The 113,567-nt window shown below is 73.6% G+C and carries 101 protein-coding genes, 1 tRNA gene and 1 pseudogene (2 of these 103 cut by a window edge); 59 read left to right on the top strand and 44 right to left on the bottom strand.

Annotation, left to right across the window (positions count from 1 at the left end):
• Window positions 1-606 carry the 5' portion of a class I SAM-dependent methyltransferase gene (locus K7I03_RS05455; RefSeq protein WP_185943470.1) on the bottom strand. The gene continues 213 nt to the left of window position 1, outside the view, so 606 of the gene's 819 nt are visible here — the first part of the coding sequence; it begins with the start codon at window positions 604-606; its stop codon lies beyond the left edge, outside the window.
• Window positions 607-673: 67 nt separating this feature from the next.
• Here K7I03_RS05455 and K7I03_RS05450 point away from each other — a divergent pair, with 67 nt between their 5' ends.
• A complete protein-coding gene (locus K7I03_RS05450) occupies window positions 674-1,267 on the top strand; it encodes a TetR/AcrR family transcriptional regulator (protein WP_185943469.1) in 594 nt (197 codons plus the stop codon).
• 280 nt (window positions 1,268-1,547) lie between these two features.
• Here the strand turns inward: K7I03_RS05450 and K7I03_RS05445 are convergent, their stop codons facing one another.
• Window positions 1,548-1,898 carry a VOC family protein gene (locus K7I03_RS05445; protein ID WP_185943468.1) on the bottom strand — a complete coding sequence of 117 codons (351 nt, stop codon included), beginning with the start codon at window positions 1,896-1,898 and terminating at the stop codon, window positions 1,548-1,550.
• Between the two features lie 338 nt (window positions 1,899-2,236).
• On the opposite strand from K7I03_RS05445, the gene K7I03_RS05440 reads away from it, so the two are divergent.
• Window positions 2,237-3,490 (top strand): aminotransferase class I/II-fold pyridoxal phosphate-dependent enzyme, encoded by a 1,254-nt coding sequence (locus tag K7I03_RS05440; RefSeq protein WP_185943467.1) that lies wholly within the window; start codon window positions 2,237-2,239, stop codon window positions 3,488-3,490.
• Between the two features lie 469 nt (window positions 3,491-3,959).
• Window positions 3,960-5,054 carry an MBL fold metallo-hydrolase gene (locus K7I03_RS05435; RefSeq protein WP_185943466.1) on the top strand — a complete coding sequence of 365 codons (1,095 nt, stop codon included), beginning with the start codon at window positions 3,960-3,962 and terminating at the stop codon, window positions 5,052-5,054.
• A gap of 51 nt (window positions 5,055-5,105) precedes the next feature.
• Here K7I03_RS05435 and K7I03_RS05430 read toward each other — a convergent pair whose 3' ends face one another.
• Both K7I03_RS05430 and K7I03_RS05425 read right to left on the bottom strand, forming a co-directional pair.
• Window positions 5,106-8,711 carry an NACHT domain-containing protein gene (locus tag K7I03_RS05430; RefSeq protein WP_185943465.1) on the bottom strand — a complete coding sequence of 1,202 codons (3,606 nt, stop codon included), beginning with the start codon at window positions 8,709-8,711 and terminating at the stop codon, window positions 5,106-5,108.
• A gap of 106 nt (window positions 8,712-8,817) precedes the next feature.
• A complete protein-coding gene (locus K7I03_RS05425; RefSeq protein ID WP_185943464.1) occupies window positions 8,818-9,345 on the bottom strand; it encodes a GNAT family N-acetyltransferase in 528 nt (175 codons plus the stop codon).
• Between the two features lie 116 nt (window positions 9,346-9,461).
• Here K7I03_RS05425 and K7I03_RS05420 point away from each other — a divergent pair, with 116 nt between their 5' ends.
• Window positions 9,462-10,253: an SGNH/GDSL hydrolase family protein gene (locus tag K7I03_RS05420; protein WP_185943463.1), complete on the top strand. Its 792-nt coding sequence runs from the start codon at window positions 9,462-9,464 to the stop codon at window positions 10,251-10,253.
• 16 nt (window positions 10,254-10,269) lie between these two features.
• Here the strand turns inward: K7I03_RS05420 and K7I03_RS05415 are convergent, their stop codons facing one another.
• Window positions 10,270-11,139, bottom strand: coding sequence for an SAM-dependent methyltransferase (locus K7I03_RS05415; RefSeq protein WP_185943462.1), 870 nt, complete (start codon window positions 11,137-11,139; stop codon window positions 10,270-10,272).
• Window positions 11,140-11,520: 381 nt separating this feature from the next.
• Here K7I03_RS05415 and K7I03_RS05410 point away from each other — a divergent pair, with 381 nt between their 5' ends.
• Complete coding sequence (locus tag K7I03_RS05410; RefSeq protein WP_185943461.1) at window positions 11,521-12,972, top strand: amino acid permease; 1,452 nt, start codon at window positions 11,521-11,523, stop codon at window positions 12,970-12,972.
• Here the strand turns inward: K7I03_RS05410 and K7I03_RS05405 are convergent.
• Window positions 12,962-13,234, bottom strand: coding sequence for a hypothetical protein (locus tag K7I03_RS05405; protein ID WP_185943460.1), 273 nt, complete (start codon window positions 13,232-13,234; stop codon window positions 12,962-12,964). The genes K7I03_RS05410 and K7I03_RS05405 overlap by 11 nt on opposite strands.
• On the opposite strand from K7I03_RS05405, the gene K7I03_RS05400 reads away from it, so the two are divergent.
• Entirely contained in the window at window positions 13,206-13,829 is a 624-nt protein-coding gene (locus tag K7I03_RS05400) for a response regulator (protein ID WP_185943591.1), read from the top strand. The two genes, K7I03_RS05405 and K7I03_RS05400, sit on opposite strands and share 29 nt — an antisense overlap.
• 233 nt (window positions 13,830-14,062) lie before the next feature.
• The gene (locus tag K7I03_RS05395) at window positions 14,063-14,431 is read left to right on the top strand and encodes a nuclear transport factor 2 family protein (RefSeq protein WP_185943459.1); all 369 of its coding nucleotides are present in this window, start codon (window positions 14,063-14,065) and stop codon (window positions 14,429-14,431) included.
• Here the strand turns inward: K7I03_RS05395 and K7I03_RS05390 are convergent.
• Entirely contained in the window at window positions 14,421-15,227 is an 807-nt protein-coding gene (locus K7I03_RS05390) for a helix-turn-helix domain-containing protein (protein WP_185943458.1), read from the bottom strand. The two genes, K7I03_RS05395 and K7I03_RS05390, sit on opposite strands and share 11 nt — an antisense overlap.
• A gap of 212 nt (window positions 15,228-15,439) precedes the next feature.
• On the opposite strand from K7I03_RS05390, the gene K7I03_RS05385 reads away from it, so the two are divergent.
• The gene (locus K7I03_RS05385) at window positions 15,440-15,751 is read left to right on the top strand and encodes a 4a-hydroxytetrahydrobiopterin dehydratase (RefSeq protein ID WP_185943457.1); all 312 of its coding nucleotides are present in this window, start codon (window positions 15,440-15,442) and stop codon (window positions 15,749-15,751) included.
• A 136-nt stretch (window positions 15,752-15,887) separates the two neighbouring features.
• On the opposite strand, the gene K7I03_RS05380 is transcribed toward K7I03_RS05385, so the two are convergent.
• Together K7I03_RS05380 and K7I03_RS05375 are read right to left on the bottom strand one after the other, a co-directional pair.
• The gene (locus tag K7I03_RS05380) at window positions 15,888-17,744 is read right to left on the bottom strand and encodes an AMP-dependent synthetase/ligase (protein ID WP_185943456.1); all 1,857 of its coding nucleotides are present in this window, start codon (window positions 17,742-17,744) and stop codon (window positions 15,888-15,890) included.
• Between the two features lie 560 nt (window positions 17,745-18,304).
• Window positions 18,305-19,177: pseudogene (locus tag K7I03_RS05375) on the bottom strand (LysR family transcriptional regulator); the annotation flags it as partial.
• 85 nt (window positions 19,178-19,262) lie between these two features.
• Between K7I03_RS05375 and K7I03_RS05370 the strand changes: the two are divergent.
• Entirely contained in the window at window positions 19,263-20,318 is a 1,056-nt protein-coding gene (locus tag K7I03_RS05370) for a bile acid:sodium symporter family protein (RefSeq protein ID WP_185943455.1), read from the top strand.
• Window positions 20,319-20,339: 21 nt separating this feature from the next.
• Here K7I03_RS05370 and K7I03_RS05365 read toward each other — a convergent pair whose 3' ends face one another.
• Window positions 20,340-21,272, bottom strand: coding sequence for a quinone oxidoreductase family protein (locus K7I03_RS05365; RefSeq protein ID WP_185943454.1), 933 nt, complete (start codon window positions 21,270-21,272; stop codon window positions 20,340-20,342).
• 134 nt (window positions 21,273-21,406) lie between these two features.
• Here K7I03_RS05365 and K7I03_RS05360 point away from each other — a divergent pair, with 134 nt between their 5' ends.
• Together K7I03_RS05360 and K7I03_RS05355 are read left to right on the top strand one after the other, a co-directional pair.
• Entirely contained in the window at window positions 21,407-21,868 is a 462-nt protein-coding gene (locus K7I03_RS05360) for a MarR family winged helix-turn-helix transcriptional regulator (RefSeq protein WP_185943453.1), read from the top strand.
• 252 nt (window positions 21,869-22,120) lie between these two features.
• Complete coding sequence (locus K7I03_RS05355) at window positions 22,121-24,565, top strand: GTPase-associated protein 1-related protein (protein ID WP_185943452.1); 2,445 nt, start codon at window positions 22,121-22,123, stop codon at window positions 24,563-24,565.
• Between the two features lie 40 nt (window positions 24,566-24,605).
• On the opposite strand, the gene fdhD is transcribed toward K7I03_RS05355, so the two are convergent.
• Window positions 24,606-25,439, bottom strand: a complete 834-nt coding sequence (gene fdhD, locus K7I03_RS05350) for a formate dehydrogenase accessory sulfurtransferase FdhD (protein ID WP_185943451.1) — start codon at window positions 25,437-25,439, stop codon at window positions 24,606-24,608.
• Window positions 25,440-25,793: 354 nt separating this feature from the next.
• Here fdhD and K7I03_RS05345 point away from each other — a divergent pair, with 354 nt between their 5' ends.
• Window positions 25,794-27,347: an aldehyde dehydrogenase family protein gene (locus tag K7I03_RS05345; protein ID WP_185943450.1), complete on the top strand. Its 1,554-nt coding sequence runs from the start codon at window positions 25,794-25,796 to the stop codon at window positions 27,345-27,347.
• A 322-nt stretch (window positions 27,348-27,669) separates the two neighbouring features.
• Window positions 27,670-27,757, top strand: a tRNA-Leu gene (locus K7I03_RS05340).
• 313 nt (window positions 27,758-28,070) lie between these two features.
• Here K7I03_RS05340 and K7I03_RS05335 read toward each other — a convergent pair.
• The 10 genes from K7I03_RS05335 to K7I03_RS05290 form a co-directional block, all read right to left on the bottom strand.
• The gene (locus K7I03_RS05335) at window positions 28,071-28,925 is read right to left on the bottom strand and encodes a hypothetical protein (RefSeq protein ID WP_185943449.1); all 855 of its coding nucleotides are present in this window, start codon (window positions 28,923-28,925) and stop codon (window positions 28,071-28,073) included.
• Window positions 28,906-29,778: an aldo/keto reductase gene (locus K7I03_RS05330; RefSeq protein WP_224346899.1), complete on the bottom strand. Its 873-nt coding sequence runs from the start codon at window positions 29,776-29,778 to the stop codon at window positions 28,906-28,908. The genes K7I03_RS05335 and K7I03_RS05330 overlap by 20 nt, the downstream gene beginning before the upstream one ends.
• Before the next feature lie 29 nt (window positions 29,779-29,807).
• Window positions 29,808-30,995 (bottom strand): cupin domain-containing protein, encoded by a 1,188-nt coding sequence (locus K7I03_RS05325; RefSeq protein ID WP_185943447.1) that lies wholly within the window; start codon window positions 30,993-30,995, stop codon window positions 29,808-29,810.
• 14 nt (window positions 30,996-31,009) lie between these two features.
• Window positions 31,010-31,147: a hypothetical protein gene (locus K7I03_RS05320; protein WP_185943446.1), complete on the bottom strand. Its 138-nt coding sequence runs from the start codon at window positions 31,145-31,147 to the stop codon at window positions 31,010-31,012.
• Window positions 31,148-31,699: 552 nt separating this feature from the next.
• Window positions 31,700-32,533: a helix-turn-helix domain-containing protein gene (locus K7I03_RS05315; protein WP_185943445.1), complete on the bottom strand. Its 834-nt coding sequence runs from the start codon at window positions 32,531-32,533 to the stop codon at window positions 31,700-31,702.
• Window positions 32,530-33,042 carry a DUF6879 family protein gene (locus tag K7I03_RS05310; protein ID WP_185943444.1) on the bottom strand — a complete coding sequence of 171 codons (513 nt, stop codon included), beginning with the start codon at window positions 33,040-33,042 and terminating at the stop codon, window positions 32,530-32,532. The genes K7I03_RS05315 and K7I03_RS05310 overlap by 4 nt, the downstream gene beginning before the upstream one ends.
• The gene (locus K7I03_RS05305) at window positions 33,026-33,235 is read right to left on the bottom strand and encodes a hypothetical protein (RefSeq protein WP_078870908.1); all 210 of its coding nucleotides are present in this window, start codon (window positions 33,233-33,235) and stop codon (window positions 33,026-33,028) included. Before K7I03_RS05305 ends, K7I03_RS05310 begins: the two co-directional genes overlap by 17 nt.
• Before the next feature lie 151 nt (window positions 33,236-33,386).
• Window positions 33,387-33,905: a hypothetical protein gene (locus K7I03_RS05300; RefSeq protein ID WP_185943443.1), complete on the bottom strand. Its 519-nt coding sequence runs from the start codon at window positions 33,903-33,905 to the stop codon at window positions 33,387-33,389.
• A 129-nt stretch (window positions 33,906-34,034) separates the two neighbouring features.
• The gene (locus K7I03_RS05295) at window positions 34,035-34,355 is read right to left on the bottom strand and encodes a hypothetical protein (RefSeq protein ID WP_185943442.1); all 321 of its coding nucleotides are present in this window, start codon (window positions 34,353-34,355) and stop codon (window positions 34,035-34,037) included.
• A 115-nt stretch (window positions 34,356-34,470) separates the two neighbouring features.
• Entirely contained in the window at window positions 34,471-35,547 is a 1,077-nt protein-coding gene (locus K7I03_RS05290) for a methyltransferase (RefSeq protein WP_224346898.1), read from the bottom strand.
• 190 nt (window positions 35,548-35,737) lie between these two features.
• On the opposite strand from K7I03_RS05290, the gene K7I03_RS05285 reads away from it, so the two are divergent.
• The 3 genes from K7I03_RS05285 to K7I03_RS05275 are packed head-to-tail and all read left to right on the top strand — an operon-like array spanning window position 35,738 to window position 38,929.
• Window positions 35,738-36,145: a lipocalin-like domain-containing protein gene (locus K7I03_RS05285; RefSeq protein ID WP_185943441.1), complete on the top strand. Its 408-nt coding sequence runs from the start codon at window positions 35,738-35,740 to the stop codon at window positions 36,143-36,145.
• Window positions 36,142-37,272, top strand: a complete 1,131-nt coding sequence (locus K7I03_RS05280) for an acyl-CoA dehydrogenase family protein (RefSeq protein ID WP_185943440.1) — start codon at window positions 36,142-36,144, stop codon at window positions 37,270-37,272. Before K7I03_RS05285 ends, K7I03_RS05280 begins: the two co-directional genes overlap by 4 nt.
• Before the next feature lie 46 nt (window positions 37,273-37,318).
• Window positions 37,319-38,929, top strand: a complete 1,611-nt coding sequence (locus tag K7I03_RS05275; protein ID WP_185943439.1) for a phytoene desaturase family protein — start codon at window positions 37,319-37,321, stop codon at window positions 38,927-38,929.
• A 48-nt stretch (window positions 38,930-38,977) separates the two neighbouring features.
• Here the strand turns inward: K7I03_RS05275 and K7I03_RS05270 are convergent, their stop codons facing one another.
• From K7I03_RS05270 to K7I03_RS05260, 3 genes are all read right to left on the bottom strand, one after another.
• On the bottom strand, window positions 38,978-39,886 hold the full coding sequence (locus K7I03_RS05270; protein ID WP_221903099.1) for a fumarylacetoacetate hydrolase family protein: 909 nt from the start codon (window positions 39,884-39,886) through the stop codon (window positions 38,978-38,980).
• A gap of 24 nt (window positions 39,887-39,910) precedes the next feature.
• Window positions 39,911-40,816: a VOC family protein gene (locus K7I03_RS05265; protein ID WP_185943437.1), complete on the bottom strand. Its 906-nt coding sequence runs from the start codon at window positions 40,814-40,816 to the stop codon at window positions 39,911-39,913.
• Between the two features lie 77 nt (window positions 40,817-40,893).
• Complete coding sequence (locus tag K7I03_RS05260; protein WP_185943436.1) at window positions 40,894-41,769, bottom strand: AfsR/SARP family transcriptional regulator; 876 nt, start codon at window positions 41,767-41,769, stop codon at window positions 40,894-40,896.
• Between the two features lie 186 nt (window positions 41,770-41,955).
• On the opposite strand from K7I03_RS05260, the gene K7I03_RS05255 reads away from it, so the two are divergent.
• The 7 genes from K7I03_RS05255 (at window position 41,956) to K7I03_RS05225 (ending at window position 48,741) form a co-directional block, all read left to right on the top strand.
• On the top strand, window positions 41,956-42,780 hold the full coding sequence (locus K7I03_RS05255; RefSeq protein WP_185943435.1) for an aromatase/cyclase: 825 nt from the start codon (window positions 41,956-41,958) through the stop codon (window positions 42,778-42,780).
• Window positions 42,777-43,529 carry a cyclase family protein gene (locus K7I03_RS05250; protein ID WP_185943434.1) on the top strand — a complete coding sequence of 251 codons (753 nt, stop codon included), beginning with the start codon at window positions 42,777-42,779 and terminating at the stop codon, window positions 43,527-43,529. The genes K7I03_RS05255 and K7I03_RS05250 overlap by 4 nt, the downstream gene beginning before the upstream one ends.
• 128 nt (window positions 43,530-43,657) lie before the next feature.
• Window positions 43,658-44,242: a malonic semialdehyde reductase gene (locus K7I03_RS05245; RefSeq protein ID WP_185943589.1), complete on the top strand. Its 585-nt coding sequence runs from the start codon at window positions 43,658-43,660 to the stop codon at window positions 44,240-44,242.
• 66 nt (window positions 44,243-44,308) lie between these two features.
• A complete protein-coding gene (locus K7I03_RS05240; protein WP_185943433.1) occupies window positions 44,309-45,805 on the top strand; it encodes a carboxyl transferase domain-containing protein in 1,497 nt (498 codons plus the stop codon).
• 121 nt (window positions 45,806-45,926) lie between these two features.
• Entirely contained in the window at window positions 45,927-47,195 is a 1,269-nt protein-coding gene (locus K7I03_RS05235) for a beta-ketoacyl-[acyl-carrier-protein] synthase family protein (RefSeq protein WP_185943432.1), read from the top strand.
• Window positions 47,192-48,421, top strand: coding sequence for a ketosynthase chain-length factor (locus K7I03_RS05230; RefSeq protein ID WP_185943431.1), 1,230 nt, complete (start codon window positions 47,192-47,194; stop codon window positions 48,419-48,421). Before K7I03_RS05235 ends, K7I03_RS05230 begins: the two co-directional genes overlap by 4 nt.
• A 62-nt stretch (window positions 48,422-48,483) precedes the next feature.
• Window positions 48,484-48,741: an acyl carrier protein gene (locus K7I03_RS05225; RefSeq protein WP_185943430.1), complete on the top strand. Its 258-nt coding sequence runs from the start codon at window positions 48,484-48,486 to the stop codon at window positions 48,739-48,741.
• A 73-nt stretch (window positions 48,742-48,814) separates the two neighbouring features.
• Here K7I03_RS05225 and K7I03_RS05220 read toward each other — a convergent pair whose 3' ends face one another.
• From K7I03_RS05220 to K7I03_RS05210, 3 genes are all read right to left on the bottom strand, one after another.
• Window positions 48,815-50,014: an MAB_1171c family putative transporter gene (locus tag K7I03_RS05220; protein WP_185943429.1), complete on the bottom strand. Its 1,200-nt coding sequence runs from the start codon at window positions 50,012-50,014 to the stop codon at window positions 48,815-48,817.
• Window positions 50,015-50,076: 62 nt separating this feature from the next.
• Window positions 50,077-50,604: a toxin gene (locus K7I03_RS05215; protein WP_185943428.1), complete on the bottom strand. Its 528-nt coding sequence runs from the start codon at window positions 50,602-50,604 to the stop codon at window positions 50,077-50,079.
• Window positions 50,605-50,640: 36 nt separating this feature from the next.
• Entirely contained in the window at window positions 50,641-51,105 is a 465-nt protein-coding gene (locus K7I03_RS05210; RefSeq protein WP_398856603.1) for a helix-turn-helix domain-containing protein, read from the bottom strand.
• 236 nt (window positions 51,106-51,341) lie between these two features.
• On the opposite strand from K7I03_RS05210, the gene K7I03_RS05205 reads away from it, so the two are divergent.
• The 3 genes from K7I03_RS05205 (at window position 51,342) to K7I03_RS05195 (ending at window position 54,385) form a co-directional block, all read left to right on the top strand.
• Entirely contained in the window at window positions 51,342-52,193 is an 852-nt protein-coding gene (locus K7I03_RS05205) for an AfsR/SARP family transcriptional regulator (RefSeq protein ID WP_185943427.1), read from the top strand.
• Window positions 52,194-52,296: 103 nt separating this feature from the next.
• A complete protein-coding gene (locus K7I03_RS05200; RefSeq protein ID WP_185943587.1) occupies window positions 52,297-52,623 on the top strand; it encodes a putative quinol monooxygenase in 327 nt (108 codons plus the stop codon).
• A gap of 217 nt (window positions 52,624-52,840) precedes the next feature.
• Window positions 52,841-54,385, top strand: coding sequence for an FAD-dependent oxidoreductase (locus K7I03_RS05195; RefSeq protein ID WP_185943426.1), 1,545 nt, complete (start codon window positions 52,841-52,843; stop codon window positions 54,383-54,385).
• A gap of 123 nt (window positions 54,386-54,508) precedes the next feature.
• On the opposite strand, the gene K7I03_RS05190 is transcribed toward K7I03_RS05195, so the two are convergent.
• Genes K7I03_RS05190 through K7I03_RS05175 form a run of 4 tightly spaced genes read right to left on the bottom strand, consistent with a single transcriptional unit; the run spans window position 54,509 to window position 61,354 of the window.
• Window positions 54,509-55,738 (bottom strand): cytochrome P450, encoded by a 1,230-nt coding sequence (locus K7I03_RS05190; RefSeq protein ID WP_185943425.1) that lies wholly within the window; start codon window positions 55,736-55,738, stop codon window positions 54,509-54,511.
• Complete coding sequence (locus K7I03_RS05185) at window positions 55,735-56,100, bottom strand: FAD-dependent monooxygenase (protein WP_274390169.1); 366 nt, start codon at window positions 56,098-56,100, stop codon at window positions 55,735-55,737. Before K7I03_RS05185 ends, K7I03_RS05190 begins: the two co-directional genes overlap by 4 nt.
• Complete coding sequence (locus K7I03_RS05180; RefSeq protein WP_224346897.1) at window positions 56,097-59,792, bottom strand: ferritin-like domain-containing protein; 3,696 nt, start codon at window positions 59,790-59,792, stop codon at window positions 56,097-56,099. The genes K7I03_RS05185 and K7I03_RS05180 overlap by 4 nt, the downstream gene beginning before the upstream one ends.
• Window positions 59,789-61,354: a flavin monoamine oxidase family protein gene (locus tag K7I03_RS05175; protein ID WP_224346896.1), complete on the bottom strand. Its 1,566-nt coding sequence runs from the start codon at window positions 61,352-61,354 to the stop codon at window positions 59,789-59,791. Before K7I03_RS05175 ends, K7I03_RS05180 begins: the two co-directional genes overlap by 4 nt.
• Before the next feature lie 382 nt (window positions 61,355-61,736).
• Between K7I03_RS05175 and K7I03_RS05170 the strand changes: the two genes are divergently transcribed.
• Both K7I03_RS05170 and K7I03_RS05165 read left to right on the top strand, forming a co-directional pair.
• A complete protein-coding gene (locus tag K7I03_RS05170) occupies window positions 61,737-62,828 on the top strand; it encodes a DMT family transporter (RefSeq protein ID WP_185943423.1) in 1,092 nt (363 codons plus the stop codon).
• A gap of 208 nt (window positions 62,829-63,036) precedes the next feature.
• Window positions 63,037-63,537, top strand: coding sequence for an inorganic diphosphatase (locus tag K7I03_RS05165; RefSeq protein WP_185943422.1), 501 nt, complete (start codon window positions 63,037-63,039; stop codon window positions 63,535-63,537).
• Between the two features lie 126 nt (window positions 63,538-63,663).
• Here the strand turns inward: K7I03_RS05165 and K7I03_RS05160 are convergent, their stop codons facing one another.
• Both K7I03_RS05160 and K7I03_RS05155 read right to left on the bottom strand, forming a co-directional pair.
• Window positions 63,664-64,077, bottom strand: coding sequence for a spore wall synthesis regulator SsgD (locus K7I03_RS05160; protein ID WP_185943421.1), 414 nt, complete (start codon window positions 64,075-64,077; stop codon window positions 63,664-63,666).
• 345 nt (window positions 64,078-64,422) lie between these two features.
• On the bottom strand, window positions 64,423-64,725 hold the full coding sequence (locus K7I03_RS05155) for a YciI family protein (protein WP_185943420.1): 303 nt from the start codon (window positions 64,723-64,725) through the stop codon (window positions 64,423-64,425).
• Window positions 64,726-64,772: 47 nt separating this feature from the next.
• On the opposite strand from K7I03_RS05155, the gene K7I03_RS05150 reads away from it, so the two are divergent.
• The 8 genes from K7I03_RS05150 (at window position 64,773) to K7I03_RS05115 (ending at window position 73,753) form a co-directional block, all read left to right on the top strand.
• Window positions 64,773-65,480 carry an endonuclease V gene (locus tag K7I03_RS05150; protein ID WP_185943419.1) on the top strand — a complete coding sequence of 236 codons (708 nt, stop codon included), beginning with the start codon at window positions 64,773-64,775 and terminating at the stop codon, window positions 65,478-65,480.
• Window positions 65,481-65,712: 232 nt separating this feature from the next.
• Window positions 65,713-66,651 (top strand): dihydrodipicolinate synthase family protein, encoded by a 939-nt coding sequence (locus tag K7I03_RS05145; RefSeq protein WP_185943418.1) that lies wholly within the window; start codon window positions 65,713-65,715, stop codon window positions 66,649-66,651.
• Between the two features lie 127 nt (window positions 66,652-66,778).
• Window positions 66,779-67,156: an MmcQ/YjbR family DNA-binding protein gene (locus K7I03_RS05140; protein WP_185943417.1), complete on the top strand. Its 378-nt coding sequence runs from the start codon at window positions 66,779-66,781 to the stop codon at window positions 67,154-67,156.
• Window positions 67,157-67,331: 175 nt separating this feature from the next.
• Complete coding sequence (locus tag K7I03_RS05135; protein ID WP_185943416.1) at window positions 67,332-68,480, top strand: CaiB/BaiF CoA transferase family protein; 1,149 nt, start codon at window positions 67,332-67,334, stop codon at window positions 68,478-68,480.
• 8 nt (window positions 68,481-68,488) lie between these two features.
• The gene (locus K7I03_RS05130) at window positions 68,489-69,631 is read left to right on the top strand and encodes an acyl-CoA dehydrogenase family protein (RefSeq protein ID WP_185943585.1); all 1,143 of its coding nucleotides are present in this window, start codon (window positions 68,489-68,491) and stop codon (window positions 69,629-69,631) included.
• A gap of 41 nt (window positions 69,632-69,672) precedes the next feature.
• The gene (locus K7I03_RS05125; protein WP_185943415.1) at window positions 69,673-70,887 is read left to right on the top strand and encodes an acetyl-CoA C-acetyltransferase; all 1,215 of its coding nucleotides are present in this window, start codon (window positions 69,673-69,675) and stop codon (window positions 70,885-70,887) included.
• An 83-nt stretch (window positions 70,888-70,970) separates the two neighbouring features.
• Window positions 70,971-73,160 carry a 3-hydroxyacyl-CoA dehydrogenase NAD-binding domain-containing protein gene (locus K7I03_RS05120; protein ID WP_185943414.1) on the top strand — a complete coding sequence of 730 codons (2,190 nt, stop codon included), beginning with the start codon at window positions 70,971-70,973 and terminating at the stop codon, window positions 73,158-73,160.
• 185 nt (window positions 73,161-73,345) lie between these two features.
• The gene (locus K7I03_RS05115) at window positions 73,346-73,753 is read left to right on the top strand and encodes a hypothetical protein (RefSeq protein WP_185943413.1); all 408 of its coding nucleotides are present in this window, start codon (window positions 73,346-73,348) and stop codon (window positions 73,751-73,753) included.
• 238 nt (window positions 73,754-73,991) lie between these two features.
• On the opposite strand, the gene K7I03_RS05110 is transcribed toward K7I03_RS05115, so the two are convergent.
• From K7I03_RS05110 to K7I03_RS05100, 3 genes are all read right to left on the bottom strand, one after another.
• Window positions 73,992-74,576, bottom strand: coding sequence for a hemerythrin domain-containing protein (locus K7I03_RS05110; protein ID WP_185943412.1), 585 nt, complete (start codon window positions 74,574-74,576; stop codon window positions 73,992-73,994).
• 214 nt (window positions 74,577-74,790) lie between these two features.
• Window positions 74,791-75,576: a MerR family transcriptional regulator gene (locus K7I03_RS05105; protein ID WP_185943411.1), complete on the bottom strand. Its 786-nt coding sequence runs from the start codon at window positions 75,574-75,576 to the stop codon at window positions 74,791-74,793.
• Between the two features lie 268 nt (window positions 75,577-75,844).
• Complete coding sequence (locus K7I03_RS05100) at window positions 75,845-77,392, bottom strand: M1 family metallopeptidase (RefSeq protein WP_185943410.1); 1,548 nt, start codon at window positions 77,390-77,392, stop codon at window positions 75,845-75,847.
• A 225-nt stretch (window positions 77,393-77,617) separates the two neighbouring features.
• On the opposite strand from K7I03_RS05100, the gene K7I03_RS05095 reads away from it, so the two are divergent.
• Complete coding sequence (locus K7I03_RS05095) at window positions 77,618-79,510, top strand: Xaa-Pro dipeptidyl-peptidase (RefSeq protein WP_185943409.1); 1,893 nt, start codon at window positions 77,618-77,620, stop codon at window positions 79,508-79,510.
• 87 nt (window positions 79,511-79,597) lie between these two features.
• Window positions 79,598-81,559, top strand: coding sequence for a Xaa-Pro dipeptidyl-peptidase (locus tag K7I03_RS05090; RefSeq protein WP_224346895.1), 1,962 nt, complete (start codon window positions 79,598-79,600; stop codon window positions 81,557-81,559).
• 7 nt (window positions 81,560-81,566) lie between these two features.
• On the opposite strand, the gene K7I03_RS05085 is transcribed toward K7I03_RS05090, so the two are convergent.
• Window positions 81,567-82,529, bottom strand: a complete 963-nt coding sequence (locus tag K7I03_RS05085) for an FAD-dependent oxidoreductase (RefSeq protein WP_185943408.1) — start codon at window positions 82,527-82,529, stop codon at window positions 81,567-81,569.
• A gap of 136 nt (window positions 82,530-82,665) precedes the next feature.
• Here K7I03_RS05085 and K7I03_RS05080 point away from each other — a divergent pair, with 136 nt between their 5' ends.
• The 6 genes from K7I03_RS05080 (at window position 82,666) to K7I03_RS05055 (ending at window position 92,485) form a co-directional block, all read left to right on the top strand.
• Window positions 82,666-84,303, top strand: coding sequence for an ABC-F family ATP-binding cassette domain-containing protein (locus tag K7I03_RS05080; protein ID WP_185943407.1), 1,638 nt, complete (start codon window positions 82,666-82,668; stop codon window positions 84,301-84,303).
• Window positions 84,304-84,600: 297 nt separating this feature from the next.
• Window positions 84,601-88,554, top strand: a complete 3,954-nt coding sequence (locus tag K7I03_RS05075; RefSeq protein WP_221903097.1) for a Pls/PosA family non-ribosomal peptide synthetase — start codon at window positions 84,601-84,603, stop codon at window positions 88,552-88,554.
• 1 nt (window position 88,555) lies between these two features.
• On the top strand, window positions 88,556-89,974 hold the full coding sequence (locus K7I03_RS05070) for a M1 family metallopeptidase (protein ID WP_185943406.1): 1,419 nt from the start codon (window positions 88,556-88,558) through the stop codon (window positions 89,972-89,974).
• A gap of 404 nt (window positions 89,975-90,378) precedes the next feature.
• Complete coding sequence (locus tag K7I03_RS05065) at window positions 90,379-90,948, top strand: epoxide hydrolase family protein (protein ID WP_224346894.1); 570 nt, start codon at window positions 90,379-90,381, stop codon at window positions 90,946-90,948.
• A 45-nt stretch (window positions 90,949-90,993) separates the two neighbouring features.
• Complete coding sequence (locus K7I03_RS05060; RefSeq protein ID WP_224346893.1) at window positions 90,994-91,608, top strand: hypothetical protein; 615 nt, start codon at window positions 90,994-90,996, stop codon at window positions 91,606-91,608.
• A 178-nt stretch (window positions 91,609-91,786) separates the two neighbouring features.
• Complete coding sequence (locus tag K7I03_RS05055) at window positions 91,787-92,485, top strand: SDR family NAD(P)-dependent oxidoreductase (protein WP_185943405.1); 699 nt, start codon at window positions 91,787-91,789, stop codon at window positions 92,483-92,485.
• 269 nt (window positions 92,486-92,754) lie between these two features.
• On the opposite strand, the gene K7I03_RS05050 is transcribed toward K7I03_RS05055, so the two are convergent.
• Entirely contained in the window at window positions 92,755-93,723 is a 969-nt protein-coding gene (locus tag K7I03_RS05050) for a helix-turn-helix domain-containing protein (RefSeq protein ID WP_185943404.1), read from the bottom strand.
• Between the two features lie 255 nt (window positions 93,724-93,978).
• On the opposite strand from K7I03_RS05050, the gene K7I03_RS05045 reads away from it, so the two are divergent.
• Genes K7I03_RS05045 through K7I03_RS05035 form a run of 3 tightly spaced genes read left to right on the top strand, consistent with a single transcriptional unit; the run spans window position 93,979 to window position 94,524 of the window.
• Window positions 93,979-94,140, top strand: a complete 162-nt coding sequence (locus tag K7I03_RS05045; RefSeq protein ID WP_185943600.1) for a hypothetical protein — start codon at window positions 93,979-93,981, stop codon at window positions 94,138-94,140.
• Entirely contained in the window at window positions 94,133-94,348 is a 216-nt protein-coding gene (locus K7I03_RS05040; RefSeq protein ID WP_224346892.1) for a hypothetical protein, read from the top strand. The genes K7I03_RS05045 and K7I03_RS05040 overlap by 8 nt, the downstream gene beginning before the upstream one ends.
• Window positions 94,345-94,524 carry a hypothetical protein gene (locus tag K7I03_RS05035; RefSeq protein WP_185943403.1) on the top strand — a complete coding sequence of 60 codons (180 nt, stop codon included), beginning with the start codon at window positions 94,345-94,347 and terminating at the stop codon, window positions 94,522-94,524. Before K7I03_RS05040 ends, K7I03_RS05035 begins: the two co-directional genes overlap by 4 nt.
• A gap of 849 nt (window positions 94,525-95,373) precedes the next feature.
• Here the strand turns inward: K7I03_RS05035 and K7I03_RS05030 are convergent.
• Both K7I03_RS05030 and K7I03_RS05025 read right to left on the bottom strand, forming a co-directional pair.
• On the bottom strand, window positions 95,374-97,716 hold the full coding sequence (locus tag K7I03_RS05030) for a Tex family protein (RefSeq protein ID WP_185943402.1): 2,343 nt from the start codon (window positions 97,714-97,716) through the stop codon (window positions 95,374-95,376).
• A gap of 75 nt (window positions 97,717-97,791) precedes the next feature.
• Window positions 97,792-98,679: an SCO6745 family protein gene (locus K7I03_RS05025; protein WP_224346891.1), complete on the bottom strand. Its 888-nt coding sequence runs from the start codon at window positions 98,677-98,679 to the stop codon at window positions 97,792-97,794.
• Window positions 98,680-98,844: 165 nt separating this feature from the next.
• On the opposite strand from K7I03_RS05025, the gene K7I03_RS05020 reads away from it, so the two are divergent.
• Both K7I03_RS05020 and K7I03_RS05015 read left to right on the top strand, forming a co-directional pair.
• Window positions 98,845-99,810: a GlxA family transcriptional regulator gene (locus K7I03_RS05020; protein ID WP_185943401.1), complete on the top strand. Its 966-nt coding sequence runs from the start codon at window positions 98,845-98,847 to the stop codon at window positions 99,808-99,810.
• 66 nt (window positions 99,811-99,876) lie between these two features.
• Window positions 99,877-100,506: a DJ-1/PfpI family protein gene (locus tag K7I03_RS05015; RefSeq protein WP_185943400.1), complete on the top strand. Its 630-nt coding sequence runs from the start codon at window positions 99,877-99,879 to the stop codon at window positions 100,504-100,506.
• Between the two features lie 7 nt (window positions 100,507-100,513).
• On the opposite strand, the gene K7I03_RS05010 is transcribed toward K7I03_RS05015, so the two are convergent.
• The gene (locus K7I03_RS05010) at window positions 100,514-101,281 is read right to left on the bottom strand and encodes an enoyl-CoA hydratase/isomerase family protein (protein WP_185943399.1); all 768 of its coding nucleotides are present in this window, start codon (window positions 101,279-101,281) and stop codon (window positions 100,514-100,516) included.
• 267 nt (window positions 101,282-101,548) lie between these two features.
• On the opposite strand from K7I03_RS05010, the gene K7I03_RS05005 reads away from it, so the two are divergent.
• Window positions 101,549-102,103: an ATP-binding protein gene (locus K7I03_RS05005; RefSeq protein ID WP_185943580.1), complete on the top strand. Its 555-nt coding sequence runs from the start codon at window positions 101,549-101,551 to the stop codon at window positions 102,101-102,103.
• Here K7I03_RS05005 and idi read toward each other — a convergent pair.
• The 3 genes from idi to galE form a co-directional block, all read right to left on the bottom strand.
• Window positions 102,078-102,689, bottom strand: a complete 612-nt coding sequence (gene idi, locus K7I03_RS05000; protein ID WP_152263490.1) for an isopentenyl-diphosphate Delta-isomerase — start codon at window positions 102,687-102,689, stop codon at window positions 102,078-102,080. The genes K7I03_RS05005 and idi overlap by 26 nt on opposite strands.
• 103 nt (window positions 102,690-102,792) lie before the next feature.
• On the bottom strand, window positions 102,793-103,734 hold the full coding sequence (locus K7I03_RS04995; protein WP_224346890.1) for a cation diffusion facilitator family transporter: 942 nt from the start codon (window positions 103,732-103,734) through the stop codon (window positions 102,793-102,795).
• A gap of 155 nt (window positions 103,735-103,889) precedes the next feature.
• On the bottom strand, window positions 103,890-104,876 hold the full coding sequence (galE, locus tag K7I03_RS04990) for a UDP-glucose 4-epimerase GalE (RefSeq protein WP_185943397.1): 987 nt from the start codon (window positions 104,874-104,876) through the stop codon (window positions 103,890-103,892).
• A 262-nt stretch (window positions 104,877-105,138) separates the two neighbouring features.
• Here galE and K7I03_RS04985 point away from each other — a divergent pair, with 262 nt between their 5' ends.
• The 9 genes from K7I03_RS04985 to hpnD all read left to right on the top strand — a co-directional run.
• Entirely contained in the window at window positions 105,139-106,989 is a 1,851-nt protein-coding gene (locus K7I03_RS04985; RefSeq protein ID WP_185943579.1) for a DUF5941 domain-containing protein, read from the top strand.
• A complete protein-coding gene (locus tag K7I03_RS04980; RefSeq protein WP_185943396.1) occupies window positions 106,986-107,723 on the top strand; it encodes a phosphocholine cytidylyltransferase family protein in 738 nt (245 codons plus the stop codon). The genes K7I03_RS04985 and K7I03_RS04980 overlap by 4 nt, the downstream gene beginning before the upstream one ends.
• On the top strand, window positions 107,711-108,772 hold the full coding sequence (locus K7I03_RS04975; protein ID WP_185943395.1) for an iron-containing alcohol dehydrogenase family protein: 1,062 nt from the start codon (window positions 107,711-107,713) through the stop codon (window positions 108,770-108,772). Before K7I03_RS04980 ends, K7I03_RS04975 begins: the two co-directional genes overlap by 13 nt.
• Window positions 108,750-109,529 carry a CDP-alcohol phosphatidyltransferase family protein gene (locus K7I03_RS04970; RefSeq protein ID WP_185943394.1) on the top strand — a complete coding sequence of 260 codons (780 nt, stop codon included), beginning with the start codon at window positions 108,750-108,752 and terminating at the stop codon, window positions 109,527-109,529. The genes K7I03_RS04975 and K7I03_RS04970 overlap by 23 nt, the downstream gene beginning before the upstream one ends.
• Window positions 109,526-110,422, top strand: a complete 897-nt coding sequence (locus tag K7I03_RS04965; RefSeq protein ID WP_185943393.1) for a glycosyltransferase family 2 protein — start codon at window positions 109,526-109,528, stop codon at window positions 110,420-110,422. The genes K7I03_RS04970 and K7I03_RS04965 overlap by 4 nt, the downstream gene beginning before the upstream one ends.
• A 78-nt stretch (window positions 110,423-110,500) precedes the next feature.
• Complete coding sequence (locus K7I03_RS04960; protein WP_185943392.1) at window positions 110,501-111,445, top strand: ABC transporter permease; 945 nt, start codon at window positions 110,501-110,503, stop codon at window positions 111,443-111,445.
• On the top strand, window positions 111,438-112,226 hold the full coding sequence (locus tag K7I03_RS04955; RefSeq protein WP_185943391.1) for an ABC transporter ATP-binding protein: 789 nt from the start codon (window positions 111,438-111,440) through the stop codon (window positions 112,224-112,226). The genes K7I03_RS04960 and K7I03_RS04955 overlap by 8 nt, the downstream gene beginning before the upstream one ends.
• A 395-nt stretch (window positions 112,227-112,621) precedes the next feature.
• On the top strand, window positions 112,622-113,521 hold the full coding sequence (gene hpnC, locus K7I03_RS04950; protein ID WP_185943390.1) for a squalene synthase HpnC: 900 nt from the start codon (window positions 112,622-112,624) through the stop codon (window positions 113,519-113,521).
• A protein-coding gene (gene hpnD, locus K7I03_RS04945) for a presqualene diphosphate synthase HpnD (protein ID WP_185943389.1) crosses the window boundary here: on the top strand, window positions 113,518-113,567 show its beginning. It continues 901 nt past the right edge of the window; only the first 50 of its 951 coding nucleotides appear in the window; its start codon is at window positions 113,518-113,520; its stop codon lies beyond the right edge, outside the window. The genes hpnC and hpnD overlap by 4 nt, the downstream gene beginning before the upstream one ends.

Raw genomic sequence — 113,567 nt, 5'->3', positions numbered from 1 at the left:
CGCGCCCGAGTCCCGGATGCCGTCGGCCGCCCGCTCGGACAGCGGCATATAGGGATCGGGGCCCGGCGTCCACTGGCGGGCGGCGAGCGAACCGGGCAGCAGCCGGTCGTAGACCGCGGCGAACGCCTCCGCCACCTCGGGGGACGGCAGCGCCGCGTTCCAGAAGACGGCCAGCCGGCCGCCCGGCCGCAGCGCCTCGGCGGCCTTCGCCGGGCCGGCGGCGGGGTCGATCCAGTGCCAGGTCTGGCCGGAGACGACGGCGTCGAAGGTCCGGCCGGCGGGGTCCCAGGTCTCGAAGGCGGAGGTCTCCACGGCGAGTCCGCCGCGCCGCGCCCAGGCGGCCATCCGGTCGTCGACCTCGACGCCGAGCACGCGGTGGCCGGCCGCGCGGAACTGCCGGGCGACGATGCCGGTTCCGGTGCCGACGTCGAGGATGTCGAGGGGGGTGGCGTCCGCGGCGGCGATCCGGCGGATCAGCGCGTCGGGGTAGCGGGGCCGCGCCCGGTCGTAGCGCTCGGGGTCCGCGCCGAACGACTCCGCGACGTGGCGGGCAAGATGGGGCGCGTGAGGTGAGGGACGTGCTCCCTCGGGCAAGGGAGTGGGCATGTGCCCACTCTAGTGGGCGAGTGCCCACTTGTCAGGGGAGCCGACCGGCGGAAGGGAACGGTGCGCGATGCCGACGGGCGTGGCCATGCGGGATGTGCGAGAGCAGTTGTTCGACGCGGCGGAGCGGGTTCTGCTCCGCGACGGGCCCTCCGCGCTGACCAGCCGGGCGGTCACCACGGAGGCGGGGTGCGCCAAGGGCGTCCTGCACCGGCACTTCACCGACTTCGACGCGTTCCTCGCCGAGCTCGTGCTGGACCGCGTCCGGCGGATCGAGGAACAGGGCGCCGCCCTGCGCGCCTCCGCCGGGACGGGCGACCTCACCGGCCGCCTCGCCGACGCGCTCACCAGCCTCTTCGAGACGGTCGCGGTCGCGATCGTCGGGCTCGTCACCTCCCGGGACGGGCTGCGGGCCCGGCTGCGCCGCGAACGGCCCACCGGCGTCCCCCTCCTGACGGACGCGGCGGCCGTGCTCGCCTCGTACCTCGCCGCCGAGCGCGGACTCGGCCGCCTCGCGCCCGACGCCGACGTCGACGTCCTCGCCCCGACGCTGATCGGGGCGGCGCACCTGCTCTTCGCCGACCGGACGGGCCCGCCGCCCGGCGCGGACGCGGTGCGCAGGACGGTCGCGGCGGTCGTCGGCGGTGTCGTGCGGGCGGGGTAGTGGCGGGGCGGGCCGGCGGGCCGGCGGCGTCCGTGCTCGCCCGGCTGGAGGAGCGGCTGGCCGAGCGGATCGGGGGCGAGGCGGTCGCCGCGTCGCGGGGGGGGCGCCGGAGGTGGGGTGGGCGAGCCGCCGGTGCTCCAGTGAGCCCCTGCGGGGGGCTGTGCCCCGGTCCCTCCCCTGCGCCGATTCCCGGGGGTATGCCCCCGGACCCCCGTGATCGCGGCTTCGCCGCTCGTCCTCACATGCCGGACGGGCTGAATCGGCCCGTCCGGCATGGGCGTCAACCCCGCGCCCGGTCCACGTACTCGAACACCGACCCGTCCGGATGCCGGGCCACCAGGTTCCGCCCGATCGGGGTCGGCACCGGTCCGGCGATGAGTTCCGCGCCGACCGCCTTCAGGTCGCGGACCGCCTCGTCCACGTCCGTCACCGCGATGGTGGCGGTGATCTTCCGCAGGATCGACAGTTCCGCCTCGGGGCCGCTCATCAGGAAGAAGCAGCCGACCGCGGCCACCGACACGCCGCCTCGTCGGAAGCGCACCGCTTCCGCGCCGGTCAGTCGTTCGTAGACGGCGATCGCCGCTTCCAGATCGCCGACGCACACCCTTAGCGAAGTCCCGAGAATGTTCATGGCAGCCAGGCTAGTTGTCCTGGGGCGGTGCGGAAGACGGCCCCGGGTGGCCGAACTGCCGTTCACGGGACGGCAGTTCCCGGGGTAGCGCGCCGCCCGGCCGGACCGTCGCCGTCCTCTTCCCGGGCGTCCCGCCCGTCGGGCATGGTGGTCCTCCCGCCCGCCCCCGGCGGCCGCGTCCCGTCCCGTTCCGTGGTCCGGTCCGTCACCCGCCCGCCCGTGTCAGGCGGCCGTGCACCGCCGTGATCTGCGAAGGTGGACAGAAAAACGTTTGCGGAAAAGCTCCGCCGGACAAGCGGGCGCGGCGGACGGCGATCCGCGGGACGGAGGTGCGCAGGATGCAGCCAAGCCACTCGCGCACGCCTCCCGCGCCCCCCTCGCCTTTCACGCCCCCCGCGCCCCCGGCGTTTCCCGCTGCCGAGCGCGGGCTGCCCGTCCCGGCCGAGCTGCGCGAGCGGTTCGCCGAGGCCGCGTCGCGGACCGGGCCGGAGCCCGTCGGCGGCGGGGCCGAGCTCCGGGCGGCGGCCTGCGCGTACCGGGCCCGCCGGGGTCCGGCCCCCGAGCGTTCCGACGTCCTCGCCGCGCCCGGCGCCCAGCCGCTGCTGCTGGCCCTGCTGGCGTCCGCCGGTGGCGAGGTGCTGCTGACCCGCCCCTGCGCGTCCTGGTACGCGCCGCTCGCCCGGCTCGCCGGCCGGCTGGCGTACCACGTGCCCGTCACCGCCGAGGCCGGCGGCGTCCCCGATCCCGTCGCCCTGCTGGAGACCGTCCGCAGGATCCGCGCCGAGGGCGGCAGGCCGCGGTTCCTCGTCCTGTCGGTCGCCGACGACACCACCGGCACGGTCGCGCCGCCGGAGCTGGTGCACGAGGTGTGCGAGGCCGCGGCCGGCGAGGACCTGACGGTCGTCAGCGACGAGACATGGCGGGACGTCCGCCACGACCCGCACGCCACCGTCTTCGTCGGGCCCGCCGAGATGTATCCGGAGCGCGTGGTGGTCCTCACCGAGCTCGCCGGGACTCTTCTGCCGGCCGCCTGGCCGGCCGCGTTCGCCGTGTTCCCGAGGTCCGGCCCCGGGGCCGTGCTGCGCGCCCGGGTGGCGTCCGTCCTGGACGCGCTGCGCGCCGAACTCCCGCCGCCCGTCGCCGTCGCCGCCCGCTGGGCGCTGACCGAACCCCCGCCCGTCCGCGAGCACACCGCGGCCGCCGCGCGGCTCTACGGGCGGATGGCCGCCGCCGTCCTGGAGCGGACCACCGCTGCCGGGGCGCTCACCCGGCCGCCCCAGACCGGCCCCCACCTCTACGCCGACCTCGGCGAACTGCGCGCCGGCCTCGCCCGGCGGGGCATCACCGACTCCGTCGAGCTGGAGACGCACCTGAGCGCGGCGCTCGGCCACCCCGTCCCCGGCGGCCACCACTTCGGCGACGACCCGGACGCCCTGCGCGTCCGGCTCTCCGCCCTGCCGTTCCTCGGCCCCGGCGACGAACCGCGGCAGCGCGCCCTGGACTCCCCGGACCCGCCGGCCCTGCCGGAGGTCGCCGAGGCGCTGGCCGGCCTGGAAGCGGCGTTCCGCGCTCTGGCCGGCACCGGCTCGTGAGCCGGGCGGGGCAGGTGAGCAGGCACCGGCATGCAGGCCGGCCGGGGCAGGCGAGCCGGTCCGGGCACGTGGACCGGCATCCGCATATGAGTCGGTCTGGGCACGTGGACCGGCATCCGCAGATGAGCCGGCCCGGGCATATGCACCGGCATCCGCACATGAGCCGGTCAGGACAGGCCAACCGGCACGGACGCGTGAGCCGGCACCGGCATGTGGGTCGGCCGGGGTACATGAGTCGGCCGGGGCACGTGCACCGGCGTCCGCTCATGAGCCGGCCCGGGCACGTGGACCGGCGCCCGGGCATGAGCCGGTCAGGGCACGTGAGCCGGCTGGGACGCGTGACCCGGCACGGACGCGTGACCCGGCACCGGTACCCGAGGTTCCCGACCCGTTCCCGACCATCGACGACGAGCGTGCCGCCGCCCCCGCGCCGCGCCGGCACCCCGGTCCCCCCGAACGGAGCCCTTCGATGACCGAGCAGACCGAGCACCCCCTCTCGGAACCCGGGCGTCCCCTCCCGGAACCGCGTCCAACGGGGGAGATCCGTACCTGGCCGCGGTCCTTCGCCGACCGGCTCACCGCGCCCCTGCCCGGCGTCCGGGCACTGGCCCGGCTCGCCCGGGAGGGCATGCTGCGGCCGGGCGCCGAGGCGCTGCGGGAGGTCTCCGAGCTGCCCGTCGCACCCGGTCCGCCCCCGGTCGTCAACGCCGCCACGGTCGCCGTCACCTGGGCCGGGCACGCCAGCTGGGTGATCGCCGTCGGCGGGCTCACCGTCCTCACCGATCCGGTGTGGTCCCGGCGGATCCTCGGCACCCCGCCCAGAATCACCCCGGTCGGCGTCCCCTGGGAGGACCTGCCCCGGGTGGACGCCGTCGTCATCAGCCACAACCACTACGACCACCTGGACGCCCCCACCCTCAAGCGGCTCCCGCGCCACATCCACCTCCTGCTCCCCGCGGGGCTCGGCCGCTGGGCACGGCGGCGCGGCTTCACCCGGGTCACCGAGCTGGACTGGTGGGAAGCGGTCGAACTGCCGGGCGCCGCCGGGCCCGTCCGCTTCGACTTCGTACCCGCCCATCACTGGAGCAAGCGGACGTTCACCGACACCTGCCGCTCACTGTGGGGCGGCTGGGTGCTCACCGCCCCGGACGGCCGGCGCGTCCACTTCGCCGGCGACACCGGCTACGGCCCCTGGTTCCAGCGCATCGGCGCCCGCTACCCGGGCATCGACGTGGCGCTGCTGCCGATCGGCGCGTACGCGCCGCGCTGGATGCTCGGGCCGGTCCACACGGACCCGGAGGAGGCCGTCCGGGCCTGCCTTGACCTGGGCGCCCGAGCCATGGCCCCGATGCACTGGGGCACCTTCCTGCTGTCCGCGGAACCGCCGATGGAGCCGCTGCGCCGGGTGCGCGCCGCCTGGCGGACGGCGGGCCGGGACCGGGACGACCTGTGGGACCTGCCCGTCGGCGGCTCCCGGGTGCTGGAGGGGCCGGCGGGGCCGGAGAGCGCCCGGGGCGCGGCGCCGGAGAGCGCGCGGCGGGCGTGGGGCGGCGCCGCGCAGTGAGGGACGGGCGTCCCCAGCTCACCTCCGCGATCGGCTCACCCCGCGACCGGCTCACCCCCGCGACCGGGCGGCCATCGCCTCCCAGAAGTCGTGCAGCTCCCGGGCCCGCATGCCCGCCCAGTGCGGTGTCCGCCGGCGCAGCACGCCGGGGGAGCGCCCCCGTACCCGGCCCCGCAGCAGGGCCTGCTGCTGCCGGCAGAAGGGCTCGCGCAGTTCGGCCCGCGGCCGGACGCCGCGTGGCGGGTACGGGCAGAACTGGAACGGGCAGGTGGGCAGGCAGGTCGAGCCCGGTGCCGGGAGCGCGGAGGTGCCGGCCGTCAGTTCCGGGTGGAGGGGCGTCCGGTCCTGGGTGAGGCAGGGCGGCAGCGCGCCGCCCGGCTGCCCCGAGCGGCGGAACCGGTCCTCCACCTCGTCCGGCCGGCCGTCCCGCTCGATCAGGTTCGTCAGCACCAGCACGTCGGCGACGAGGCGCTGGGCGCGCGCGTCCAGGGTGCTCCAGCCGACCGAGGGCGGCAGCCACAGGTTGTGCTTGCGGTAGCGCCGGGGGGCGCAGGCGCGGGAACCGATCGTGTCGACGACGGCCTTCTCGTCGATCCAGAGGAAACGTTCCGGGCGCCGGGTCTCCAGGGCGAGCGCCGCCAGGTCGCCGGCCTCGGCGACGAACGGGTGCAGGACCGGCCGCCCCGCCGTGCCACCCGCCGTGCCGTCCGCCGGCCCGTCCCCCGCCCCCGTGCCCGCCATCGACAACCAGCGGCGCACCGTCTGCACGGCGGTGGTCGGCCGGGCGGCGGGCGGTCCCGCGCCGTCGTCCGCGCACTCCGGATCCGCTCCCGGGCCCGCCGCCGGATCCGGTCCGCCGCGGACGATGCTGTCCGGCAGCTCCCACAGGCAGAGCGCCTGCACCAGCGTGAGCTGCGCGTACCAGCACCGGGACTGCTGGAGGACCGTTTCCGCGTGCCGGATCAGCTCGCTGCGCCCGCCCTCGTACGCCAGCGGGTGCCGCTTCCGCCGGTTCGCGGCGTACTTGAAGCCCTGGGCGAGCGCGTTCTCCAGGACCAGCGGCAGGTCGGGGGTGCCGCCGGTGTGCCGCGGGTCGAGGTGGCGCATCCACTTCGTCAGCCGGTACCGCGCCTCGTCGCGATGGCCGTCGGAGACGGACCCGAGCAGCATCGGGACCATCCAGGCCCGGATGACGAACTCGCGGATCAGGTCCACCCGTTGCCGCCGGTAGCGGCGGTGGAGGTCCTGCCGCTCCCCGTCGCGCGGGTCCGGCGCGCCGGACGCGGAGCCCCGGCCGGCCGGCGTCCCCCGCTCGGCGGCCCACGCGTCGTACGCCCGCCGGCGCTCGTCCTTGAGCGCGCTCACCCGCGCCCGGTACTCCTCCACCGGGTCGGAGTCGACGCCGACGCGCCGGCGGATCACGGCGAACGCCGCGTCCCCGCCGTTGCCGAACTCCTGGGCCGCCGCCAGCCGGACGATGTGCGACGGCTCCTGCCGGGCCAGCTCGAAGAGCCGCTCGTACAGCGTGGTGGTGTCGGTCCTCCCGTCCGCCGCGCGCAGGGCCGCGCCGAGCTGCTTGACGAGGCCGAGCTTGGCCTCCTCCAGGGTCCGGCCGTTGCCCTTGACGTCCCCCCACCGCCTGGTCAGCGTGGTGGTGACGGCGGCCAGCAGCCGCGGTTCCTCCTCCACCGCGTCCATCTCCAGCGCGGCGGCGTACAGATCCAGCGCCTTGGGGTCCGTACGGCGGTCGGCCGCGGCGGCGAGCTGCCGGGCCAGCGACCTGCCGCCCAGCGGCGACCGCCGCCACAGCTCGTGCAGATCACGGCGGACGTCCGCCGCCAGACCGCCGCCGGTGCCCGCGAGTTCGGCCGCGCGCGCCCGGGAGAGCAGCACCAGCGCGATGAGCAGCTCCCGGCTGGGGCCGGGCGGCGACAGAGCCTGTTGCACGAGGGCGGCGGCGCGGCGCTCCCCGAGGTGGGCGAGCATCCGGAAGCCGAGGTACGCCTGGATGACGCTGTGCGGGAAGCGGACCTTCCGCTCGAACCCCTCGACCAGGCCCAGGGCGTCCGCGCGGGAGGCCGCCCGGGCCAGCGCGGCCTGGCACTGGCCCGTGTTGCCGACCGTCAACTGCCGCTTCTCCTCGTCCCCGAGCCGCTCGCGGAGGGCGTCCCAGAGCCGTTCGCGGTGCCACTCGGAGAACGCGTCGGCACGCTTGCCGTACCGGTCGAAGCGGTGACCGGCCCACAGGCGCCCGGCCGCCGCCCCGGCCCGCCGGGCCGGGCCCGGATGGACGTCCGCGCCCAGCAGGTCGCCGAAGCCGACCTCCAGCTTGTCCTGGAGCAGTCCGGCGCAGGCCAGCGCGGAGACGGCCGTCAGGGTGTCCCGGCGCTCCGCCGCCGCCAGCCCGACGTCCTCCCGCAGCCGGCCCTCGACCAGCGCGTGGTACCAGGTCTCCAGCAGCCACAGCCGCAGCGTGGACCGGTCCCAGCTGCGGGTGTCCAGCCGGTGCGAGTCGTTGCGCGGCCGGTCGCGCTCCAGGCTGTGGTGGCGGTGCAGCTCGCGGGCGATCTGCAGGTAGAGCGGCGACTCGGTGGCCTCCGCCGTCTCCACGATCCAGTCGAGACGGCGCTCGTCCGACTCGGCGGCCCGGTCCTCCACGAAGTGCAGCGCCTCCTCCTCGCTGAGCGGCTCCAGCTCGATGATCGCGGCGTGCGTCCCCTCCAGCGGCGTGTGCGGACGGGACGCGATGACCAGCGGGAGGCGCTCCTCGTGGGCGCGTTCGACGGCGCGGCGGATGATGTTGTCCCGGTCGTCCTGGAACCGCTCGTCCAGCACGGCCTCCTCCAGCCCGTCCGCGATCACCACCGGCTTGTCGTCCGCCAGCAGTTGCTGCCAGACGCGCTCGTTCTTGCTGCGCGCCAGGATGCCCTGCGGCGCCTCCTCCGCGAACCGGCGCCGGGCCAGCTGCTCGAAGTTCAGCTCCCCCTGGTCCGCGGTGTCCCGCAGCCGGACGGGCACGGGCACGGCACCCTGCCGCGCCAGCATCTCCGTGAGCCGCACCAGAACCGCCGTCTTGCCCGTCCCCAGGCCGCCGACCAGCAGGTACGGCCGCCGGGTGGCCCGGTCCCGCAGCCGCTCCGCGATCACCTGTGCCACCTCCTGACGCCCGACGATCTCGGCGGTGTCCGGCCCGGCCGTCGGCACCAGCTCATGCGGGCTGCGCCGGGCCTTGGCCAGATACCGCCGCTTCGTCCAGCCGTACCAGCAGAACAGGAACGCGGCGGAGGCGATCCCGGCGGTCAGCACCGGGCCGACGAAGCGGATCAGCGCGTCGAAGCCCGCGTTCCCCTTGCGCCAGGTCTCGAACGGCGTCGTCTGCCCCGTGACGACGATGTACACCCCCTCCGCGCACCACGCGGCCACCACCAGCGCGATCAGCAGGCAGCAGGCGCGGGAGACGGCCGTGTACGAGTTCCACCGGCGCCACTTGCCCGGGCGGGGCGCACCGTGCCGCGCCTCGCGGCGCACCGTGCGGCGGTGCCGGCGGGAGAGAACGGCCCAGTGCAGGGCGGCCGCCGCCCGGCGGAGGGGGAGCGTCGCGACGGGGGCGGGGCGGGGGCGGGATTTGCCGGGTGGGTGACGGACGACCTGCGTCATGCGGCGTCTCCTCCCGGAGGGGTGGGGAGGGGAGTTCTTTTCACGGTAGGCACCGTGGGCAAGTGGTCGCAAGCGGGGGGTTGGGGGGGGTGCCCCGGTCCCACCCCTACGGCTTCGCCTCCAGCACGTGCACACGCACAGGAGCCCCCGACAGCGGATGTCTCGTCTCCCGATCGAACCGCATCCCAAGCTTCCGCATCACCCGCTCCGACGCATCGTTCCCCACCGCGTGCACGCTGACGATCCGGGCCAGGCCGCGGTCGCGGAGGGCGAAGTCCAGGACGGCGCGGGCGCCTTCGGTGGCCAGGCCGCGGCCCCAGAAGGGGCGGCCGAGCCGCCAGCCGATCTCGACGGCGGGCAGGATCTCGGGCAAGTAGTGGGGAACGGACAGGCCGATGAAGCCGGCCAGCCGCCGCTCCTCGCGGAGTTCGGCCGCGAAGAGGCCGATGCCGTGCTCCTCCCACTCCCGTTCCCAGGCGGCGATGCTCGCGGCCGTCTGGGCGCGGTCCTGCACCGAGCCGTCCCTGATCCACCGCATCACGTCCGGATCGCCGTTGATGGCCGCCATCGGTTCGAGGTCGTCCTCGCGCCAGCGGCGCAGCGTCAGTCGCGGGGTGCGCAGGGTGATCGTCATGGGGGCATCCTGCCCATTCCAGCGCCTCCTAGAGGTGAATCGGGCCACGATCGGCCGCTCTTGGGGCATGTGTGGATGGTAGGAACGGCGCACCGTCCACGACCCAGGGAGATCCTGTGCGTCCGACTTTCCGCGCCGCCCGTTTCGCCGCCGTCCTCGCCGCCGCCTCGTCCCTGCTCTGGTCCGCGCCGCCGCCCGCCGCCGCCGGACCGCCCGTCTCCTACGCCGCGCTCGGCGACTCGTTCTCGTCCGGCGTCGGTGCCGGGCCCTACGACCCGGCGAGCGGGCTCTGCCTGAGAAGCCCGCGCGCCTACGGGCCGCTGTGGGCCGCCGCCCATGGGGTGCGGGACTTCCGGTTCCCCGCCTGCGCCGGCGCCACCAGCGACGACGTACTGCGGAAGCAGGCCGGCGCGCTGGACCCGGGCATCCGCCTCGTCACCCTCACCCTCGGCGGCAACGACGTGGACTACTCCCGCGTCATGCTCGCCTGCAGCGTCGGACTGCCCGGCGCGTGCGACGCGGAGGTGGACCGGGCCGAGGCCGAGATGGACCGCTCCCTGCCCCACCGGCTGGACGCCGCGTACCACGCGATCGCCCAACGGGCGCCGCGCGCACGGGTGGTGGTGCTGGGGTACCCGTACCTCTTCGGCGGGCCCGGCTGCCTGGTCCCCTCCCCGCCGAACGCCCGGCGGATGGACGCCGCGCTCGACCACCTGGACGCGGTGATCGCCGACCGCGCCCGGGCCGCGCGGTTCACCTACCTCGACGCGCGGCGGACCTTCGCCGGGCACGGGGCCTGCTCCGGCGCGCCGTGGATCCACCCGGCCGGACCGCTGTTCTGGGAGTCGTACCACCCCAACGGTGAAGGTCAGCGCGGGTATTTCAGGCTGCTGTCGCGCGGACTCTGAGCGGGGGCGGCGGGGTTCACGGCCGCCGGGGTTTCGAGGCGACCACGATCGCGTAGCCCAGCTCGGGCGTGGCCGCGAGCCGGTCCATCGCGCCGAGCAGGGCCTCGCGCTCCTCTCGTTCCTCGCGTTCCTCCGGGGGGACGTCCATCGCGTCCGCCCGGAGGGCCGCGCAGAGGGCGCGGAGGGTCTGCGGGACGCTGTGCTCCGAGACGTCCGCGACGCTCTCGACGGCCAGTCCGGCGTCGGCGAGCAGGGAGGGGTAGTCGGCGAGGGGCAGGATCGCGGCGATCCGGTTGAGTGCGCAGAAGGTGTCGAGGGCCGTGCGGCTCGCGGCCGGCAGGGGGGCGCGTTCTACCAGGTTGGCGATGGCGAGGCGGGCGCCCGGCCGGAGCACGTCGTGGATCCGGCGCAGTACGTGCCCGGGGTCGGGCATGTGGAGGAGGGACTCGAAGAGCCAGGCCCCGTCGAAGGAACCGGCGGGGAAGGGCGGCTCGGCCGCGTCGGCGAGCCGGAAGGAGACCCGGTCGGACAGGCCCTCGGCCACCGCGGCGGCGGTCGCCAGGCGGACCTGCTCCCCGCTGAGGGTGATGCCGGTGACGGCGGCGCCGGTGGTGCGGGCGAGCTGGAGGGCGGGACGGCCGGTGCCGCAGCCGGCGTCCAGGACGTGCTCTCCCGGCCCGACCCCGAGGGCGTCGGTCATCAGCCGGGTCATGCGGGCGGACGCCGTGGTGACGGAGAGGGCGGGCGCGGCGGGGGTGCCCTCCGCCGGATCGGGCCAGTGGCCGAAGTGGATGCTGCCGCCGAGCAGCGCGGCGGTCCGTTCGCTGTGGCGGTCGTAGAGTTCCGCGATGGCCTGGGGGGTGACGTCCCGGAAACCACTGATCATGGCGGGTTCCTCCTGCGGGGAAGGGAACGGGAACGGGCCGGTCGACCGGCCTCGGCGAGCGCGGCCTGATCGGCGAGCGTCGCCCGCGGAGACGCGGACGATCTCCCGAACGTTGCCCCCGGCCCCGGCCGCGTGCGGCGGGACGCGTCCGGCGAAACGGGACGGAAGCCGCGGCCGACCGGCCGGAACCCTCCGTATCTCCGTTCGGGAGCGGGTGGACGAATCACGGCAGGTGCCCCGCCGAGCTGGACCTTTTGCGGCGGAAGGCAGCCCTCCGCGGGACAAAAAAGAGCGATTTTGCGCCGCGCCCTCCACTGGTCACCATGTGCTTCTGTCGCACATATCTGCGACCTGCCCGCAGGATGAGAGGCGCACCACCCCATGCACGAAACCGACGGCACCCCCGCGCGCCGTTTCGGCCTCCCCACGGCGATAGCGCTCGTCATGGGGAACATCATCGGCGGCGGCATCTTCCTGCTGCCCGCCTCCGTCGCCCCGTATGGCACCGTCAGCCTGCTCGCCTTCGGCGTGCTGACGGTCGGGGCCATCGCGCTCGCCCTGGTCTTCGGCCGGCTCGCGGAGCGGCATCCGCGGACCGGCGGGCCGTACGTATACGCGCGCGAGGCGTTCGGCGACTTCGCCGGCTTCCTCTCCGCGTGGTCGTACTGGACCATGACGTGGGTCAGCAACGCCGCGCTGGCGGTGGCCGGCGTCGGCTACTTCCACGCGCTGACGGGCGGCAAGGGCTCGATGGGCACCGACCTGGCCGTGGCCCTGCTGATGCTCTGGCTGCCGGCCCTGGCCAACCTCGCCGGCACCCGCTGGGTGGGGGCGGTGCAACTGGTCTCCACGGTGCTCAAGTTCATCCCGCTGCTGTTCGTGGCGGTCGTCGGGCTGTTCTACTTCGACCCGCACAACCTGGGCTCCTTCACCGAGGGCGGCGGGAACTGGGCCGGCGGCCTGACCGCGTCCGCGGCGATCCTGCTCTACAGCTACGTCGGCGTCGAGTCGGCGGCGATGAGCGCGGGCGAGGTCCGCGACCCGGAGCGCAACGTCGGCCGGGCCAGCGTGCTCGGCACCATCGGCGCGGCCCTGGTGTACCTGCTCGGCACCCTCGCGGTCTTCGGCACCGTGCCGCACGGCAAGCTGGTCGGCTCCACGGCGCCGTTCTCCGACGCCGTCAACGCGATGTTCGGCGGGGAGTGGGGCGGCACCCTGATCGCCGCCGCCGCCGTGATCTCCATCGTGGGCGCGCTCAACGGCTGGACGCTGATGAGCGCCCAGGCCCCGTACGCGGCGGCCAAGGACGGCCTGTTCCCGGCCGTGTTCGCGCGCAAGCGGCGCGGGGTGCCGACGGCGGGCGTGCTCGCCGCGTCGGTCCTGGCCACCCTGCTGACAGTGATCAACTACGTGTCGGGGGCGGGCGGGGTCTTCGAGATCCTGGTGCTGGTCACCACGTTCTCCGCGACCGTGCCCTACCTGCTGGCCGCCGCCGCCCAGGTGTACTTCCTGCTCACCGGCCGGCGCGACCGGGTGCGCCTGGGCCGGCTGACCCGCGACCTGGTGCTGGCGCTCGGCGCGTTCGCCTTCTCCTTCTGGCTGGTCGCGGGCGCCGGCTACAAGGCGGTCTACCAGGGGGTGCTGTTCCTCTTCGCGGGTGTCCTCGTCTATGTGTGGATGGCGGCCCGCCGGACCGGGGCCGCGGCCGGTGACGCCGGATCCACGGCCGCTGACGCCGGGGCCGGGGAGCCTGCGGCCGCCGCGGAGCCCGCCGTCGTCGCGGAGTCCGCTGTTGCCGCGGAGCCCGCGCCGGAGGCGGCCTTCAGGAGCTGAGCGCCTCGGCAGGGGCGAGCAGGTGGTGTACGCGAGCGGGCGGCACGTTGTCCCAGACGACGTGCCGCCCGACGCCGTACCGGGCCGTGAACGCGTCCAGCAGCGCGGCCACCGCCCGGTGCCGGCGCGCCTCGGCCCGGCCGCCGGTCAGCGCGCGCAGCGGCCGGGTGCCGAGGTAGGCGAAGAAGGTCAGGTGCCCGCCGGGGGCGAGGGCGCACAGGTACTGCCCAAGGATCGCCGCGACCGTCTCCCGATCCGACATCCTCGACGACACCCCCGGCATCACCGTCGCCGCCGAGGCCGCCGACGGTGCGGAAGCCCTCGAACGGGCCCGTGCCCACCGGATCGACGTGGCCCTCATGGACGTGCGGATGCCCCGCGTGGACGGCATCGAGGCCACCCGGCGGCTCCGCGCCCTGCCGGACCCGCCGCAGGTCGTCGTGTTCACCACCTTCGACCTCGACCGGTACGTGTACGACGCGCTGGCCGCCGGCGCGTCCGGGTTCCTGCTCAAGGACACCGAACCCGACGAGATCGTCCGCGCCGTACGGGTCGTCGCCGCGGGCCAGGCCATGCTCCACCCGCACGCGGCCCGCCGCCTCATCGACCGCTACCACGACACGGCCCGCCCCTCCGGCCGCGCCGCCCGGGCCCGCGTGGAGCGGCTCACGCCCCGCGAGACCGACGTCCTCGCGCTGCTCGCCGGCGGCGCGTCCAACGCTGGGATCGCCGCCGCGCTGGGGATGCGGGAGAGCACGGTGAAGGCGCACGTCAGCCGGATCCTGGCGGCGCTGGAGGTGGACAACCGGGTGCAGGCCGCGCTGTGCGCGCGGGACGCCGGGATCGGGACCGGCTGACGGACGGGCCGCGCACGGGGACGGGCCGCGCACGGGGACGGGCCGCGCGCGGGGACGGGCGGCGCGGGACGCTGTCTGGGAGGTGCCGGTACGTGGGACGTGCCGGGAGGCAGCCGCTACCTGGGAGGTAATCGCGGTCCGTGCGCGCGCACGGCAGGCTGTGGGCATGCCTCCGGACCCGGGCGCTCGGGTTCGGAGGCCCCCAAGCCCCTTCCGCAGGAAGAGAGTTCGCCATGTCCGTGTACGAGACCGCCGTCGCCCGCTACCTCGCCGCCTGGAACGCCGACGCGGAGTCCCGCGCCGCGGCCGTCGCCGCCGCCTGGACCGAGGACGGCTCCTACACCGACCCGCTGGCCGACGTCACCGGGCACGACGGGATCGCCGCCGTGATCACCGCCGCGCACGAGCGGTTCCCCGGCTTCGAGTTCCGGCCGGCCGGTGCCGTGGACGGGCACCACAACACCGTCCGGTTCGGCTGGGAGCTGGTCTCCACCGCCGACGGGTCCGCGCCCGTCGCCGGCTTCGACGTGGCCGTGCTCACCGAGGACGGCCGCATCAGCGGCGTCCTCGGCTTCCTCGACCGGGTCCCGGCTACGGTGTGAGCCCCCGCAGGTACGCGGCCGTCTCCGCGTCGGCGGGGAGGAAGGTCTCCAGCGCCAGCTCGGAGACGGTCACGTCCAGCGGAGTGTTGAAGGTGGCGATGGCGGAGACGAACGACAGCGTCCGGCCGTCATGGTCGATCAGCATCGGCAGCGCGTAGGGCGCGCACCGGTCGCTCGCCCGCTCCTCGCCGCAGGGGTCCGGCAGCGGGTAGGCCACCACCTCGTCGTACAGGGCGCGCAGCGGCGCGGACCGCATCAGGGAGAGCTGGCGGTCCATCTGATGCAGCAGATGACATCGCCACTCGGGGAAGTTGCGGATGCGCGGGGCCATGCCACGGGGGTGCAGGGTCAGGCGCATGGCGTTCAGCGGAGGGGCGAGCAGCTCCTCCGCGACGCCCTCCAGCAGCATGGCGACGCCCCGGTTGGCCGCCAGCACCTGGTACGTGCCGTCGACGACGAGCGCGGGGAACGGCTCGTAGCCGCGCAGCAGGACGTCGAGGTTCGCGCGCATGTCGCTCAGCGCCGGGTCGTCCAGCGACCGCTCGGGGTAGCGCGGGGCGTAACCCGCCGCCATCAGCAGGGTGTTCCGCTCCCGGACGGGTATGTCCAGGTGGTCGGCGAGGCGCAGCACCATCTCCTCGCTCGGCCGCGACCGGCCCGTCTCGATGAAGCTGATGTGCCGGGCCGAGGAGTCGGCGCGCAGGGCCAGTTCCAGCTGGCTGATCCGACGGCGGTTCCGCCAGGAGCGCAGCAGCTCGCCCACTTGCGGGACCGTCGGGGTCGCAGTAATCGTCATGCGTGCGACCGTAACCCGCCGCCCCCTCGGGCCGACGGGAAACAACCCCCGCCCCGTGGGAGGCTGGGGGTACGGGCCCCGGGGCACCGGCCCCGGGGCACCGGCCCCGGGGCACCGGCCCCGGGGCACCGGCCCCGGGGCACCGGCCCCGGGGCACCCGGCGGTGCGCGGTGCGCCGAAGACGGAGCACGGTGCGACGAGGAGGAGCTGTCATGACGGTCGAACCGCTGTCGCAGCAGGACGTCGAGGAGCGCCTCCGGGAGCTTCCCGGCTGGACGACGGACGGGCTGCTGCTGCGCCGTACCTACACCTTCGCCGGGCACCTCCCGGCGGCGGCGCTGGTGCTGCACATCGCGGTCATCCAGGACGAGTTGGGGCACCACGCCGAGGTCACACTCGGCTACGACCGGGTCGGCGTCGCGGTGAACACGCACAGCGTGGGCGGCAAGGTGACCGGCCTGGACATCGAACTCGCGCGCAGGATCGAGGCGGTGGCCGCCGGGCACGGGGCGCGGGCCGCCTGACCGCGGTGCCTGGCTGTGGGCCGCCTGACCGAGCGGGCCGCCTGACCGAGCGGGCCGTCGGGCCGCGGGGTGCCGGCCGCTCTCGCGAGACGGCCGGCTTTCCGGACACGATCGGCTTTCAGGACACGTTCGGCTTTCAGGACACGGTCAGCCGGTAGAGCGCGTCGACGTCCGTCGCGTACGCCTTCTCTATCGCCCGCCGTTTCAGCTTCATGGTGGGCGTCAGCAGCCCCTGCTCCTCGGTGAACTGGCCGGCGAGGATACGGAACGTGCGGATCGACTCGGCCGGCGGCGCCTGCGCGTTGGCGGCCACCACGGCCCGCCGGATCTCGGCCTCCAGCTCGCGGTCCCGCACCAGCTCGCCCGGGGGCGGGACGGGCCGGCCGCGCATCGCGCACCAGTGCGCGACCGCCGGGCGGTCCAGGGTGACCAGCGCGGCGAGGAACGGGCGGCCGTTGCCGACGACCAGGCAGCGGTCCACCAGGGGGTGCGCCCGGACGCGTTCCTCCAGCGCCGCGGGCAGCACACCCGTCCCGTCGGAGGTCGCCAGAGACTCCGCCTTGCGGCCCTTGATCGTCAGATAACCGTGGTCGTCGAGCGCGCCCAGATCCCCGGTGGCCAGCCAGCCGTCGCGGAGGACCGTCTCGCTGCCGCGCGGGTCGCCCAGGTAGCCGGCGAAGACCTGCGGGCCCCTCAGCCACACCTCGCCGTCGTCCGCTATGCGCACGCCCGTGCCGGGGACGGGCGTGCCGACCGTGCCGAAGCGCGGGCGCTCCGGCGGATTGGCGGTCACGGCGCCCGTGGTCTCCGTCAGGCCGTAGCCCTCGACGAGGGTGATACCGGCGCCGGCGAAGAAGAGGCCGAGCCGGCGGTCGAGGACGGCACCGCCCGACAGCCCGAACCGCAGCCGGCCGCCCAGGCTCTCCCGGAGCCCGGAGTAGACGAGCCGGTCGAAGGCCCGGCGCCGGACGCGCAGGGCCGTGCTCGGACCCGGGCCGACGCCGAACGCCCGCTCCTCCAGGGCGCCGGAGTGGCGGACGGCCACCTCCACCGCCCGCTCGAACGTCCGCCCACGGCCGGTGCGTTCGGCCTCGTGCCGGGCGGCACTGAAGACCCGCTCGAACACGTAGGGCACCGCGGCGAGGAACGTCGGGCGGAAACTCCGCAGCTCGGACAGGAACACCGGCCCCGACATCCTGGACTGGTGCCCCACCCGCACCCCGGCCCGTACGGCGGCGACCTGCACCATCCGGCCCAGGACATGGGCGAGCGGCAGGACGAGCAGGGTGGACGCCTGCTCCCCAGGGCCGGAGCCGGAGCCCGGGCCGGAGCCGGGACGGAAGACCGGGCCGAAGCGGCCGACGACGTTGTCGGTCTCCGCCATGAAGTTGGCGTGGGTGAGGACGCACGCCTTGGGGCGCCCGGTGGTGCCCGGGGTGTAGAGGACGGTGGCCGGAGTGTCCGGGGTGACGGCCGCGCGCCGGCGGTGGACCTCCTCCTCCGCGACCCCGGCGCCGGCCGCGGTCAACTCCTCGACGGCGCCCGCGTCGAGCTGCCACAGCCGGCGCAGGCCGGGCAGCCGGTCGATGACGGAGCCGACGGTCATGGCGTGGTCGCCGTGCTCGACGACGCACGCGGAGACCTCCGCGTCGTGCAGCGTCCAGAAGACCTGCTCCACGGACGCCCCCGGGTACAGCGGCACCGACTGGGCGCCGACGGACCACAGGGCGAAGTCGAACAGGGTCCACTCGTAGCGCGTCCGGGAGACGATCGCGACCCGGTCGCCCGCGCGGACGCCCTCGGCCAGCAGGCCCCTGGCCAGGGCCGTCACCTCGTCCCGGAAGCCCGCCGCCGTCACATCCCGCCAGCCGCCGGCCGTCCTGCGGCCGAACGTCACCCGGTCCGGGGTGGCGGCCGCGTGCGCGAACACGACGTCCGCCAGACCGCCGGAGGGCGGCACCGGTACCAGGGGTGGGACGGTGATCTCGCGCACAACCTCGCTCCTCGCCACGCTCCGCACAGCGCGGGTGACCGTACCCGATCCCCCAACGGTGAACCCTGAGGTTCGGGTGGACGGACGGGGCTCACGGTATCTGCACGAAATCTCCCTGACCTGGCTCGATATCTCCCTGACCTGGCTCGATCACTTCCCGACTGATTCGGTGACTGGTCCCGACCGTTTCAGGGGCGGCCGGTGACTCCGCCGGCCCCTGGAGGGGCCGACTCACCCGCATCCGCCGGCTCGCCCGGATACGCAGGCTCGCCGGGATACGCCGGACCCGCCTGCCGAGCTGGACCCGCCGGATCACCCGGATCCGTCCGCCCGGTCGGACCCGCCTGCCCGGTCGGACCCGCCTGGCCGGCCTGCCCGATCGGTCCCGCCAGCCCGGTCGGCCCGGCCGGATCCGCCTGCCCGCCCGGATCCGCCTGCCCGCCCAGATCCGCCGGCTCGCCCGGATCCGTCCACCCGCCCGGACCCGCCTGCCCGGTCGGGCCGCCCAGACCCGCCTGTCCGCCCGAACCCGCCCGCTCCGTCAGCTCGTTCGGTCCGGCCGGCGTGTGCAGCCGGTCGCCGGCCGCGAGGATCGCCTGGGACAGCGCCTCGGCGCTGCCCCGCACCGCGCTGTCCCGCTCGGGGCCGGGCCCCTGCAGCAGGACGACGTCGATGGCGCCGAGCTCCGGCAGCCCGGCGCGGGCCGGGACGGGCGCCAGTCCCGGCGGGATCATGCCGCGCGTATGGGCCATCACCCCCAGCCCGGCCCGGGCCGCCGCGACCAGGCCGTTGAGGCTGCGGCTGGTGCACGTCACCCGCCAGGCCCGGCCGTCGCGCTCCAGGACGTCCAGGGCCCGGGCCCGCGTGATCGCCGGGGCCGGGAAGACGACCAGGGGCAGGGGCCGGCGGGCGTCCAGGCGCAGCCGCTCGCTGCCGATCCACACCAGGCGGTCACGCCAGACGAGCCGGCCGTTCTGCGGCTGCCGGGGGTGCCGTTTGACCAGCACCAGGTCGAAGCGGCCGGCCGCCATCTGTTCGTGCAGCGTGTCCGAGAGGTCCACGGTGAGCTCCAGGTCCACCTCCGGGTGCTCACGCCGGAAGTGCTCCAGAACCTCGGGCAGCCGGGTGAGGACGAAGTCCTCGGAGGCCCCGAAGCGCAGCCTCCCGCGCAACCGCGTCCCCGCGAACCAGTGGGCGGCCCGCTCGTTCGCCTCCAGGATCGTGCGGGCGAAGCCGAGCATGGCCTCCCCGTCCTCGGTCAGCTCGACGCTGTGCGTGTCCCGCGCGAACAGCTGCCGGCCGGCCGCCTCCTCCAGCCTGCGCACCTGCTGGCTGACGGTCGACTGGCGCACCCCCAGGCGGTGGGCGGCCTGGGTGAAGCTGAGCGTCTGCGAGACGGCGAGGAAGGTCCGCAACTGCACCGGATCGAACATGCCCCAAGCCTATCGCCGCTCGTGATGACAGTCAGCACGGTGAACGGGGTTCCCGATGACGATGCCCCCGAGCAGGCTGGCACTCATGCGCCGACCAGCCTTTCCGACCTCCTTCCTCTCCCGCGTACCCGTCGATCCCTACGTCGCCGCGCTGCTCGGCACGGTCCTGCTCGCGGTGCTGCTGCCGGCCCGCGGCCCGGCGGCGACGGTGGCCGGCATCGCCGCCAAGATCCTGGTGGGCCTGCTCTTCTTCCTCTACGGCGCCCGGCTCTCCACCCGGGAAACCGTCGAGGGGCTGCGCCACTGGCGGCTGCACACGGCGGTCCTCTGCTGCACCTTCGTCGTCTTCCCCCTGCTCGGGCTCGCCGCCCGCGGCCTCGTCCCCTACGTCCTGACCCCGAGCCTCTACGACGGCTTCCTCTTCCTGTGCCTGGTGCCCTCCACCATCCAGTCGGCCATCGCCTTCACCTCCATCGCTCGCGGCAACGTGGCGGCGGCCATCTGCGCGGGCTCCTTCTCCAGCCTCGTGGGCATCGTCCTCACCCCCCTCCTCGCGGCGGCGCTGCTCGGCAACAGCGGCGCCGGGTTCTCCCTCGACTCACTGCTGTCGATCGTCCTGCAACTGCTCGTGCCCTTCCTCGCCGGCCAGGTGCTGCGCCCCTGGATCGGCGGCTTCCTCGGCCGCCACCGCACCGTCCTGGGCCGCGTCGACCGCACGTCGGTGCTGATGGTCGTCTATGTGGCCTTCAGCGCGGGCATGGTGCGCGGCGTGTGGAGCCAGGTGACGCCGTGGCGGCTGCTGGCCCTGCTGGGTGTGGAGGCCGTCCTGCTGGCGGTCATGCTCCTCCTCACCGGCTACGGCACGCGCCGGCTCGGCTTCTCCCGCGCGGACCGTATCGCCATCGTCTTCGCGGGCTCGAAGAAGGGCCTCGCGGCCGGACTGCCCATGGCCACCGTCCTCTTCGGGGCCGAGTCCAGCCTCGCGGTGCTGCCCCTGATGCTCTTCCACCAGCTCCAGCTGATGGTCTGCGCCGTCCTCGCCAAGCGCTTCGCCCGCCGACCGGACACCGACGCCCCGGAGCCCGCGCCGGCCGCGGCGGCACCGGGCCGTGCCGAGGTCGCCACCGGCCCGGTGCGGTAGCCAGGCAGCCGCGCCGCCGGTTTATACCGGCCGCAGCACCACCTTTCCCTGGTTGGCGCGCGATTCCATGATCTCGTGGGCCTTGGCGGCGTCCTCCAGGGGCAGTTCGGCATGGACGTGGGGCCGCAGCCGGCCCTCGGCGTACAGCGCCCAGAGGTCCTGCCGCCACCGCTCCATCAGATCGGGACGGTGACGGGCTATCAGGGCCATCTGGAAGCCGATCGCCGATTTCGCGCCGACCAGCAGGTCGTACGCCCGGAGAGTGCCTCCGCCGGAGCTGTAGGCCACCAACCGCCCACCGGGCGCGAGCGCGCGGACGGCGGGGGAGAGGAGGTCGCCGCCGACCGCGTCCAGCACGACGTCCACCGGGTCTCCCCAGGACTCCTCCTCGTAGGTGACGGCCTCGTCGGCGCCCAGGGACGTGACGAACCCGAGCTTTTCCCGCGAGCCGACCGCCGCCACCACCCGGCCCGCCCCATGGGCCCGGGCGATCTGCACGGCCAGATGCCCGGCGCCGCCCGCCGCCCCGGTGACCAGCACCGACTCGCCCCCGGCGGGGCGTGCCGCCTCGTAGGCGCCTCGCGCGACGAGTCCGCAGCGGACCAGAGCGACCGCGTCGGTGGCGGTCGCGCCGTCGGGGATCCGGGAGGCCATCGAGGTGTTCAGCACGGCGTGGTCCGCGTACCCGTCGCCGAAGCAGAGGCCGGTGACCCGCTCGCCCGGCCGGAACCCGGTCACGTCCGGGCCCACCGCGACGACCTCTCCCGCCACGTCACCGCCCAGCCCCGCCGGGAGGGGCTGCCCGCCCTCCCGGACCTTCCGCGTCACGGGCAGGGTGACGCCGATCGCCTCGACGCGCACGAGCAGTTCACCCGGGCCGGGGCGGGGGACCTCCGCCTCCTCGACCCGCAGGACCTCGGGGCCGCCGTTCTCGTAGTAGCGGACACGTCGCATGGTGCACCTCCACAGCCGTCGGTCGCCGGACACCTTCATTGGGCGCCCCAACGGTTATGACTGTAGCGGATGCCGTTGGGGATTCCCATGGTTTTTCGTGGGAATTCCCAACGAGTCCGGGCTACCCTCGACGCATGGCACACACCCGTACGGATCCCGGCGCCCGCGAACCCGCCCTCGGCCACATCCAGTCCCTCCCGAGCTGGCTGCTCAACCGCGCCTCCGCGCGCGGCCGCCGCCTCGTCGCCGACGCGCTCGCGCAGGACGGCATGCGCATGCCCCACCACGCCGTGCTCTCCGCCGTGGCCGACCTCGGCCCGGTCGCCCAGGCGGAGCTCGGCCGGACGACGGGGTTCGATCCGAAGGACATGGTCGGCATCCTCAACGACCTCCAGGCGCAGGCGCTGATCACCCGCGCCCCCGACCCGTCCGACCGCCGCAAGAACGCCATCACGCTCACCGACGAGGGCCGCAAGCGCCTCAGCCGCCTCACCGAGCTGGGGGACGCGGCCAACGAGGAGCTGCTGTCCGCCCTTTCGCCCGTCGAGCGCGAACTGTTCCTCGCCCTGCTCGCCCGGGTCGTCGACCAGGGCTGACCCGCTCCGGGGCCCGATCCCCGGGCCGCCGCCGGGGAGGGTGTGAGGGGCGGGGTCCGGGGGCCACTGGGGGGATTCGGGGGCCGGGGTGGGGGCAACCCTGAGACGACCCTGGTCCGGCCCTGATATTCGGCCAAATCCCGGACGGCCTCCCCTCGGATCTGGTGGGATGGCCTCGCGCCGAAACTCCCGCCCCGCGCGCCGCCATCGGCGTACGACGTGCCGTGACCCAGCACCGCGAAAGGAGCCCGAGTGACCCTGCAGCAACTGCACTACTCCTGCTCGTCCGCGGCCTCGGGCCCCCGCTTCACCGCCGCCAGCCCCGACCTGCCCGCCCTCCTGCTCGGGGAGACCGAGCCCCTGCTCGCCTACGAGCCACCGGACGCCGCTCCCGCGTCCGCCCCGGCCCATGGGTCCGCCGCCGTCGTCGCCGATCCCGCCGTCGTCGCCGGTCCCACCGCCGTCTCCGGGACCCCCGGCATCTCCGGCCCGGACGCGGTCACCGGTGAACTCGCCGACCTCCCCGTCGTCTTCAGCCACAACCGCCTCTCCGACGGCACCCGGCTGCTCTGCCGCGCCGTGTGCACCGGCACCTACCTCCGCGGCCGGCGCCACGCCTTCCACGCCCACGCCGTCCGGCTGACGCAGGACGGGCCCCTGCCCGGTGGCCTGCTGCCCATCGAGGCGTGGGAGTCCCCCTCCTGGGCCGACACCACCCCGGACGACGGAGTCCCCATCCCCCTGGCGGCCTTCGCCCCGGCCCGCCGCATCGGCAAGGAGGGGCTGCTGGAGTTCGTCACCGCCCGCGCCGAGCGGCTGGAGCCGTTCCTCACGGACGTCCGCGCCCTGTTCCGCAGCCCCGACTCGCCCCAACTTCTGGTGATCGAGCGGGACACGACCCGCATCGCGCACTGGATCGCCGTCGCCAGCGCCGTCCTCCCCCGTGAGCACGCCCACCGGCTCACCTTCACCACCTACACCCGTCGGCCCCTGCTCGCCCGGCACCAGATCGTCGGCGCCCTCCCCGGATCCGACTTCGACTACGCCCATGTGGCGGCCGACCGGCGCTACCGCGTCCACGACTGCGCGGGCGGCCAGTCCAGCCCCGTCCGGGACGAACCCGACCCCTGGGCCGTCGTGGCCGCCCGGGTGCTCCTGGCGGGCAAGCCCGCGCTGTTCACGGAGGCCGCCCGGCTCCGCACGGCCGGTGACCGCGACACCACCCACGACGCCGGCCGGCTCGCCGCCGTCGCCCTCCGCGAAGGGATCGCCCTGGACTCGGCGGGACGGGCGGCCGCCGCCCGCTGGGCCCGCCAGCACGGACAGCTCCCCCTGGGCGACCGCACGGACCGGGCGGACGGAGCGGTGCCCGGCGCGGTGATCGCCGCCCTGGCCCGGGGCGGCACCCCCCGCACCCCGGCGGAGTGGGCCGCCCTAGCCGAACTCGCCGAGCACTTCGGACCGTTGACGGACCACCCCGCCGGCGAACGGCTCAGACGCGACCTGCGCACGGAGCTCGACCGCGCCACCCCCGGCGAACCCCTCGAACAGGTGCTCTCCCTCCTCCGCCTCGCGGAAGCCCTGCGCGTCGACCACACCCCCGTCCTCACCGCCCGCCTGAGCGCCGCGCTGCTGGGGGAGGCCAAGCAGGACCGGGAACGGGTGTGGGCGGCGGTCACCGGCCGCCCGGGGCTGACGGCGGCGGTCCTCGACGCCCTGGAACGCACCGCGGCCACCGGCGACCCGTCGTCCGTCGTCCGCCTCCTCACCACCGGCTTCCCGAAGGACCAGCTGGTGGACCACCCCCACCTGCGCATGGCGGCGGCCGTCGCGGGCCGGCCCCTCCCGCCCGACCAGGACCGCACCGACCTCCTCACCGCACTCACCCGCGCGGCCGGCCGCCGCCACGGCTCCGACCCCGCCGTCCTGCGCACCGCCTACCGGCTGATCTGGGGCAGCGCCCGGCCCACCCCGGCCGAGGCCGCCGCCCTGCTGGCCCGGCTGCCCGCCGAGCGGCACCGCGCCGCCGGCCTCGACGACGCGCTCGTCCGGTCCGCGCTGGAGAGCGGCTCGGACGACGAGCACGCGCCCGCCGTCGCCCGCACCCTGATCCTGCGGTGCGGCCAGCGGCTCGACCCCCGCCGGCGCGCGGCGCTCCTCCTCCTCGACCAGGCGGGAGCCCTCGCCGACGGAGAGGAGCAGCCGGGATTCGCCGCCCGGGTCCTCGCCCTCCGCGAGCAGGCGGCGCCGCTGGAACCGGCCATCGACGAGCGCGTCCGCGGCGCCCTCCTCCGCAGACTGCTCTCCGGCGAGCCCTGCCACGACGAGCTGTCCGCGCTCGTCCGCTCCGGCGACGAGGAACTGCTCACCGCCTATGCCCGCATGGCCCGCAGCGGACTCGCGGACCTCGTCCTCCGCCGCTCGCCCGAGTTCGCGGGCGTCTGCTTCATGGCCTGGAACGCCGACGCGGGCGAGAGCGACCTCTGGGACGACCTCCGGAACGAGCTGCTGGTCACCGTGCTGCGGCCCGCCGTCCGCCGGATGACCCGGGAGGAGCTGGACGAGGTCCAGTGGTTCCTGAGTGAACAGGACGGCGCCTGGGGCGAGATGTTCCTCGACTGGAACAGACGCCCCGGAGTGCTCGGCAGACTCGGATCCCTGTGCCGGACGGCGGGGGCGAGGGCGCGGCCGGACTGAGCGGGCCGGACCGCCGGCAGCCGGCCGCCCAGGGCCTCCGTCACGGCAGCAGGATGCGCTCCTCGCCCGCGTAGACGTTCATCGACGAGCCGCGCAGGAACCCCACCAGGGTCATCCCGCTCTCCACCGCCAGGTCGACGGCCAGGGACGACGGCGCCGACACGGCGGCCAGAACGGGGATCCCCGCCATGACCGCCTTCTGCGCCAGCTCGAAGGAGGCCCGCCCGGAGACCAGCAGGACCGTGCCCGACAGCGGCAGGGACCCGTCGCGCAGCGCCCTGCCGACGAGCTTGTCGACCGCGTTGTGCCGCCCCACGTCCTCGCGCACGTCCAGGAGTTCGCCCTCCGCGGTGAAGAGCGCCGCCCCGTGCAGGCCGCCCGTACGGTCGAAGACCGTCTGGGACGCACGCAGCCGGTCGGGGAGGGCGGCCAGCAGGGCGGGCGAGAGGCGGACCGGGTCCGGGCCGTCCGCGACCGGCCAACGGGCCGTGGTCCGCACCGCGTCCAGGCTCGCCTTGCCGCACAGCCCGCACGACGACGTGGTGTAGACGTTGCGCTCCAGGCTCACCTCGGGGACGGGCACACCGGGAGCGAGCCGGACGTCGACGACGTTGTAGGTGTTGGAGCCGTCGTCCTTGGCCCCCGCGCAGTAGGCGATGTTCGCCACCTCCTCGGCCCGTCCGAGCACCCCCTCGCTGACCAGGAACCCGGCCGCCAGCGCGAAGTCGTTGCCCGGCGTGCGCATGGTGATCGCCAGCGGCTTGCCGTTCAGCCGGATTTCCAGCGGCTCCTCCGCCACCAGGGTGTCGGGGCGCGTGGTCACCGCCCCGTCCCGGATGCGGATGACGCGGCGGCGTGCGGTGACCCGTCCCATGCTGATCGGTTCCGTTGCTGTCGGCGGCGGTGGACGGCCCATTCTCGCCGGAGCCGGCGACGGCGGGGGAGCCGGGGCCGTACGGGCGGGCGGCGGCCACCGGTGGCCACCGTGAGAGATGACGCCGGCTGCGCCGAACACCGCCACGAGTGCGTCCCGTTGACGCAGACGAGGAGGACCGGACGGAGGAGGGCAACCCCTCCCGCACCTTCCCTACCCCTTACCCGCGGTCGCACGTGACATGGGCCTCATCGCGTACCAGGCACCCTGCCGCAGGGCCGGACGGGAGGCTACCGTTCGGTAGGCAACGTGCTGTTCCCCGCCCCGACTGTGCACCGAGAGCGGAGAAACCTCATGGCACCGACCCTCAACACCCTCGTCCTGCGCCCCGGCGCCGAATGGGACACCGCCTGGCGGCGCTGCCTCGACGTGGCCCCCGAGGCGTTCCGGGACGACCGCGTCCTCAACCTCTGGAACGGCGCCTGGCACGCGGACGGCCGTCCGCTGCCCGCCGTCTCCCCGGTCGACGGCACGCCCGTCGCCGGGCCCCCGCGCCTCGACGCCGAGGCCGCCCACCGGGCCGTCCGCGCCGCGCTCGACCAGCACCGCACCTGGCGCGACGTGCCGCTCGCCGACCGCAGGGCCAGGGTGAGCGCCGCTCTGGACGCGTTGGAGGAGCACCGGGATCTCCTCGCCATGCTGCTGGTCTGGGAGATCGGCAAGCCCTGGCGGCTCGCGCGCGCCGATGTGGACCGGGCGATCGACGGGGTCCGCTGGTACGTGGACGGCATCGCCGGGATGACGGCGGGCCGTGTCCCGCTCGCCGGCCCGGTGTCGAACATCGCCAGCTGGAACTACCCGATGAGCGTGCTCGTCCACGCCATGCTCGTCCAGGCGCTGGCGGGCAACGCGGTGATCGCCAAGACCCCGACCGACGGCGGCCTGTCCTGTCTGACGCTGGCCTGCGCCCTCGCCGTGCGCGAGGGCCTGCCCCTGACCCTCGTCAGCGGCAGCGGTGGCGAGCTGTCCGAGGCGCTCGTCCGGGCGCCCGAGATCGGCTGCGTCTCGTTCGTCGGCGGCCGGGACACCGGCGCGCGGGTCGCGACCGCCGTCGCTGACCTGGGCAAACGCCACATCCTGGAGCAGGAGGGCCTCAACACCTGGGGCATCTGGAACTTCACCGACTGGGACGCCTTCGCCCCGCAGATCCGCAAGTCTTTCGACTACGGCAAGCAGCGGTGCACGGCCTATCCCCGCTTCGTGGTGCAGCGCTCGGCGTTCGCGGACTTCCTCGCCGTGTACCTGCCGGCGGTGCGGTCCGTGCGCTTTGGGCATCCGCTGGCCGCGGAATGGCCGGCGGACGACCTCCCGGACCTGGACTTCGGGCCACTGATCAACGCGGCCAAGGCGAAGGAGCTCACCGACCAGGTCGCCGAGGCGATCGACCGGGGCGCCGTCCCGCTGCACCAGGGCTCCCTGGCGGACGGGCACTTCCTGCCCGGCCAGGACCGGAGCGCGTACGTGCCACCGGTCACCCTGCTCAATCCGCCGCCCTCGTCACCCCTGCATCACGCGGAACCCTTCGGTCCCGTGGACACCATCGTCCTCGTGGACACCGAAGCGGAACTGCTCGCCGCCATGAACGCCAGCAACGGCGCCTTGGTCGCCACCCTCTCCTGCGACGACCCCGGGACCTTCGCCCGCCTCGCCCCGCAGATCAGGGCCTTCAAGGTCGGCCACGGCAAGCCGCGCTCGCGCGGCGACCGCGACGAGCTGTTCGGCGGCTTCGGCGCGTCCTGGCGGGGTGCCTTCGTGGGCGGGGACCTGCTGGTCAAGGCGGTGACGCAGGGCCCGTCGGCGGAGGAGCGGCTGCCGGGCAACTTCCCGGACTACCACCTGATGCCCTGACGCGGCCGACGGGACCGCCGTGGCCACACGCCTCACGCGACCCGTGAGACGCACACGCTCCACGCGCCCGTACCCCCCGCGCACCCCGGGCGCCCCGGCGGCACCTCGCCCACCGCCCGGCCCTGACGCCCCCCAGACGGCGGACACCCCGCCGACCGGGGGCCACCTCTCCCCGATCTCCCTTCGAGCGACGCCGAAGGCGCCTGATATGCCCATAAACACCCTTTATGGGCGACCCAAAAGCCCTGGTCAAAGGCGCTCCGAAACCTTGATAGAGTTATCCATGTCGCCGCGGGGGAACACCCCGAGGAGACAACACCTAGTCCGGGTGGCGGAATGGCAGACGCGCTAGCTTGAGGTGCTAGTGCCCTTTATCGGGCGTGGGGGTTCAAGTCCCCCCTCGGACACCAGCAGAGACCCCAGTTGATCTGGGGTTTTTCTGTTTCTCCGGCTGTGGCGTGACCAACAGCCGAGGGAGCTTCCTGGTCAGGCCAGGACTGACAAGCCGAGCCAGCTGGCGCTGGAAGCGGCCAGCTTCTTTGCTCCCTCAGCGCGGCGCTTGCCGTACGCGCCGTGTGCAGTCCGGCGAGTGGTGCCGAGTGTGGGCCGAGAGGAGCTTTCGCGGTCCGGTCACCGAGTCCAGCGCCGCCGAGATGATGTTGTGGATGTGGTGGACGCTCTCACCACATCTTCACCGCCTCGACTCGGTGGGGGAGCGTAGAGCTAGGCGCTGACCTTAGAGTGCGCCGGGACGGGCGGGCGCACTCCGGTGAGCGCCTCTGCACGGGCCACGAGGTGGGGTGCAAGGTCGGGGTACCAGCCACGGGCTACGGCTTGCAGCATCTCGGCCAGGGCTGCCAGTTCCCCGATTCGGCCGGCGGGAGTGTCGAGGACCTCCGCGAACTCCTTGCGGATGCGGGCGGCTACGTCGGGCACAAGCAGGCTGTTGGCGTGCAGGAGCCCCGCGTCATAGCCGAAGGGCACCCGTCCCCACCGCTCCCAGTCCAGCAGGCACAGGGGCGCGGCGGTGAGGTTGCCCCAGTGCAGGTCACCGTGGCCGGTCACCCGCTCCACCGTGGCGGGGGCAGGGATGCCGAGGAACTGGGGGAAGGCCCGTTCGATCCATCCGTCCCGGACGGTCGTCTTCACACCTTCCGCTTCAGCGAGGAGGGCAAGGGCTTGGCGAAGGTCCGCCCACCACTCGTCAGGCAACCCAGGGTCGTGGTCGATGTCGGCCCGGTCGGGGGACACGATGGGTTGCGTGAGGTAGTCCAGGACTTCCGACTCGAAGGCCCACTCGCCGTCAGTCCAGTCATGCACCGCGTACAGGTGGGGGCGGGGCACGCCGTCAGGCACCAGCTCCGAGGCGCCGACGATGCCTTCCCCCGCCTTCCTGCCCGCGTTCCTCTTCGCCGTCCGGCTGACCCGTAGCCACCGGTCCCCCGGTCGGCGTCCGAGGGTGACACCGAGGAAGCCCCACGCCAGTGGCCCCGTGCAGGTGAGACCCAGTGCCTTGGCCGCCCGCTCGTGGGCTGCCTCCATCAGGGCCTGTACCTCCTCATTCACCGGCGAGTTCATCCGTCACCCTCCTGAGTTCCTGGGCCGTCAGCGGCGCAGCCAGAGCCTTGGCCACATCGTCCCAGTGTTCGCGGGTGCTCGCGGAGGTGAGGACGACATCGAGGCCGGGGCACGAGCCAGCGGCCAGCAGGGCAGCGGCTGCGGCCGACAGGCCGGGGCGGATGAGGTTCACCAGTTCGGGTGTCATGGCGTCGAGGAGTTCGCCGCCGTGCAGGGGCGCTGATCCGAACGTGATCAGCCCGGCGTCCTTCGCCTGTACCAGTGGTCCGCCGCCGTTCAGGGCTTGTGTGATCGGGGCATCCATGATCAGGCTGACGGGGATCTGCAAGCCGGTGAAGTGGTGCTCGGCGGAACCAACCGCTTGCCGGGCGAGCGCGAGCAACTCAGGGACGCTGAGCGCTCCGGAGGTCAGGCCCGACCAGGTGGCGACGCCGTACCCGCCGATCCTGCCCGCATGAGCGAACTCCTCCAGCGCCGTGAAGGCTTCCCGCACACGCCCGTGCAGAGCGGCATGGTCAATGCTGTGCCCGTGGTGCTCGGGGTTGTGGACGAACACCAGATCCACGCGCCCGAGCGCGGCCAACGACCGCTCCGTCTGCCAGCGGACGAAGCGTCGCTCAAGGCTGTGCCTACCGGCCGCCTCTTCCCGGGTGAGCACGCCCTCGGCCAGGGCGATGCCGCCTTGCTTCTCCGTGAAGAACCCCGTCTTCGTGGCTACCCGCACGGTCGGGTACTCCCCGAGAACCGGGCGCAGTTCCTCATGTGCCCGACCACGGGCGTAGTTGGGTGCCGTGTCCACCCAGAGGCTACCGGCGGCCAGGGCGGTGCGTGCCGCCTGACTGACGGCACGCACGCGGTATGTCCCCAGGCAGAGAGCGGCGGTCACAGCGCCGTCCCCACGACTGCGACGGCGTGGCCGTCGATGAGGACGGAGACCAGTTCGGCCACCTCCTTGACCTCCAGTCCGGCGGAGTCGGCGAGTCCGCCGAGCGTGGTCGGCTGGTTGGTCAGCAGCGTGCCCAGCGCGGGCGCGGCGGACTCGGCGAAGTCCCATGCGGTACCGGCCGCCGAGAAGGTGACCGTGCCCTGTTCGCGGTTCGCCGTCAGGCGGCCCCTCGGAGTGGTGAGCTTGACCGTGATCTCCCCCCGCGCGGGGAGGCCGTCCACGTAGGGCAGGGACGGAATCGCGTGGCCCAGGTCCGTCGTGTCGATCGACTCCGCCCACCGCTCCACGAGGCGGGGGTCCGCCATCATGTCGGCCACTTCACGGCGTACGGCGTCGGTGAAGTCCGACTGTTCCGCCAGCGAGCCGAAGCGCGGGATGTCCCTGCGGAGCGCGAGGGATGCCCGAAGCTGGTCGACGACCCAGAGCATCAGGTCAGCGCCCGTGTGCGGGACCATCCCGAACGTGAGGTGAAGGGATTCTGTCCCCTGGTCAGCGGTGACCGAGTGCCACCAGCCGCGCGGCAGGTAGAGCACGTCACCCGGGGACAGAACGAGGTCCGCCACCGGGTCGCCCTCCGGCTCCTCCGGCGACTCCACGTCCCGGAAGGTGGGCGCTTCACGGGTCATCCCCCAAAGGCGCCACCGCTTCGAGCCGTGCAGTTGGACCACGACCACATCGTGGTCGTCCCAGTGCCGGCCGAAGCCCTCCCGCTCGGTCCACGAGGCGTACACGTTGGCCTGCACGGAAGTCCCAAGGAAGCGTTCCAGTCCCTCCGCAGCCGCCCCCACGGAGGGGTGGATCTTCTCCACCGCGTCCAGGACTAGCGACGCCCCGTCCCTGAGCTGGGCGTGGAAGTCGGACGGCTGGATGCGGGACCAGGTGACCGCTCGGCGGTTCGTCGTAGGGATCGCGTAGCGGTACAGCGGGACCATCTCGCCGTCGACCGACAGGCGCAGCCGGGGCGGCTCCAGCCGCTGCGTGGCGATGATCCGGTTCAGGTCATCCCAGGAGAACAGGCCCGCCGTGTCGGCGGCTCCGGGGAAGTGCGCGTAAGAGCGGTGGTACGTCTGGGCGAGGAACGTGTCCCCGCCCAGACGCCCCGCCCACGAGGCTGCATCAAGCACCGTGGGCGCTCCCGTCAGTCGTTGCCGTCGGAACGGCCACTGCTGACGTCAGACTCCTGCTCGGCACGCGTGCGTGTGGCCACGATCTTCCGCTTCGCGACGAGCAGGCCACCCCCCTCGGGGGCCACCGAAGTGGTGTTCTCTTCCACCATCGGACTACCTCTCTTCTCGGGAACTCCCACCGGGAATCCGGCGGGAAGCATCAGAGACAGCGGCCAATGCGGTTACCAAAGAGCCACGGCGAGAACCAGGGCACAGCCGCCGAGGATCGCGGCCAGGTAGAGCGGCCCCGCGTACCGGCCAAGGTGGCGCAGCACCCAGTGGCCCAAGCGACGCATCACGTCGCCTTCGGCTCCACCGCCACGGGGCGGAGAGCACTGGCAGGCAACGAACTGCGACCCGTGCACCGAGGGCACCCGCACGGCGGGTACTTGGTCGGCGAACCCAGGATCACCGCATTGCGCGGCTCCACCTGCACCTCACGAACCGGGCCGTACGTCCGGCCGCCGTCGTACGACACCCGCAGAGTCATGCGCCCCGTCATGAGCGCACACCACCATCAGGGCCGAACGTCCGCCGGTACTCCCGCCCCCGACCTACGCCGTAACGCACCCGCTCTTCGTTTCGCTCGGTCGCTGTCATGGGGGAAATCATTGGCCCAGAAAACGGCGGCTGTGTAGTTCTTTCCCGTCATGGACTAAAGATCACGAACGGCAGGCGGCAGCCCACTCCGTCAACAAGGCTCGTGCTTCGGCCCCGAACAGCGCGTACCCCTCCAGTGTCGAGAACAGTTCCAAATGCATTTCGATGTCGCGTGGATCTCTCAGGATCACTACTCCGGTGGTGTTCTCCACAGTGGCCAGGGTGTTGTCGTAGACAGTGAAGGTGTCCATCGGAGCCATGGGCTTGCATCCCGCGATTGGGATGACACCTAGCTTCACATTCGGCAGATGGGTCAATGAGGCCAGCCGGTCAATCTGCATCGCCATCGCGGCAGGGGGCAGGAGTGGCCACCTCACGGCCTGTTCGGTGAGGATGAAGGTGAACCGCTTCTTCGTGTCGTAAAGAACCTCCTGCCGCTCCAGCTTCCTCGCGATCGTCTTAGTGACATCAGCCGGTGAATTAGCGAGGCTGGCCCGGATGTACTCAGGGGTCGACAGCAGTCCCGTAATCATCGAGAGCAGGAAGAAACGGAACTCGGTAGAGGAGGATTCGAGCGCGGCAAGTTCGGTCTGCTTCTTCTCCAGCCCCCTTCGCCGCAGCGAGCGCAGGTCTTGCCACTCGGTATTGGCCAGCCTCGCGAGGGCAATGACCTCCTCGATGACCTCGGGCGGAGCAACGACAGCCCGGAGGATTCTCTCCAGGTCGAGCAGGCTCGGTTGCGCTTTCCCGTTCTCGATCCGACTGATCTTCGATTGGGACATGTTGCAACGCCGAGCGAGCCGGTCCCCAGTGAGGCCGGCTCGCTTGCGTAGTTCTTTCAGCAGGGCCGCCAGTTCCTGTTTCGGCTGGCCCATCTGCTCAGGGTCGAACGTCACCCGCTCACGTACTCCAGGAATGGAACCGACTCGGCAACGGCAATCCGCTTCCACTGCCGATACGGCTCAGGATCACCCTCGTACAGTTCCCGGTTTATCTGCGTCCCGTCCGCCCGGTAGTTCATCAGGATCACCTTGGACTCATCGAACATCCAGAAATCCTGATCCGGAAGCCCCGGATTCTCCCGCTCGGTGAGGTCGAGAATTCGGATATCCTCGCCCGCCTTCACGTGGTGCCGGTAGTAATACTCGAACTCGAACCGAAGGTAGTCCGAGAGCGGGCGGGTCACGACGTGCACCCTGCCGACGCTCTTCCCTTCTGAGGCCCATTGCCGAACCTCGTCCATCCAGGGCGACGTGTAATCGTCCGGGGATTTCTCCCCGGCGAGGAAGCGCTTCAGCTTCTCCGCTTCCTGGGGCATGGTGTAGACGGGCAGCGTTTCCAGTCGCCACGCCTCACGCTCCATGGAATCGAAGCAGTCATTCCACGCGTCACCATCCAAGTGCACGGAATGCCTCCCTGAGAACCGCCTCCGGGATTTCCACGAGCCCTTCCCCAGAGGGCGGGGTGAAGGCGTTGGACACGTCGCCCTGCACGACGAACGATCCCGTGGCCGTGCGGTACACGTTCGGGCAGTCCTTCTCTCCGCACTCGCCGTTGCCGTTGCCCGTGAGCCGGGTGAGTGCCGAACGTTCGGACACGCCAAACCCCCTTGCTCTGGCCCCGTTTGGGCCGCCTGCCCACCGACAGTAGAAGGGGGTGGTGCTACGCGTCTATGTGTGAACGCGACTATGCGTGTCCTTGCATAAACAGGTCTCCGGCTGCCTCAGCCGGCCCCCCGGCACTTCTGTTTTACCGGGCCGCCTCGGACCCCGGCGTGCTCAGCGCGTGGCCGGCGGGACGGACGGACAGCGGAGCGTGGTTCGTCCACACGACCTTGTACGGGTACCGGGCCTGCCATCGGGTGCGGAAGTCGTTCAGGGGGCCGTAGGCCGTGAGGCGCCGCAGGGTGGGGAGGTCCTTGCAGCGGATCTCGGCGATGGCGCTGGAGACGAAGACGGGGGCGTGGTCGTCGTCCGGCAGGCGGAGGTGCGGCTTGTGGTCGATGCTCTCGGCGAGTTTCGAGCCCATCACCACGGTCTTCATCTCGGCGAAGAACGCGTCGCGCTGGTCCGCGGGCATCGTGTCGGAGAACGAGAAGACCAGCGTGTGGATGACGGGACCGGCGGAGGCGTCCGTCGCGCGGGCCTCCGGGGCGGTGGTCAGGCCGGTGGCCAGGGCCACGGCCGTCGCGCCGCCGGCCATGAGGAACGAGCGGCGGGCGAGGGTTCCGGCGGGCCGGCCGGGGTGCGGAGGGGGCGGGGTGGGCATCGGGTCTCCACGGTGGTGGGGGAGTCGGGGGCAAGAGCGGAGGCGCCCCCGGATCCACGGCCGGCGGGGTGCGGACCGCCGGGCACATGGAGGCGGGGACGCCTCGGAACGGAACCTGGGGCCGTGGCCTCAGACCGTCAGCCGTTCGTGGTTCGTCCAGATCACCTTGTACGGGTACTTGGCCTGCCACTTCTCACGGAACTCGTTGAGCTGCGGCCACACGGTGAGCTTCTGCAGCGTGGGCAGGTCCTGGACGCTGATCTCCGCGATGGCGCTGGAGACGAAGACGGGGGCGTAGTCGTCGTCCGGCAGGCGGAGGTGCGGCTTGTGGTCGATCTTCTCGGCGAGACCGGACTTCAGGATGACGTCGTCCATCTCGGCGAAGAACTGGTTCCGCTCCGCTTCGGGCATCGAGTCGGAGAAGGAGAAAACCAGGGTGTGAATGATCATTCTCGCCTCTGGGCTGCTGGGGTCGGATCCGTGGATCCGCTTGCCTCTTCATGATTCGGTGTCGGGCTCAAGGAGCGCTCAAGAGCTCAAGGGCCGGGCATCAGGGGCCGCGGCGTCAGTCCCGGACGCCGCCCGGCGGGATCGACGCCTCGATCGCGTGCAGGTGCGAGTTGATCGGGCCCACGCCCTCCAGCCGCAGCCCGGCCCGTTCCACCAGCGCGGTCACGCCCTTCCGCGTGTGCCGCTTGCCGTTGGTGTTCAGCAGGAACAGCAGGTCGATGCCGGTGGCGTAGCGGATCTCGGGACTGTCGTCCACGAGGTTGGTGATCACCACGATGCGGCTGTCGGGGCGGCCGGCGCGCGCCGCGTTGCGCAGGGCCGTCACCGTCTGGTCGTCCCCCCATTCGAGGATGCTCTTGAAGAGGTAGACGTCGGCCTCCACGGGGATCTCCCGCAGGCAGTCGCCGGCCGTCACCCGGGCCCGTGAGGCCAGCGCCCCGCCCGGGCGCAGCCGCGGGTCGGGCTGGGCCACGGCCGCCGGGAGGTCGACCAGGATGCCCTCCAGCTCCGGGTTCCGCTCCAGCAGCGTCGCCAGGGTGTAACCGCGGCCGCCGCCGATGTCCGCCAGCGTCCGTACCCCGTCGAGGTCGAGGCGCTCCGCGACCGCCTCCGAGCTCAGCCGGCTCAGTTCGGTCTGGGACTTGTTGAACACCTCCGTCGACTCCGGCCACTCGCGGTGCAGATGGGTGAAGAAGTCCGCGCCGTACCGCTCCTCGAAGTCGCCCTTGCCGGTCCGGACGGCCTTCTCCAACCGGGGCCACAGCTCCCACGTCCACGGCTCGGTCACCCACAGCACCCAGAACTTGAGGCCCCGGGGGTGGTCCTCGCGCAGCAGCCGGGACGCCGGCGTGTGGACGTGGCCCCGCTCCGTCTCGGTGAAGACCCCGTACTGCCTGAGCGTCCGCAGCAGCCGTTCCAGGACGTCCGCGTCGACCTCCAGGTCGCGGGCCAGCACGTCGACCGGAACCGGTTCGTCGTCCAGCCGGTCGGCGATGCCGAGCCGGGCGGCCACCCGCAGCGCCGCCGAGCCCGCGGAGGCGAGCGAGAGCTCCCGCAGGACGGTCATGGGCAGCGGGCCCGCCTCCTCGCCGCCCGCATCCGGGGTGCCACGGTCGGTTCTGATGATGCTCATCCACGCCTCCGAAGTCGGCCATGCGGTCAGGAACGCAGTCAGGGTCGGGAAAGCGGTCGCTCCGGGCGCACCGCCGGGCGGCGTCCGCCACCGGGATCACCCTGGCCACCGGGCCTCAGACGACGCTCAAGGCTCGCTCCACAGGCGGCGCTTGACATGGCCTTGAGCGGCCGGCGGGACCGTCGGGAGCATGGAGCGAAGTGATCTTTCCGGCGTGTGGCACCTGAGCGCCTTCCACGACCTGGGGCCGGACGACGAGCGACTGGAAGGCCCGTTGGGGCCCGGCCCCCGAGGGCTGCTGCTGTACAGCGACGACGGGCACATGTCCGTCAGCATCATGCGGACGGCGCCCTCCACCCGCCCGCCGTCCACCCCGGTGCCCCTCGACTTCATGGGCTACGCGGGCCGGTGGAGGCTGGACGGCGACCGGGTGATCCACTCGGTCGCCATCACCCACACCCCCCGGCTGCGGGACACCGACGAGACCCGGGAGGTCCGCTTCGGCGACGGCCGGCTGAGCCTCTACGGAACGGTGACCGCCGGCGGCCGGACCGTGCGGCGCGTCCTGGAGTGGGACCGGACGGGGGAGTGGCGATGAGCCTGTCCACCGCGGCACCGTCCGCGTCGCCGCGGGCGGCGGGCCTGGCGGCCGGGGCCGAACGGGCGGCCGCCGTCGCGGCCCGCCACGCGGAGGCGGCGGACGCCGCCCGCCGACTGCCGCCCGAGGTGCTCGACGCGCTGGTCACCGCGGGGTTCGCACGGCACTTCGTGCCCGCCGCCCACGGCGGAACCCAGGGCACGTTCACGGAACTGGCCCACGCCCTCACCACCGTCGGCGGCGGCTGTGTGTCGGCCGCCTGGGTCGCGCTGATCCACGCCTCCTCGGCCCGCATGGCCGCGTTCCTGCCGGCCGCCGGGCGGGACGAGGTGTGGGCCGACGGCCCCGACGTCCCGGTCTCCAGCGCCCTCCGCCCCGCCGGCGAGGCGACCCGCGCCGGCGACGACTGGGTGGTCTCCGGGCGCTGGGACTTCCTCAGCGGCGTCGCCTCCTCCGACTGGTCGCTGCTCTGCGTCGCTGGCGAGCGCTGCGAGGGCGGACGGCCGGGGGAGACGCGGTACTTCGCCGTGCCCCGGCGCGCGTGCGCGGTCGAGGAGACCTGGTGCCCCAGCGGGATGCGGGCCACGGCCAGCGACTCGCTGCGCGCCGACGGGGTACGGGTGCCCGCCGCCCGGACCTTCCTCCACACGGCGCTGCTGTCCGGCAGCGCCGACCCGGACGCCGCCGCCTGCCACCGCACCCCCCTCCAGGCGTGCAGCCCGCCGCTGTTCGTCGCCCCCGCCCTGGGCGCCGCCGACCGGGCCCTGACCGCGTGGGCCCGCGGCCGCGCCAAGCGGGACGCCACCGCGCGGCTCGCCCTCGCCCGGGGGACGGCGGAACTCGACATCGCCCGGCTGCTCCTCGACCGGTCCGTCGCCGCCGCCGACGCGGTCGAGGCGGAGCCCGGGTCCGTGGCCCGGACCCTGCGGGACGCCGCCGTCGCCGCCCGGCTGGTCCGCGACGCCCTCGACCGGATCGTCGACCTCTCCGGCTCCGCCCTGCTCACCGAGACCGACCCCCTGCAACGCGCCTGGCGCGACGTACGCACCGCGACCGCCCACGGCGCGCTCGACCTCGACCGCAACAGCGCCCAGTACGCCCGCGACGCCTGGGGCTGGGAACCGTGAACGGCCGCGCGGGCCGGGCCCGCACCGGCCGCGAGGAGGCGCCGGCATGACCGTACGCAGCGACGCCGTGGTGATCGGCGCCGGCCACAACACCCTGATCACCGCCGCCTATCTGACCCGCGCCGGCCTCTCCGTGACCGTGCTGGAGGAACGGCCGGAACCCGGCGGCGGTACCGCCACCCACGAGCTGACCCTGCCCGGCTTCCACGACGACATCGCGTCCACCTTCCATATGTACGCCCAGCTCAACCCGGCCGTCGGCGGCGGTGAACTGGGCCTGGAGGAACACGGGCTGCGGTACGTCACCCCGTCCCCCGCCCTGGTGTCCTGCGACGGCACCGGCACGCTGGCCGTCGGACGGGACGCCGAGGCCACGGCCGAGGCCATCGGGCGGTACAGCCCGGCGGACGCCGACGCCTTCCGGCGGCTGCTCGCCGACTACGAACCACTCCTCGCCGAACGCCTGCGGCGGTCCGCGGCGCCGCCCGGCACCGTGCGCGGGAACTCCCCGGCCGCCGCCCGGCTGGACGCCCTCGCGGCCCGCGACGGGTACGGCGTGGTCCGCGAGAGCTTCCAGGACGACCGCACCCGCGCCCTGCTCCTCGGCTTCGCCTCGGCCATCGGCGACCTGAGCCGCCCGGGAACGGGCTTCGTCCCGGCCGAGTTCGCGTACCTGCTGACCCGGATGACCGGAGCCGTCCCCCTCGGCGGATCCGCCGCCCTGCCCCGCGCCCTGGCCGCGACCGTCCAGGCCCACGGCGGCCGGGTCCTGTGCGGACGCCGGGTGGAGCGGATCGCCGTGGAGAACGGCCGGGCCACGGCGGTGACCACGGCCGACGGCGAACGCTTCCAGGCCGGCCGGGCCGTGGTGTCGGGAGCGCACATCACTCAGCTGGCCGGCCTGCTCGGGCCGGACGTCCGCCTCCCGGCCGCGTTCGACGCGCTGCGCCACTGGCGCAACGGCGGATCGGTGTTCCAGGTGCACCTCGCCCTCCGCCGGGCACCGGCGCTGGTCTCCGGGGACGGACCGCTGCGCGCCGTCACCGCGACCTTCGGCAGCGCGAGCGGGCTCGCCGCCCAGTGGGCGGACATCGCGGCGGGCACCCTGTCCGGGGACGAGCGCATGATGGTCGCCCTCGCGCCGTCGCTCGTCGACCCCGGCCGGACGCCCCCGGGGCTCGCCTCCGTCCGGCTGTTCACCTACGCCCCCTACCGCCTGAACGGGGACCCGGCGCGGTGGGAGGCGGAGAAGGAACGGTACGCGGAACGGCTGCTCGCCGTGTACGCGCGCCACGTCGAGGGATACGCGCCGGGCGACGAGCTGGCGCGCTCCGTTCACACCCCCGTGGACCTCGCCGCCCTGAACAGGCACTTCGCCGAGGGCGGTTACATGGGCGGCGAGATGAGCCTGGGACAGCTCGGCACGGACCGGCCCGTCCCCGGCTGGAGCGCCTACCGGATGCCCGTCCCCGCGCTGTACCAGACCGGGTCGTGCACCCACACCGGCGGCGGGGTGAGCGGCTGGCCCGGGCGCAACGCCGCCCGGGCGGTCCTGGAGGACCTGGGCATCGACCCCGGCACGCTGATGAGGGACCCGCGGGACGTGCGGCTGCCGGTCCTCCCCACGGTGCCCAACGGGCCGGGGGATCCCGTCTGAACCCCGCGCGGGCGGCCGGCTCCCCCCGGCCGCCCGCGCGGCACTCCCTCACTCCGCCGGCGCGGGGCCGACGGTGTTGTGGAGCCTCCCGAGCCGCTCGATCTCGATGACGATCTCGTCGCCGGGGGCCAGGAACTCGCCCCGCGCCAGGCCCACTCCGGCCGGCGAACCGGTCAGGACGACGTCACCCGGCAGCAGCGTCATGTCCCGGGCCGCGATCGAGAGCAGCTCGCACACCGGCCGGATCATGTCCTTGGTGGAAGAGTCCTGCTTCACCTCGCCGTTGACCGACAGCCGGATGCCCAGCTCCTGAGGGTCGTCGACGAACCAGGCCGGGACGATGCCGGGGCCCAGCGGGCAGAAGCCGTCCAGCGACTTGGCGCGCAGCCAGTCGTACTGGAAGGGCGGGCCCACCGCGTCGTCGCGCCGCAGGGCGTCGCGCGCCGACACGTCGTTGGCGATGGTGTACCCGGCGACGTGGCCGAGGGCCTCGTCGGGGGAGAAGCCCTTGCCGGACCGGCCGACGACGACGGCGAGTTCGGCCTCCCAGTCGAGCAGCCGGCCGGGGCCGGCCGGGTAGGGGATCTCCGCGCCGGGGCCGATGACGGTGGTCCGCGGCGTCTTGAGGAAGAAGTACGCCTCGGCGGGCGGGTCCCGCCGCTCGACGTGCATCTCGTCCAGGTGGCCGTAGTAGTTGGCGCCGGAGCACAGCACGGTGCCCGGGTAGCGCAGCGGGGCCAGCAGCTCCGCGCCGGGCACCGGCTCCGCGTCCTCCGGCCGCCAGTCGCGCAGCGTCCCGCTCACCCGCTCCCACCGGGCGAGGAGGTCGGTGAGCGGGGTGTCCGCGAGGGGGCCCGGCGCGGGGTGGACGGTGCCGGCGGCGGTGAGGACGCCGGTGCGCGGACCGGGGCGGCCGGGGGACAGATAGGTCACCAGGGACCAGGGGGCGGCGGACACGGCTGCTCTCTCCTTCATCCCGGACTACTTCCGGGGTTCGAGGTTCTCGGTGAACTCGGCCGGGCGCAGGGGGCACCAGACGGCGGACGGGACGTCCTGCCAGTCGCGCGGCCGCCAGTTCTCGGTGATCTGGTCCATGTCGAGGAAGTACTCGATCCAACTGCCCCACGGATCACGGATGTAGTGGAACAGGTTGGAGCCGAAGGTGTGCCGGCCGAGGCCCCAGCCGAGACCGCTGCCGCGCTCGGCGAGGTTCCGGGCGCCGATCACCATCTCGTCGACGCTGCCGACCTCCCAGCTCGAATGGTGCAGTCCGGGGTGGGTGCTCTTGACCAGGCCGAACACATGGTGGTCCCCGGGGCCGGTGTTGAGGAACGTCACCACGCCGGGGACGCGGTCGGACACGCCCAGCCCGAGGATCCGGGTGTAGAACGCCTCCGTGCGGGCCGGGTCCGGGGAGAACACCAGGACGTGGCCGAGGCGGCGGGGCCGCGCCGGCGCGCCGGCGGCCGGCCACCGCGCCTCGTCCTTCCGGCGGTAGTCGCCCGGCAGGTTCATCGGCGGCGCTCCGGCCGGCGCGGCCGGGAGCGAGGGCTCCTCCAGGACGGCGACCAGGGTGCCGTCCGGGTCCCGGAACCACAGGCCGCCTTCCACGCCGGACGAGGGCGCGTCCTCCAGCCGGACGCCCGCTCCCTCCAGGTGCCGCTGCATCGCGGGCAGCGCTCCGGCGGGGACGCCGAACGCGACGTGGTGCAGCCGCTTCTCGGGCCCCTCCGTCAGCAGCGTCCGGTCCACCGGCCGCTCCGCGCAGCGCACGGCCAGGGAGGAACCGCGTTCGTCCACCGTGAGCCCGAAATCCGTGTAGAAATCCTTCCCCCGGCCCAGGTCCGGAACCTGCAGGCCGTAATGGAGGAGGCTGGAAACCCGCATCACACACTCCAGGTCGTCATCCGTCGTGATTCGCCGTCACCGTCTTGATCGCTCATGCATCCGCCGCGATTCCGCGCTCATCGGCACGAGGGCGCGGCGGGTTCCGCGCAGGCGGCTCCGACGGGCATTCCGGCGCCGTCGGGCGGATGCGCTCCCGGTGCCGTCACCGGCCCCACGCCCGCGTGCGACGCCAGAATGTCGTGCCGCAGCGACTGCAATTCCTGGCAGGGCTCCAGGCCGAGCCGGGCGGTCATCGCCCGGCGCAGATCCTGGAAGACGTCGAGCGCCTTCGGACGGAATCCGCTGCGGTGCAGGGCGAGCATGTAGAAACCGCGCAGCCGCTCGTCCAGGGGGTGCTGTTCCACGAGTGCGGACAATTCCCCGAGCAGGCCGTGGTGCCGGCCCAGCCGGAGTTCCGCCCCGATGCGCAGCGCGCGGTCCGTGGCCCGGGACTGCTCCAGCCGCGCCGTGGCCGCCCGGAGCTTCAGGCCCTGGTCGACGTCGGCCAGCGGCGGCCCCTGCCACACCTCGTCCGCCTGCCGGAGCAGCCGCGCCCCCGGCTCCTCGTGGCCGGTCCGCAGCGCCTGCCGCCCCGCGGCCACCAGGGCGCGGTAGCGGGCCAGGTCGAAGTCGCAGCCGTCGGTGCGGAAGACGTATCCCTTGTTCTTCGTCAGCAGCAGTTCATTCCGGACCTCGGAGGCCGCCATCCCGAGGGCGACGGCGAGATTCCGCCGGATGTTCAGGACGTAGGTCTGCGCGACCGCCATGGCGGTCCTCGGTGGCCGGTCCGGCCATAATTCGTCGACGATGGCACCGACCGGGACGACATGGCCGGATTCCATCAGGAGCAGCGCCAGGAGCTTCTTTTCCTTGGGCGCGGTCGGGGTGGGTACCGCATCGCCCGAACGCAGGCGCAGCGGGCCGAGAACTCCGATGTCCAGGGTACGCGTCATCGATCCCCCATTCACCGATCCGTAGCTGATCGCCAGGCTCGGCCGACCCGCTCAAGCCCCGCTCAAGGCAAGGGCCAGGAGTGCCCCTTGAGAAGCGCTTGAGCCCCGCTTCCCACGATGGCCGTGCATGGTTCCGCCGGCCCGTCCCGGGCGCTTCCGGCCCGTTCGCCGCAGAGGGAGTCACCGTTGATTCTGCATACCCTGATCTACCGGTTCGCCGACTCGGTCACCGAATCCGAGCAGCGGGAATTCTTCGACGGACTCGGTGAATTGCTGCTGGATTCCGGCCACATCGAGGGATTCGGCTGGGAACCGCACCAGTGGCTCCCCGTGGACGCCCGTTCGCGCGGGATGACGGGCACCGCCATCGCGCAGTACGCCGCCCGGGACCTCGAAACCCTGCGGACGTTCTCCGAACTCCCGCACGTGGCCGAGTTCCTGGCCGGCTGGCGGTCGAGGATCTCGTACGAGGCCGCCTACGCCAACCACCGCCCGCTGACACTCACCGGAAGGCATCCGATGCGACACACCGAGCACACCGTCACGGTCGACGCCCCCGTCGACGTGGTCTGGGACGTCCTGGTCGACGTCGAGGGCTACGCCCGTATCTTCCCGCCCACCCGGGAGGCGAAGATCGTCGAGGAGTCGCCGGAGCACCAGATCGTCCGGCTCGTCGTGGACGTCAACGGCGAGCTCCAGTCGTGGGTCTCGCGCCGCGACATCGACCACAAGCGGCACGTGATCGCCTACCGTCAGCTCGAACTCGCCCCGCTCATCGGCCACATGGGCGGCGAGTGGCGGGCGTTCCCGCTCACGGAGACCCGGACGCAGCTCGTCATCACCCACGACTTCAAGCCCAAGGAGCCCGTCGGCGGCAAGGTCGCCGGCAAGTTCACCTACGAGGAGGCCGACGCGCTGCTGTGCGGCGGCGTCGAGCGCAACAGCGTCGACGACCTCGGCGCGGTGCGGGACGAGGCCGAGCGCCGCGTGGCCGGGGCGGCCGCGGCATGACGCGCCTCGTCGACCTGAGCGTGACCACGCGGTCCACCCCCAGCGAGGCCACCCCGGTCACCGTCGACACGCTCGACCACGCGACCGGGGCCACGGTCCTCGGCCTGTCGCCCGAGGACTTCCCCGACGGCATGGCCATCTCCAACGAGACCGTCACGCTGACCACGCACACCGGCACCCACATGGACGCCCCGCTGCACTACGGCCCGCTCAGCGGGGGCGTCCCGGCCAAGAGCATCGACCGGGTGCCGCTGGAGTGGTGCCTCGGACCGGGCGTACGGCTGGACGTCCGCCACGTGCCGGCGGGCGAGGGCATCACGACCGCCCACGTGGAGGCCGCGCTGAAGGAGGCCGGCCACGAACTCGCCCCCGGCGACATCGCGTTGCTGTGGACGGGCGCCGACCGGCTGTGGGGCTCGGCCGACTACCTGCGGGAGTACCCGGGGCTGACCGGCGAGGCCACCGCGTTCCTTGTCGGGCGCGGGGTACGTGTCATCGGCATCGACGCGTGGGGCCTCGACCGGCCCATGCACCGCATGATCGAGGACTACCGCCGCACCGGGGACAACGCCCACCTGTGGCCGGCGCACATCCACGGCCGCACGGCCGAGTACCTCCAGCTGGAGAAGCTCGCCCACCTCGGCGACCTGCCGGGCGCCACCGGGTTCACCGTCTCGTGCTTCCCCGTGGCGGTCGAGGGCGCGGGAGCGGGCTGGACCCGGGTGGTCGCGCTCGTCGAGGACGCGTGACCCGCGCGGAGCGGGCCGGGACGGTCCGTACAGAGGGGGCCGGGACGTTCCGCGCGGAGGGTACCGGGACGTTCCGCGCGGAGGGTACCGGGACGGTCCGCGCGGAGGCCGGCGGGCCGGCCCCCCTCCTGCGGCTGGACCCCGCCGCCCAGGACCTGCTCTTCCGCGAGGCGCGCACCTGTACGGAGTTCACGTCCGAACCCGTCGGCGACGACCAGGTACGGGCCATCCACGACCTGGTCAAGTACGCGCCCACCTCGATGAACCAGCAGCCGATGCGCGTCGTCCTGCTGCGGTCGCCCGAGGCCCGCCGGGAGCTGGCGGTCCATCTGCACCCGGGCAACCGCCCGAAGGCGGCCTCGGCGCCGCTGGTCGCCCTGCTCGCCGCCGACCTCGACTTCCCCGAGACGCTCCCGTACCTCTTCCCGCACCGCCCGCGGGCCGGGGAGCTGTTCGCCGACCCCGCCGTCCGCCGGGAGTCCGCCCTGTTCAACACCGCTTTACAGGTGGCGTACTTCATCATCGGCGTCCGGGCCGCCGGGCTGGCCGCCGGCCCGATCGTGGGCTACGACGCCGACGGCGTCAACAAGGCGTTCTTCGGCGACGGGCGGCGGGAGGTCGTCACCGCCGTCGCCATCGGCCGCCCGCGCGGGGAGCCGCGCCATCCCCGGCTGCCCCGGCTCCCGTTCCACGACGTCGTCAGCACCGCCTGACCCCCTCCCCGGCCCCCGGATCCTCGCCGGGCGGTCGGGCCGGACAGAGAAGGCAGAAGGCACGTGATGGTAGAAGCAGGGGACTCACCCCCTGGGGAGACCCCGTCGGAATGGCTCCGCCGCCTGCTCGACGGGGGGAGCACCGAAGCGCCGGCCCAGACGGGCGCCTCCGGGCCGGACCTCCCGGTCAGGGGCGCCGTCGGCGGACACCCGCTGATCGCGGCGGCGGCGGACCTCCGCCTGGCCGGGAACGGCTCCGGGCCCGCCCTGGACGAACTGGTCGCGCTCGCGGCCGCCCGGGCGCTGCGGGAAGGGCTCCCGCTGCTCGTCGTCACCGCGCCCGGGCCCGGCCACGCGCCGGACCGGGAACGCTCCAAGGCAGGGACGACGCCGGGCGCGGCGGAGGCGCTGGCCCGCCTGGACGACGCGGGGATCCTGACCGTCTGGCTGGCCGCCGGACCACCCCACGAGGGCGTGGCTGTCTCGCCGGCCAGGCTCTGCGACGTGGTCGTCGCGGAGTCCGGCGGACGGCCGGGCCCGGCATCGACTGCCGCCGAACGGCTGCTCGCCCAGGGGTTCGTGGACGCCGTCCGGCCGCGGGACGGGCTGCGGGAGACCCTGGCCCGGCTGCTGGCCGCCGCCGGTCCGCCGGACGCCCGGGCCACCGCCGCGCCGCCGCCCGCGCCCGCCCCGCGCGTGCTGATCGAGGACCCGGCGGAGCTGCCCCGCGTCCCGGTCCGCGAGACGCTCCGGCGGGCCCGGCACGTCGGCCGGCCCACCACCCTGGACTACCTCCGGCGGCTGTTCGCCGGCTTCCAGGAGCTGCACGGCGACCGGGCGGGCGGCGACTGCCCGTCGATCGTCGGCGGACCCGCGTGCCTGGACGGCACGCCGGTCATGGTGGTCGGCACCCAGAAGGGGCACACGGCCGAGGAGCTCAGGGCACGCAACTACGGCCGGGCGACGCCCGCCGGGTACCGCAAGTTCGCCCGGCTGCTGCGCCTGGCGGGCAAACTCGGCCTGCCCGTCGTCGCGTTCATCGACACACCGGGCGCCTTCCCCGGCCTGGAGGCCGGGGCGGGGGAGCGGGGGCGGCCGGTCGTCGTCGCCGAGGTCATCCGGCTGATGGCGGAGCTGCCCGTGCCCCTGGTCACCCTGGTCACGGGCGAGGGCGGCAGCGGCGGCGCGCTGGCGCTGGCCGTCGCCGACCGGGTCCTCGTCTGCGCCCACTCCGTCTACTCCGTCATCAGCCCGGAGGGCTGCGCGGCGATCCTCCGGCCGGACCCCGCGACGGACCCGCCGCCCGGCGAGGCCCTGCGCGTCGACGCCGAGGCCCTGCTGCGGCTGGGCGTCGCCGACGCCGTCGTACCGGAACCCGAGGGCGGCGCCCACACCGATCCGGCGCGCGCCGCCGCCCACGTCCACGCGGCGCTGACCACCGTCCTGGACGGGCTCCGCCGTACGCCCGCGCCGGTGCTCGTCGCCGAACGGTACGCGCGCTTCCGGGCGTTCGGCGACGTCGAGTCGTTCGCGCACGCCACGGAGGAGGCGATGCGGCCATGAGCCCTCCGCCAACCCGGGCCGGCAGCGCCCGGTCCCGCACACCCGCCGGGCCGGACCGTCCGCCGGAGGCCCGGCACCACACGTCCATCGTCACTTCGCCGTCAGGGGTAGGGGTTGTCCAATGACACGACGCGTCGTCATCACGGGAATCGGGGTAAGGGCGCCCGGTGGCACGGGGAAGAAGCAGTTCTGGGAACTGCTGACCTCCGGCCGTACCGCGACCCGCCGCATCTCGTTCTTCGACCCGAGCCCCTACCGCTCACAGGTGGCCGGTGAGTGCGACTTCGACCCGCGGGCCGAAGGGCTGACGCCCCGGCAGATCCGGCGCATGGACCGGTCCGCGCAGTTCGCCGTGGTCTGCGCGCGGGAGGCGGTCGCCGACAGCGGTGTCGAGTTCGAGGAACTGGACCCGCACCGCACCGGCGTCAGCCTGGGCAGCGCCGTCGCCGCCGCGACCAGCCTGGAGCGCGAGTACCTCGTGCTCTCCGACGGCGGCCGGGACTGGCACGTGGACCCCTCCTACCTCTCACCGCACATGTTCGACTACCTCACCCCGGGCGCGGCGGCCGCCGAAGTGGCCTGGGAGGTGGGGGCCGAGGGGCCCGTGGCGATGGTCTCCGACGGCTGCACCTCGGGGCTCGACGCGCTCGGCCACGCCTGCCGGCTCATCCAGGACGGCAGCGCGGACGTGATGGTCGCCGGGGCCTCCGACACCCCCGTCACCCCCATCGTCGTCGCCTGCTTCGACGCGATCAAGGCCACGACGCCCCGGAACGACCGTCCCGAGCAGGCGTCCCGCCCCTTCGACCGCACCCGCAACGGCTTCGTGCTCGCCGAGGGCGCGGCCGTGTTCGTCCTGGAGGAGTACGAGCACGCGCGCCGCCGGCACGCGCACGTCTACGGCGAGATCACGGGGTACGCGACCCGGCTCAACGCCTACCACATGACCGGTCTCAAGGCCGACGGCCGGGAGATGGCCGAGGCGATCAGGGTGGCCCTCGACGAGTCCCGGATCGACCCGTCCGCGGTCGACTACGTCAACGCCCACGGCTCGGGAACGAAACAGAACGACCGGCACGAGACCGCCGCGTTCAAGCGGAGCCTCGGCGCACACGCCCACCGCGTGCCGATCAGCTCCATCAAATCCATGGTCGGCCACTCGCTCGGCGCCATCGGCTCCATCGAGATCGCCGCCTGCGCCCTCGCCATCGACCAGGGCGTGGTGCCGCCGACCGCCAACCTCCACGAACCCGACCCCGAATGCGACCTCGACTACGTGCCACTGACCGCGCGCGAACTCCGCGTGGACACGGTGCTGAGCGTCGGCAGCGGATTCGGCGGGTTCCAGAGCGCGATGGTGCTGCGCCGTACGGAAGGAGCGCGCGCGTGACCGACAACGTCGTGATCACCGGAATCGGCGTGATGGCCCCCAACGGGACGACCGTCGACGACTACTGGGCGGCGGTCCTGGAGGGACGCTCCGGCATCGGCGAGATCCGGCGCTTCGACGCGGACCGGTACCCTTCCCGGCTCGCCGGCCTGATCGGCGATTTCGATCCGCTGGAGCACCTGCCGAAGCGGCTCCTGCCGCAGACCGACGTCTCCACGCGGTTCGCGCTGGCCGCCGCCGCGAGCGCCCTGGCCGACGCCGGCGCGGACCCCGCGGAACTCCCCGAGTTCGACATGGGCGTCATGACCTCGAACGCCACCGGAGGCTTCGAGTTCACCCACCGGGAGTTCCGCAAACTGTGGTCCGAGGGCCCGTCGTCGGTCAGCGTCTACGAGTCCTTCGCCTGGTTCTACGCCGTCAACACCGGCCAGATCTCCATCCGGCACGGCATGCGCGGGCCCGGCAGCGTCGTCGTCGGGGAACAGGCCGGCGGTCTGGACGCCGTCGGCAACGCCCGCGGGGCGGTCCGGCGCGGCACCCCGCTCGTGGTGTGCGGTGGCGTCGACTCCGCCTTCGACCCCTGGGGGTGGGCCTCCCACCTGTCCTCCGGCAGGGTCAGCCGGACGGCCGACCCGCGCCGCGCCTACCTGCCGTTCGACGCCGATGCGGCCGGGTACGTGCCCGGCGAGGGCGGCGCGATCCTCATCGCCGAGAACGCCGACGCGGCACGGACGCGCGGCCGCCGCGCGTACGGCGAGATCGCCGGCTACGCCGCGACCTTCGACCCGGCACCCGGCCTGGACCGGCCGCCGGGGCTGCGCCGGGCGGCCGAACTCGCCCTCGCCGACGCGGGACTGGAGCCCTCCGCCATCGGAGCCGTCTTCGCCGACGCGGCCGGCCTGCCGGCGGACGACGCCGCCGAGGCCGCCGCCATCCGGGAGGTCTTCGGGCCGGGAGCCGTCCCCGTGACCGCCCCCAAGGCGCTCACCGGCCGCCTCTTCGCCGGCGGCGGCCCGCTCGACCTGGTGGCCGCCCTCCTGGCGATCCGCGACGGCGTCGTCCCGGCCACCGCGCACACCGCCGACGTCCCCCCGGCGTACGGCATCGACCTCGTCCTCGGGCAGCCCCGGCACCGCCCGGTGGACGCCGCGCTCGTGCTCGCGCGCGGCAAGGGCGGCTTCAACGCGGCCGTCGTGGTACGCCGCGCGGAGGCGGACGCCGGCTGACCGCCGGCCCCCGAACACCCGGCACGCGGAACCCCATCCGGAAGCACAAGGAGACCATCGGCATGAACGACATCACCGCCCGCGACCTCGTCCGGCTGCTCACCGAGAGCGCCGGCGAACTCGACTTCACCGGCCGCCCCGAGGAGGCCCTGGACCTCACCTTCGCCGAACTCGGCTGCGACTCGCTCGCCCTGCTGGAGACCGCGGCGCGCATCCAGCAGGAGTACGGCGTGGTCCTCGACGACGACGCGGCGACCGCGACCGAGACCCCGCGGGCGCTCCTGGCGGCCGTCAACGGCACGCCCGCGAGGCTTGGCTGACACGGTGGCGAGGTCCGGCTGACCCGGCCGCGGGCGGGGCCCGGCCGCGGCACGGCCCTCAGCGCAGCGGTCCTCAGCGCAGCCGGACGAACGCGTCCGACACCCGCACCAGCCACGCGATGTCGTCGGTGAGCCCGGACGCCTCCCGCCGCCCGTCGGACGCCTCCGCCGCCTCGGCGGCCGCGCCCCGGGGCGCCCGGGACGCGCACTTGTCCCGGATCGCGACCCACAGGGCGTACGCCTCCCGCTCGGCGCCGGACCGGGCCCCCGGTCCGGCGCCGCCGTCCCCGTCCCCGTCCCCGGGCGCGGGCTCGGGCATGTAGGGGCGCAGTGCCCGCTGGCCGTCGCGGATCTCGATGACGCGGCGGTACAGCCGGTAGTCCAGGTCCCGCCACGCCAGCAGATCACCGATCCGGCACAGCACCGGGGGATCGAGGACGATGTCGGGAACCGTCCGGTACAGCGCGATCCACAGCGGCCGCAGCCGCCGGTACGCCCGGTACCGCGTGCCCCACCGGACGGCCCGGCTCAGGCTGGGGCCCCACGCGGGGACCGTCCAGCCGAACACCTTGAGGGCGGAACCGATGTCCCCGGTGAGCCAGTTGGCCGTGTCCAGCGGGGTCATGTCCCAGCCGGAGAGCGTCCCGGTGATCTCCGTGCAGCGCAGCGCGCAGTGGACGAGGGAGAGCGTGGCGCCGAGCATCGCCGCGCCCATGCCCCGGCGCAGCCACGAACGCTGGGCGATCCCCATGTAGCGCCAGGACAGCCGTACCGTCTCGCACTGCCCGGCCGCGCAGACCGTGAAGAAGAAGTACAGGTAGGCCGCGTACGCCGGGTCGCTCATGTCGGCCAGCGTGAGCCGGTCGGCGACGGCCCTGCGGTCGCCCAGCCCGAGCGCGAAGTCGAGCACAACCAGCGCCACGGCCATGCCCGCGAACACGGCGACCCGGCGGCGCACCCGGGGACGCGCCGCCTCGGGCGGGTGCGACCAGTAGGTGAGGAAGACCGTCTGGGTGCCGGTGAGCCCGACCACGGCCAGCTCGGTGACCAGCGGGCCGGGGTGCGGCCGGCCGGGCAGCAGGGCGACGGCCGTGTTCAGGCCGGTGAGCTGCTCGAAGAAGCCGAGGAAGGAGCAGAGGAAGTGCACACTGAGGGCCAGCACGGCCGGGTTCCCGCGACTGCGCAGCAGGACCGGCACGTTGTACAGGAGGGCGGCCAGCGCGGCCGTGGCGCAGCACCAGGCGGTCAGGTGGCTGGGGTGAACGGCCGGCAAGCGGTCCTCGTCTTTCCGTGCGGGCCGAGGGGGGACTCCCGGTGCGGGCCGGACGAGGACGCTCAGTGCGGGCCAAGGGTGGCCTCGATCCGCGCGATGACGTCCGCGTCCGCGCAGGGGACGTCCCCCGGGAGCTCCGGTGGGTCGGTGGCGGCACGTTTCAGGAAGAGCGACGCGATCATCTCGGCCTCGCGCTCCTGCGGATCGCTGTACGCCGTCCGGTAGAGCGCGTCCCGCACCAGCGCGGGGTCCAGGTCGGGGAAGAGCGTGCTCGCCCCCGGGCCGAGGGGGTCGTCGGCCGTGCGGTGCCCGCACAGCATGTGGGCGAGTTCGTGGACGATGATGTGGTCCTGGTGCGCCGGGCTGGTGTCCGCCTCGTAGACGATGACGTCGACGTCCCGCAGGGCGATCCACATGCCGCACGGGTGCGGCGCCTTGAGGCTCAGCGCGGCGGTGACCACCGGGCGGCCGCGCATGGCGCTGACGTGGGCGCACAGGGCGGCGAGGTCCCCCTTCCCCGGCTCCCCCAGTGACGCCAGGCGGGCCTCGCAGGCCCGGCGCAGCCGGCGCCCGCCCCTCCTCCACCGCATCCGTCGCGGTCTCTGTACAGAGGACACTGCTCCGGTCTACTCCTCCACGGGCGGCAAACCCTGCAGTTGACGGACCTGGTCGATCACGGCGGTGATGGCGGCGAGGCTCTCCGGCGGCAGCCCCACCGCCCGCAGGGCGACCCCGCGCACTCCGGACTGGCTCAGCGCGTTGAGCGCCGCCAACTGGGCGTCGACGCGCTCGGCGTGGCCGGAGTCGACGAAGTAGGCCGGGGAGACGCCGAAGAACTTCGCCAGCGCGTTCAGCAGGTCGGCGGAGGGGTTGGTGCGCTTGCCCGTCCGCAGCGCGGAGAGGTAGGCGCCGCTCACCTTGAGGCCGGGGCTGACGCGCTTCACCTCGTCGGCCACCTCGCGGTTGGTCCAGTTCCGGCCCTGCGGGCGGCTGGTACGGAACAGGTGGTTGAGCCTCCGCGCGAGCAGCGTCCCGCCGTCGCCGTCCGGCACGTCCTCACCCTCCACGGCACTCTCCACGGCGTCGTCCACGATCGTCCCCCGTCACCTTCCACAGTCGTCCACGGTCGTCCGCTCACGGCACGCCGGACCGGTGTCATGGGACCGACCGTTGAAACCAATCCTCCCTCATCAACCTGTAGTTGACAATGATCCTTCGATCCATGCAGACTCCATTCAACTGACAGTTGTTTCTCAACCCCCGCCGGTCAGAGGCGCTTTCGCCGGTCCTGGGGTGATCGCCGGGTACGACACCACGGGGGGAGCCCATGGGAGTCCAGATAGGGATCGACGTTCTCGGCTCGTTATCGCTGTACGCCGACCGCGCGTACGCGACCCCGACGGCCCCCAAGGAACGCAAGGTCCTGGCGCTCCTGCTGATGAACCACTCGCGCGTCGTCCCGGTCTCCCGGCTGGTCGAGGAGCTCTGGCACGACAGCCCGCCCAAGACCGCGCTCACCGCCCTCCAGACGTACATCCTCAACATCCGGCGCAGCATTTCGGTCAACTTCTCCCTGCCGCAGACCGTCGTGAGCCGCGAGCTGCTGAGGACCGGCAACATGGGGTACGTCTTCCACACGGAGTCGTGCTTCTTCGACCTCGCCGAGTTCCGGCGCCTGGAGGCGGCCGGCCGGCTCGCCCTGCGCGCCGGCGACCAGGACGCCGCCGTCCGCCATCTGCAGCGGGCCGACGACCTCTGGCAGGGCACGGCGCTCGTCGACGTGGAGTGCGGGCTGCCGCTCCAGGCGGAGGTGTCGAGGCTGGAGCAGTCGCGGCAGGCCGCGCGGGGGCTGCGGATCGAGACCCTGCTGCGGATCGGCCGCCACGAGGAGGTGCTCAGTGAACTGGCGGCCCTGGTGCTCCAGCACCCCTTCGACGAGCACCTGCACGCGTACTACATGATCGCCCTGCAGCGCTCGGGCTGCCGCCCGCAGGCCCTGGAGGTCTTCCACCGGCTGCGCCGGTCCATGGCCGACGACCTGGGCCTGGAGCCCTCGCCGGACCTCCAGCGGCTCCAGCGGGAGATCCTCGGCCAGGGCACGGCCGCCGGCGGTGGCCCGCGGACCGTGCAGGACCTCCTCCAGCGCACCCGGCTCGGCGCGCTGCCGCCCGCCGTGTGAACCGCCGGGCACCCCCCGAAGATCGTCCCCCGACGGCCGCGCGGCATAATCGGACATCCGGGGTGAAAGCCCTGATCCGATGCCGCACACGCAGGAGCAGTCCATGATCTTCATCGTCGTCAAGTTCACGATCCGTCCGGAGCGCAGCGACGAGTGGCTCGGCCTCGTCGAGGACTTCACCCAGAGCACCCGGCGGGAGCCGGGCAACCTGTTCTTCGAGTGGTCGCGGAGCGTCGAGGACCCGAACCAGTTCGTGCTGGTCGAGGCGTTCAAGGACGGCGCGGCCGGCGAGGTGCACGTGAACTCGGAGCACTTCAAGAAGGCGATGGCCTGGATGCCCGACCTGATCGCCAAGACGCCCGAGATCGTCAACGTCGAGGTCCCGTCCGAGGGCTGGTCGGCCATGGCGGAGCTCACCCCGCGCGGCTGACCGCCGTCCGACGACCGAGGCCCCGTTCGCCCTCCCGCGGAGGGCGGGCGGGGCCTTTGCGCTGTCGCGTCGCCCCGACGGATGGGGACGGTTCCGGATGTTCCGGGAGGATTTTTCGGGAGGAACGGGAGAATCGGGAGAGAGGCGCCATTGAAGGCGGGGTGGGGGCTCCCGCACGATGGGGGGCAAAGCGGTGGCGTCGGGGAGGGCGGGCTGCGTGGTGGAGGTTCGGGACGTCGTGGTCGTCGGTGCCGGGCCCACCGGGCTGGCCCTGGCGATCGCGCTGCGGCAGTACGGGCTGGACGTGCTCGTCGTCGAGAAGGAACCGAGCACGAAGAACGAGGCCCGGGCATGTGTCATCTGGCAGCGGGCCCTTGAGGCGCTGCGGGACCTCGGGTGTGCCGAGGACCTGGTCGGGGCGGGGGTGGTGGTGCGGCGCGCGGCGTTCCGGGTGCGGGGGCGGCTGCGCGGGGAGTACGACATGGCCGTACCGGGGACGGCCTTCCCCTGTCCGCTCGACATCGAGCAGGACGCCACCGAGCGGCTGCTCCGCGGTCGGCTGCGGGTTCTGGGGGACGATGTCCGTTGGGGCACCGAGGCCGTGGCGGTGCGGGTCGGGGCGGACGGGGCCGAGGCCGATCTGCGGGGGCCGGACGGGCGGGGGCGTACGGTCGCGTGCCGGTGGATCGTGGGGTGCGAAGGGGCGCACAGCATCGTGCGCAAGACCCTGGGCATTCCCTTCGAGGGCGAACGCCGCGCCGGCCTCCAGGCCGTGCAGATCAACGCCAAGCCCGACTGGCGCTTTCCGCGGGACCACGACCTCACCCAGGTCTTCGTCCAGCGGGGCGTCTCGCTCATCGCCAGCCCGCTGCCCGGTGGAATCCACCGGTTTTTCGCCTTTCGCGACGACCCCGAGCCGCACAGCGAGGAACCGCCCGACGTCGAGGAGATGCGGACGCTCGTCGCCCGGGCCACCGGCGACCCCGACGTCCGGCTGGTGCCGACGGATCCGCCGTGGATCAACCGGGCCCGCTTCCACGACCGCCTCGCCACGCGGCTCCGCCACGGCGCCGCCCTGCTCGCCGGCGACAGCGCCCACCTGTGGGCGCCCATCGGCGGTCACGGCCTCAACATCGGGCTGTGCGCGGCCCACAACCTGGGCTGGAAGCTCGCGGCCGTCCACCGGGGGCGCTGCCGCGAGGAGTTGCTCGACACGTACTCCGCCGAACAGCGCCGCACGGCCGCCGGCGTGATGCGCGACATGCGCCACAACGTCACGGAACTCCCGCCCGGCCCCCTGACGTTCGCGGCCCTGAGCCTCGCCGCGCCGGTGGTCATCGGCAGCCGGTGGGCCGAACGGCGGACGCGGCTGATGATGAGCGACTTCACCCGGCACCACCGGCCCAGCGCCCTCTCCGCCGACACCGGCGGCCGGGGGCCGCTGCGCGCCGGCGACCGGCTGCCGGACCTTCCCGTCCGTGTCCACGGCGGCGGCCGGCGGCGCCTCCACGAGCTGCTCTCCTACCGGAGGTGGACGCTGCTGGTCTTCGAGGGCGGCGGGAGCGGCGGGCAGCCCGCGGGGCTGCCGGAGCGGTACGGCGCGGACGTCGAGGTGTTCCGGGTCCGCTCCGAGGCCGACGCGGCCGGTGCGGTGCCCGCCGGGACGCTCCTCCTCGTCCGCCCCGACGGGTACGTGGGCCTCCGCGCGGCCGCCGGCGACCGGCGCGCGGCGGCGGCCTATCTGGACCGGTGGTTCGTGTGAGGCATCCGCGGTGACCGTGGTTCGTCCAAGAGCCTCAGCGGTGGCGTGGTACGTGTGAGTGCCTCAGCGGTGACGGTGGTTCACGCAAGTGCCTCAGCGGTGGCGTCCGTTCGCACACGTGCCTCAGCGGTCCCCGCGCACCACCATCCTCGACGGCCCGTGGAACACCAGGTCGTCCGCGTACCGCACCGGGCCGTCCGGCTCGTCCACCGCGAGCCGCAGCCCCGGCAGTCCGGTCAGCAGCCGGCGGAGACCGGTCTCCGCCTCCACGCGCGCCAGCGGGGCGCCCAGGCAGTAGTGGGCGCCCAGCCCGAAGCCGCAGTGGCGGCGGGCGTCGCGGCGGATGTCCAGCCGGTCGGGGTGCGGGAAGCGGCGGGGGTCGCGGTTGGCCGAGCCCAGGACCAGGGTCACCTTGTCGCCTCGCCGGACGGGGTGCCCGCCGATCTCGGCGTCCTCGTGCGCGCGGCGGCTGATGAGCTGCACCGGGCCGTCGTAGCGGACCAGCTCTTCCACCGCCCCCGGCAGCAACTCCGGCCGCTCGCCGAGCAGTCCGAGCTGGTAGGGGTGGTCGAGTAGGGCGAGCAGGCCCTTGCAGAGGAGGTTGGTGGTGGTCTCGTGGCCGGCCGTGAGCAGATGGACGCAGGTGCCGACGAGGACGTCGTCGCCCAGCGGCTCCTCCTCGGCCGCCCGCAGCATGGCCGCTATCAGGTCCCCCTCGTCGCCTTGTCCCGTCGGCCCGGCGGCGCGGCGCCGGGACAGCTCGGCGCGGAAGTACGCGTCGAGTTCGCGGGCCGCCGCGTCCGCCACCCGGTAGGCGTCGCTCCGCCGGGCGGCGCGGGCGCTGGTGGCCTGCTGGAGGCCGACCGCGCGCGCCCGGAACCAGGGCCGGTCGTCCGCCGGCACCCCCAGCAGCTCGCTGATCACCAGGATCGGGAAGGGCGCGGCGAACCGGTCCACCAGATCGGCCCGCCCGTCCTCGGCCAGCGTCTCGGCCAGGTCGGCGACGAGCCGGCCCGCCAGCTCGTCCACGCGGGGGCGCAGCCGCTCGACCACGCGGGGCGTGAAACTCCTCGCGACCAGCGCGCGGACGCGGGTGTGCCGCGGCGGGTCCATGAACACCATCCAGTCGGACGCCGTCCGCCGCAGATGCGGGCACCCGGCCGGCAGCGGCGCGGGCAGGCCGCCGCGCCCGTACCGGCGGTCGGACAGGACGGCGGTGACGTCGGCGTGCCGGAAGAGGTACCAGCCCTCCTCGGACCGGTGGACGGGGTCGTCCTCGCGGTAGCGCTCGTAGAGCGGATACGGATCGGGGATGTGCACATCGGAGAGGCGGAAGGGGCCGAGGGGTGTCATGGGTGCCTCCGAGGTGCGGGTCCGGTGGATCCGGTGGATACGGGTGGGGTCTTCTGGGTGCGGGGCAGGTGGGTGACCCACGCCACGTCCAGCGGGTGGTCGCCGGGCCGGCCTGCCGTCCGGATGGCGTGCGCGAGGCCCCAGCGCCGGAACAGCTCCATCGAACGCGGCCCGACCGTACCGACCTTGGGGTGCTCCACCCGCCCGTCGGAGGCGCCCAGGAGCAGGAAGCGGACGCCCCGGTGTCCCAGATCCAGGGCCGGCGCCGGCCCGACCGGGCCGGCTCCGACGATCAGGACGTCGGTGCCGAAAGGCGCGCCCCGGCCCTCGTCCGCGTCGCCGTCGGTGGGTGTGATGCTCATCCTTCGCGATCCCTCCCCTTCGGATCCGTCGCTCCTGGGAAGCCCCGGAAGAAGTCGGCGTAGAACGCCGCCATGTCGCCGACCTGCTCCGGCATGCGGGGGCAGGCGCGTGCCGCGGCGGCCAGGTGGGCGAAGCGCAGGGCGAGGGCGCGGCGGGCGACGTCGGGACGGGGTACGGGCTCGGGCGCGGCCTCCAGCTCGAACGTCGGCCCCGCCGTCCGGCCGCGGCGGCCCGAGTCCATGGTGACCAGCAGTTCCGCCAGCGGGCGCATCATGCCCGTCATCACGTCGATGGAGGCGTTCATGAGTTTGGAGCGGCGCAGGCTGCCGTCGGCGCTCTCGCCGAAGTGCTGGACCATCAGCCGCAGCATCAGCTCGTACGCCTGGTTGAACAGCCGGGCGACCGCCCGCGCCTCGGGGTCGGTGACGGGATCCTTGGCCGCGTCGCCGGTGCCGAGGGTGGGGTTGCGCAGCACGGGATAGGCGGGGTCCCAGGGGAGCAGCCGGCCGTGCGGTCCGGGGGTGCGTTCGGTGGTGAGGAGTTCGCCGATCCGCAGGAACGTCTCGAAGTGCGAGGTCTCCGGCGGGGGCGCGGCGCCGGAACCGCCCTCGCCCTGCTCGGTGATGAGGTCGACGGCGAACAGCGCGCTCGCGAGGTCGTCGACCTCCAGCTGGTAGTCCGGGTGCGCGGTGTTGACGGACGCGCGGAGGAAGAGGTGGTGTTCGCCGCCGCCGCGGCCCTTCTCCACCAGGAACAGGTCCGGGACGCGCCGCAGCCCCTCCCGGATGGCCGCGTACAGCTCGCTGATCGACCCCCAGGACGCGGCCCGCGGCACGGGCGGGACGGTCCCGGTGCCCTCCCGCCGCAGTTCGGGCGTGAGGCCGGCGGGCTGCTCGACGGCGATGTACCGCTGGACGCTGCCGATGCTCAGCCCTTCCAGGGCGAAGTCCAGGGGGACGGGGAGCCGGCCGTTGAGCGTGCCGAAGTCGATCACCGGAACGTGGAACGGTTCGCCGATGGCCGTGATGATGTTGTTGACCAGCAGGAAGTGGATCATCTCCTCGCGGGCGACGGTCAGCAGGGCGCCGCGGATACCGTCGTCGAGCGTCGCCCCGCCCTGCCCGCAGACGAGCTCCAACTGGCGCGGGGTCCACAGCCCGCGCCGCACGAGGACGCGGCCCGCGCCGTGCGTGGGCAGGGAGAACGCGGCGTACAAGTACTGGAGCATCACCGCCAGTTCGAGCGTGGCCGCCTGCTTGAGGACGGCCCACAGCCGGCCCCGGGTGGTGATCGCCGGCGGCGCGGGCGGCGGCGCGGGGACGGCGAGCGGCGGGCGGATCCTGGCCTGCTGGTTGCGGAGGTAGGCGAGGAGCAGCCGCGCCTTCGGGTCGGTGAGGTCACGGGTGGGCGGCATGTAGTACGTGCGGTCCTTGTTGCGCGGGTCGCACATCTGCCACGCGAGCTCGGCGTAGGTCTCGACCTTGCAGCGGTCGGCGAGGCTGAAGACCTCGGACTTCATGAAGGTGGAGACCTGCTCGTAGTAGGCGAAGACCTCCCGGTGGAGCAGGGCGAAGTCCACGTCCTCGCGCGGGATCGCGTCCAGGTGCCAGTCGTCCGGCAGGACGCGGACGGCCAGCGAACCGGCGCCCGCCCAGAAGCGGAGCGCGTCCGCGTCGTCGTAGGCGGTCCAGGCGGAGCCGGGGGCGCGGGGGTCGGTGCCCGGGGCGTCGGCGGGGCCGGTCGAGAGCAGGACGCGGCAGGTGCCGGCGCGGTCGCCGCGGAGGAGGAGGTGGGCATGGCCTCGGGCGTCGGTGGTGAGGGTGCACTCCGGGGCGTACGGCGTGGGTGCGGGTGCGGGTGCGGGTGCGGGTGCAGGTGCAGGTGCGGGTGCGGACGCCGGTGCGGGGCTCGCGCCGCGCGCTCGGCCGGCCGGCGGGGGCGCGCCGCCCACGGGGCTGTGCGGTACGGCGCTCGGTGCGCCGACCGTTCTGCCGGTCCGGCGGTCCGGTCCGCTGTCCGTTCCGCCCACCGGGTCGTTCGGCGCGCTGCCCGCGCTGCCCGCGCTGCCCGCGCTGCCCGCGCTGCCCGCGCTGCCCGCGCTGCCCGCGCTGCCCGCGCTGCCCGCGCTGCCCGCGCTGCCGTCCGTTCTGCCGGGCCCGGCACCTGACCCGGCACCCGGGGCGCCACCCGACCCGCCCCCCGGACCGGCATCCGATTCCCCGCCCGGTTCCGCGCCCGCCCCCTCGCCCCGCCCCGCCCGCAACCCCAGCACCACAGCATCCGCGCAGCGCGCCCCCGGCGTGCCCGCCACGCGGTCGGCTGGCAGCGCACGCGGGTTGTAGTACTGACGTACGCGCACCTCCACGGGCGCCGGGCGCCCGCGGACGAACGAGCGCAGGCGCACCCGGACGGCGTGGTCGGCGCCGCGCGCGCGGTCGCGGTGGTGGAGGACCACGAGCGCGTCGTCCGACTGCACGACGGCCTCCCGCTCGGCCAGCAGCGTCCGCCGCCGCCCGCCGGGCCCCGTCCGGGTCAGGAACAGCCGCTCGTCCGCCGCGTCCGGAGCGCCGGCGGCCCGGGCCACGGTGACGAGCCCCGACGTCTCGTCCGAGGGGTACGCGCCGGCGGGCACCCGGGCGACGAGCGCCCCCGACGCCGTCCGCAGCTCCAGATCGCCCAGGTCTAGAGCCGGCCCGAGCGCGTGCAGGGGGCCTGGGCCCGCCTCCGCCGCCCGGTGCGTGACCGGCACCGCGGTGATCATGTCCAGGACCACCAGGTCGTCCGTCAGCCGCACCGAGAGATGGTGCAACGGGCTCCCGGCGACCGGCTCCAGCAGCCGCCCCGCCGGATAGGTGCGCAATTCGTCGGCGTACCAAGGGGCTACCGTGCCCCGGACGCGCCAGTGGCTGGGGGCGTCGGGGACGACGGGGGAGCTCATGCCGTCCAGGGCGAACCGGACGACGAGGCCGTCCGCACCGCCGTCCGCGACCGCCGCCCGCAGCGCCTCCGCGACGGGGGAGCGGACCGCGCCGGGCAGCCACTCCGCCTCCTCGCGGACGACCACGAACTGGTGCACGGCGGCGTACCGCAACTGCTCGCCGAGGAGGTGCTCGCCGACGTCCAGGATCCGCCCGAACTGCACCCAGCGGGGCGGCTGGAAACCGGTGACGCCCCCGGTGAACAGATAGCCGTCATCGTGCGAGCGCCCCAGCCGGCCGACGCCGAACCGGCCGGTCATCAGGGCCGTCGTCCACCGCGACGCGGGATCGAGGTCGAAGACGCGGGCCCGGTTGACGGTGGTGCGCAGGTACGGGTTGTAGTGGCCCCAGACGTCCACGGCGCGCCCGACGAGCGGGTCGTCGGTGGCCGTCCGCCTGTCCGGGCCTTGGACGGCGGTGACGCGCGCGTCGAAGAGGAAATGCCCGTTCCCGTCGAGGTTCCAGCCCGTGGCCACGCTGAACTCGCCGTCCGGGCAGGGGCGTCCGCGCCGGTCGTAGCGGGGGCCGCGGCGGCGCAGCCAGGCGTGGTACTCGCCGGCCGGCCGGTCGGCGGGGAACGGAACGGGCTCCGGCCCGTCGTCGACGAGGGCGCGCGGACCCGTCACGTCCACCAGGCCGTTGCGCGGCCCGGTGGGCAGCCGGGTGGTGGCGACGCCGGCGAAGTGCAGCCGGGGCAGGTCGAAGACGCTCACCGCAGGGCCCCCGCGCGCCCCCGGCGGCCGTTGACGCCCAGGACGCGCACCGGCGGCGCGTAGTGGACGACCTGGTGGACGGCGTGCAGCGCGGACTCGATGGCGCCCTCGATCCAGGCGGGCGCCGTCGAGCAGTGCTCGCCCGCGAAGAACAGCCGGCCGGCCGGCCGGGCCGCGCGCAGCCGTTCCATCTCGCACTCGGCCGCCGACCTGCCCCAGCGGGTCGCGCAGCCGCCGCTCCACCGCGACAGCCCCCAGACGGCGCTCGCCGAGCCCAGCACCATGCCGGGCCGCCGCAGCCGGGGGTGGGCGGCGGCGAGCTCGTCGAGGACGAGCCGGTGCCGCCGGCGGGCCGGCAGCCGGCCGAGCCGCTCCGCCTCGTCGCCGATCGTGTAACTGGCGAGCAGCGCCGCGCCGTTGCCCGCGGCCGGGCCGTCCGCCGTGTCCTCCTCGGCGTCGTCCACCGCCGGGTAGTAGGTCTGCCGTATCAGCCCCCCGGTGAACGACGCGCCGCCCCGGATGCCCTCCTCCCGCCAGAAGGGCTCCCGGCAGTGGAGGGCCACCTTGGTCGCCGGGCAGTAGACGACGTCCTCCAGCACGGCGCGCTTGTCGTCGTCGACGCCGCGCAGGTCGAGCCGCCGGAGCGCCGGGAAGGGCAGGGTGCAGACGACGAAGTCGGCGTGCTCCACCGTGGTGCGCGCCCCGGCGCGGACGCGCACGAGCACGCCGTCGTCCCGGACGTCGATGCCGACGACCCGCCGCCCGCAGGAGAGGCGGCCCTTGAGCCGGCCGGCGAGCCGGCGCGGCAGCTGGTCCATGCCGCCGTGCAGGCGGAGCAGTGCCGGGCTGGTCTCGGTGAGGATGTCGTCCAGGAAGCTGTTGAGTCGCCCGCTGCACCCGGTGCGGATCTCCGGGTGGGCGGAGAACAGGGAGTGCAGGTCGATCCGGTCGCGGGCGGGGCCGCGCAGGTGGGGGGCCGGGTCGAGGCGGGCGACGAGGTCGAGGAGCTGGCGGTGCAGGTCGTCGCGGAGCGCCGCGCGCAGCTCGGGCGGGGCGGTGGCGTCGACGACGGCGGTCAGCCAGGCGCCGAAGGCGATGGTCGGGGCGGCGTACCGGCGGTCGGCGCCGCGCAGCGCGAGCTCGGCGCGGAAGGTCGCGCACAGCGGCCCGGAGGCGTCCCTGACCCGGACGAAACCCGAGGGAACGCGCAGGAAGGCGTTCTCCTCGGAGAGGAGCGTGGTGAACCGGCGCAGTTTTCCCGTGAGCCCCATCCGGTCGATGTATTCGAGGGTGAGGCGGTGGTGCGCCGGAATGCGCATGGCGCCCAGCTCCACCGCCGGCGCGTCCGGTCCGGTGCCGAAGCGGTGGGTGAAAACGCGTCCGCCGATACGGGTGTCGCCCTCGATCACCTCGACGTGGAAGCCGCGGCGTTCCAGCTCGTAGGCGGTGGTGAGCCCGGCCACCCCGGCCCCCAGTACCAGGACGCGCGGCCGTTCCCGTCCGCTTCCGCCGAAACTCTCGTCGAATGTGTGCACATGCCAGACTTCAGACGTGCCGGACATCGTGGTTCCCCCCGCAAATGTGACCTATTTCCATTTTGTGGTTCCTAAAGACGTCACGGGATCGGAAGTCGCACAACGGTTTTTCCGGACAGGGCGGACTTGCGGGTGTTCCGGCAGGTCGGCTGACGGGAGGCGTAGAGGAATTACGCGTACGGGATAAGCGGGACCCCGGGCCGCTGCGGACCGCGGATCACGCGGGGCGCTCGCCCGCCGCGCGACGGAAGGACCGCCCGACCTGCTGCGACCCGCGCTGAGGGCCACCTCCGGGTCGTACTCCATCGGGAGTACGGAGAACCCCGTTCCCAGGGACGAGGACGCAGCGCGCGGGGCGCGGCATCGTGGAAGGTATGAAGGACGACGGTACGGACCACAGGGGCACCCCGTGAGCCTCCTGGCGCTCTCGGTCCTGCTCTGCCTGGTGTCCGCCGTCTGCTACGCGGCGGCGGCCATCGTGCAGGAGCGGGTCGCCGCGACGGCCGGCGGCGGCATCCGCGGGACGCTGCGCAGCGGAGCCTGGTGGGGCGCCGTGGCCCTGACCGGCCTGGGCGCCGGGCTGCACGTGCTGGCGCTCGCCTGGGGGCCGCTGAGCCTGGTGCAGCCGATGGGGGCGCTCACGATCGTCTTCGCGCTGCCCATGGCCGCCGTCTTCGCGCACCGGCCGGTCGGCGCCGCCGGCTACCGCGGGGCGCTGCTGGCCACCGGCGGCCTCGCCGGCCTGCTCGCGCTCACCGGACCGCCCGGCACCGAATCCCTTCCCGCCGCCGAACGGCCGCTGCTCGCCGCGGGAATGGGCGCCGCCGTGGCCCTGACGGCCCTCGTCGCCCGCCGGGTGCGACGGCCCGTCGTCCGCGGCGTCCTCCTGGCCACGGCGGCGGGCGTCGCCTTCGGCATGGGCTCGGTCTTCACCAAGGCCGCGGCCGAGGACGTCACCGGGCACCGGACGGGAGCGCTCCTCCCCACACTCGTCATCACGGCGGTCCTGGCCTCGGCGGGCATGCTGCTCTCCCAGGCGTCCTACCGCGGCGCGGGCCTCGCGGCCCCGCTGGCCACCGTCACCGTCGCCAACCCCGTCGTGGCCGCCGCCGTGGGCGTCTGCTGCCTGGGCGAGGCGTTCCGCTACGGCCTGACGGGCGGGGTGCTCGCCGGGCTGGCGGGCGCCGCCGCGGCGGCGGGGGTGGTCATCCTGACGTTCCGGGGCGCGGCGGGGGCGTCGGAGGGATCGGGGGTGGCGGAGGAATCGGGGACGGCGGAGGCGCCGCCGGCCCGTCTCGTCGGCCCGCGGCGGGAGGGGCAGGTACAGGGGGAGGGACGGGTGCCGGGGGCAGCGTCACCGCTCGACGGCCCCGGCGCGTACGGTCCGTCCACGCCGCTCGCCGGGCCGCCTCCCGGCCCGCCGGCCCGGAGGCCCGTCACCCGCTCCGGCCGGCGGTGCCTGGTCTCGTCGCCGGCGCGGCAGCGGTCCCGGACGGGCTGACGGCTGACGGGAGCCGGCACCCTTCGCGGTCCGCCACCGCGCGGGGGGGGAGTGATGTAACGGGCAAGCCGGGCGCCCCCGTTGGAGCGCCACCACGGAAGCCGGCCCTCCGGGCCGGAACCGCACCGTGGTGCCCGTGCGCCCGCGGCGCCACCATGGGTGCCGGCCGCGTCAGAGCCGACGCGCCGCCGTCTACCGAGGAGCGCCCGTGGACTTCGACGTCGTCGTGGAGATCCCGCAAGGCAGCCGCAACAAGTACGAGATGGACCACCGGCTCGGGCGCATCCGGCTGGACCGGCTGCTCTTCACGTCCACCCGGTACCCCGCCGACTACGGCTATGTGGACGGCACCCTGGGCGCCGACGGGCAGCCGCTGGACGCCCTCGTCCTGGCCGGGGACCCCACGTTCCCCGGGGTGGTGGTCCGCTGCCGGGCGATCGGCATGTTCCGGATGCGGGACGAACAGGGCGAGGACGACAAGGTGCTCTGCGTGCCGGCCGCCGACCCCCGCCACGAGCACCTGCGCGACCTGCGCCACCTCCCCGAGTACGACCGGCTGGAGATCCAGCACTTCTTCGAGGTCTACAAGGAACTGGAACCGGGCAAGTCCGTCGACAACGCCTGCTGGGCCGACCGCGCGGCGGCCGAGGCGGAGATCCTCGCCTCCCGCGCCCGTGCCGGGAACACGTCGGAGGGGCCGACCCGGTAGCGGTCACGGCTCGCGCCGCCGGTCGCTCCGGACCATCGGACCACCAAACCACCGACCCACCGAACGACCGGCGGTCGAAGCCCCCTTCCCCGCACCGCTCCCCACGCCAATCCGACCGGTCGGTATTCAGAGCTGACGCAGCAGCGCCTCGACACCCCCGTCGACGTCGAGGCACCCGGCCTCGCCGCCCACCGGCACCAGCGCGTACGAGCGTGCCAGGAACCCGCGCAGTTCGGCGGTGTCGATCTGCACCATGGCCACGCCCTCCGGCGCGTGGAACTCCAGGACCGTCCGCTCCGGCCCGCACGGCCAGACCCGGACGTCGCCGCCGCCCGACGGGGACAGCAATCCGCCGGCCAGCAGTTCGCGCGCGAACGCCCACTCGACCTCGGCGCCGTCGAGCGAGGCGGCCGGCGGGAAGGAGATGCGCACCGCGAAGGGATCGGCGCGCCGGTACCGGAGCTGGGCGGGGACGGAACGGGTCTGCGGGGAGGACGCGATGAGTCGGGCCTGGACGGCCTGGTCGATGACGGTGGGCAACGCCTTCTCCCTTGCGGTTGGTTGGTCTTCCCGATGGTGGGGGCCGTGGCACTCCGCAGGGTGAGACGGCGGATCGCGGGACTCAGTGCTTGATTCGAGCGTGAGATGCGTCACGACCCTTGAATGAACAGGGCATTTCACGCCTCTGCCTACGAATACCTACGAAGGCAAGCACTTCCGCCAAGAGTGAGGGTTCACGCGTAACAGGCTTCCGTTGCCTGGCGTCCCTGCCGTCGCAGTGGTCACGGCGGCGGCCGCGAAGCGGACAACCGAACGGCGAAAAAGGCGAATTGGCCCCTGTGTCCCTGTGTCCCTGTGTTCCTGTCCCCCCCCGCGGCTCCCGGCTCAGGACGGGGGCCGCTGCTCCCGGTACGCCTCCAGCGCCGGCGCGGTCTTCGTCGGGACGAACTCGGTGATCGTGTACTCGCACACCCCCGCCACCGAGAAGGGATCGCTCCGCGTGATCTCCTCCATCTTCGCCCGGTCCTCGCCGACCGCGAGGATGACCCCGCCGTCCCGGGGCACCTTGCGCCCGGAGGCGAGGAACACCCCCGACGCGTAGTGCGCGTCCAGCCAGGCGAGGTGTTCGGCGTGCGCGGCTTCCACGCGGTCGAGCGGCGCGATGTAGGTCAGCTCCAGTACGAACATGATCACAGGCTACGGCCCGGGCGGCCGTCCCGTACGGTGTCCTCGCCATGAACCACACGACTGATGACCCGACCGGTGAACCGCCCCCCGGCTGGCCCACCACCGAAGCGGAGGCGCTCGCCGTCCAGGACGCGCTCCGGGACCGCGTGGTGCTCGACGAACCCGGCCCCGTGCCCGGCGCCGAACTGACCGCCGTGGGCGTCGACGTCGCGTACGACGACGAGCGCGACCTCGTCGCCGCCGCGGCCGTCGCCCTCGACACCCGCACCCTGCGCGTCGTGGCGGAGGCCACGGCCGTCGGCCGGGTGGCGTTCCCCTACGTCCCCGGGCTGCTCGCCTTCCGCGAGATACCGACGGTCCTGGCGGCGCTCGGCCGGTTGCCCGCCACCCCCGACCTCGTCGTCTGCGACGGCTACGGCCTCGCCCACCCGCGCCGCTTCGGCCTCGCCGCGCACCTGGGCGTACTGACGGGACTGCCGACGATCGGGGTCGCGAAGAACCCGTTCACCTTCCGCCACGCGCCGCCCGGACCGGCCCGCGGCGACACGGCGCCCCTGCTGGACGGGGACGAGGAGGTCGGCCGCGCGCTGCGCACCCGGGAGGGCGTCAAACCGGTGTACGTCTCCGTCGGCCACCGCGTGAACCTGGACCGCGCCTGCGCCCACACCCTCGGCCTGGCCCGCACCTACCGCCTCCCCGAGACGACCCGCGCGGCGGACGCGCTGTGCCGGCGGGCGCTGGCGGAGGCGCGCTGAGGGGCGAGCGCCGAGGGACGGGCGCCGAGGGCGAAACGGAGGAACGGCGTTCCGGTTGTCAGTGGCGGCTGAGAGCCTGGGGCCGTGCTGACCGACGGACTGCCGGCGGGCGGACGCGAGACCTGTGGGAGCCGGCCGCGTGGACGCCTGCCGCCGCCTGGGTAGGCAGGCCCCAGCAGGCCGCCCGCCCCGCCCGGCCCCGGCAGGCCGCCCCGACCACCCGGAGGACCCCGTGCGACCGACCACCGTACGACCGACCGGATTCATCCCGCCCCTCTGCACCCCCCTCACCCTCGAAGGTGCCGTCGACACCGGCTCGCTGCGCCGGCTCGTCGAGCACGTGCTGGACGGCGGCGCCTCGGCACTGTTCGCGCTCGGCACCTGCGGCGAGGCCGTCTTCCTCACCGACGAGCAGCGCCGTACCGTCGTGCGGACCACCGTCGAGGCGGCCGGCGGACGCGTCCCCGTCCTCGCCGGCGTCATCGACACGACCACCCCGCGCGTGCTGGAGCGCGCGCGGGAGGCGGCCGGCCTGGGCGCCGACGCCCTCGTGGCCACCGCGCCGTTCTACACGGACACCCACCCGGCCGAGACCGCCGACCACTTCCGCCGCGTCCGCGCCGAGACGGGCCTGCCCCTGCTCGCCTACGACATCCCCTCCCGCGTCCACACCAAGCTGCCGCCCGCCGTCCTCCTGGACCTCGCCGAGGACCGCACCCTCGTCGGCCTCAAGGACAGCAGCGGCGACCTCGACACCCTGCGCCACCTCCTGGTGGCCCTCCGCCGCCGCGGCCTGGACCGCCACTTCACCGTCCTCACCGGCTCCGAACTCACCGCCGACGCCGCCCTCCTGATCGGCGCCGACGGCGTCGTCGCCGGCCTCGGCAACGTCGACCCGGCCGCCTACACCCGCCTCCACACCCACGCCAGAGCCGGCCGCTGGCCGGAAGCGGTCGCCGAACAGAACCGCCTCACCACCCTCCAGACCCTGATCCGCGCGGGCGACACGACGGACATGAGCGGCACGGCGGCGGCCGTGGGGGCCTTCAAGGCGGCGCTCGAACTCCTCGGAGTGATCACCTGCCGGGCCACGGCAGCACCGCTGCGGCCGCTGCCGGAGGACGCGGTGCGGGAGGTGGAACGCCTGCTGAAGGACGGCGGACTGCTGTGAACGGGCGCTCCCGCCCGGCGCGGCCAGCCCTGTGAACGGGGGCGGCGGGAGTGCGGCGGCGTCAGCCCCTAGCGTGGACGTGAACGATCACCGCCACCCACCGCCGCCACCCACCACCGGAGCCCCCATGCCGTCCGCGCCCCGCAGCACCCGCAGCACCCGCGCCAGGATCCGCGAGTTCGCCCTCTCCCTCCCCGAGGCCGTCGAGGAGTTCCCCTGGGACGAGAGTGCCGTCGTCAAGGTCAACAAGAAGATCTTCGTCTTCCTGGGCGCCGAGGGCGCGGAGGCGCCCGGGATCAGCGTCAAGCTGCGGGACGAGGAGGCGCACGGCCATGCCCTCGCCGTGCCCGGTGCCGCGCCCTCGGGGTACGGGCTGGGGCGGTCCGGCTGGGTGTCCGTGCCGCTCGCCGGCGGGGGTGCGCCCGTGGAGCTGCTCTGCGACTGGGTGGAGGAGAGCTACCGCACCATCGCGCCGAAGCGGTTGGTGGCGCGGCTCGACGGGTGACGTACGGGCTCCCGATCGCCCCCGTCAAGTGGCGTCCGGCGCCCGGGGCTTGTGGAGAGTGGAACACGTTCTTAACATCACGAGTGTTACAGCGGTCTTGTCATAGAGATTCGTCCTGGAGAGTCCGTCGGAGAGACGTCGTCGGCAGGGGCGACGGTCACGGGGAGCGAGCCGGATGGCAGATGCAGCGGGTGGGCCGCTCGCCGGGGTGCGGGTCGTCGAGCTGGCCGGGATCGGGCCCGGGCCGTTCGCGGGGATGCTGCTGGGGGACCTGGGGGCCGATGTGGTCCGGGTCGACCGGCCGGGAGGACCCGGGCTGGGCATCGATCCGCGGCGGGACGTCACCCACCGCAACAAGCGCTCCGTGACCGTCGATCTGAAGGCGGACGGCGGGGTGGAGGCCGTGCTCGACCTCGTCGGGCGGGCCGACGTGCTGCTGGAGGGGTACCGGCCCGGGGTCGCCGAGCGGCTCGGCGTCGGGCCCGGGCCGTGCCTCGCGCGCAACCCCCGGCTGGTGTACGGGCGGATGACCGGATGGGGGCAGGACGGGCCGCTCGCACGGGCCGCCGGGCACGACATCGGGTACATCGCCGTCACCGGCGCGCTCGGGCTGACCGGGCCGGCCGGCGGGCCGCCGTACCCGCCCGCCAACCTGCTCGGCGACTACGCCGGCGGCTCGCTGTACCTCGTCGTCGGCGTCCTCTCCGCGCTGCTGCACGCCCGCGCCACCGGCACCGGGCAGGTCGTCGACGCCGCCATCGTCGACGGCACCGCCCACCTGACCGCCATGCTCCACGGCATGCTCGCCGCCGGCGCCTGGCAGGACCGGCGCGGCGGCAACCTGCTCGACGGCGGCGCGCCCTTCTACGGCGTCTACGAGACGTCCGACGGCGGGCACATGGCCGTCGGGGCGCTCGAACCGCGGTTCTACGGTGAGTTCGTACGGTTGCTGGGGATCGAGGGCGCGGAGGCCGCCGGGCGGGACGATCCGGGACGGTGGGGGGAGTTGCGGGACCTCGTCGCCGAGCGGTTCCGGGGGCGTACCCGGGCCGAGTGGACGGCGGTGTTCGAAGGGACGGACGCCTGCGTCGCGCCCGTCCTCTCGCTGCGCGAGGCCCCCGGGCACCCGCACCTCGCCGCCCGCGGCACCTTCGCCGACCGCGACGGCGTCGTCCAGCCCGCCCCCGCGCCCCGCTTCTCCGCCACCCCCGGCTCCCTCCGCCGGCCGCCCGCGCCGCCCGGCGCGCACACCGAGGAGGTCGCCCGCGACTGGGACGTTCCCGGACTTCTACAGACCGGACTTCTACAGAAGGGGCCGCAGTGATGCGAGCGATGGAGCGCCGGCTTTTCGACGACCGGCACGACGCCTTCCGGGCCACCGTCCGGACCTTCCTCGACCGGGAGGTCGCGCCGCACTACGAGCGGTGGGAGGAGGACGGCGTGGTCTCCCGCGACGTCTGGCGGGCGGCCGGCAAGCAGGGGCTGCTCGGGCTCGCCGTGCCCGAGGAGTACGGCGGCGGGGGCACCCCGGACTTCCGGTTCGGCGTCGTCCTCGCCGAGGAGTTCGCCCGCGCGGGCGTGGCCGGGTTCGCCGCCGGGCTGCACAACGACATCATCGGGCCGTACCTCACCGGCCTCGCCACCGAGGAGCAGAAGCGGCGCTGGCTGCCCGGCTTCTGCAGTGGCGAGATCGTCACCGCCATCGCCATGACCGAGCCCGGGGCCGGCTCCGACCTGCAGGGGATCCGTACGACGGCCGTGGACGCGGGCGACCACTGGCTGCTCAACGGCTCCAAGACGTTCATCTCCAACGGGATCCTCGCCGACCTGGTGATCGTCGTGGCCCGGACCACCCCCGAGGGCGGGGCCAGGGGGCTCAGCCTGCTCGTCGTCGAGCGCGGCATGGAAGGGTTCGAGCGCGGCCGGAACCTCGCCAAGATCGGGCAGAAGGCGCAGGACACCGCCGAACTCTTCTTCGACGACGTCCGCGTCCCCAAGGAGAACCTGCTCGGAGACCTGCACGGCGCGTTCGGCCACCTCATGGCCAACCTCCCGCAGGAGCGGCTGCAGATCGCCGTCTCCGCCGCGGCCGTCGCCGAACACCTCGTGGAGATCACCACGCGGTACGTCAAGGAGCGCGAGGCGTTCGGCCGGCCGCTCGCCCGGTTCCAGCACATCCGCTTCGAGCTCGCGGAGATGGCCACCGAGTGCGCCGTCACCCGGGCCTTCGTCGACCGCTGCGTGGCGGAGCACACCGACGGGCGGCTGGATGCCGAGCACGCCTCGATGGCCAAGTGGTGGGCGACCGAGCTGCAGAAGCGCGTCGCCGACCGGTGCCTCCAACTGCACGGCGGGTACGGCTATATGGCCGAGTACCCGGTCGCCCGGGCCTTCACCGACGGCCGGATCCAGACGATCTACGGCGGCACGACCGAGATCATGAAGGAGATCATCGGCCGTTCGCTGCTGGCCTGACCGTCCCCACCCCTCCCACGCACCCAGGAAGGTTGCCGAACTTGAGCACCGAAGCGTACGTCTACGACGCCATCCGCACCCCCAGGGGCCGCGGCAAGGCGAACGGCTCCCTGCACGGCACCAAGCCCATCGACCTCGTCGTCGGACTCCTCCACGAGCTGCGGCGCCGCTTCCCGGACCTCGACCCGGCCGCGATCGACGACATCGTGCTCGGCGTGGTCAGCCCGGTCGGCGAGCAGGGCTCGGACATCGCGCGGATCGCCGCCGTCGCCGCGGGGCTGCCCGAGACCGTCGCCGGCGTCCAGCAGAACCGCTTCTGTGCCTCCGGCCTCGAAGCCGTCAACACGGCCGCCGCAAAGGTACGTTCGGGGTGGGAGGACCTGGTCCTCGCGGGCGGCGTCGAGTCCATGTCCCGGGTGCCCATGGCCTCCGACGGCGGTGCCTGGTTCGGCGACCCGATGACCAACTTCGCCACCGGCTTCGTCCCCCAGGGCGTCAGCGCCGACCTCATCGCCACCCTCGGCGGCTACACCCGCCACGACGTCGACGCCTTCGCCGCCCGCTCCCAGGAGAACGCCGCCCGGGCCTGGAAGGAGGGCCGCTTCGACCGCTCCGTCGTCCCGGTTCGCGACCGCAACGGTCTCGTCGTCCTCGACCGCGACGAGCACCTGCGCCCCGGCACCACCCCCGAGACCCTCGCCAAGCTCAAGCCGTCCTTCGCCGGCATCGGCGAGGCGGCCGGCTTCGACGCCGTGGCCCTGGCCAAGTACCACTGGGTGGAGCGGATCGACCACGTCCACCACGCCGGCAACTCCTCCGGCATCGTCGACGGCGCCGCCCTCGTCGCCATCGGCAACGAGCGGACCGGCGAGCGCTACGGACTCACCCCACGCGCCCGGATCGTCTCCGCCGCCGTCTCCGGCTCCGAGCCGACCATCATGCTCACCGGCCCCGCGCCCGCCTGCCGCAAGGCCCTGGCCAAAGCCGGGCTGACCATCGACGACATCGACCTCGTCGAGATGAACGAGGCGTTCGCCGCCGTCGTGCTGCGCTTCGCCGACGACATGGGCATCGGCCTGGAGAAGATCAACGTCAACGGCGGGGCCATCGCCCTCGGCCACCCGCTCGGCGCCACCGGGGCGATGCTCCTGGGCACGGTCGTCGACGAACTGGAGCGGCAGGGCAAGCGGTACGGGCTGGTCACGCTGTGCGTGGGCGGGGGGATGGGCGTCGCCACCGTCGTCGAGCGCCTCTGACGCGGCCGATCCCGACCCTCCCGATCGCCCGGCCGCCGACGGCAAGCCGCACCCGCCGCCCAGACTTCCAGGAGACCACCACCATGAGCACCACCAGCCCCGCCGAGACCATCCGCTGGGAACAGGACGCCGACGGCATCGTCACCCTCGTCCTCGACGACCCGAATCAGTCCGCCAACACCATGAACCGGAACTTCCAGTCCTCCCTCACGGCGGTCGCCGACCGCCTGGAGGCCGAGCGGGAGTCCGTCCGCGGTGTGATCTTCACTTCCGCGAAGAAGACCTTCTTCGCCGGTGGTGACCTCCGCGAGCTCATCGCGCTCCGGCCGGAGGACGCGGAGACCGCGTTCCGGGCCACCCAGGAGCTCAAGCGCGACCTGCGCCGCATCGAGACCCTCGGCGTCCCGGTCGTCGCCGCCCTCAACGGCGCGGCGCTCGGCGGGGGGTACGAGATCGCCCTCGCCTGCCACCACCGGATCGCCCTCGACGCGCCCGGCGCGAAGTTCGGACTGCCGGAGGTCACCCTCGGCCTGCTGCCCGGCGGCGGTGGCGTCACCCGTACCGTACGCCTCCTGGGCATCGCCGACGCGCTGCTGAAGGTCCTCGTCCAGGGCACCCAGTACAGCCCCCGGCGGGCGCTGGAGGCCGGACTCGTCCACGAGGTCGTCGACAGCCCCGACGAACTCCTCGCCAAGGCACGGGAGTTCGTCCTCACCCATCCCGAGTCGCGGCAGCCCTGGGACACCGACGGCTACAAGATGCCCGGCGGGACGCCGTCCCACCCGGCCCTCGCCGCCAATCTGCCCGCCTTCCCGGCGACGCTCGTCAAGCAGACGTCGGGCGCCCCCTACCCGGCCCCCCGCAACATCCTCGCCGCGGCCGTCGAGGGGGCCCAGGTCGACTTCGAGACCGCCTCGACCATCGAGTCCCGGTACTTCGTGGACCTGGCCACCGGGCAGACGAGCAAGAACATGATCCAGGCGTTCTTCTTCGACCTCCAGGCGGTCAACGCCGGCCGCAGCCGGCCCGCCGGGCCGGAGCAGCGGAAGGTCCGCAAGGCCGCCGTCCTGGGCGCCGGGATGATGGGCGCCGGCATCGCCTACGCCTGCGCCCGCGCCGGCATCGACGTCGTCCTCAAGGACGTCTCGCTCGACAACGCCCGCAAGGGCAAGGAGTACTCGGCCGGGCTGCTCGCCAAGGCCCTGGCCAAGGGACGGACGACGGAGGAGCGGCGGGACGCGCTGCTCGCCCGCATCACCCCCACCGCCGACCCGGCCGACCTGGCCGGCTGCGACGCCGTCATCGAGGCCGTCTTCGAGGACCCGGCCCTGAAGCACAAGGTGTTCCAGGAGATCCAGCACGTCGTCGCCCCCGACGCCCTGCTCTGCTCCAACACCTCGACCCTGCCCATCACCCTGCTCGCCGAGGGCGTCGAGCGGCCCGCCGACTTCGTCGGGCTGCACTTCTTCTCGCCCGTCGACAAAATGCCGCTCATCGAGATCATCAAGGGCGAGCGCACCGGCGACGAGGCCCTGGCCCGCGCCTTCGACCTGGTGCGGCAGCTCCGGAAGACGCCCATCGTCGTCAACGACTCGCGCGGCTTCTTCACCTCGCGCGTCATCGGCCGGTTCATCTCCGAGGGCGTCGCCATGATCGGCGAGGGCGTCCCCGCCGCCACCGTGGAACAGGCCGCCGCTCAGGCCGGCTACCCCGCCAAGGTGCTCTCCCTGATGGACGAGCTCACCCTCACCCTGCCCCGCCGCATCCGCGAGGAGGCCCGCCGCGCCACCGAGGCGGCCGGCGGCACCTGGACCCCGCACCCGGCGGACGCCGTCATCGACCGGATGATCGACGAGTTCGGCCGCACCGGCCGCGCGGGCGGCGCCGGCTTCTACGATTACGAGGACGGCCGCCGGACGGGCCTGTGGCCGGGCCTGGCCGAGCACTTCGGCAAGGTCAAGGAGACCAGGCCGGCCGACATCTCCCTGACGGAACTCCAGGAGCGGATGCTGTTCGCCGAGGCGCTGGACACCGTCCGCTGCCTGGAGGAGGGCGTCCTCACCTCGGTCGCCGACGCCAACATCGGCTCCCTCCTCGGCATCGGCTTCCCCGGCTGGACCGGCGGCGCCCTCCAGTACATCAACGGCTACCCCGGCGGCCCGGCCGGCTTCACCGCTCGCGCCCGCGAGCTCCAGGCGGCGTACGGCGACCGCTTCGCGCCGTCACCGCTGCTGCTGGAGAAGGCGGAGCGGGGGGAGTTCTTCAAGGACTGACGGGGAGCCGCGGAGGGCCGGCGCTCCGACGCCGTCCGGGCGGGCCGTCAAGGCGGCCCGCTCCGGGTGCCGTCGGCCGGGCTTCCTATGCTGTGCGGTGGCCGTGCTCCTCGACGGGCGACCATGGTCAACCACGGACGACGCCGAACGGCCATCCCGGACGGTCACGGACGACAGGAGTCACCATGCGCGCCGCACATCTGCCCATGAGCGTCTGGTGGGTCGCCGTCGCCGTCGGAGTGGTCGCGGACCTGGTGTTCTGGCTGCCCCTCAGACCACCGGGCAAGGCCAGACTGAAGGCCGGCGTGTCCGCGGTGACGGGGCTGGCCTTCGTCGTCGGGGCCGGTGTCGTGGGCGGTTACCCGCCGCAGGCCATGGTGCCGGGCTGTGCCGCGCTCCTGCTCCTGGCGCCGCTGTCGGTCGTCGGGCACCGGACGGTGATCAAGCAGTTCGCTCTGGAGTACGTGGAGTCCGGCCGGGTCGCGGCCGGCGCCAAGGTGCCGGTGGCGCTGATGGCGCAGGTGGTCGTGGTGCTGCTGGCCGCGGCCGGTGCCGCCGTATGGCTCGTCGAGGACGCGGCCCGCTCCGTCTGAGGCGAGGGGCGCCGGCCGGCCTGTCCGAGCCGTGGGGCGCCGGCCGGCTGCCGGGCCGCGTCCGCCGGGTTCGCCGGGCCGCGTCCGCCGGGCCGCGCTGCGTCCGCCAGCCCCGCCGGGTTCGCGGGACGGACCGCGACGCACCCGGACGCACCCGGGCCCCGGACGCCCCCGGACGCCGCCCGGCCCCCACGGGACCACCGGGCGGCGTCCACGGAGTGCCGTCCACGGAGCGCCGTCAGCGCGCCATGGCCCCCTTGATCGCGTCCTTCGTGCGGTCCACCAGGGACGCGATCGGGCCCACGCTCCACTGGGCGGCCGTGGAACCGGCCGCCACCGGGTGCGGGTGGGTGGGGGCGACCTTCTCGGCGGCGCGGAGCATGGTGCCCATGCGCTTGAGCTGGGCTTCGTCGCGGCCCGCCCGCAGTGTGGGGAACTCCTCGCGCTCCTCGTGCTCGGCGTGTTCCACCACGGCCTTCTCGAACTCGCGCAGCCGCGCGTCGAATTCCGGGCTGTCGACGTCCATCTTCTCCAGCCGGGCGAGGACCTTGTTGGCCTCCGCCTCCTCCGCGTTGCGGGCGTCCGCCTCCTTCTTGCCGGCGGTGTCGCGGGCCACGGGCCGGACGACCATCTCCTCCGCCGTCTCGTGGACGGCCAGCAGCGCCCTCAGCTCGTCGAACGCCTGCTTCTTGTGCTCCCCGTCCGCCGCCTTGACGTCGGCGAAGAGCTCCCGGATGCGGGCGTGCTGCGCCAGCAGGACGGCCACGACGTCGCCTTCGGGCAGCCGGGCGGCCTGCTCCCGGTCGGACTTCGCACCACTCATGAGGTTGCCTCCCTGTCGTTCTCGGGCGCGGATCGTGCACCGGAAGAACGTCGGCGGAACGACGCCCGTGCTCCGCGATCACGTGACTCGCGGATGTCCGGACACGCCACGGGGAAACGTCGGACCCCCGGATTTCCACCCTAGGGGGCGCACGGGCGGGCGGCACGGCGGGCCCGTCGGCCCCGGTCGTCGGCCCGGTCGTCAGCGCTGGTCGTCAGCCCTGTCCGCCCGTCCCGTACGTCCGGCGCAGCTCCTCCCGCAGCGCCCGCTGGAACGCGGTGACCAGCGCCTGCACCACCAGCGGCTGCATGTGCGCCGACAACGACTTCATCGCCTCCACCTCCGCCGGGTCCGTCTCCCGGGCCTCGTACGGACCCCACACCTCCTCGTGGAACAGCCGGGTCAGCTCGTGCGCGGTGGCCCGGGCGTGGTCGAGCAGGACCGTGCGCGCGGCGAGGACCGTGCCCAGCGTCGCGGGAACGGCCAGCAGCTGGGTGCCCAGGGCGAGGAGACCGGGATCGACGCGGAAGCGGGCCGCCTCCCCGGCCTCCCCGGCCTCCCCGGCCTCCCCGGCCTCCCCGGGGCCCGGGCGGCGCTCCAGGACGTCCATGGCGGCGAGCTTGGCGATGTCGTCCTCGGTCAGCGGGCGGCCCGTCCGGCGCTCCAGCTCGGCGTGGGTGATCTCCTCGGTGCGGTCCGGGACCCAGGAGGCCACCACCGCCCGGTGGATGGCCAGGTCGTGGGCGCTGAGGTCGTCCGGCAGCCGGCCCAGATAGCGCTCGATGGCGGCGAGCGTGAGCCCCTGGTGCTGCAACTCCTCGATCAGCGCCAGACGGGAGAGGTGGCCGGGGCCGTAGTGGCCCACGCGGCGGGGGCCGAGCGCGGGAGGCGGGAGCAGGCCGCGCGTGCTGTAGAAGCGGATGGTGCGGACGGTCACCCCGGCGCGGGCGGCCAGTTCGTCGATGGTGAGGAGCTCCGGCTCCCCCGTCTCCGTCGCCATGCCCTGCGCCTCGCTCCCCGGCTCACGGACCTCACCGGCCGCGCCAGCCGCTCCCGTACCCATGCCTCATGCCTCGCGCGTCCGGCGGACGCGGCAGTGCAACAGTAGGGGTGTCTCACCAGCACTGTAAGAGCGGACGGCCGATCACCGGCCCGGAGAGGGCGGTCCGGCCGCCTGGTCGCGCCGCCGGGGCCGGGGCCGGTCACCGCGCCACACCGGCCCGGATCCGCTCGGATCCGGGCCGGTGTGGCGTGCCGTGCGGTGCGGGTCAGTGCCCGTGCGTCCGGAGTGCCTCCTGGATCTTCTGCCAGGACGCGGGCCGCGCCGGCTTCTTCGCGGCGAGCGACGCACCGCCCTTACGAGCCTGAGCCTTCGCCCCGGCCTTCGCCGGCAGGCCGATCCCCGCCTTGGCCGCCTCCGCCGCGCTCGGCTTGGACGTGGTGAACAGCCAGGTGTCGAAGAGCGGCTTCAGCTTCTTGCCGGAGACCTGCTCGGCGTGGGCCACGAAGTCCTGCACGGACCCGTTGCCGTACCGGTTCTTCGCCGTCCAGCCCCGGAGCGTCTCGAAGAAGACCTTGTCCCCGACCGTGTTGCGCAGCGCCTGGAGGGCGATGGCCCCGCGCTGGTAGACGGCACCGTCGAACTGCTTGTCCGCGCCCGGGTCACCGGGCTTGACCGTCCAGAACTTGTCGTCCGCCGGGGACTGCGCGTAGGTGTAGTCGGCGAGCTGCTGAGCCGTGCCCTCGCCCTCCTTCTCCGACCACAGCCACTGCGCGTAGGTGGCGAAGCCCTCGTTGACCCAGATGTCCCGCCAGTTCTTCACCGAGACGCTGTCGCCGAACCACTGGTGGGCCAGCTCGTGCACGATGAGCGAGACGTTCGCGCCGTTGGCGAACGGCGCCGGGCTGTAGAACGGCCGGGTCTGCGTCTCCAGGGCGAACCGGGTGGGCACGTTGGGCACGTAGCCGCCGACGGCCGTGAACGGGTACGGGCCGAAGACGGTGCTCTCCCAGTCGATGACCTCGGCGCTCCGCTCGACGCTCGCCTTCGCCGGCTCCAGGTTGTCGCCCAGGTCCTTGCTGTAGGCGTTGATCACGGGCAGGCCGTTGGCCGTGGTGTCCGTGGTGATCTCGAACTTGCCGACGGCCAGCGTGGTGAGGTAGCTCGCCTGCGGCTTGGTGGAGCGCCAGTTCCAGCGCGTCCAGCCGAGCTTGGAGGTCTTCGAGGCGAGGACGCCGTTGCTGATCGCCTGTACGTCGTCGGGGACGGACACCGAGATGTCGTACGTGGCCTTGTCGCGCGGGTGGTCGTTGCTCGGGAACCACCAGGCGGCCGACTCCGGCTCCTGCGCGGCGATCCCGCCGTCCGGCGTGCGCTGCCAGGAGGACGAGCCGTTCACCTTCACCGCGGACGGGGTGCCGCTGTACCGGACGACGACGGTGATCTGCTTGCCCTCGGGGAGGGAGGCGGCCGGAGTGATCTCCAGCTCGTGGGTGCCCGTCTTCCTGAACGCGGCCTTCTTGCCGTTGACCAGGACGTCGCTGACGTCCAGCAGCAGATCGAGGTTGAAGCGGGACAGCGCCTGCGTCGTGGTGGCGGTGATGGTCGCGGTGCCCTCCAGCCGGTCGTTCTTCGGCTGGTACTTGAGCCTCAGGTCGTAGTGGGAGACGTCGTAGCCGCCGTTGCCGGCGTCCGGGTAGTAGGAGTCTCCGATGCCCGGCGCGCCCGGCGTGCCGTCGGCCGCCGACGCGGGGACCGCGAGCAGCAGGAAGGCGGCAGCGGCGGCGGCGCTCGGAACGAGGAGTCTGTGACGCACGAGACACTCCAACTCGTAGGGGGCGGAAGATCGATCGCAGCCTATGCACTCACCTGCGGGGTGGGAATGTCCATGACGAATCCAGACATACGACTGACATCCGGCCGTCATGAGCGGAGCGGCGCACTCCACCTCGCCGTACCGACTCGACGATACGTCATATCGCCTTTGTGGCATGGGAGTTGGCTGGGTTAGCGTCCGTCCGTGAAGAACACCATGCGTCACATGCGCAACAGAAGTCTCTTGAAACGAACGGTTCCCGCCGCCGCCACCGCGCTCCTGGCCGCTCTGGTCGCGGCACCGGCGCCGGCGCAGGCCGCGTCCTCCGGCCGGAGCGGCGAGGAGAGCACTCCGGTCTACTCCTATGACCGGGCCGTCCGGGAGACCGTCTACGTGGAGACGGGGAAGGACAGCGACGGCGACGGGCGCACCGACCGGGTGGCCGTGGACATCATCCGGCCCCGGGAAGCGGCCGAGCAGGGCCGCAAGGTCCCCGTGATCATGAACGCCAGCCCGTACTTCCAGAGCATCGGCCGGGGCCCCGAGAGCCAGGTCAAGACCTACGACGAGCAGGGCAAGCCCCTTCAGTTCCCGCTCTACTACGACAACTACTTCGTCCCGCGCGGCTATGCCGTGGCCCTGGTCGACCAGCCGGGGACCAACCGCTCCGACGGTTGCTCGGACGCGGGCGGCCCCTCGGACATCGCGGCGGCCAAGTCGGTCGTCGACTGGTTCAACGGCCGGGCGCGGGGCTACACCTCGCGCACCGGGGACGGCGGCACCGACGCCGGCTGGACCACCGGCTCCGTCGGCCTGATCGGCAAGAGCTACGACGGCTCGATCGCCAACGGCCTGGCCGCCACCGGCGTCGACGGCCTGAAGACCGTCGTCCCCATCTCCGGGCCCAGCTCCTGGTACGACTACTACTTCTACAAAGGCGCCTCCACCAACTCCACCGAGGGCATCGCCGGGCACGCGCGGTACGTCGAGACCGACGAGGTGAAGGCCCGTTGCAAGGCGATGGACCGGGCGCTGGTCGAGGGCTCGCCGCGCGACGGCAACTGGACCGGCATGTGGCAGGACCGCGACTACGTCCGCGGCGCCGACAAGGTCCGTGCCAGCGTCTTCGCCGTCCACGGCCTCCAGGACCTCAACGTCCGTACCCAGCACCTCAACCGGTGGTGGGACGCCCTGGCCGAGAACGGCGTCGAGCGCAAGATCTGGCTCTCGACGGCGGCGCACACCGACCCGTTCGAGTTCCGCCGCCAGGAGTGGGTGACCACGCTCCACCGGTGGTTCGACCACTACCTGATGGGCTACGACAACGGCGTCGAGCGCGAGCCGATGGCCGACGTCGAGCGGGCCCCCGGCCAGTGGACCACCGACCCGGTCTGGCCGCCGAGCGGCACCGGCCGCGCCACCGTGCGCCCGGCCGCCGGGCCGGTCGCGGGGGTGGGAACGCTGGGGACCGAGCCCGCGAAGGCCGGTGCCACGGCCGAGTTCACCGACGACCCCGCCCTCGGCGAGCTCGACTGGGCGGCGGACGCCGACCGGCCGACCCCGGCCAAGGCGGCGTTCACCACCAGGCCGCTCCACCGCGATCTCCGGCTGTCCGGACACGGCTCGGTGACCCTGAAGGTCACCCCGACCACGAACTCGGCGACGCTCTCGGCCGTCCTCGTCGACCTCGGCCCGGACACCATCCGGGACTACAAGAACGGCGGCGGCGTCTCGGTCCTCCCGGAGAAGGAGTGCTTCGGCAGCGGCACCGCCGGGGACACCGGCTGCTTCAAGAAGGCCGTCCCCGCCACCAAGAAGGTCGAACAGACCGTCTTCAGCCGCGGCTGGGCCGACCTCGGCCACTACGCGGGCTTCCCCCGGCGGGAGATCACGCCCGGCAAGCAGTACGACATCACCCTCGACCTCGGCACGGCCGACCACGTCGTCCCGGCCGGCCACCGGCTGGCCCTGATCGTGGCCGGTACGGACAAGCCGTACATCGACGCCCCGGCGTCCACGCCGAAGCTGACCGTGGACCTCGCCGGCAGCGCGGCGGACCTGCCCGTGGTCGGCGGCTACCGGACCTTCGCGCGCGCCACGGGCGACGACCGGACCTGAGACGACGGTACGCGGGGCGGCCCCCGCCTCCCGGAGGCCGTCCCGCACCCCTTCTGCACCGCGGTCGACGCGCGTACGCTCCCGCCCGTGCCGAAACCCACGCGGAACACCCGCATATCCTGGACCACTTCCGTCCTCGCGGCCCTGGTGGCGCTGCTGGCCGTCCTCGCCGTACCACCGGGCGCGGCCCAGGCCGCGCCCCCCGGCAGACACGCCGGCGAGAGCAGACCCGTCTACTCCTACGACCGCGCGGTGCGCGAGTCCGTCTGGGTCGAGGCGCCCACCCGCGCCGGCGGCACGGACCGGGTCGCCGTGGACATCATCCGGCCGCGCGAGGCCGCCGAGAAGGGCGTCCGCGTTCCCGTGATCATGGACGCCAGCCCGTACTACTCCTGCTGCGGACGCGGCAACGAGAGCCAGAAGAAGACGTACGACGCCCAGGGGAAGCCCGTCCAGTTCCCCCTCTTCTACGACAACTACTTCGTCCCGCGCGGCTACGCCGTCGTGCTCGTCGACCTCGCCGGAACGAACCGCTCCGACGGCTGCGTCGACATCGGTGGGCGCTCGGACGTCCAGTCCGCCAAGGCCGTCGTCGACTGGCTCAACGGCCGGGCCCGCGCGTACGGTTCGCGTACCGGGAACGCGCCGGTGAACGCGGACTGGACCACCGGCGCCGTCGGCATGATCGGCAAGAGCTACGACGGCACGATCGCCAACGGCGTCGCCGCCACCGGTGTCCAGGGCCTCAAGACGATCGTCCCCATCGGCGCCATCAGCTCCTGGTACGACTACTACTTCGCCAAGGGCGCCGCGCTGTTCGGCAGCGGCCCCGACGGCCTCGCCTCGCGCGTGGAGAGCGCCGAGGCGCGCGCCCGCTGCCAGGACGTCCAGCGGAAACTCGTCGAGGGCGCGCCCCGCAACGGCGACTGGACGCCGCTGTGGAGCGAGCGCGACTACGTCCGCGACGCGGGCAAGGTGCGTGCCAGCGTCCTCGCCGTGCACGGCATGCAGGACCTCAACGTCCGCACCAAGCACCTCGGCCAGTGGTGGGACGCGCTTGCCGCGCACGGCGTCGAACGGAAGATCTGGCTTTCGCAGACCGGGCACGTCGACCCGTTCGACTTCCGGCGCGACGCCTGGGTGCGCACGCTGCACCGCTGGTTCGACCACTACCTGATGGGCTACGACAACGGCGTCGAGCGCGAGCCGATGGCCGACGTCGAGCGGGCGCCCGACCAGTGGACCACCGACCGCGTCTGGCCGCCCGCCGGCACCCGGGCCACCACGCTGCGCCCGGCGGCGGGATCCGCGCAGGGTCCGGGCAGCCTCGGCCTGGACCCCGCGCGACCGGGCAGCACCGCCGAGTTCACCGACGACCCCGCGCTCGGCGAGAACGACTGGGCGGCGGCGATCGACCGGAGCACCCCGTCCAAGGCCGGCTTCGTCACCCGCCCGCTCGCCCGTGACCTGCGGCTCTCCGGCTCCTCCACGGTCCGGCTGCGGGTGACCCCGTCCACCGCGTCCGCCCACCTCTCGGCCGTCCTCGTCGACCTCGGCCCGGCCGCCATCCGCGACTACGCCGACGACGCCGAGGGCATCACCACCCTCGCCGACCGCACCTGCTGGGGCGCCGGCACCCCCGGCGACACCGGCTGCTTCCAGCGGACCGAGGCCAAGACGGCCCGGGTCGACCACACGGTCTTCAGCCGCGGCTGGGCCGACCTCGGCCACTGGGGGAACGGCAAGCGCACCCGGGCCGTCGCCCCCGGCACCCCCTACACCATCACCCTGGACCTCGCCGCGACCGACCACGTCGTCCCGGCCGGCCACCGGCTGGCGCTGATCGTCGCGGGCACCGACCGCGGCCTCATCGAACCGGCCTCCACCACCCCGCGGTTGACCCTCGACCTGGCCTCGACCTCGGCCAGCCTGCCGCTGGTCGGCGGCTACGCGGCGTTCGCCCGCGCCACCAAGGGCGGCGTCCGGCCCCCGGCCGCGCCGGCCCACCCGTACGGGCTGGGGGCGCCACGGCTGACGCGACTGCCCTGACCCGGCCCTACGGCCCGTCGTCCAGTGCCAGTTCCGCCGCCTCCCGGGCACACCCCCAGGAGACCGTGACCCCCGACCCGCCGTGCCCGTAGTTGTGCACCAGCCGCGCCCCGCCCGGCAGCCGCTCCGCCTCCAGGCGGACCCGGTGCCGGGCGGGGCGCAGTCCGACGCGGTGGGCCAGGACGCGGGCCCGGGTGAGGCCGGGGTGCACCCGGGCGCACCGGGCGATGATCGCCTGGGCCAGGGACGGCGTCGGCGTCCGGTCCCACACATGGGCGCGGGCCGTCCCGCCGAGGACCAGGCCGTACGGCTGGGGGAGGAGGTAGGCGGGGTCGCCCGTCCCGTCGGCGGCGGCGGTGAACCACTCGCGTATCCCCGGGTTCTCGACGACGACGAGCTGGCCGCGCACCGGGTGCAGGTGCGGGTCGCCGGCGAGCCGGCCGGCGCCCAGGCCGGTGCAGTTGACGACGACCGGGGCCGCGCGGGCCGCGTCGGCGAGGGCGGCGACCGGGCGGAGGGTGACGGTGCCGCCGGCCCGGCCCAGGCGGCGCTGGAGGTAGCCGAGGTGCGCGGGCATATCGATCAGCGGCAGCCGGGCGCGGACGGCCCGGTCGTAGCCGCGCGGCGTCTCGTACGGCTCCGCGTCGCGCAGGCCGGGCACCCCGGCCGCCCACGCGCCCAGTCCGCCGGCGGAGACGCCGGCGTGCACCCCGTCCACCAGGCGCACCCCGGTCTCCTCCGGCCGCCGGGACAGGCCGGCCAGGACGGGCAGGGAGGCGAGCGACCAGGCGGCCACGGCGGCGGCCGGTTCGGCACGGTACGGCCACCACAGGCCCCCGGCCACCGCGGAGGTGGTCTGCACAGCCGTCTCCCGCGTCCACACCTCGACCCGCAGCCCCCGTTCCGCGAGGAGGACGGCGGTGGTCAGGCCGATGACGCCGGATCCGATGACGATCGCATCGCTCACCATGGAGCGAAGGTACCGACAGGCGGCGGCCGTTGGGCGGGGATTACCGAGCGCTGGGGGAGTGACCGGCTCGTCGCGGGGGCTCCGCGCCCCGGCCGGCGGGGCCGGACCGGCGCGGACCGATAGAGTCGGCCCCGACATGAACGCCACCCTCGTCGCCAAGAACCTCGCCGCCGGCCACGGCGACCGCACCCTCTTCGCCGGGCTCGACCTCGTCGTCGCCCCCGGTGACGTGATCGGGCTCGTCGGGGCCAACGGCGCCGGGAAGTCCACCCTGCTGCGGATGCTCGCCGGGCTCGCGGAGCCCGACGAGGGCTCGGTCCGGATCAGCCCGCCCACCGCCACCGTCGGGCACCTCCCGCAGGAGCCGGAGCGGCGGCCGGGCGAGACGGTCCGCGCGTTCCTGGCCCGGCGCACCGGCGTCGCCGCCGCGCAGACCGCCCTCGACACCACCACCGAGGCGCTGGCCGCGGGCGCGCCCGGCGCGGACGACGCGTACGCCGTCGCGCTGGAGCGCTGGCTGGCGCTCGGCGCGGCCGACCTGGACGAGCGGGCGGAGGAGGTCGTCGGCTCGCTCGGTCTCACCGTCGGCCTCGACCGGCCCATGACGGACCTGTCGGGCGGCCAGGCGGCGCGCGCCGGCCTCGCGTCGCTGCTGCTCAGCCGCTACGACGTGTTCCTGCTCGACGAGCCCACCAACGACCTCGACCTGGACGGCCTGGAGCGCCTGGAGAACTTCGTCACCGGGCTGCGCGCCGGCACCGTCCTGGTCAGCCACGACCGCGAGTTCCTCACCCGCACCGTCGACCAGGTGCTGGAGTTGGACCTGGCCCAGCAGCAGATCACCCTGTTCGGCGGCGGCTACGGCTCCTACCTGGAGGAGCGCGAGCGGGCTCGCCGGCAGGCGCGCGAGGCGTACGAGGAGTACGCGGACACCCGCGCCGCCCTGGAGGCCCGCGCCCGCACCCAGCGGAACTGGATGGAGAAGGGCGTCCGCAACGCCCGCCGCAAGGGCAACGACATCGATAAGATCACCCGGAAGACGCGGATCGAGGCCAGCGAGAAGCAGGCGTCGAAGGCCCGGCAGACCGAGCGGCTCATCGAGCGGCTGGAGACCGTCGAGGAGCCGCGCAAGGAGTGGCAGCTCAAGATGGAGATCGCCGCCGCGCCCCGGTCGGGCAACGTGGTGGCCACCCTGCGCGGTGCCGTGGTGCGCCGCGGCTCCTTCACCCTCGGTCCGGTGGACCTCCAGATCGACTGGGCCGACCGGGTCGCCGTGACCGGCGCCAACGGTTCCGGGAAGTCCACCCTGCTCGCCGCGCTGCTCGGCCGGCTCCCGCTGGACGAGGGCTCCGCCGCGCTCGGGCCGGGCGTGGTCGTCGGCGAGGTGGACCAGGCGCGGGCCCTGTTCTTCGGCACGGAGACGCTGCTGGACGCGTTCGGGGCGGCCGTCCCCGAGCTGGTGCCCGCCGACGTGCGGACGCTGCTCGCCAAGTTCGGCCTCAAGGCCGGCCATGTGCTGCGCCCCGCCGTGACCCTCTCACCGGGCGAGCGGACCCGCGCCGCGCTGGCGCTGCTCCAGGCCCGCGGCGTCAACCTGCTGGTGCTGGACGAGCCCACCAACCACCTTGACCTGCCGGCCATCGAGCAGCTCGAGTCGGCCCTCGCCTCGTACTCCGGCACCTTGCTGCTGGTCACGCACGACCGGAGGATGCTGGACGCGGTGCACACCACCCGGCGGATCGGGGTCGAGGACGGCCGGATTATGGAGCACTGAGCGCACGGTTCCCTCTTCTTCTGACCCTTTCGGGCGAACTTCGGCCCGAAAAGAACCTTCGCCGCAGGTCAACTCTTCACCAAGCCGTCACCGTCGCCCGTCCGGCCGATATCCATGGTTTTCCGGTGAAACGGCACGTACCGTGGGAAAAGAGTGCGCCCGAGGCATCCCCCGCCACTCGTTCGATATGCGGAACGTTGGCAACGCTTTTACGAACCCGTGGGCGCGGAGCGACGTCTGTGGGTGCGGACGTCCGAGAGGCGTCCGCAACCCACCGTCGAATTGAGGCGTAAGGCCATGTCCCCGACTCTCTCCAGTTCCACCCCCACCCCGCTGGCGCCGCCGGCGGGGCGGGCGCTGTACGGCAGCGCCCCGCCGCCGGGGGAGCGCACCCTGATGGACGTCCTCGACGCCACCGCCGCCGGCCACCCCGACGCCCCGGCCCTCGACACCGAGACCGGCGTCCTCACCTACCGGGAGCTGTGCGCGGAGGTCGAGACCCGGGCCGAGCGGCTGCGCCGGGCCGGGATCGGGCCGGGCGACCGGGTCGGCGTCCGGATCCCCTCCGGCACCGCCGAGCTCTACCTCGCCATCCTCGCCGTCCTCCGCTGCTCCGCCGCCTACGTCCCCGTCGACGCCGACGACCCCGAGGAGCGGGCCGCCACCGTCTTCCGCGAGGCCGAGGTCTGCGCCGTCCTCACCGGCGACGGCGCGCTCGCCCCCGGCCGCCGAAAGCCCGGGGCCGCCGGCCCCCGGCAGCCGCTGCCCGAGGACGACGCCTGGATCATCTTCACCTCCGGCTCCACCGGCGCACCCAAGGGCGTCGCCGTCTCCCACCGCAGCGCCGCCGCCTTCGCCGACGCCGAGGCCGCCCTCTTCCTCCAGGACGAGCCGCTCGGCCCCGGCGACCGGGTGCTGGCCGGCCTGTCCGTCGCCTTCGACGCCTCCTGCGAGGAGATGTGGCTGGCCTGGCGGCACGGCGCCTGCCTGGTCCCCGCCCCCCGCTCGCTGGTCAGAGCCGGCCACGAGCTGGGCCCTTGGCTCGTCGAGCGGGCCGTCACCGTCGTCTCCACCGTCCCCACCCTCGCCGCCCTCTGGCCCCGGGAGTCCCTGGACCGGGTGCGGCTGCTGATCGTCGGCGGCGAGGCCTGCCCGCCCGGCCTCGTCGAGCGGTTCGCCGTCCCCGGCCGCGAGATGTGGAACACCTACGGGCCCACCGAGACCACCGTCGTCGCCTGCGCCGCCCGCATGGAGCCCGGCGAGCCCGTCCGTATCGGCCTGCCGCTCGACGGCTGGGAGCTCGCCGTGGTCGACGAGGACGGCGAGCCCGTACCGTACGGCGCCGAGGGCGAACTGGTGATCGCCGGCGTCGGCGTCGGCCGCTACCTCGACCCCGCCAAGGACGCCGACCGCTTCCCGCCCTGCCCGGCCCTCGGCAGCGACCGCGCCTACCGCACCGGCGACCTCGTCCGGGCCGACGAGGAGGGCCTGGTCTTCACCGGCCGCGCCGACGACCAGGTCAAACTGGGCGGCCGGCGGATCGAGCTCGGCGAGATCGACGCCGCCCTCGGCGAGCTCCCCGACGTCCACGGCGCCGCGGCGGCCGTCCGCACCACCCCGTCCGGCTCCCAGCTCCTCGTCGGCTACCTGGTCCCCGCCCCCGGGTTCGACCCGGCCGCCGCCCGCGCCCGGCTCACCGAACGGCTGCCCGCCGCGCTCGTCCCCGTCCTCGCCGAGGTCGACGAGCTGCCCACCCGCACCTCCGGCAAGGTCGACCGCGACGCCCTGCCCTGGCCGCTCCCCACCACCGGCGCCGCCGCCCCCGGAGCGGGCGAAGAGCTGCACGGCACGGCCGGCCGGCTCGCCGACCTCTGGGAGGAGCTGCTCGGCGTCCGGCCCGGCGCCGACTCCGACTTCGTCACCATGGGCGGCACCAGCCTCACCGCCGCCCGCATGGCCTCGGCCCTGCGCGAGCACCACCCCGGCGTCTCCGTCGCCGGCCTCTACCGGAACACCGTCCTCCGGGACATGGCCGCGCACATCGACGCGCTCGACACCCCCGTCGAGGACACCGGCCCCCGCCGGGTCGTCCGCCCGCTGCGCCGCCGCACCGGCGCCGCGCAGATCCTGGTGCAGACCGTCCTCTACGGCGTCCAGGGCCTGCGCCTGCTGACCGGCCTCGCCGTCGCCGACAACCTCCTCGGCGTGTTCGCGCCGCAGGCCTGGGCACCGCACACCTCCTGGTGGCTGGTGGCCCTCGCCTGGCTGCTGCTGTTCAGCGCCCCCTGCCGGTTCGCGATCGGCGCCCTCGCCGCCCGCGTCCTCACCCGCGGGATCACCCCTGGCGCCCACCCGCGCGGCGGCCGCGTCCACCTGCGGCTGTGGACCGCCGAACGCACCGTGGCCGCCTTCGGCGTGCCCTCCCTGATGGGCACCCCCTGGGCCCGCTGGTACGCCCGCGCCCTCGGCTGCGCCGCCGGCCGGAACGTCTCCCTCCACGCCATGCCCCCGGTCACCGGCCTCGCCGAGTTCGGCGACGGGGCCAGCGTCGAGCCCGAGGCCGACATCGCCGGCTGGTGGATCGACGGCGAGACCCTGCACATCGGCCCGGTCCGGCTCGGCGCCGACTCCCGCGCCGGCCACCGCAGCATGCTGATGCCCGGCTCCTCCCTCGGCGCGGGCGCCGAACTCGCGCCCGGCGCCTGCCTCGACGGCCACGTCCCCGCGGGCGAGACCTGGGTGGGATCGCCCGCCCGCCCGGACGCCGCCGCCCACCACGCGAACGGCCCCGTCCGCCCCGCCGAGGACTGGCCGGAGCCCCGCCGCGAGCGCTCCCGGCGCTGGTCCGCCGCCTACGCCCTGGCCCTGCTCGGGATGCCCCTGCTGCCCGTCCTCGCCGCCGCGCCCGCCCTTGCCGCCACCTTCTGGCTGATCAAGGACAGCGCCTCGCTCACCACGGTCGCCGTCCGCCTGCTGCTCGCCGTCCCCGTCCTCACCGCGGTCACCACGGTCTGCTGGATGCTCGTCGTCGCCGGCACGGTCCGCGTCCTCAACCGGGGCATCAGCGCCGGCCTCCACCCCGCCTGCGGCGGCGTCGCCTGGCGCGCCTGGGTGATCACCCGGCTGCTGGACGGCACCCGCCGCAACCTCTTCCCGGTCTACGCCAGCCTCGCCACCCCCGGGTGGATGCGGATGCTCGGCGCCCGGATCGGCCGCGGCGCCGAACTCTCCACCGTCCTGCCGCTGCCGTCCCTGCTCACCGTCGACGACGGCGCGTTCCTCGCCGACGACACCCTCGTCGCCCCCTACGAACTGCGCGGCGGCTGGCTCCGCCTGGGCACCGCACACGTCGGCCGCCGGGCCTTCCTCGGCAACTCCGGCATCATCGGCCCCGGCCGCTCCGTCCCCGACCACGGCCTGGTCGGCGTCCTCTCCGACGCGCCCGAGCACAGCGAGCCCGGCACCTCCTGGCTGGGCCGGCCCGCCATGCCGCTGCCCCGCGTCGCCACCGTCGCCGACGCCGGACGCACCTTCACCCCGCCGCGCAGACTTGTCCTGGCCCGCGCCGCCGTCGAACTGTGCCGGATACTGCCGCTCATGTGCGGCCTCGCCCTGGCCGACATGGTGCTGATCGGCGAACAGTGGGCCTTCGACCACGGCGGCCTCGGCCTCGCCGCACTGGTGGCCGCGCCCCTGCTGGCGGCCGGCGGCATCCTCGCCGGACTCCTCGCCACCGCCGCCAAGTGGCTGCTCATGGGCCGCTTCCGGAGCGGCGAACACCCGCTGTGGAGCTCCTTCGTCTGGCGGAACGAACTCTTCGACACGTTCGTGGAATCCCTCGCCGTCCCCTGGTTGGCGGGACCCTTCACCGGCACCCCCGTGCTCAACTGGTGGCTGCGCACCCTGGGCGTCCGCATCGGCCGGGGTGTGTGGTGCGACACCCACTGGCTGCCGGAGACCGACCTCATCACCCTCGGCGACGGGGTCACCGTCAACCGCGGCTGCGTCCTCCAGACCCACCTCTTCCACGACCGGATCATGCGCATGGACACCGTCCACCTCGCCGAAGGCGCCTCCCTCGGCCCGCACGGCATCGTGCTCCCGGGCACCACCGTCGGCGCCCACACCGCCATCGCACCGTCCTCCCTCGTCATGCGCGGCGAGACCGTCCCGCCGGGCACCCGCTGGGCGGGCAACCCGATCGCCGGACAGCGGCCCGCGGCCGTCCCCCAGCGAGAGGCCGCCGCGTGACATGGGCGCACGACACACCTGCAGCCGCCGCGTCCTCCTCGCGGCGCTGGCCGTCCCGGTGACCGCCGCCGCCGTGGGCGGCGGCGCCCGCCGCCGGCCCGCCCGCGAGGAGCGCTACTTCCCGCGGCACGGCTCGTACGCCCACCGCACCCTCGCCTACCACCTGGAACTCGACTACGACCCGCGCCGCCACCGGCTCGACGGCCGCGCCCGGATCGAGGCGACGGCCAACGGCGCGCTCGACTCCGTCGAACTCGACCTGGCGAAACTCACGGTCGACGAGGTCCTCCTCGACGACCGCCCGGTCCCCTTCCGCCACCGCGACGGCAAACTCCGCGTCACCGCCGACCGCACCCTCGAACCGGGCCGCCCCTTTGTTCTGGACGTCCGCTACGGCGGACGTCCCCGGCCCGTCCACTCGCCGTACGGCCCGATCGGCTGGGACCGCACTGGCGACGAGCACGACGGCACGCTCGTCGCCTCCCAGCCGGTGGGGGCGCCGTCCTGGTTCCCCTGCAACGACCGCCCCGACGACAAGGCCGCCTACACCTTCGAGATCACCGTCCCCGCCGGCTACGACGCGCTCGCCAACGGCTCCCTCGTCGACCACCGGGAAGAGGACGGCGCCGCCCGCTGGACCTACCACCACCCCGGCCCGATGGCCTGCTACCTCGCCGCCCTCTACACCGGCCGCTTCCACCGCGAGACCTGGACCGAGGAGGACGTCTCCGGCGCGCCCGTCCCCGTGCACGTCGCCTGCCCCGCCGGGGCCGTCGACCGCGTCCGCCACGACCTCGCCCGCCAGGGCCGCATCCTCCGCCTCTACACGGACCTCTTCGGCCCCTACCCCTTCGAGTCCTACGGCGTCACCGTCGTCGACGCCGAACTGGCCGCCCCCGTCGAGAACCAGACCCTCTCCGTCTTCGGCCGCAACCACATGGACGGCCGGCGCGGCTGGGAGACGCTCGTCGCCCACGAGACGGCCCACCAGTGGTTCGGCAACAGCGTCAGCCTCGCCGACTGGCAGCACATCTGGCTCAACGAGGGCTTCGCCACCTACGCGGAGTGGCTCTGGTCCGAACACCTCGGCGAGGACGACGCCGACACCCTCGCCCGCCGCTCCCGGACGGATCTGGCGGGCCGCCGCCAGAACCTGCGCATCGCCGACCCCGGGCGGCGGCACCTCTTCGACGACCGGGTGTACGTGCGGGGGGCGTGCGCCCTGCACGCCCTCCGCCTGGCCGTCGGCGACGAGCCCTTCTTCCGCACACTGCGGACGTGGCACGAGGCGCGGCGGGGCGGGAGCGCGGACACCCCCGGGTTCCTCACGCACGCGGGGCGCGTTGCCGCGCGGGATGTGGAGGACGTCCTGGCGCCGTGGCTGTACGAGAAGCGGGTGCCGGAGTTCCGGCGGGGGTGAGGCGAGCCCCGGCCCCGCCCCTTTCGGCCAGCTCGTTCAAGGGGCGGACTCGGGCAGGGCCGGACGCTGCCAAGGCGCTGGGGCGCACCGGCGGACGGCCGGCGGTGATGTACGCGGACAAGCTCGCTGCCGCCAAGGCGCGCCGTGCCAACGGGCCTGCCGACCGGTCCCGCGGTGGAGTCGGCCGGCTGCGAGCACGTCACGACAAGGAGACCGTCAGGCCGCATTTCGAGGCGCCGTCGGACCCCTGCGGCCCCTAAGACCCCCTAGCCTAATGATTTTCAGGTGGGTGCATCCGGTCCGGTGAACCACGCAGTGGTGTCACCTCTAGGACCAAATCTGACCGTATTGCCCTCTAGCGTCGCCTTCGTGGATTTCACCGCTGGTTTCGGAAGGATGGCGCCATGACGGCTGACGACCTCACGCGGTTCAGGATCGAGATCCCGCAGGATGAGCTGGACGACCTGCGGGCCCGGCTGCGAGCCACCCGCTTCGCCCCCGACCTGGACAACGAGGACGAGAAGTACGGTCTGTCCACGGCGTACCTGCGTCGGCTGGTGGGATTGTGGGCCGACGGGTTCGACTGGCGGGCCGCCGAGGAGCGCCTGAACACCGCATACACCCACCATCGGCTCGACATCGGCGGAACCCCGGTGCACTTCGTGCGCGAGCCCGGCAAGGGCCCGGCCCCCACGCCGCTGATCCTCACCCACGGCTGGCCCTGGACCTTCCTCGACTGGACCCGCGTCCTGGGCCCGCTCGCCGACCCGGCCGCGCACGGCGGCGACCCGGCCGACGCCTTCGAGGTGATCACCCCGTCCCTGCCGGGCTTCGGCTTCTCCACCCCGCTCACCAACGGGCGGGAGAACTACGTCGACATGGCCGACCGCTTCCACACCCTGATGACCGAGACCCTGGGCCATGACCGGTACGCGGTCTGCGGCTCCGACTACGGCGCCCTGGTGGCCGCCTAGCTCGCCCACCGCTACCCCGAGTCGGTCATCGGCGTCCACCTGGGCATGCCCGCGCCGCTCCCCGCGTTCCAGGGCTACCGCTACTGGGACATCACCGCCGGCCAGGACATCCCCGAGGACGCGAGCCCCCAGCTGGTCGCGGACCTGGAAGGCTTCCGGGACACTCTCGCCTCCCACCTGGCCGTGCACTGCCTGGACGGCCAGACCCTCACCCACGGCCTGAACGACTCACCCGCCGGGATGCTGGCCTGGATCCTCAAGCGGTGGAAGTCCTGGAGCGACCAGAGCGCCGTCTTCGAGGACGTCTACCCCGACGAGCACATCCTGACCACGGCCACGATCTACTGGGTCACCCAGTCCATCGGCTCCTCGATCCGCGCCTACAAGAACGCCCACCTCTACCCGGAGCCGAAGGACCGCTGGACCGCCCCGGCCATCACCGTGCCCACCAGCTTCACCTTCCACCTGGGCGACCACTCCTCCCCGGGCATCGACACCCCCGAGCAGTACGACGCAGCCATCCGCCAGGGCATGACCCCGCACGTCTACGGCGATCTGCGCGAGGTGAACGTGCACCAGCGGGGCGGCCACTTCGGCCCCTGGGAGAACCCGGGCGCCTGGGTCCACGACATCCGGCAGACCTTCCGTCCCCTGCGCTGAGCTGTAAAGAGGACACCGGCCGGCCTACATCGTCCCTACGGTGGGCTGCGCAAGCGCGCGGAGCGACGGGAACACGTACGCTCAAAACGTGGTGCGACCGCCAGGTCACGCACCGATGCCCTGCGTGAGAGACGACGCCGTGTCGGCGCTGTGCGGCCGGCACCCAAGGAGCAGAGCCATGAGCACGACGACACTGATCACAGGGGCCAACAAGGGCCTGGGCTTCGAGACCGCGCGGCAGCTCATCGAGGCCGGGCACACCCTCTACCTCGGGGCTCGCAGCCAGGAGAAGGCCGAGCAGGCGGCCCGACAGCTCGGTGCGAACGCCCGGCCGCTGGTCATCGACATCACCGATGACGCCTCGGTGAAGGCGGCAGCCGAGCAGGTGGAGGCCGAGAGCGGGGCGCTGGACGTGCTGGTGAACAACGCCGGTATCGCCGACCCGTCCGACGACGACGGGCCCACCGGGACGGACATGCTCACCGTCCTGGACACCAACGTCGTCGGCGTCGTGCGGATGATGCACGCCTTCGCACCGCTGCTGCAGCGCGGCAAAGGCATCGTGGTCAACGTCGGTAGCGGCCTCGGCTCCTTCGCGCGCACCACCGATCCGACGCGTATGGAGGGCCAGTTCGCCTCGCCCGCCTACAACGCCTCCAAGGCCGCGGTCTCGATGCTCACCGTCCAGTACGCCAAGGTCTACCCGGACCTGCGGATCAACGTCGTCGACCCCGGCTTCACCGCCACCGACCTCAACGGCAATACGGGCATCCAGACCGTCGCCGAAGGAGCCGAGGCCATCGTCCGCGCCGCACTGATCGACACCGACGGACCGACCGGCACCTTCACCGACCGCCAGGGCGACGTTCCCTGGTAGAGCATCAGCGGCATCCTCATCGCGGTGCCGCCCCCTCCACACCCGGGATACGGACGCGGTGTTGGGCGACCGTGGCTACGACCACGACAAGTACCACGGCCTCGTCTGGGCTCTCGGCGTGAAGCCACTGATCGCCGGCAGCAGCGGCTCGATCACCGCCCACAGCTGGTCGTCGACTTCCCACGGCTTCAACCGCGCCACCCCGCACCCCCCCCAGATCACCAATCCAGGAGTGATCCAACCACCTTGGAGATCTTTCGTTATGAGTTCTAGGCCGCTTCTACGGCCCTCCGCAGAGCGTCCTTGTGCTCCCATGACCAAGGGGCGTCCCGGAGTTCTTCGGGCAGTCCGGCGAGGCCGGACCTCAGATGGTCAGTCGCCTCGCTGTAACGCCCGAGTTCAAGAGTGCAGAGCCCCATGTTCAAACGGTTGAATGCGGGCGTCAGCCAGTAGGCGGTATCCGGCGGGGGGAGGGAAGCCGCCTTATCCGTCAATTTCTCCGCGTCTTCGACCAAGCGTAGCGCCGCATCACGTTCTCCCAGGGACGCCATTCCGGCTGCTGCTTGAAGGTAGTCCCCGATTCGCTGGGCCGGGTGCGCACCCGGGGTGTTGGCAGCGGCAGAGAACCAGCGGGCGATTCCCTGCGGCCTGTTCTGCTGCCGGGCGATGTAGCCCTTGAAATTCAGGGCTTGGGCCGCAAGGGTACCGTTGCCGATTTCGTCCGCCAATTCCAGAGCGTCATTAAGCAGCCCTACCGCTTGGTCATCCTTGCGGACTTGAGCGAGCATCCACCCCCCGAACTGGACCCACTCGGAGACGACTTCGGCGAGCCGGTCCCTGTACGGCCCCCGGGCACCCCGGAGGATTCGGGTGACTTCCTTCACCTGAGTCATGGTCGCTGGTATGACAGACTTTGGCTCTACCGAGTCGTCCAATCGCCGGTAGGCGGCCAAAACTCCTGCAAGTGCATCCACGGTTCCGGCATCCAGACGCGAAGGGTTGGCAGCACTTCGGGTGACCCTTGACTTTTTGTCATCGTCCAGCACAGTCGCAGCCAATGCGCCCCCTGCTCCGACAAGCTCATCCACTGATGCCGCAAGCTTTGCCGACGGGTTCTGTTTGCCGTTGAGCACTCGCGACAAATAGGCGGCATCGTAATTCATCGCACGCGCGGCGGCCTTCATGGAATAGCCGCTATCCCGCAGTGCCCTACGAGCAAGATCAGCAAAGTCACTCATCGTAAACCTCTAAGGGTTGACTGGTGGTGCTTCCAGAGTAGTCACCCCTGGTCAACTCCCGTGTGAGCGCTGCACGTCGAAGCATGGTCAGACGCAAGCATCCCCGCGACGCGACGAACGTCCGGGGGCGTGGACCACCTGAAAGAGGCAGGCAGCCATGACAGAGCTTAGGCATGGACACCCCAGAACGGGCGCCGGGCAAGGCAAGCACTTCGTCATCGCGCGCTACGGCGAGGTCACCCCAGGGGGTGCCGCGTGAGCGACACACACATGTCCCTCCGCCCCGTCCTGGTGCCCAACCCCCACCACCCGTGCACCGAGTGCACCCGGATCACCGACGCGCGGCACGCCGCCGAACGCTCGGGCGACTGGAACCGCGCGGAGCTGCTGCGCCGGGAGGGGGCGCATCGTGGCTGACTGGATCCCCCAGCCGCTCGAACTGATCTTGGACACCGAGCACGATCAGCTCGGGGTGGCGGTCGGCTGGGACTACGACACCCGACAGCTCACCCTGCGTCCTCCGGAGGGCGGGCGGGTCTGGCACCCGACGGCATACCGCCGAGCCAACTCCACGGACCGTCTGCGCGCCCGGGTGATCAAGCTGAACCAGGAGGGGCGCCGATGAGGGATAGCGGCTGCGAGTCGTGCGCCTGGTGGGACGAGATGATCGCCAAGGCGGAAAAGCGGGTGCGCAACGCCCCGGACAGGTGGGAACGGGTGCGCCTCAAGGCGGAGTTGGCGAACTACCGGGACAGCAGGGAGGACCACCTCCGGATGCCCCACAAGCGGTGCGGCCGATGACCCGGCGGCGCCACAGGGGGCCGTCTGGCGGCTCATGGCGCGACTGGAGCGGGCACGTGGAGGGACTGCTGTTCCTGGGCCTCCTCGGGGCCGCTGTGACGCTCGCCATCTGGCTCGCCGTCCAGGGGGTCCATCCCACCACCTAGACCCCTGTCTCCTTGCTGGACGCCCATCCCTAGCGGAGAGACAGGAACCGGCGTCCGTGCGGTCGCACGTCCCGCGAAGCGGAGCCGGCCGGACGGGCAGCACCACCGAAGAGGGGGTTTCGCGCCCCGCGCCATACCCGATACAACCGAGAGAGGGCCGTCATGGGCACGGAGGAAGTCAACGGATACGACCTGGGCGCCAACGAGGAAATCGTCGTCGCCGACCCGGACACCAACAGCGACGAGGACAGTCAGGGAGATGACAAGTAGCGACATCCCGGAGGGTCACGGCGTGCGCGCCACGCTGCGACAGTTCCTGAAACACGACCTACCGGAAGACTCCGAACTGTCTTGGCTCTGCAAGATCCACAAGGATCCTGGTGCCATGCGGCTCGTGCTCCGCTCCCGGTACGTCTGCAGCAAGTGCACGAGCGAGGCGGCGCGCCCTCGCTGACAGATGGCCCCGGTCTGGTGCTCCCCGCGCCGGATCGGGGCTTTCGCGTGCTCTGACCAGGTCGCCCTACCCTTCTGGGGGCAAGCCCCCCCGGACCCTCTGATCGCGGCTTCGCCGCTCGTCCTCAAACGCCGGACGGGCTGGCTATTCAGCCCGTCCGGCGTTTGAGGACAACCGCGCGGAGCGCGGTTTCGGGGGTGCGGGGGCTTGCCCCCGCGAGAAACGGTGAAAGGGCGGGGCTGGGGCTCCCTACCGACGGCCCTCCGGCCGCACGAGCCCCGCGCGCCGCAGCGCGTCCGCCATCGCCCCACCCGCCGCCGGCGCGGAAGCCTCCCGCCGCTGCTGACGCGGCGCACCCCCGCGCCGGTTCTCCCGCGGCTCCCGCCGCGCCGAAGCCGACGCCTCGTCGTCCAGCCGCAGCGTCAACGAGATCCGCTTCCGCGGAATGTCGACCTCCAGCACCTTCACCCGCACGATGTCCCCGGGCTTGACCACATCCCGCGGATCCTTGACGAAGTTCCGCGACATCGCGGACACATGCACCAGCCCGTCCTGATGGACACCGACGTCCACGAACGCCCCGAAAGCGGCGACGTTCGTGACGACCCCCTCCAGGATCATCCCGCTCGCCAGATCCCCGATCTTCTCGACCCCCTCCTTGAAGGAGGCCGTCCGGAAGGCGGGCCGCGGATCCCGCCCCGGCTTCTCCAGCTCGCGCAGGATGTCCGTCACGGTCGGCAGGCCGAACGAATCGTCGACGAACTCCTCGGCCCGCAGCGACCGCAGCACACCCGTGTTGCCGATGAGGGCCGCGACCTCGTTCCCCGTCCGCTTGGCCATGGCCCGCACCACCGGGTACGCCTCGGGGTGCACGCTGGATCCGTCCAGCGGATCGTCACCCCCGCGGATGCGGAGGAAGCCGGCGCACTGCTCGTACGCCTTGGGGCCGAGCCGGGCCACGTCCTTGAGCGCCTTGCGGGAGCGGAAGGGGCCGTTCGCGTCGCGGTGGGCGACGATGTTGTCGGCGAGGCCGGAGCTGATGCCGGAGACGCGGGAGAGCAGTGGCGCAGACGCCGTGTTGACGTCGACGCCGACGCCGTTGACGCAGTCCTCGACGACCGCGTCGAGCGAGCGCGACAGCTTCACCTCGGACAGGTCGTGCTGGTACTGGCCGACCCCGATCGACTTGGGGTCGATCTTCACCAGCTCGGCCAGCGGGTCCTGGAGCCGCCGCGCGATGGACACCGCGCCGCGCAGCGACACGTCCATCCCCGGCAGCTCCTGCGAGGCGAACGCGGAGGCGGAGTACACCGAGGCGCCCGCCTCGGAGACCATCACCTTGGTGAGGCCGAGTTCGGGGTGACGTCCGATCAGGTCGGCGGCCAGCCGGTCCGTCTCCCGGGAGGCCGTGCCGTTGCCGATGGCGACGAGCTCGACGCCGTGCTCCTTCGCGAGCCGGGCGAGGGTGGCCAGGGAGGCGTCCCACTTGTTCTGCGGGACGTGCGGGTAGATGGTCTCCGTGGCCGCGACCTTGCCGGTGGCGTCGACGACGGCGACCTTCACGCCCGTACGGAAGCCCGGGTCGAGGCCCATCGTGGCGCGGGTGCCGGCCGGGGCGGCGAGCAGCAGGTCGCGCAGGTTGGCGGCGAAGACGCGGACCGCCTCGTCCTCGGCGGCCTGGCGCAGCCGCAGCCGCAGGTCGATGCCGAGGTGGACGAGGATGCGGGTGCGCCAGGCCCAGCGGACCGTGTCGGCCAGCCACTTGTCGCCCGGCCGGCCCCGGTCGGCCACGCCGAACCGGCGGGCGACGGCCTGCTCGTACGCGCTGGGGCCCGCCGCCGCCTCACCGGCCGGCTCCGGCTCCAGGACGAGGTCGAGCACCTCTTCCTTCTCACCGCGCAGCATGGCGAGCACCCGGTGCGAGGGCAGTTCGGTGAACGGCTCGGCGAAGTCGAAGTAGTCGGCGAACTTGGCGCCCGCCTCCTCCTTCCCCGACCGCACCTTGGCGACCAGCCGGCCCCGCGTCCACATCCGCTCGCGCAGCTCGCCGATCAGGTCCGCGTCCTCGGCGAACCGCTCGGTGAGGATCGCCCGGGCGCCCTCCAGCGCGGCGGCCGGGTCGGCGACGCCCTTGTCCGCGTCGACGAAGGCGGCGGCAGCGGCGAGCGGTTCGACGCCCGGGTCGGCCAGCAGCCCCTCGGCCAGCGGTTCGAGCCCCGCCTCGCGGGCGATCTGCGCCTTCGTCCGCCGCTTCGGCTTGAACGGCAGGTAGATGTCCTCCAGCCGGGCCTTGGAGTCGGCCTCGCGGATCCGCGCCTCCAGCGCGGCGTCCAGCTTGCCCTGCGCGCGCACCGACTCCAGGACGGCGGCCCGCCGCTCCTCCAGCTCCCGCAGGTAGCGCAGCCGCTCCTCCAGGGTGCGGAGCTGGGCGTCGTCCAGCGCGCCGGTCGCCTCCTTGCGGTACCGGGCGACGAACGGCACGGTCGCCCCGCCGTCGAGCAAGTCGACGGCCGCCTTCACCTGCCGCTCCTGTACGCCGAGCTCCTCGGCGATCCTGCCTTCGACCGACGTACCGGTTGCCGTCACGATCACGCTCCGCTTTCTCTTCGGACTGCGCTTCGCATTGTGGCAGGTGCCTCGGACAACGCGGGCCGCGCCGCCCCCGGCTCAGCCCTGGGCGGAGCCGTCCGCCGGGCGCGGGGAACCCGTCGGCGATCCTCCGGCGGCCGCGATCCGGGCGGCCAGCTCCCCGGCCAGCTCCGTCAGCCGCTCCGTGCCCGCCGCGCCCAGGTGCTCCCACGGCCCGGCGTCCAGCCGGTCGGTCGCCTCCTCGACGTCCCGCCGCAGCTCCGCGCCCGCCGGGGTGAGCGTCCCGTCGGCCGTGAACAGCCCGCGCTCGCGCAGCCGCCGCGCGCCCTCCTCCAGCTCCTCCGCGCTCCACCCGCGGGTGCGCAGCAGCCGCCGGGACAGCGCACTGCCCTCCCGCCCGGCCGCATGGCTGACCAGCGCCTCGACGGGGTCGAGACCGGCACCGGCCAGCGCCGCCAGGTGTCCGCCGCCGCGGTGCTCACGGAGCAGGGTCGCCGCGTGCCACAGGGCCAGGTGCGGGGCGTCGGGAACGGGCTGGTCCGCCTGGGCGGCGTACAGCGGCCGGGACGCGCGCTCGCCCGCCTCCGCCGCGCGCAGCGCGAGCTCCGCGGCCTCGGCGATCTCCGGCGACGCTATGGCCTCGTCCCCGAGCATCCGGCGCAGGGCCGCGTCGCAGGCGCGCAGCCGTGCGGTCACCGCCTCCTCCGGCGCCACCCGCTCCCACACCGCCGGCACGTGACGGGCCACCAGCTCGTGCTTGAACACGTGGAACGCGGCCGTCACCGCGCCCGCCCCGACGCGCCCCATGGCGCCGGCCCGCTCGGCGAAGTACCGGGTGTGCCCGTCCTCCACGCCGAACGCGGCGAACTCCCGGGCGGTCTCGGGGCTGAAGTACGAGAAGACGTGCACGGCTTCGAGCGCGGTCTGGCAGCGGCGGCCGGCGGAAAGGATCACGGAAGTGGTCATGCCCCGCACGCTAGGCGGCGGGCGGCCCGGCGCGGAAGAGCGGAGGACCGGAAAGCGCCCGGGAACGTCCGGCAAGGGCGTCCGCCGTGGCAGGAAAGGCAGGAAGGCAGGAAAGGTGGGAAGGACGTCATTGCCGCCGCCCGCCCCCGGGACCAGCATGTGATCATGACGCCTCGCCGCACCGTGCTCATCGTCCTCCACGAGGGGGTCCAGAGCCTCGACGTCACCGGCCCGCTCGAAGTGTTCACCCAGGCCGGGGCGACGGTCGGCGACCCCGGCGCGTACCGGGTGCGGACCGCCACCGTGGACGGCCGGCCGGTGCGCACCGGCAGCGGCCTGCTGCTGACGCCCGACGGCGCCCTGGACACCGCGCCCGCCCCGGACGTGCTGCTCGTCCCCGGCGGCCGGGGCGTCACCGATCCGGACCCGCGGCTCGTCGGGCTGCTGCGCGCACACGGTCCGCGCGCCGGCCGGCTGGTCTCCGTGTGCACGGGGGCGTTCCTGCTGGCCGCCGCCGGACTGCTGGACGGCCGCCGGGCCACCACCCACTGGGCGTACTGCGACGGCTTCGCCGCGCGTTTCCCCGCCGTCCGGCTGGAGACCGAGCCCGTGTACGTACGGGACGGCAGCGTCGCCACCTCGGCCGGGGTGACGGCCGGCGTGGACCTCGCGCTGGCGCTGGTCGAGGAGGACCTCGGCCGGGCCGTCGCCCTCGCGGTCGCCCGCTACCTGGTCGTCTACCTCCGGCGCCCGGGCGGCCAGCGGCAGTTCAGCGCCCAGCTCGCCGCGCAGACCCCCCGCCGCCCCGGGCTGCGGGACCTCCAGCAGTGGATCGCCGAACACCCCGGCGCCGACCTGAGCGTCGAGGCCCTCGCGGCCCGCGCCGGGCTGTCGCCGCGCCACTTCGCCCGGGCCTTCCGGGCGGAGGTCGGCGTACCGCCCGGCCGCTACGTCGGCCGGGTGCGGCTGGAGACGGCCCGGCGGCTGCTGGAGGAGACGACGGACGGCGTCGAGGAGATCTCCCGGCGCTGCGGCTACGGCACGCCCGAGGCGATGCGCCGGGCGTTCCGGCGCGCCCTGGACGCACCGCCGGGCGCGTACCGGCGCGGCGTCCGCCCCGCCGCCACCTGATGCCACCGAACGCCTGACGCCACCGGCCACCTGATGCCACAGAAAGACCCACCCGAAAGGCCACCCGTGCGGATCGCCATCCTCCTCTTCCCCGGTTTCACCGTTCTCGACGTCACCGGCCCCTACGAGATCCTGAGCCGGCTCCCCGGCGCCGAGGCGGTCCTCGTCGCCGAGCGGCGCGGGCCCGTGCGCGACGACCGGGACATGCTCACCCTGGTCGCCGACGCCGCGTTCGACGAGGTCACCGACCCCGACGTGATCGTCATACCGGGCGGCCCCGAGGCCAACCTCCCCCTGGAGCCCGGTCCCGTGCACGGCTGGCTGCGCACGGCGGACCGCCACTCGCGCTGGACGACGTCCGTGTGCACCGGCGCGCTGATCCTCGGGGCGGCCGGGTTGCTGACGGGCCGCCGGGCCACGGGCCACTGGCTCTCGCGGCCGCAGCTCGCCGGGTACGGCGCCGAGCCGGCCGACGAGCGGGTGGTGACCGACGGCAAGTACGTGACGGCCGCCGGCGTCTCCGCCGGGATCGACATGGGCCTGACCCTGGCGGGCCGGCTGGCGGACGACCGCACGGCGCAGTCGATCCAGCTGATCGTCGAGTACGACCCCCGGCCGCCGTACTCGGCGGGGTCGGTCCACTCGGCCCCCGCCGAGCTCGTGGCCGAGTGGAAGCGGGTGCGCGGCAAGGAGTGACGGGCAGTCAGTTCCCGGCCGGCACACTCCAGGTGAACCGCGGCTCCCTGCGCTCCAGGAACGCCGTGACCCCCTCCGTCAGATCGGCGCTGGCGTGCCCGAGCTCCGCCCAGTGGGCGACGCGCTCCGCCGGCACCGGCCCGGGCCGGGTGAACTCCTTCGCGGCGGCCTGGGTGAGCTGGGAGCGGGAGGCGAGCAGCCGGGCGAACCCGGCGACCCGGGCGTCCAGTTCGTCCGGCGCCCACACCTCGTCCACCAGGCCGGTGCGCAACGCCCTTTCCGTGCCGATGAGTTCGGCGGAGTACAGCAGGTACCGGGCGGCCGCCGGGCCGACCAGGCCGGTGAGCCGGCGGGTGGACGAGGCCGCGTAGACGACGCCCAGCCGGGCCGGGGTGACGCCGAAGAGGGCGCCCTCGGCGGCGAACCGGAGGTCGCAGGCGACGGCGAGCTGGCAGCCGCCGCCGACGCAGTGGCCGCGCACGGCCGCGAGCGTCGGTTTGGGGAAGGCGGCCAGCGCCTCCTCGGCGGCGACGGCCAGGTCGCGCGGGTCGCCCTCGCCGCCCGCGGTGAGGGAGGCGATGTCGGCGCCCGCGCAGAAGGTGTCGCCCTCGCCGGTGAGTACCAGGACCCGGACGTCCGGGTCCGCGGCGCAGCGCTCCAGCAGCGGGGGGAGCGCCCGCCACATGGCGGGTGTCATGGCGTTCCGCTTGGCGGGGTGGGCGATGCGGATCGTCGCCGTGCCGCCGGCGACGTCCAGGTGCAGTGCGGGCTCCATGCGACGGATGCTAACCGGACGGCAGGGGGTGGTTCGCCGGGGAACGCCCGCGAGTGCGGGCGAAGCGACCTGGTCCGGAGCGTTCCACGAACCTTCCGCGAACGACGATCAGGGCAGCCAGGAACAGTCGCGAGAGTGACTGCGGCATACGCACGCGATCAAATAGCGTCGATTGGCGGCGACTTCTGATCAGCTGTCCGCGCGGACTGTGGTCTTCCCAACACTCGTCGTGTGCGGTGGAGCCACGGCGAGGGGTTGGTATCGGACATGGAGATCGTCGGGAGCGTCCCGCCCGAGCCGGGCCAGGCCCCGCCGCCCACGGCGCCCCGCGAGCCGGCCGGCCCCGCGGGCCGCCCCGTCCGGCAGGGCTGCTGGCGGTTCACCGCGCCCGCGCTCCCCACCTCCGTGCCCCGCGCCCGGCACGGCGTCGCCGACCTGATGCGCCGTCAGAAGGTGCCGCTGGGCGCCGACCTGCTGGACGGCTTGCTGCTGATCGTCTCCGAGCTGGTCACCAACGCCGTCCAGCACGCAGCGCTGCTCTCCCCGGAGCTCACCGTCGAGGTGTCCGTCGGCCCGGCGGAGGTGCGGGTGGCCGTCGAGGACGGCCACCCCTACCGGCCCCGCCCGCTGGTCCCCGACGAGGAGCGGATCGGCGGCCGGGGACTGCTGCTGGTGCAGGCCGTGGTGGACGAGGCCGGCGGCAGCTACGACGTCGAGCACACCGCGGGCGGCGGCAAGGTCGTCTGGGCCGTCCTGCCCCTCGCCGCCGCGCCGGCCCCTCCCCGCGCCGCCGGCCCTACCAGCCCGCCCCGGCCCCGATGACCTCGCGGACGGCCGGCCGCGCCGTGTCCAGCACCGTCATGAACCACGCCGAGAACGTCACCTCGGACATCAGCTTCTCCAACTCGGCGGGGGTCACATAGGCGTACTCCTCCACCTCCTCCGGGTCCGGCTCCGGGGTGGCCCGCACGGTGCCGACGAAGAGGTGGTTGTACTCCTGCTCCACCAGCCCCGACAGCGGGTCCGGGTGGTTGTAGCGCACCGTGCCCGCCTCCCGCAGCAGCTCGGGGGCCAGGCCCAGCTCCTCCGCCGTGCGCCGGGCCGCCGCCACGAAGGGGAGTTCGCCGGGGTACGGGTGCCCGCAGCAGGTGTTGGACCACACGCCGGGGGAGTGGTACTTGCCCAGCGCCCGGCGCTGGAGCAGCAGCCGCCCCTGTTCGTCGAAGAGGAAGACCGAGAAGGCGCGGTGCAGCCGGCCGGGGGCGAGGTGCGCGGAGACCTTCTCGGCGGTCCCGATGGTTCTGCCGTCCTCGTCGACCAGCTCCAGCATGATCGGTTCAGCGGCTTCGGGGGAGGCGGGGGCCGCGGCGGAATCGGCGGAGCGGCCCTCGGCTGATGTGATCGGCATTGACCATCCTCGGGTGTCGGTCTTGGCCCTCAAGTCTGCCCCACGGCGACCCCGGCGGAACGCGGGGACCCGGGGGAGGCGGAAGCGCGCGGACGGGCGCGGATCAGTGGCAGAGCCGCGCCTCGCGCTCCGCGTACCCGCCCGGTTCCAGCTGGAAGGTGCAGTGCTCGACGGCGAAGTGCTCCCCGAGGCAGCCCTGGAGGTCCCGCAGCATCCGCTCGTGCCCGGCCGCGTCCAGCGCCACCCGGTCCACCACCACGTGCGCCGACAGCACCGGCATCCCCGAGGTGATCGTCCAGACGTGCAGGTCGTGCAGGCCCGTCACCCCCGGCAGCGCCGTGATGTGCGCCCGGACCTCGTCCATGTCCACGTCCCGGGGCGCGGCCTCCAGCAGCACGTCCAGCGCCTCGCGCAGCAGCTTCAGCGTCCGGGGCACGATCATCAGCCCGATCAGCAGCGAGGCCACCGGGTCCGCCCGGGTCCAGCCCGTCGCCATGATCACCAGGGCGGAGACCACGACGGCCAGCGACCCCAGCGCGTCCAAGAGGACCTCCAGGAACGCCCCGCGCACGTTCAGGCTCTCCTTCTGCCCGCGCATCAGCAGGGACAGCGAGATCAGGTTGGCGACCACGCCCACCAGACCGAACACGACCGTCGTCCCGCCCGGCACCTCCGTCGGCGCGGTCAGCCGCTGGACCGCCTCGAAGAGGATGTAGCCGCCGACGCCGAGCAGCAGCAGGCAGTTCAGCAGCGCCGCCAGGATCTCGGCGCGCGCGTAGCCGTAGGTGCGCCGGCCGCCGCTCGGCCGGTTGGCGAAGTGGATCGCGACCAGCGCCATCCCGACGCCCACCGCGTCCGTCGCCATGTGACCGGCGTCGGCCAGCAGCGCCAGCGAACCGGTGAGCATCGTGCCGACGATCTCCGCCACCAGCACCGAGAGCGTGATGCCCAGGGCGATCCGCAGCCGCCCCCGGTAGGCCGCCGCGGCGGTGCCGGTCGGCGGGGGGCCGCCGTTCGCGTGCCCGTGGTCGTGCCCTGCACCCATGAACGCCGCCTCCCGCGTACCGGTCCCCGGCGGCGGGGTGCCGCCCGGCACCTCAGTGAACTACGGGCGGGGGGGCCCTGGGCAACGCGACACCGAACACCGTTGTCATCCCCGCTGACCTGCGAGGATTCCATCAGTTCGAGGGACCTCCGGGCTCACCCGGCGGACGCGTCCGGATGGCGCAGCCGCCAGCCCTCCCAGGCCGACACGACCATGCTCCGCACGTCGTGGCGCGGGCTCCAGCCGAGCGTCCGGGTGATCAGGTCGTTGCCGGCGACCACCCGGGCCGGGTCGCCCGGACGGCGCGGGCCCACCTCGGGCGTCAGCCCCGGGCGTCCGCTGACCTCGCCGATCAGGTCCGCCATCTCCCGGACGGACACCCCGTGGCCGGTGCCCACGTTCAGCGTCAGGTCGCCCGCCTCCGGGCGCTCCGCCAGCCGGCGGGCCGCGGCCAGGTGCGCGGTGGCCAGGTCCTCGATGTGGATGTAGTCACGGACGCAGGTGCCGTCCGGGGTCGCGTAGTCGCCCCCGAAGATCAGTGGGCGCTCGCCCCGGGTGATCCGGTCGAACATCATCGGGATGATGTTGAACACACCGGTGTCGGCCAGCTCCGGCCGGGCCGCGCCCGCCACGTTGAAGTAGCGGAGGCAGGCGGTCGACAGGCCGTGCGCGGCGCCCACGGCCCGGACCAGCCATTCGCCGGCCAGCTTGGTCTCCCCGTAGGGGTTGATCGGCAGGCACGGCGTCGTCTCGGTGACGAGGTCGACGTCCGGCATCCCGTAGACGGCCGCGGAGGAGGAGAAGACGAAGCTCCGGACGCCCGCCGCGACGACGGACTCCAGCAGCACGGTCAGCCCGTGCACGTTCTCCCGGTAGTACAGCAGCGGCCGCTCGACCGACTCCCCGACCTGCTTCTTGGCCGCGAGGTGCACCACACCGGTCACCCCGTGCTCCTTCAGCGCCCGGTCGACGGCCTCCCGGTCCAGGACCGAGCCGCGCACCAGCGGGACGCCCTCGGGCAGCCGCGCCGCGTCACCGCTGGACAGGTCGTCCAGGACGGCCACCCGCTCGCCGGCCTCCGTCATCGCCCGCGCCACATGGGCCCCGATGTACCCGGCCCCACCTGTGATCAGCCACGTCATGACGGCACCCTAGACCAGTCAGGGCACCCCGCCGGCCCGCGCCGGGCCGGGTCCTGACCGGCCGGGAACCACGGCGGCGCCCCGGACGTCCTCCTCGTGAGGCCCGGGCCGCACCCGGCGGTGAACGGCGGCTTCCAGTGATCCGATAGCCTCTGCCGACGTGCCGCTCGCCACCGACGCCGGGGCCCCCGCGCGGCACCACCGCTGCCCGGACACCTGCGGACCCGAGGCGGCCAGGCACGCTTCCAAGGAGTGAGTTCGTCTGTCGACCGCCATCCTCACCGGTTTGCCGCCCGTCGGCTCCTCCCTGGAGGGCGACCTGCGGTCCCTGGGCTTCGACGTGCGCGTGGCGGCCGACGCCGCCGAGGTGTCCGCCGCCCTGGCGGCCGCCCCGGCCCACGCCCGGCTCGCCCTCGTCGACCACCGCTTCGTCGGGCACCTCCACAGCCTCCGGCTCGCGCTGACCGACCCCCGCTTCCCCGCCGCCGCGGTGCACGGCGCCCTCACGGTGCAGCCCGAGGCCCGGGCCGCGCTGGGTGACGTCGTCGCGCTCGCCGACGGCCGGCACCGGGTGGGCGCCTACGCCGGCTTCCCGGCCGCGCCGGCCTCCCCGCTCGACGTCCTCCCGGACGCCCTGGCCGCCGGCCTCGAAGCGCACGGCGTCGCCGTGCACCGCCCCGAGCTGGGCGTGCTCGTCGCCGACGTCCCGCCGGACGCCCCGGCCCGGGCGCACGCCGAGGCGGCCGTCGCGGCCACCGACGACGAGGCGGTCCGGCTGCGGAACGCCGTGAAGTCCCGCGACGGGTTCTTCACCACCTTCTGCATCAGCCCGTACTCGCGCTACATCGCCCGCTGGTGCGCCCGGCGCGGATTCACCCCCAATCAGGTGACGACCGCCTCGCTGCTGACGGCGCTGATCGCGGCGGGCTGCGCGGCGACCGGCACCCGCCCCGGGTTCGTCGCCGCCGGCCTGCTGCTGCTCTTCTCGTTCGTGCTCGACTGCACCGACGGCCAGCTCGCCCGCTACTCGCTCCAGTACTCCACGCTCGGCGCCTGGCTCGACGCCACCTTCGACCGGGCCAAGGAGTACGCCTACTACGCGGGCCTGGCGCTGGGCGCCGCCCGCGGCGGTGAGGATGTGTGGGCGCTGGCGCTCGGCGCGATGGTCCTCCAGACCTGCCGGCACGTCGTGGACTTCGCGTTCAACGAGGCCAACCACGACGCCACGGCGAACACCAGCCCGACCGCGGCGCTCTCCGGGAAGCTGGACAGCGTCGGCTGGACGGTCTGGGCCCGCCGCATGATCATCCTGCCGATCGGCGAGCGCTGGGCGCTGATAGCCGTCCTCACCGCGCTCACCACCCCGCGCGTCGTCTTCATCGTGCTCCTGGTCGGCTGCGCCTTCGCCGCCTGCTACACCACCGCGGGCCGCGTCCTGCGCTCGGTGACCCTCCCCCAGCTACCGCTGGGGGGACCCCCAGCCCGCCGCACCGACCGCGCCGCCCGGGCGCTGTACGAGCTCACCGACTCGGGCCCGGTCGCCGAGACCGTCGCCCGGCTCACCCGCGTCAAGGGCGCCGTGACCGTCCCGCTCCTGGGCCTGCTCGGCACCGCCGCGCTGCTGGTCCCGCTGCTGGTCAAGCCCTTCGGTAGCCCCCTGGGCGTCGCCGGCGCCGCGGTCTACGCGATCTTGACCGGCCTCGCGGTCTCCAGCCCCCTCAAGGGCCCCCTCGACTGGCTGCTCCCGCCCGTCCTCCGCGCCGCCGAATACCTGGCGATCCTCGTCCTCGCCGCGCGCTCGGACGTCGCCGGGGCGCTTCCCGCGGCGTTCGGCCTGGTGGCCGCGGTCGCCTACCATCACTACGACACGGTGTACCGCATCCGCGGCGGCACCGGCGCGCCCCCGCACTGGCTGGTCCGGATGATCGGCGGCCACGAGGGACGGGCCCTGGCGGTCACCGTCGCCGCCGTCCTGTGGCAGGGCCAAGGCTTCACGATCGCGCTGACGGCCCTCGCGGCCGGCATCGCCCTCGCGGTGCTCATCGAGAGCATCCGCTTCTGGGTGTCCTCCGGGGCGCCCGCAGTACACGACGAAACAGGAGAACCCGCATGATCGGCCTCGTGCTGGCAGCCGGCGCCGGACGCCGTCTGCGCCCCTACACCGACACCCTCCCCAAGGCCCTGGTGCCCGTGGACGGCGAGACGACCGTCCTCGACCTCACCCTGGCCAACTTCGCGGAGGTCGGTCTGACCGAGGTCGCGATCGTCGTCGGTTACCGCAAGGAGGCCGTGTACGCGCGGCAGGCGGCGCTGGAGGAGAAGTACGGCCTCAAGCTCACCCTGATCGACAACGACAAGGCCGAGGAGTGGAACAACGCCTACTCCCTGTGGTGCGCCCGTGAGGTCCTCGGCCGCGGCGTGATCCTCGCCAACGGCGACACCGTCCACCCGGTCTCCGTCGAGAAGACCCTGCTCGACGCCCGTGGCAACGGCCAGAAGATCATCCTCGCCCTCGACACGGTGAAGAACCTCGCCGACGAGGAGATGAAGGTCATCGTGGACCCCGAGAAGGGCGTCCAGCGCATCACCAAGCTGATGGACCCGGCCACCGCGACCGGCGAGTACATCGGCGTCACCCTGATCGAGGCCGAGGCCGGCGCCGAGCTCGCCGACGCCCTCAAGGTGACCTTCGAGAAGGACCCCGACCTCTACTACGAGGACGGCTACCAGGAGCTGGTCAACCGCGGCTTCAAGATCGACACCGCGCCGATCGGCGACGTCAAGTGGGTCGAGATCGACAACCACGACGACCTCGCCAAGGGCCGGGAGATCGCGTGCCAGTACTGACGAGGCTCATCCCCTCGCCGGTCGTGGTCGACATCCGGGCCGGGGCCCTGGACGATCTCGCGAGCGTCCTCGCGGACCAGCGGATCTCCAGCTCCGGCAAGCTCGCCGTCGCGATCAGCGGCGGCTCCGGGGCGGCGCTGCGCAAGCGGCTCGCCCCGGCGCTGCCCGGCGCCACCTGGTACGAGGTCGGCGGCGGCACCCTCGACGACGCCATCAAGCTGGCCGACGCCATGAAGTCGGGCCACTACGACGCGGTCGTGGGCCTGGGCGGCGGCAAGATCATCGACTGTGCGAAGTTCGCCGCCGCGCGCATCGGCCTGCCGCTGGTCGCCGTGGCCACGAACCTCTCCCACGATGGTCTCTGCTCGCCGGTCGCCACCCTCGACAACGACGCGGGCCGCGGCTCGTACGGCGTGCCCAACCCGATCGCCGTCGTCATCGACCTCGACGTCATCCGGCAGGCCCCCGGCCGCTACGTCCGTTCGGGCATCGGCGACGCCATCTCCAACATCTCCGCCGTGGCGGACTGGGAGCTGGCCCACCGGGTGCGCGGCGAGGACATCGACGGCCTGGCCGCCGCGCTGGCCCGGCAGGCCGGCGAGGCCGTGCTGCGCCACCCGGGCAGTGTCGACGACGACGGGTTCCTCCAGGTGCTCGCCGAGGGCCTCGTGCTCACCGGCATCTCGATGTCCGTGGCCGGCGACAGCCGCCCGGCCTCCGGCGCCTGCCACGAGATCAACCACGCCTTCGACCTGCTCTACCCCAAGCGCGCCGCCCCGCACGGCGAGCAGTGCGGCCTCGGCGCCGCCTTCGCCATGCACCTCCGCGGTGCTCGCGAGGAGTCCGCGCTGATGGTCGAGGCCCTGCGCCGGCACGACCTGCCCGTGCTCCCCGGCGACATCGGGTTCACCGAGGACGAGTTCGTCCGCGCCGTGGAGTTCGCTCCGCAGACCCGGCCCGGGCGGTACACCATCCTGGAGCACCTCGCCCTCACCACCGACCAGATCAGGGACGCATACGCCGACTATGCAGAAACCGTCAGTCGCTGAACTCCGGCCGGTCGTCCACCCCGCGGGGGTGAAGGACCGGCGCAGCGGTGAGCACTGGGCCGGCCGCCTGTACATGCGGGAGATCTCGCTGCGGGTGGACCGCCACCTGGTGAACACCCGCGTCACGCCCAACCAGCTCACCTACCTGATGACCGTCGCGGGCGTCCTCGCGGCCCCGGCCCTGCTGGTGCCCGGGATCGCGGGCGCCGTGCTCGGCGCCGTCGCCGTCCAGCTCTACCTGCTGCTGGACTGCGTCGACGGCGAGATCGCCCGCTGGAAGAAGCAGTACTCGATGTCCGGGGTCTACCTGGACCGGGTCGGCGCCTACCTGTGCGACGCCGCCGTCCTCCTCGGTCTCGGCCTGCGCGCCGCCGACCTCTGGGGCGGCGGGCGCATCGACTGGCTGTGGGCCTTCCTCGGCACGCTCGCCGCGCTCGGCGCCGTCCTGATCAAGGCGGAGACCGACCTCGTCGGCGTCGCCCGCCACCAGAACGGCATGCCGCCGGTCAAGGAGGCCGCGGCCGAGCCGCGTTCCTCCGGCATGGCCCTGGCCCGCAAGGCCGCCGCGGCACTGCAGTTCCACCGGCTGATCCTCGGCATCGAGGCGTCGCTGCTGATCGTGTTCCTCGCGATCCTGGACCAGGCCCGGGGCGACCTCTTCTTCACCCGCCTCGGCACTGCCGTCCTCGCCGGCATCGCCGTCCTGCAGACGCTGCTGCACCTCGTGTCCATCCTCGCCTCCAGCAGGCTGCGATGAGCGCCCGGGGCCTGAAGGTCGGCGCGGTCGTCCTCACCATGGGCAACCGCCCCGCCGAGCTGCGCGCGCTGCTGGAGTCGGTCGCCAAGCAGGACGGCGACCCGATCGAGGTCGTCATCGTGGGCAACGGCGCGCCGCTGCCCGAGGTGCACGTCCCCGGGCTGTCGGTGCGGACCGTCGAGCTGCCCGAGAACGTGGGCATCCCGGCCGGCCGCAACGTCGGCATCGAGGCGTTCGGCCCGGCCGGACGCGACGTCGACGTCCTCCTCTTCCTGGACGACGACGGGCTGCTGCCCAACCAGGACACGGCGGAGCTCTGCCGCCGCGCGTTCGAGGCCGACCCGAAGCTGGGCATCATCAGCTTCCGGATCGCCGACCCGGACACCGGCGTCACCCAGCGCCGGCACGTCCCCCGGCTGCGCGCCTCGGACCCGATGCGCTCCTCCCGGGTGACCACCTTCCTGGGCGGCGCCAACGCGGCCCGCACCCGGGTGTTCGCCGACGCGGGCTGCCTGCCGGACGAGTTCTTCTACGCGCACGAGGAGACCGACCTCGCCTGGCGGGCCCTCGACGCGGGCTGGATGATCGACTACCGGGCGGACATGGTCCTGCACCACCCGACCACCGCCCCCAGCCGGCACGCGGTCTACCACCGCATGGTGGCCCGCAACCGGGTCTGGCTGGCCCGCCGTAACCTGCCGGCCCTCCTCGTCCCGGTCTACCTCGGGGTGTGGATGCTGCTCACCCTGGCCAGGAAGCCCTCGATGCCGGCGCTCCGCGCCTGGTTCGGCGGTTTCAAGGAGGGCTGGACGACGCCGTGCGGTCCGCGCCGGCCCATGAAGTGGCGTACCGTGTGGCGCCTGACCCGGCTGGGTCGCCCGCCGGTGATCTGACAAGCTCTTGTCTGAGAGCATCGGGCGCTGCCGGGGGACCGTCCCCGGCAGCGCACCTTGAGGACGAAAGTGTCAACAGTGAGCGAGACAACGCACGGCAGTGCGGTCGCCATGAGTGCTGCACCATCACCCGACGCCGGGCTGTCGGCCGCCGAGCTGGCCAGGAAGTACGGCCTGTCGGTCAGCGGCGCCCGCCCGTCGCTGCCGGAGTACGCCCGGCAGCTGTGGGACCGGCGGCACTTCATCCTTGCCTTCTCCCGGGCCAAGATGACGGCCCAGTACAGCAAGGCCAAGCTGGGGCAGCTCTGGCACGTGGCCACGCCCCTGCTGAACGCCATGGTCTACCTGCTGATCTTCGGCTTCCTGATGGGCCAGAGCAAGGGCATGGGGATCAGGGTCTACATCCCCTTCCTGGTGACGGGCGTGTTCGTCTTCACCTTCACCCAGAGTTCGGCGCTCTCCGGGGTCCGGGCCATCTCGGGGAACCTGGGCCTGGTGCGCGCCCTGCACTTTCCCCGGGCCGCGCTGCCCATCTCCTTCGCACTGCAGCAGCTCCAGCAGCTGCTGTTCTCGATGTGTGTGGTCTTCGCCTTCCTGATCGGTTTCGGCCATATGCCGGCGCTGTCCTGGCTGCTGATCGTGCCGGTGCTGGTGCTGCAGTTCGTCTTCAACACCGGCCTGTCGCTGGTCCTGGCCCGGCTGGGCAGCAAGACCCCGGACCTCGCGCAGCTCCTGCCGTTCATCCTGCGGACGTGGATGTACGCGTCCGGTGTGATGTACAACATGGTCGAGGCGCTGAAGAAGGCGAACGCGCCCGGCTGGGTCGTCGACGTGCTGAGCGCCAATCCGGCGGCGGTCTACATCGACTTGATGCGGTCGTCGCTGATCACCAGCCACGCGGCGAGCAAGCACATCGACCTGCCGGCGCACGTCTGGCCGCTGGCGGTCGGCTGGGCCGTCCTCGTCGGCCTCGGGGGCTTCGTGTACTTCTGGAAGGCTGAGGAGCAGTACGGCCGTGGCTGAGCAGAGCACCGCCCCCGACGGGGCCCGTATCCCCACCGTGATCGCGGACGACGTGCACATCGTCTACCGCGTCTACGGCGGCAACACCGGCCGGGGCAGCGCCACCGCCGCGCTCAACCGGATCGTCAAGCGCTCCCCGGGCGCCGGGGTGCGCGAGGTGCACGCCGTCAAGGGCGTGAGCTTCACCGCGTACCGCGGCCAGGCCATCGGCCTCATCGGCTCCAACGGCTCGGGCAAGTCCACGCTGCTGAAGGCCATCGCCGGGCTGCTGCCCACCGAGCGCGGCAAGGTCTACACCGACGGCCAGCCGTCCCTGCTGGGCGTCAACGCCGCGATGATGAACGACCTCACCGGCGAGCGGAACGTCATCCTCGGCGGTCTCGCGATGGGCATGACCCACGAGGAGATCCGCGAGCGCTACCAGGACATCGTCGACTTCTCGGGCATCAACGAGAAGGGCGACTTCATCACGCTGCCCATGCGGACGTACTCGTCCGGCATGGCGGCCCGGCTGCGCTTCTCCATCGCCGCGGCGAAGAAGCACGACGTGCTGATGATCGACGAGGCGCTGGCCACCGGTGACCGGTCCTTCCAGAAGCGCTCGGAGGCGCGGGTGCGCGAGCTGCGCCAGGAGGCCGGCACGGTCTTCCTGGTCAGCCACAACAACCGCTCGATCCGGGACACCTGCGACCGGGTCCTCTGGCTGGAACGCGGCGAGCTGCTGATGGACGGCCCGACGGACGAGGTCGTCCGGGCCTATGAGAAGGAGACCGCCCGCTGAGGGCGGAATCGGGCCTCCCGCCGCGAGCGCGCGGCGGGAGGCCCGTCTCCGTTTCCGTGTCGGAAAATGACATGGACGCGCATATCGACTGGGACGGGTCCGGCAGGGCGTGGCATTGTATGGATCAAGCACGGACCTCGGCGAAGACCGCGTGCTTGTACGGCGTACGCTGTAGCGTGCTGTGCCAGGGAGGCGCCCGGCGGTGCCGGGCACCGGGGGCGTTTCAGGGGCGGCTCACGGGGGAGCAGGGCAGGAGGCCGCGCTGCGGCGTGTCCGAAATAGGATGTTCTGGGTCGGCAGTGTAGAACGGGAGATGTGACGGCGATGGCTGTGATGGCTGCGGGGCCTCTCCAGATCAGAGGCGCATACGCCGTCTGTGGTCCGGGCAGCCCGCGATGACCGCGGGGACGGACGCGCACGCGCGTGCCGTGCTCGACAAGGCCGCGCACGAGAACTTCCCGGTCGCGCCGTTCTTCCTGCCGCGCGCCCGGCGTGACGATCTGATGGCGATCTACGGGTACGCGCGGCTGGTCGACGACATCGGCGACGGCGACGTGGCCCCCGGCGGGCGCGACGCCGAGCTGCTGGGCCTCGACCGAGAGCAGGCGGACGACCGGCTCGCGATGCTCGACGCCTTCGAGGCCGACCTGCGGCGGGTCTTCGCCGCCCACGGCACGGGCCCGAGCCATCCGCTGCTGCGGCGGATCCGGCCGATGGTCCGGCGCCACGGCCTCACCCCGGAGCCCTTCCTGGGCCTGATCGAGGCCAACCGGATGGACCAGCGGGTGCGCCGCTACGCGACGTACGACGACCTGGTCGCCTACTGCGAGCTGTCGGCGAACCCCGTCGGACGGCTCGTCCTCGGGGTCACCGGCACGGCCAGCCCCGAGCGGATCCGCCGCTCGGACGCGGTCTGCACGGCGCTCCAGATCGTCGAGCACCTCCAGGACGTGGCCGAGGACCTGGCACGTGACAGGATCTACCTCCCGGCCGAGGACATGGAACGTTTCCGGGTGGGCGAGGCCGACCTCGCGCGGCCCCGTGCGGGCGCGTCGGTGCGCGCCCTGGTCGCGTTCGAGGCGGAACGCGCCCGGTGCCTGCTGAATGAAGGGACCCCCCTGGTGGGTAGCGTCCACGGCAGGCTGAAGCTGTTGCTCGCGGGGTTCGTGGGCGGGGGGAGGGCCGCGCTCCGGGCGGTCGCCGCCGCGGGACACGACGTACTCCCCGGACCGCCCAAGCCCACCAAGCTCAGCCTGCTGCGCGAGGTGGGGGCGACACTGCGAAGAGAGGGGTGAGCGGGACCGTGATCGGTACGCCACACGCGTCCGCACCGGTACTCGC

The sequence above is a fragment of the Streptomyces mobaraensis genome (genome assembly GCF_020099395.1).
In the GTDB taxonomy this organism is placed as follows: domain Bacteria; phylum Actinomycetota; class Actinomycetes; order Streptomycetales; family Streptomycetaceae; genus Streptomyces.
This window is presented reverse-complemented; position numbering and strand designations above follow the sequence as displayed.

Excerpts from the sequence above, each read along its gene's own strand:
- K7I03_RS05450 (WP_185943469.1), top strand. The coding sequence starts at position 674 with ATGCCGACGGGCGTGGCCATGCGGGATGTGCGAGAGCAGTTGTTCGAC.
- K7I03_RS05445 (WP_185943468.1), bottom strand. The coding sequence starts at position 1,898 with ATGAACATTCTCGGGACTTCGCTAAGGGTGTGCGTCGGCGATCTGGAA.
- K7I03_RS05440 (WP_185943467.1), top strand. The coding sequence starts at position 2,237 with ATGCAGCCAAGCCACTCGCGCACGCCTCCCGCGCCCCCCTCGCCTTTC.
- K7I03_RS05435 (WP_185943466.1), top strand. The coding sequence starts at position 3,960 with ATGACCGAGCAGACCGAGCACCCCCTCTCGGAACCCGGGCGTCCCCTC.
- K7I03_RS05430 (WP_185943465.1), bottom strand. The coding sequence starts at position 8,711 with ATGACGCAGGTCGTCCGTCACCCACCCGGCAAATCCCGCCCCCGCCCC.
- K7I03_RS05425 (WP_185943464.1), bottom strand. The coding sequence starts at position 9,345 with ATGACGATCACCCTGCGCACCCCGCGACTGACGCTGCGCCGCTGGCGC.
- K7I03_RS05415 (WP_185943462.1), bottom strand. The coding sequence starts at position 11,139 with ATGATCAGTGGTTTCCGGGACGTCACCCCCCAGGCCATCGCGGAACTC.
- K7I03_RS05410 (WP_185943461.1), top strand. The coding sequence starts at position 11,521 with ATGCACGAAACCGACGGCACCCCCGCGCGCCGTTTCGGCCTCCCCACG.
- K7I03_RS05405 (WP_185943460.1), bottom strand. The coding sequence starts at position 13,234 with ATGTCGGATCGGGAGACGGTCGCGGCGATCCTTGGGCAGTACCTGTGC.
- K7I03_RS05395 (WP_185943459.1), top strand. The coding sequence starts at position 14,063 with ATGTCCGTGTACGAGACCGCCGTCGCCCGCTACCTCGCCGCCTGGAAC.
- K7I03_RS05390 (WP_185943458.1), bottom strand. The coding sequence starts at position 15,227 with ATGACGATTACTGCGACCCCGACGGTCCCGCAAGTGGGCGAGCTGCTG.
- K7I03_RS05385 (WP_185943457.1), top strand. The coding sequence starts at position 15,440 with ATGACGGTCGAACCGCTGTCGCAGCAGGACGTCGAGGAGCGCCTCCGG.
- K7I03_RS05370 (WP_185943455.1), top strand. The coding sequence starts at position 19,263 with ATGCGCCGACCAGCCTTTCCGACCTCCTTCCTCTCCCGCGTACCCGTC.
- K7I03_RS05365 (WP_185943454.1), bottom strand. The coding sequence starts at position 21,272 with ATGCGACGTGTCCGCTACTACGAGAACGGCGGCCCCGAGGTCCTGCGG.
- K7I03_RS05360 (WP_185943453.1), top strand. The coding sequence starts at position 21,407 with ATGGCACACACCCGTACGGATCCCGGCGCCCGCGAACCCGCCCTCGGC.
- fdhD (WP_185943451.1), bottom strand. The coding sequence starts at position 25,439 with ATGGGACGGGTCACCGCACGCCGCCGCGTCATCCGCATCCGGGACGGG.
- K7I03_RS05345 (WP_185943450.1), top strand. The coding sequence starts at position 25,794 with ATGGCACCGACCCTCAACACCCTCGTCCTGCGCCCCGGCGCCGAATGG.
- K7I03_RS05335 (WP_185943449.1), bottom strand. The coding sequence starts at position 28,925 with ATGAACTCGCCGGTGAATGAGGAGGTACAGGCCCTGATGGAGGCAGCC.
- K7I03_RS05320 (WP_185943446.1), bottom strand. The coding sequence starts at position 31,147 with ATGGTGGAAGAGAACACCACTTCGGTGGCCCCCGAGGGGGGTGGCCTG.
- K7I03_RS05300 (WP_185943443.1), bottom strand. The coding sequence starts at position 33,905 with ATGCCCACCCCGCCCCCTCCGCACCCCGGCCGGCCCGCCGGAACCCTC.
- K7I03_RS05295 (WP_185943442.1), bottom strand. The coding sequence starts at position 34,355 with ATGATCATTCACACCCTGGTTTTCTCCTTCTCCGACTCGATGCCCGAA.
- K7I03_RS05290 (WP_224346898.1), bottom strand. The coding sequence starts at position 35,547 with ATGAGCATCATCAGAACCGACCGTGGCACCCCGGATGCGGGCGGCGAG.
- K7I03_RS05285 (WP_185943441.1), top strand. The coding sequence starts at position 35,738 with ATGGAGCGAAGTGATCTTTCCGGCGTGTGGCACCTGAGCGCCTTCCAC.
- K7I03_RS05280 (WP_185943440.1), top strand. The coding sequence starts at position 36,142 with ATGAGCCTGTCCACCGCGGCACCGTCCGCGTCGCCGCGGGCGGCGGGC.
- K7I03_RS05275 (WP_185943439.1), top strand. The coding sequence starts at position 37,319 with ATGACCGTACGCAGCGACGCCGTGGTGATCGGCGCCGGCCACAACACC.
- K7I03_RS05265 (WP_185943437.1), bottom strand. The coding sequence starts at position 40,816 with ATGCGGGTTTCCAGCCTCCTCCATTACGGCCTGCAGGTTCCGGACCTG.
- K7I03_RS05260 (WP_185943436.1), bottom strand. The coding sequence starts at position 41,769 with ATGACGCGTACCCTGGACATCGGAGTTCTCGGCCCGCTGCGCCTGCGT.
- K7I03_RS05250 (WP_185943434.1), top strand. The coding sequence starts at position 42,777 with ATGACGCGCCTCGTCGACCTGAGCGTGACCACGCGGTCCACCCCCAGC.
- K7I03_RS05240 (WP_185943433.1), top strand. The coding sequence starts at position 44,309 with ATGGTAGAAGCAGGGGACTCACCCCCTGGGGAGACCCCGTCGGAATGG.
- K7I03_RS05235 (WP_185943432.1), top strand. The coding sequence starts at position 45,927 with ATGACACGACGCGTCGTCATCACGGGAATCGGGGTAAGGGCGCCCGGT.
- K7I03_RS05225 (WP_185943430.1), top strand. The coding sequence starts at position 48,484 with ATGAACGACATCACCGCCCGCGACCTCGTCCGGCTGCTCACCGAGAGC.
- K7I03_RS05215 (WP_185943428.1), bottom strand. The coding sequence starts at position 50,604 with ATGCGGTGGAGGAGGGGCGGGCGCCGGCTGCGCCGGGCCTGCGAGGCC.
- K7I03_RS05205 (WP_185943427.1), top strand. The coding sequence starts at position 51,342 with ATGGGAGTCCAGATAGGGATCGACGTTCTCGGCTCGTTATCGCTGTAC.
- K7I03_RS05200 (WP_185943587.1), top strand. The coding sequence starts at position 52,297 with ATGATCTTCATCGTCGTCAAGTTCACGATCCGTCCGGAGCGCAGCGAC.
- K7I03_RS05190 (WP_185943425.1), bottom strand. The coding sequence starts at position 55,738 with ATGACACCCCTCGGCCCCTTCCGCCTCTCCGATGTGCACATCCCCGAT.
- K7I03_RS05185 (WP_274390169.1), bottom strand. The coding sequence starts at position 56,100 with ATGAGCATCACACCCACCGACGGCGACGCGGACGAGGGCCGGGGCGCG.
- K7I03_RS05175 (WP_224346896.1), bottom strand. The coding sequence starts at position 61,354 with ATGTCCGGCACGTCTGAAGTCTGGCATGTGCACACATTCGACGAGAGT.
- K7I03_RS05155 (WP_185943420.1), bottom strand. The coding sequence starts at position 64,725 with ATGTTCGTACTGGAGCTGACCTACATCGCGCCGCTCGACCGCGTGGAA.
- K7I03_RS05150 (WP_185943419.1), top strand. The coding sequence starts at position 64,773 with ATGAACCACACGACTGATGACCCGACCGGTGAACCGCCCCCCGGCTGG.
- K7I03_RS05140 (WP_185943417.1), top strand. The coding sequence starts at position 66,779 with ATGCCGTCCGCGCCCCGCAGCACCCGCAGCACCCGCGCCAGGATCCGC.
- K7I03_RS05135 (WP_185943416.1), top strand. The coding sequence starts at position 67,332 with ATGGCAGATGCAGCGGGTGGGCCGCTCGCCGGGGTGCGGGTCGTCGAG.
- K7I03_RS05130 (WP_185943585.1), top strand. The coding sequence starts at position 68,489 with ATGGAGCGCCGGCTTTTCGACGACCGGCACGACGCCTTCCGGGCCACC.
- K7I03_RS05120 (WP_185943414.1), top strand. The coding sequence starts at position 70,971 with ATGAGCACCACCAGCCCCGCCGAGACCATCCGCTGGGAACAGGACGCC.
- K7I03_RS05115 (WP_185943413.1), top strand. The coding sequence starts at position 73,346 with ATGCGCGCCGCACATCTGCCCATGAGCGTCTGGTGGGTCGCCGTCGCC.
- K7I03_RS05110 (WP_185943412.1), bottom strand. The coding sequence starts at position 74,576 with ATGAGTGGTGCGAAGTCCGACCGGGAGCAGGCCGCCCGGCTGCCCGAA.
- K7I03_RS05105 (WP_185943411.1), bottom strand. The coding sequence starts at position 75,576 with ATGGCGACGGAGACGGGGGAGCCGGAGCTCCTCACCATCGACGAACTG.
- K7I03_RS05095 (WP_185943409.1), top strand. The coding sequence starts at position 77,618 with ATGCGCAACAGAAGTCTCTTGAAACGAACGGTTCCCGCCGCCGCCACC.
- K7I03_RS05085 (WP_185943408.1), bottom strand. The coding sequence starts at position 82,529 with ATGGTGAGCGATGCGATCGTCATCGGATCCGGCGTCATCGGCCTGACC.
- K7I03_RS05080 (WP_185943407.1), top strand. The coding sequence starts at position 82,666 with ATGAACGCCACCCTCGTCGCCAAGAACCTCGCCGCCGGCCACGGCGAC.
- K7I03_RS05075 (WP_221903097.1), top strand. The coding sequence starts at position 84,601 with ATGTCCCCGACTCTCTCCAGTTCCACCCCCACCCCGCTGGCGCCGCCG.
- K7I03_RS05070 (WP_185943406.1), top strand. The coding sequence starts at position 88,556 with ATGGGCGCACGACACACCTGCAGCCGCCGCGTCCTCCTCGCGGCGCTG.
- K7I03_RS05065 (WP_224346894.1), top strand. The coding sequence starts at position 90,379 with ATGACGGCTGACGACCTCACGCGGTTCAGGATCGAGATCCCGCAGGAT.
- K7I03_RS05060 (WP_224346893.1), top strand. The coding sequence starts at position 90,994 with ATGCCCGCGCCGCTCCCCGCGTTCCAGGGCTACCGCTACTGGGACATC.
- K7I03_RS05055 (WP_185943405.1), top strand. The coding sequence starts at position 91,787 with ATGAGCACGACGACACTGATCACAGGGGCCAACAAGGGCCTGGGCTTC.
- K7I03_RS05050 (WP_185943404.1), bottom strand. The coding sequence starts at position 93,723 with ATGAGTGACTTTGCTGATCTTGCTCGTAGGGCACTGCGGGATAGCGGC.
- K7I03_RS05035 (WP_185943403.1), top strand. The coding sequence starts at position 94,345 with ATGAGGGATAGCGGCTGCGAGTCGTGCGCCTGGTGGGACGAGATGATC.
- K7I03_RS05025 (WP_224346891.1), bottom strand. The coding sequence starts at position 98,679 with ATGACCACTTCCGTGATCCTTTCCGCCGGCCGCCGCTGCCAGACCGCG.
- K7I03_RS05020 (WP_185943401.1), top strand. The coding sequence starts at position 98,845 with ATGACGCCTCGCCGCACCGTGCTCATCGTCCTCCACGAGGGGGTCCAG.
- K7I03_RS05010 (WP_185943399.1), bottom strand. The coding sequence starts at position 101,281 with ATGGAGCCCGCACTGCACCTGGACGTCGCCGGCGGCACGGCGACGATC.
- K7I03_RS05005 (WP_185943580.1), top strand. The coding sequence starts at position 101,549 with ATGGAGATCGTCGGGAGCGTCCCGCCCGAGCCGGGCCAGGCCCCGCCG.
- idi (WP_152263490.1), bottom strand. The coding sequence starts at position 102,689 with ATGCCGATCACATCAGCCGAGGGCCGCTCCGCCGATTCCGCCGCGGCC.
- K7I03_RS04995 (WP_224346890.1), bottom strand. The coding sequence starts at position 103,734 with ATGGGTGCAGGGCACGACCACGGGCACGCGAACGGCGGCCCCCCGCCG.
- galE (WP_185943397.1), bottom strand. The coding sequence starts at position 104,876 with ATGACGTGGCTGATCACAGGTGGGGCCGGGTACATCGGGGCCCATGTG.
- K7I03_RS04980 (WP_185943396.1), top strand. The coding sequence starts at position 106,986 with ATGATCGGCCTCGTGCTGGCAGCCGGCGCCGGACGCCGTCTGCGCCCC.
- K7I03_RS04970 (WP_185943394.1), top strand. The coding sequence starts at position 108,750 with ATGCAGAAACCGTCAGTCGCTGAACTCCGGCCGGTCGTCCACCCCGCG.
- K7I03_RS04965 (WP_185943393.1), top strand. The coding sequence starts at position 109,526 with ATGAGCGCCCGGGGCCTGAAGGTCGGCGCGGTCGTCCTCACCATGGGC.
- hpnC (WP_185943390.1), top strand. The coding sequence starts at position 112,622 with ATGACCGCGGGGACGGACGCGCACGCGCGTGCCGTGCTCGACAAGGCC.